Annotated in this window: 97 protein-coding genes; 28 read left to right on the forward strand and 69 right to left on the reverse strand. The window is 29.9% G+C overall.

Annotation, left to right across the window (positions count from 1 at the left end):
- The first annotated feature begins 124 nt into the window (after positions 1-124).
- The 8 genes from HALO113_RS13790 to HALO113_RS13825 all read left to right on the forward strand — a co-directional run bounded on the left by HALO113_RS13790 (position 125) and on the right by HALO113_RS13825 (position 5524).
- Complete coding sequence (locus HALO113_RS13790; RefSeq protein WP_159779675.1) at positions 125-490, forward strand: dihydroorotase; 366 nt, start codon at positions 125-127, stop codon at positions 488-490.
- 39 nt (positions 491-529) lie between these two features.
- Positions 530-880: an arsenate reductase family protein gene (locus HALO113_RS13795; protein WP_159779676.1), complete on the forward strand. Its 351-nt coding sequence runs from the start codon at positions 530-532 to the stop codon at positions 878-880.
- Positions 880-1773: a DMT family transporter gene (locus HALO113_RS13800; RefSeq protein ID WP_159779677.1), complete on the forward strand. Its 894-nt coding sequence runs from the start codon at positions 880-882 to the stop codon at positions 1771-1773. The genes HALO113_RS13795 and HALO113_RS13800 overlap by 1 nt, the downstream gene beginning before the upstream one ends.
- A 91-nt stretch (positions 1774-1864) precedes the next feature.
- Positions 1865-2725, forward strand: coding sequence for a YicC/YloC family endoribonuclease (locus HALO113_RS13805; RefSeq protein ID WP_159779678.1), 861 nt, complete (start codon positions 1865-1867; stop codon positions 2723-2725).
- Positions 2726-2807: 82 nt separating this feature from the next.
- Entirely contained in the window at positions 2808-3386 is a 579-nt protein-coding gene (gene gmk / locus HALO113_RS13810; RefSeq protein ID WP_159779679.1) for a guanylate kinase, read from the forward strand.
- 26 nt (positions 3387-3412) lie between these two features.
- On the forward strand, positions 3413-3709 hold the full coding sequence (locus HALO113_RS13815) for a hypothetical protein (protein WP_159779680.1): 297 nt from the start codon (positions 3413-3415) through the stop codon (positions 3707-3709).
- Positions 3710-3757: 48 nt separating this feature from the next.
- Complete coding sequence (gene nadD / locus HALO113_RS13820) at positions 3758-4339, forward strand: nicotinate (nicotinamide) nucleotide adenylyltransferase (RefSeq protein ID WP_159779681.1); 582 nt, start codon at positions 3758-3760, stop codon at positions 4337-4339.
- Positions 4340-4378: 39 nt separating this feature from the next.
- Entirely contained in the window at positions 4379-5524 is a 1146-nt protein-coding gene (locus HALO113_RS13825; protein WP_159779682.1) for a hypothetical protein, read from the forward strand.
- Between the two features lie 117 nt (positions 5525-5641).
- On the opposite strand, the gene HALO113_RS13830 is transcribed toward HALO113_RS13825, so the two are convergent.
- The 25 genes from HALO113_RS13830 to HALO113_RS13950 form a co-directional block, all read right to left on the reverse strand.
- Positions 5642-6238 (reverse strand): hypothetical protein, encoded by a 597-nt coding sequence (locus HALO113_RS13830; RefSeq protein WP_159779683.1) that lies wholly within the window; start codon positions 6236-6238, stop codon positions 5642-5644.
- A 93-nt stretch (positions 6239-6331) separates the two neighbouring features.
- On the reverse strand, positions 6332-7780 hold the full coding sequence (locus HALO113_RS13835; protein ID WP_159779684.1) for a nicotinate phosphoribosyltransferase: 1449 nt from the start codon (positions 7778-7780) through the stop codon (positions 6332-6334).
- Positions 7781-7787: 7 nt separating this feature from the next.
- Complete coding sequence (locus HALO113_RS13840) at positions 7788-8858, reverse strand: adenylosuccinate synthetase (RefSeq protein WP_159779685.1); 1071 nt, start codon at positions 8856-8858, stop codon at positions 7788-7790.
- Complete coding sequence (locus HALO113_RS13845; protein WP_159779686.1) at positions 8859-9722, reverse strand: hypothetical protein; 864 nt, start codon at positions 9720-9722, stop codon at positions 8859-8861.
- A gap of 2 nt (positions 9723-9724) precedes the next feature.
- Positions 9725-10060, reverse strand: coding sequence for a hypothetical protein (locus HALO113_RS13850; RefSeq protein WP_159779687.1), 336 nt, complete (start codon positions 10058-10060; stop codon positions 9725-9727).
- 108 nt (positions 10061-10168) lie between these two features.
- Positions 10169-10900, reverse strand: a complete 732-nt coding sequence (locus HALO113_RS13855; RefSeq protein WP_159779688.1) for a metallophosphoesterase — start codon at positions 10898-10900, stop codon at positions 10169-10171.
- A 1-nt stretch (position 10901) separates the two neighbouring features.
- On the reverse strand, positions 10902-11504 hold the full coding sequence (locus tag HALO113_RS13860) for a macro domain-containing protein (protein WP_159779689.1): 603 nt from the start codon (positions 11502-11504) through the stop codon (positions 10902-10904).
- 2 nt (positions 11505-11506) lie between these two features.
- Positions 11507-12049, reverse strand: coding sequence for an RNA 2'-phosphotransferase (locus tag HALO113_RS13865; protein WP_159779690.1), 543 nt, complete (start codon positions 12047-12049; stop codon positions 11507-11509).
- A 21-nt stretch (positions 12050-12070) separates the two neighbouring features.
- Positions 12071-12709 (reverse strand): DUF4291 domain-containing protein, encoded by a 639-nt coding sequence (locus HALO113_RS13870; RefSeq protein WP_159779691.1) that lies wholly within the window; start codon positions 12707-12709, stop codon positions 12071-12073.
- A complete protein-coding gene (locus HALO113_RS13875; RefSeq protein WP_159779692.1) occupies positions 12706-13221 on the reverse strand; it encodes an O-acetyl-ADP-ribose deacetylase in 516 nt (171 codons plus the stop codon). Before HALO113_RS13875 ends, HALO113_RS13870 begins: the two co-directional genes overlap by 4 nt.
- A gap of 13 nt (positions 13222-13234) precedes the next feature.
- Positions 13235-14494, reverse strand: coding sequence for a hypothetical protein (locus HALO113_RS13880; RefSeq protein WP_159779693.1), 1260 nt, complete (start codon positions 14492-14494; stop codon positions 13235-13237).
- 10 nt (positions 14495-14504) lie between these two features.
- Positions 14505-14975 carry a macro domain-containing protein gene (locus tag HALO113_RS13885; RefSeq protein ID WP_159779694.1) on the reverse strand — a complete coding sequence of 157 codons (471 nt, stop codon included), beginning with the start codon at positions 14973-14975 and terminating at the stop codon, positions 14505-14507.
- Between the two features lie 10 nt (positions 14976-14985).
- Complete coding sequence (locus HALO113_RS13890) at positions 14986-15855, reverse strand: MBL fold metallo-hydrolase (protein WP_159779695.1); 870 nt, start codon at positions 15853-15855, stop codon at positions 14986-14988.
- Positions 15856-16035: 180 nt separating this feature from the next.
- Positions 16036-16725, reverse strand: a complete 690-nt coding sequence (locus HALO113_RS13895) for a Sir2 family NAD-dependent protein deacetylase (RefSeq protein ID WP_159779696.1) — start codon at positions 16723-16725, stop codon at positions 16036-16038.
- 104 nt (positions 16726-16829) lie between these two features.
- Entirely contained in the window at positions 16830-17246 is a 417-nt protein-coding gene (locus tag HALO113_RS13900) for an ADP-ribosylation/crystallin J1 (RefSeq protein WP_159779697.1), read from the reverse strand.
- Entirely contained in the window at positions 17243-17689 is a 447-nt protein-coding gene (locus HALO113_RS13905) for an NADAR family protein (RefSeq protein ID WP_159779698.1), read from the reverse strand. Before HALO113_RS13905 ends, HALO113_RS13900 begins: the two co-directional genes overlap by 4 nt.
- Before the next feature lie 4 nt (positions 17690-17693).
- Positions 17694-18251 carry a 2OG-Fe(II) oxygenase gene (locus HALO113_RS13910; RefSeq protein WP_159779699.1) on the reverse strand — a complete coding sequence of 186 codons (558 nt, stop codon included), beginning with the start codon at positions 18249-18251 and terminating at the stop codon, positions 17694-17696.
- Positions 18232-18786 (reverse strand): NADAR family protein, encoded by a 555-nt coding sequence (locus tag HALO113_RS13915; protein ID WP_159779700.1) that lies wholly within the window; start codon positions 18784-18786, stop codon positions 18232-18234. The genes HALO113_RS13910 and HALO113_RS13915 overlap by 20 nt, the downstream gene beginning before the upstream one ends.
- 50 nt (positions 18787-18836) lie before the next feature.
- Positions 18837-19817, reverse strand: coding sequence for an ADP-ribosylglycohydrolase family protein (locus HALO113_RS13920; protein WP_159779701.1), 981 nt, complete (start codon positions 19815-19817; stop codon positions 18837-18839).
- Entirely contained in the window at positions 19817-20647 is an 831-nt protein-coding gene (locus tag HALO113_RS13925; RefSeq protein WP_159779702.1) for a TIGR02452 family protein, read from the reverse strand. The genes HALO113_RS13920 and HALO113_RS13925 overlap by 1 nt, the downstream gene beginning before the upstream one ends.
- Positions 20648-20660: 13 nt before the next feature.
- A complete protein-coding gene (locus tag HALO113_RS13930; RefSeq protein WP_159779703.1) occupies positions 20661-21512 on the reverse strand; it encodes an ADP-ribosylglycohydrolase family protein in 852 nt (283 codons plus the stop codon).
- A gap of 82 nt (positions 21513-21594) precedes the next feature.
- The gene (gene prs, locus HALO113_RS13935; protein WP_159779704.1) at positions 21595-22425 is read right to left on the reverse strand and encodes a ribose-phosphate diphosphokinase; all 831 of its coding nucleotides are present in this window, start codon (positions 22423-22425) and stop codon (positions 21595-21597) included.
- Positions 22426-22496: 71 nt separating this feature from the next.
- Positions 22497-23192, reverse strand: a complete 696-nt coding sequence (locus HALO113_RS13940; RefSeq protein ID WP_159779705.1) for an NUDIX domain-containing protein — start codon at positions 23190-23192, stop codon at positions 22497-22499.
- A gap of 255 nt (positions 23193-23447) precedes the next feature.
- Positions 23448-24437 carry a transglutaminase domain-containing protein gene (locus tag HALO113_RS13945; RefSeq protein ID WP_159779706.1) on the reverse strand — a complete coding sequence of 330 codons (990 nt, stop codon included), beginning with the start codon at positions 24435-24437 and terminating at the stop codon, positions 23448-23450.
- Between the two features lie 16 nt (positions 24438-24453).
- A complete protein-coding gene (locus tag HALO113_RS13950) occupies positions 24454-25158 on the reverse strand; it encodes a carboxypeptidase-like regulatory domain-containing protein (RefSeq protein ID WP_159779707.1) in 705 nt (234 codons plus the stop codon).
- Positions 25159-25336: 178 nt separating this feature from the next.
- Between HALO113_RS13950 and HALO113_RS13955 the strand changes: the two genes are divergently transcribed.
- Together HALO113_RS13955 and HALO113_RS13960 are read left to right on the forward strand one after the other, a co-directional pair.
- On the forward strand, positions 25337-25765 hold the full coding sequence (locus HALO113_RS13955) for an Rrf2 family transcriptional regulator (RefSeq protein WP_159779708.1): 429 nt from the start codon (positions 25337-25339) through the stop codon (positions 25763-25765).
- A 168-nt stretch (positions 25766-25933) separates the two neighbouring features.
- Positions 25934-26530, forward strand: a complete 597-nt coding sequence (locus tag HALO113_RS13960) for a hypothetical protein (protein WP_159779709.1) — start codon at positions 25934-25936, stop codon at positions 26528-26530.
- 110 nt (positions 26531-26640) lie between these two features.
- Here HALO113_RS13960 and HALO113_RS13965 read toward each other — a convergent pair whose 3' ends face one another.
- Positions 26641-27540, reverse strand: coding sequence for a LysR family transcriptional regulator (locus tag HALO113_RS13965; RefSeq protein ID WP_159779710.1), 900 nt, complete (start codon positions 27538-27540; stop codon positions 26641-26643).
- Between the two features lie 87 nt (positions 27541-27627).
- Here HALO113_RS13965 and HALO113_RS13970 point away from each other — a divergent pair, with 87 nt between their 5' ends.
- Together HALO113_RS13970 and HALO113_RS13975 are read left to right on the forward strand one after the other, a co-directional pair.
- Entirely contained in the window at positions 27628-28413 is a 786-nt protein-coding gene (locus HALO113_RS13970; RefSeq protein ID WP_201297656.1) for a type 1 glutamine amidotransferase domain-containing protein, read from the forward strand.
- A gap of 7 nt (positions 28414-28420) precedes the next feature.
- A complete protein-coding gene (locus tag HALO113_RS13975) occupies positions 28421-29599 on the forward strand; it encodes an iron-containing alcohol dehydrogenase (protein ID WP_159779711.1) in 1179 nt (392 codons plus the stop codon).
- A gap of 8 nt (positions 29600-29607) precedes the next feature.
- Here the strand turns inward: HALO113_RS13975 and HALO113_RS13980 are convergent, their stop codons facing one another.
- Positions 29608-31155 carry a putative Ig domain-containing protein gene (locus tag HALO113_RS13980; RefSeq protein ID WP_159779712.1) on the reverse strand — a complete coding sequence of 516 codons (1548 nt, stop codon included), beginning with the start codon at positions 31153-31155 and terminating at the stop codon, positions 29608-29610.
- A 259-nt stretch (positions 31156-31414) separates the two neighbouring features.
- Between HALO113_RS13980 and HALO113_RS13985 the strand changes: the two genes are divergently transcribed.
- Together HALO113_RS13985 and HALO113_RS13990 are read left to right on the forward strand one after the other, a co-directional pair.
- The gene (locus HALO113_RS13985; RefSeq protein ID WP_159779713.1) at positions 31415-32407 is read left to right on the forward strand and encodes an NAD(P)H-dependent glycerol-3-phosphate dehydrogenase; all 993 of its coding nucleotides are present in this window, start codon (positions 31415-31417) and stop codon (positions 32405-32407) included.
- Positions 32408-32579: 172 nt separating this feature from the next.
- Positions 32580-33557 (forward strand): TerC/Alx family metal homeostasis membrane protein, encoded by a 978-nt coding sequence (locus tag HALO113_RS13990; protein WP_159779714.1) that lies wholly within the window; start codon positions 32580-32582, stop codon positions 33555-33557.
- 218 nt (positions 33558-33775) lie between these two features.
- On the opposite strand, the gene HALO113_RS13995 is transcribed toward HALO113_RS13990, so the two are convergent.
- The 5 genes from HALO113_RS13995 to HALO113_RS14015 form a co-directional block, all read right to left on the reverse strand.
- Positions 33776-36583: a GH92 family glycosyl hydrolase gene (locus HALO113_RS13995; protein ID WP_159779715.1), complete on the reverse strand. Its 2808-nt coding sequence runs from the start codon at positions 36581-36583 to the stop codon at positions 33776-33778.
- Between the two features lie 115 nt (positions 36584-36698).
- Positions 36699-37106, reverse strand: a complete 408-nt coding sequence (locus HALO113_RS14000) for a hypothetical protein (protein WP_140999435.1) — start codon at positions 37104-37106, stop codon at positions 36699-36701.
- A 102-nt stretch (positions 37107-37208) separates the two neighbouring features.
- Positions 37209-38228 carry a phenylalanine--tRNA ligase subunit alpha gene (gene pheS / locus HALO113_RS14005; RefSeq protein WP_159779716.1) on the reverse strand — a complete coding sequence of 340 codons (1020 nt, stop codon included), beginning with the start codon at positions 38226-38228 and terminating at the stop codon, positions 37209-37211.
- A gap of 91 nt (positions 38229-38319) precedes the next feature.
- Complete coding sequence (locus HALO113_RS14010; protein ID WP_159779717.1) at positions 38320-39285, reverse strand: bile acid:sodium symporter family protein; 966 nt, start codon at positions 39283-39285, stop codon at positions 38320-38322.
- Between the two features lie 11 nt (positions 39286-39296).
- Entirely contained in the window at positions 39297-39653 is a 357-nt protein-coding gene (locus HALO113_RS14015) for a hypothetical protein (RefSeq protein ID WP_140999431.1), read from the reverse strand.
- Positions 39654-39789: 136 nt separating this feature from the next.
- On the opposite strand from HALO113_RS14015, the gene HALO113_RS14020 reads away from it, so the two are divergent.
- Positions 39790-40362, forward strand: coding sequence for a CvpA family protein (locus tag HALO113_RS14020; protein WP_159779718.1), 573 nt, complete (start codon positions 39790-39792; stop codon positions 40360-40362).
- A gap of 28 nt (positions 40363-40390) precedes the next feature.
- On the opposite strand, the gene HALO113_RS14025 is transcribed toward HALO113_RS14020, so the two are convergent.
- From HALO113_RS14025 to HALO113_RS14070, 10 genes are all read right to left on the reverse strand, one after another.
- Positions 40391-41761, reverse strand: coding sequence for a hypothetical protein (locus tag HALO113_RS14025; protein ID WP_159779719.1), 1371 nt, complete (start codon positions 41759-41761; stop codon positions 40391-40393).
- 39 nt (positions 41762-41800) lie between these two features.
- Positions 41801-42565, reverse strand: coding sequence for a tetratricopeptide repeat protein (locus HALO113_RS14030; protein ID WP_159779720.1), 765 nt, complete (start codon positions 42563-42565; stop codon positions 41801-41803).
- A 5-nt stretch (positions 42566-42570) separates the two neighbouring features.
- On the reverse strand, positions 42571-44331 hold the full coding sequence (locus tag HALO113_RS14035) for a BatD family protein (protein ID WP_159779721.1): 1761 nt from the start codon (positions 44329-44331) through the stop codon (positions 42571-42573).
- Position 44332: 1 nt separating this feature from the next.
- Positions 44333-45145 (reverse strand): tol-pal system YbgF family protein, encoded by an 813-nt coding sequence (locus HALO113_RS14040; RefSeq protein ID WP_159779768.1) that lies wholly within the window; start codon positions 45143-45145, stop codon positions 44333-44335.
- Between the two features lies 1 nt (position 45146).
- Entirely contained in the window at positions 45147-46184 is a 1038-nt protein-coding gene (locus tag HALO113_RS14045) for a VWA domain-containing protein (RefSeq protein WP_159779722.1), read from the reverse strand.
- 11 nt (positions 46185-46195) lie between these two features.
- Positions 46196-47200, reverse strand: coding sequence for a VWA domain-containing protein (locus HALO113_RS14050; RefSeq protein WP_159779723.1), 1005 nt, complete (start codon positions 47198-47200; stop codon positions 46196-46198).
- Complete coding sequence (locus HALO113_RS14055) at positions 47197-48819, reverse strand: BatD family protein (RefSeq protein WP_159779724.1); 1623 nt, start codon at positions 48817-48819, stop codon at positions 47197-47199. Before HALO113_RS14055 ends, HALO113_RS14050 begins: the two co-directional genes overlap by 4 nt.
- A 1-nt stretch (position 48820) precedes the next feature.
- A complete protein-coding gene (locus tag HALO113_RS14060; protein ID WP_159779725.1) occupies positions 48821-49687 on the reverse strand; it encodes a DUF58 domain-containing protein in 867 nt (288 codons plus the stop codon).
- An 83-nt stretch (positions 49688-49770) separates the two neighbouring features.
- On the reverse strand, positions 49771-50775 hold the full coding sequence (locus HALO113_RS14065; protein ID WP_159779726.1) for a MoxR family ATPase: 1005 nt from the start codon (positions 50773-50775) through the stop codon (positions 49771-49773).
- 279 nt (positions 50776-51054) lie between these two features.
- Positions 51055-52158 (reverse strand): DUF3103 family protein, encoded by a 1104-nt coding sequence (locus HALO113_RS14070; protein WP_159779727.1) that lies wholly within the window; start codon positions 52156-52158, stop codon positions 51055-51057.
- 203 nt (positions 52159-52361) lie between these two features.
- Here HALO113_RS14070 and HALO113_RS14075 point away from each other — a divergent pair, with 203 nt between their 5' ends.
- Positions 52362-53501: an ATP-binding protein gene (locus HALO113_RS14075; RefSeq protein WP_159779728.1), complete on the forward strand. Its 1140-nt coding sequence runs from the start codon at positions 52362-52364 to the stop codon at positions 53499-53501.
- Here the strand turns inward: HALO113_RS14075 and HALO113_RS14080 are convergent, their stop codons facing one another.
- The 7 genes from HALO113_RS14080 to HALO113_RS14110 are packed head-to-tail and all read right to left on the reverse strand — an operon-like array spanning position 53502 to position 57285.
- A complete protein-coding gene (locus HALO113_RS14080) occupies positions 53502-54179 on the reverse strand; it encodes a response regulator (RefSeq protein WP_159779729.1) in 678 nt (225 codons plus the stop codon).
- 11 nt (positions 54180-54190) lie between these two features.
- Positions 54191-56209, reverse strand: coding sequence for a sensor histidine kinase (locus HALO113_RS14085; protein ID WP_159779730.1), 2019 nt, complete (start codon positions 56207-56209; stop codon positions 54191-54193).
- Positions 56210-56262: 53 nt separating this feature from the next.
- The gene (locus HALO113_RS14090; RefSeq protein ID WP_159779731.1) at positions 56263-56445 is read right to left on the reverse strand and encodes a hypothetical protein; all 183 of its coding nucleotides are present in this window, start codon (positions 56443-56445) and stop codon (positions 56263-56265) included.
- A 26-nt stretch (positions 56446-56471) separates the two neighbouring features.
- Positions 56472-56645 (reverse strand): hypothetical protein, encoded by a 174-nt coding sequence (locus tag HALO113_RS14095; protein ID WP_159779732.1) that lies wholly within the window; start codon positions 56643-56645, stop codon positions 56472-56474.
- Between the two features lie 44 nt (positions 56646-56689).
- On the reverse strand, positions 56690-56863 hold the full coding sequence (locus HALO113_RS14100) for a hypothetical protein (RefSeq protein WP_159779733.1): 174 nt from the start codon (positions 56861-56863) through the stop codon (positions 56690-56692).
- Positions 56864-56909: 46 nt separating this feature from the next.
- Positions 56910-57077 carry a hypothetical protein gene (locus HALO113_RS14105; protein ID WP_159779734.1) on the reverse strand — a complete coding sequence of 56 codons (168 nt, stop codon included), beginning with the start codon at positions 57075-57077 and terminating at the stop codon, positions 56910-56912.
- Positions 57078-57123: 46 nt separating this feature from the next.
- Positions 57124-57285: a hypothetical protein gene (locus HALO113_RS14110; protein ID WP_159779735.1), complete on the reverse strand. Its 162-nt coding sequence runs from the start codon at positions 57283-57285 to the stop codon at positions 57124-57126.
- Positions 57286-57488: 203 nt separating this feature from the next.
- Between HALO113_RS14110 and HALO113_RS14115 the strand changes: the two genes are divergently transcribed.
- From HALO113_RS14115 to HALO113_RS14165, 11 genes are all read left to right on the forward strand, one after another.
- Positions 57489-58214, forward strand: coding sequence for a metallophosphoesterase family protein (locus HALO113_RS14115; RefSeq protein WP_159779736.1), 726 nt, complete (start codon positions 57489-57491; stop codon positions 58212-58214).
- 35 nt (positions 58215-58249) lie between these two features.
- Positions 58250-58744 carry a DUF6646 family protein gene (locus tag HALO113_RS14120; protein ID WP_159779737.1) on the forward strand — a complete coding sequence of 165 codons (495 nt, stop codon included), beginning with the start codon at positions 58250-58252 and terminating at the stop codon, positions 58742-58744.
- A gap of 2 nt (positions 58745-58746) precedes the next feature.
- Positions 58747-59319: an alkylphosphonate utilization protein gene (locus HALO113_RS14125; RefSeq protein ID WP_159779738.1), complete on the forward strand. Its 573-nt coding sequence runs from the start codon at positions 58747-58749 to the stop codon at positions 59317-59319.
- Positions 59320-59559: 240 nt separating this feature from the next.
- The gene (locus HALO113_RS14130; RefSeq protein WP_159779739.1) at positions 59560-60534 is read left to right on the forward strand and encodes a C1 family peptidase; all 975 of its coding nucleotides are present in this window, start codon (positions 59560-59562) and stop codon (positions 60532-60534) included.
- A 12-nt stretch (positions 60535-60546) separates the two neighbouring features.
- Positions 60547-60828 carry a protease inhibitor I42 family protein gene (locus HALO113_RS14135; RefSeq protein WP_159779740.1) on the forward strand — a complete coding sequence of 94 codons (282 nt, stop codon included), beginning with the start codon at positions 60547-60549 and terminating at the stop codon, positions 60826-60828.
- Between the two features lie 56 nt (positions 60829-60884).
- Positions 60885-62912 (forward strand): hypothetical protein, encoded by a 2028-nt coding sequence (locus HALO113_RS14140; RefSeq protein ID WP_159779741.1) that lies wholly within the window; start codon positions 60885-60887, stop codon positions 62910-62912.
- Between the two features lie 49 nt (positions 62913-62961).
- Entirely contained in the window at positions 62962-63396 is a 435-nt protein-coding gene (locus HALO113_RS14145) for a hypothetical protein (RefSeq protein WP_159779742.1), read from the forward strand.
- Between the two features lie 19 nt (positions 63397-63415).
- Complete coding sequence (locus HALO113_RS14150) at positions 63416-65569, forward strand: hypothetical protein (protein WP_159779743.1); 2154 nt, start codon at positions 63416-63418, stop codon at positions 65567-65569.
- Positions 65570-65574: 5 nt separating this feature from the next.
- On the forward strand, positions 65575-66237 hold the full coding sequence (locus tag HALO113_RS14155) for a hypothetical protein (RefSeq protein ID WP_159779744.1): 663 nt from the start codon (positions 65575-65577) through the stop codon (positions 66235-66237).
- 11 nt (positions 66238-66248) lie between these two features.
- The gene (locus HALO113_RS14160) at positions 66249-67067 is read left to right on the forward strand and encodes an N-acetylmuramidase family protein (RefSeq protein ID WP_159779745.1); all 819 of its coding nucleotides are present in this window, start codon (positions 66249-66251) and stop codon (positions 67065-67067) included.
- Positions 67068-67076: 9 nt separating this feature from the next.
- Positions 67077-67451, forward strand: a complete 375-nt coding sequence (locus tag HALO113_RS14165; protein ID WP_159779746.1) for a hypothetical protein — start codon at positions 67077-67079, stop codon at positions 67449-67451.
- Between the two features lie 477 nt (positions 67452-67928).
- Here the strand turns inward: HALO113_RS14165 and HALO113_RS14170 are convergent, their stop codons facing one another.
- The 20 genes from HALO113_RS14170 to HALO113_RS14265 form a co-directional block, all read right to left on the reverse strand.
- A complete protein-coding gene (locus HALO113_RS14170; protein WP_159779747.1) occupies positions 67929-68345 on the reverse strand; it encodes a hypothetical protein in 417 nt (138 codons plus the stop codon).
- A 5-nt stretch (positions 68346-68350) separates the two neighbouring features.
- Positions 68351-71005: a hypothetical protein gene (locus HALO113_RS14175; RefSeq protein ID WP_159779748.1), complete on the reverse strand. Its 2655-nt coding sequence runs from the start codon at positions 71003-71005 to the stop codon at positions 68351-68353.
- Positions 70989-71360, reverse strand: a complete 372-nt coding sequence (locus HALO113_RS14180) for a nucleotidyltransferase domain-containing protein (RefSeq protein WP_159779749.1) — start codon at positions 71358-71360, stop codon at positions 70989-70991. Before HALO113_RS14180 ends, HALO113_RS14175 begins: the two co-directional genes overlap by 17 nt.
- On the reverse strand, positions 71357-75409 hold the full coding sequence (locus HALO113_RS14185; RefSeq protein WP_201297658.1) for a hypothetical protein: 4053 nt from the start codon (positions 75407-75409) through the stop codon (positions 71357-71359). Before HALO113_RS14185 ends, HALO113_RS14180 begins: the two co-directional genes overlap by 4 nt.
- Before the next feature lie 618 nt (positions 75410-76027).
- Positions 76028-76363 carry a hypothetical protein gene (locus tag HALO113_RS14190; RefSeq protein ID WP_159779750.1) on the reverse strand — a complete coding sequence of 112 codons (336 nt, stop codon included), beginning with the start codon at positions 76361-76363 and terminating at the stop codon, positions 76028-76030.
- Positions 76364-76365: 2 nt separating this feature from the next.
- On the reverse strand, positions 76366-76635 hold the full coding sequence (locus HALO113_RS14195) for a hypothetical protein (RefSeq protein ID WP_159779751.1): 270 nt from the start codon (positions 76633-76635) through the stop codon (positions 76366-76368).
- 468 nt (positions 76636-77103) lie between these two features.
- Positions 77104-77409 carry a hypothetical protein gene (locus HALO113_RS14200; protein WP_159779752.1) on the reverse strand — a complete coding sequence of 102 codons (306 nt, stop codon included), beginning with the start codon at positions 77407-77409 and terminating at the stop codon, positions 77104-77106.
- Complete coding sequence (locus tag HALO113_RS14205) at positions 77409-78050, reverse strand: zincin-like metallopeptidase toxin domain-containing protein (RefSeq protein WP_159779753.1); 642 nt, start codon at positions 78048-78050, stop codon at positions 77409-77411. The genes HALO113_RS14200 and HALO113_RS14205 overlap by 1 nt, the downstream gene beginning before the upstream one ends.
- Before the next feature lie 80 nt (positions 78051-78130).
- A complete protein-coding gene (locus HALO113_RS14210) occupies positions 78131-78499 on the reverse strand; it encodes a hypothetical protein (RefSeq protein ID WP_159779754.1) in 369 nt (122 codons plus the stop codon).
- A gap of 12 nt (positions 78500-78511) precedes the next feature.
- Positions 78512-79195 (reverse strand): hypothetical protein, encoded by a 684-nt coding sequence (locus HALO113_RS14215; protein ID WP_159779755.1) that lies wholly within the window; start codon positions 79193-79195, stop codon positions 78512-78514.
- A 68-nt stretch (positions 79196-79263) separates the two neighbouring features.
- Entirely contained in the window at positions 79264-79578 is a 315-nt protein-coding gene (locus HALO113_RS14220) for a hypothetical protein (protein ID WP_159779756.1), read from the reverse strand.
- Between the two features lie 5 nt (positions 79579-79583).
- Positions 79584-80228, reverse strand: coding sequence for a zincin-like metallopeptidase toxin domain-containing protein (locus HALO113_RS14225; protein WP_159779757.1), 645 nt, complete (start codon positions 80226-80228; stop codon positions 79584-79586).
- A 63-nt stretch (positions 80229-80291) separates the two neighbouring features.
- On the reverse strand, positions 80292-80591 hold the full coding sequence (locus tag HALO113_RS14230) for a hypothetical protein (RefSeq protein WP_159779758.1): 300 nt from the start codon (positions 80589-80591) through the stop codon (positions 80292-80294).
- Positions 80573-81307, reverse strand: coding sequence for a hypothetical protein (locus HALO113_RS14235; protein ID WP_159779759.1), 735 nt, complete (start codon positions 81305-81307; stop codon positions 80573-80575). The genes HALO113_RS14230 and HALO113_RS14235 overlap by 19 nt, the downstream gene beginning before the upstream one ends.
- An 81-nt stretch (positions 81308-81388) precedes the next feature.
- Complete coding sequence (locus HALO113_RS14240) at positions 81389-81730, reverse strand: hypothetical protein (protein WP_159779760.1); 342 nt, start codon at positions 81728-81730, stop codon at positions 81389-81391.
- A gap of 23 nt (positions 81731-81753) precedes the next feature.
- Positions 81754-82518, reverse strand: a complete 765-nt coding sequence (locus tag HALO113_RS14245; RefSeq protein WP_159779761.1) for a hypothetical protein — start codon at positions 82516-82518, stop codon at positions 81754-81756.
- A gap of 64 nt (positions 82519-82582) precedes the next feature.
- Entirely contained in the window at positions 82583-83110 is a 528-nt protein-coding gene (locus HALO113_RS14250) for an SUKH-3 domain-containing protein (protein ID WP_159779762.1), read from the reverse strand.
- Between the two features lie 3 nt (positions 83111-83113).
- Entirely contained in the window at positions 83114-83698 is a 585-nt protein-coding gene (locus tag HALO113_RS14255; protein WP_159779763.1) for a YwqJ-related putative deaminase, read from the reverse strand.
- A 293-nt stretch (positions 83699-83991) separates the two neighbouring features.
- Positions 83992-84216: a hypothetical protein gene (locus tag HALO113_RS14260; protein ID WP_159779764.1), complete on the reverse strand. Its 225-nt coding sequence runs from the start codon at positions 84214-84216 to the stop codon at positions 83992-83994.
- 8 nt (positions 84217-84224) lie between these two features.
- Positions 84225-84752 (reverse strand): hypothetical protein, encoded by a 528-nt coding sequence (locus HALO113_RS14265; RefSeq protein ID WP_236554730.1) that lies wholly within the window; start codon positions 84750-84752, stop codon positions 84225-84227.
- Between the two features lie 4 nt (positions 84753-84756).
- Here HALO113_RS14265 and HALO113_RS14270 point away from each other — a divergent pair, with 4 nt between their 5' ends.
- Positions 84757-85071, forward strand: coding sequence for a hypothetical protein (locus tag HALO113_RS14270; protein WP_236554732.1), 315 nt, complete (start codon positions 84757-84759; stop codon positions 85069-85071).
- The last annotated feature ends 201 nt before the right edge of the window (positions 85072-85272 follow it).

Raw genomic sequence — 85272 nt, forward strand, 5'->3', positions numbered from 1 at the left:
ACAAACCATAGTCTTATAGGTTTAATTTTAATGATTTAACTATTTTTTAACTAAACATAATTTCGCAATTGGAATTCTACCAAAGAATTTAGTTGTAATTTTGATTCCATAAAAATCATAACATATGAAAGCCTTTTATAAATTTCTGATTCTCTTTTTAGCTTTTTCCTTTATAAATACTTACAGCCAAGAGAAAACAACACAGCAAGATATTAAAAAAGTTTATGTACTAAAGTCTGTTCAAAATAATGCCTATCAACATATTTATTTTCCCAAAACTAATTTTATTAAAAAGAGAGGTGGTTTTGAAAATTATGAAACTTTAATAGATAAAAAAGTAATTGTTACAAAAAGAGTTAAACAAAAAAAAGATAGCTGGATTGTACTTCTAAAGTTAGAAGATGGCACTAATTTTTTTGGAGTTTATCCTACTATTGAGGCTGATTTGGAAAAAGCTATTGAAAAAGGCGAACTAGAAATTGCGCTTTAATTATATTCCTTTAATCTATACTTTTGCAAAAAAGAATTCATGCGAAAAATATACTTTCTAAAAACTTGCGATACTTGTAAACGCATTATTAAATCATTGCCTAATACTGCTGATTTTATTTTTCAAGATATAAAAGAAGAGCCTATTAGTGTAAAACAATTAGAAGAGATGTACACTTTGACCAATAGTTATGAAGTTTTATTCAGCAAAAGAGCAAAACTTTATAAAGAAATGGGATTGAAAGATGAAGAATTACAAGAAGAGGATTTTAAACGTTACATTTTAGAGCATTACACCTTTTTAAATCGTCCTGTCATTATTATAGAAGACAAAATATTTGTGGGTAATAGTCCTAAAACGTTACAAGCTGCTATAGACACTTTAAGCTAATGAGCAAGCGATCTTTAGCACTTTTAGGCGCCACTTTTGTAGCTTTAATTTATGGAGCCAATTTCACCATTGCAAAAGATGTGATGCCAACTTATGTGCAACCCTATGCTTTTATTTTAATTCGAGTAATTGGTGCTTCTATTCTATTTTGGTTACTGACATTTTTGGGTCCAAAAGAAAAAATTGCACTCCAAGACTTTCCACGAATTATTGCCGCATCTTTGTTTGGTGTTGTCATCAATCAATTGTCTTTTTTTAAAGGACTCAGTTATACTTCACCAATTAGTGCTTCCGTTATTATGGTTACAGCACCTATAGTCGTTTTAATATTATCGGCTATTTTGCTTCGCGAAAAAATAGAATTCAAAAAAGTACTTGGCATTTTAATTGGTTTAACAGGAACATCCATTTTAATTTTATACGGAAAAGACATTAGTAATAGTACAAATGCTAGCTTAGGTAATTTTTTAGTGTTTGTAAATGCTTCCTCCTATGCCGTATATCTAATCATTGTTAAAAAATTAATTTCTAAATACCATGCCTTTACTTTTATAAAGTGGATTTATACGTTTGGTTTGGTTTTTACATTTCCTTTTGCTTTTGAGGAATTTAAAGCCATTGAATGGGAAAACATACCAACAACTATTTACTACAACATAGGTTTTGTTGTTTTATTTACCACTTTTTTTGCCTATTTAATCAATTTAATGGCGATGAAAGAACTGAAACCTACTACCCTTTCCGTTTTTATTTATTTACAACCTTTGTTTGCCACCATCATTGCAATAAGTTTGCAAAAAGATGAATTGAATACTGTAAAATTAATTTCAGCTTTATTAATTTTTATCGGAGTCTATTTGGTTACCCAAAAAAAAGCAATTTCTAAAGTATAATTAATAAAAGTCCTGCTTTCAAAATATCTAGTGACTTTTTACGCTTCACTTCTCACTATTTCTTATCTTTGACTTCTTTTTAAAATACGATATGATACTATCCATGACTGGTTTTGGTAAAGCCACTAAGCAATTGCCTAATAAAAAAATAAATGTTGAAATAAAATCGCTGAACAGTAAAGGACTGGATTTAAATATGCGCATGCCTTCTGCATATAGAGAAATGGAATTAAATTTACGTAATGACATTTCACAAAAATTAGAACGTGGAAAAGTTGACTTTTCATTATATATTGAAGTTACTGGTGAGGAAACCACGGCTAAAATAAATGCTCCTGTTATAAAATCGTATATCAATCAAATGAAAGCCATTTTACCGGAAGCTGATGCTACAGAATTAATGAAAATGGCGGTTCGTATGCCAGATGCTCTTAAAACTGAACGTGATGAAATAGATGAAAGCGAATGGAAGGAAATTCTACAAGTGATTAATGAAGCCTTAGAAAATATACTCACTTTTAGAAAAGACGAAGGAAAATCACTGGAGAAAGAATTCCAATTACGTATTAGTAATATTCGCTCGTATATGGAACAAGCTTTATTATTAGATCCAGAAAGGGTTAAAAATATTAAAGATCGTTTACAAAATGCAATCGAAGAATTAAATACAACCGTTGACGAAAATCGATTTGAACAAGAATTAATTTATTATCTTGAAAAATTAGATATTACGGAAGAAAAAGTACGTTTGACAAATCATCTAGACTATTTCTTAGAGACTTTGAACGGAAAAGAAGCTAATGGTAGAAAACTTGGCTTTATTACCCAAGAAATGGGACGAGAAATTAATACAATGGGTTCCAAGTCAAATCATGCAGAAATGCAGAAATTAGTCGTGATGATGAAAGATGAATTGGAAAAAATCAAAGAACAAGTATTGAATGTTTTATAATTCAAACTTATCATCCTGAACTTGTTTCAGGAACTAAAAAAAGACACTGAAACAAGTTCAGTGTGACAAAATCATTAAAAGAATGACAAAAGGAAAATTATTTGTGTTTTCAGCTCCATCTGGATCAGGAAAAACCACAATTGTAAGACACTTATTAGAACAACCCGATTTGAATTTAGAATTTTCTATCTCTTGTGCTACGAGAGATCCTAGAGGAGAAGAAGTAAATGGAAAAGATTATTATTTTATTTCTTGGGAAACATTCAAACAACACATCAAGAATGAAGACTTTATTGAATGGGAAGAAGTGTATACCAATAATTTTTATGGCACATTAAAAAAAGAAGTGGAACGCATTTGGGCTTTGGGTAAACATGTAATTTTTGATATTGATGTGGTGGGTGGCTTGCGTATTAAACACAAATTTCCTGACGAAACCTTAGCTGTTTTTGTAAAACCTCCAAGTGTAGATGAATTAAAACGCAGATTAAAATTACGTTCTACTGAAAGTGAAGATAAAATTAATATGCGAATTGCTAAAGCTTCGGTGGAATTAGCCACTGCTCCACAATTTGATAAAATTATTAAAAATTACGATTTAGATACTGCGAAAGAAGAAGCGTATCAATTAGTGAAGGAGTTTATTAATAAAAGCAACTAGTAAAGAGTGATTTGCGATATATTCAAATGGAAAAACTAGAACTCTATACTTATATATTAGAATTTAGAGGAGGTACTTATTCCACACAAGTTTATGCAGAAAACTTATCCATTTCAATCGAAAAATGGTTAGAAAAACTAATTGAAGAAAAAAATGAAATAAAATATTTGGGAAATACTACTATAATTAATTTAAAATCTCAGATAAAGAATAAACAAGAATCTCCAACAAGTTTAAAAGGATTAAAAAACATTTGGTATTTTAGATTAAATTTTAAGCAAGGAGTATTTTCAGTAAATATTATTAAAACTTCTACCGTTTAAAAAATTATAAATTCTAATTACGAAGATTGCTTCGTACCTCGCAATGACATGAAAATCGGTTTATATTTCGGAACATTTAATCCTATTCATATTGGTCATTTAATCATTGCCAACCACATGGCGGAACATTCTGATTTGAATCAAGTTTGGATGGTGGTTACCCCTCATAATCCTCATAAAAAGAAAAGTACGTTGTTAGATGATTATCATCGTTTGCACATGGTTCATTTGGCTTCGGAAGAATATCCTAAAATCCAACCTTCTGACATTGAGTTCAAACTACCGCAACCTAATTATACGGTTCATACGTTAGCTCATTTACAAGAAAAATATCCGAAATATGAATTTTCATTAATCATGGGTGAAGACAACTTAAACTCGTTACACAAGTGGAAAAACTACGAGGTAATTTTACAAAATCACGACATTTATGTGTATCCTAGATTAAATGCGGGTGAGATGGATGAACAGTTTGCCAATCACCCTAAAATTCATAGAATTGGCGCACCAGTGATTGAATTGTCTTCGACTTTTATTCGAAATAGCATTAAAAACAACAAAAATGTAGTGCCGATGTTACCACATAAAGTTTGGGAATATGTGGAGCATAATTTGTTTTATAAGAAGTAAGAACTTTTCTTAATTTTATAGAAATTTTAAAAAATTTACATGAAAAATTATGTTAGTAAGTTAATTGACCGAAACCTTCAAAAGAAAAGAGAGTCAGGAATAACATCTTATGTTCTTTACTCTGTATTAATTTTAGTTTTTTATAAATTAACACAGCTATATAGTGTAATTCCTTTTAAAAAAGACTTTTGGGATGTTTTCATAATCTTCACTACTACTTTAAACATTTGTTTAGGATTATTCTTTATAATTTCAATTTATTTTGAAACAACAAAACATACATCTTCTATTAGAATAAAATTAAATAATAATAAGAGAAATTTATTAGACGAATTATTAATAATTTTAGTTATCTTTTTACCTTTTGGGTTTTCTTCTTTGTTAGCATATCATGACTATTTTTATTTAAACACATCCAACTGGTACTCTATTATAATATCAATTCTTGAATTTATATTTTTCATAATAACATTTTCACTCTTGAAATATGAAAGAAAAAATAGAAATAAAATAGAGATTACAGAAGGATCCACATTAACAAATGATGACAGAAATTGGTTTTCAGTTACAGTTTATCTACTTGGTGCTTTTATAATAATTTATTCAATTATAAATTTACATTGTGTAAATTCTAATATTCCCAAACTAAATATTTTGATTTTTAGCATTTTATTTTATTCTGTCTTTTTTATAGTATTAAAGATATTTCAACTAAAAGAAAGTGATAATTTCATCAATGCACTTGAAAAGTTTGAATATGAAATAAATATGAAAAATCTTTCAGATAATGATATAAGAATAGAATTACAAAAAAATTATTTTGGATTTCTTATAAGCGATTGGATTAAGTACAATTACGATTTAATAAACTCTTTTGAAAATGAAACAGATAAAGAATTTGCTTATTTGATTGATGAATCAGTTGCTGACTTACAAAAAAGAGCTCATGAATTTTCACAAAAAAATAAATCAAGTATTTCATTTATAGAGCAAAATAAGAATTCAAATATATTAAAATTAGAGAAAGATATTATCAATAAGAAAAATAGGTTTTATTATAGCAAATTAAAAGAAATTGAAGGTTTTTATGATAATTCTGAAATTGAAGGTGATCAGAAAATTGAATTAACTCATCTTAGAGAAACATTAATTGAAAAAATTAAACAGATTAATAAATCCCACTAAGTTTTAAACCTAGCGGGATTTTCCTTTCATCAAAATGACAATATGAAGTAAAATATCTGATAAAACTACCTCACTCGCATGCAAATATCTTCTAGAGCATAACCAAACACTATTTTATTAATCTGAAGAAAACTTCAAATTCAGTTTAGTTTCAAGAATTTTTTGTTCTTCTTTAGTTAATCGCATCAATGCAATGGCTTGTCCATAACCAAATCCATCATCAGACAAACATTCTACAATTCGTACATCTTTATTTGTTAATTCTTTCAAACAAGTGCTAAAGACACTTTCATTAAGCCAATCATTATTATATTCAGGTTCAAATAAAACTAATGAGTCATTTGAAATAAAAGAGACTTTAATTGGTCCTGTTTCAGATTCCCATTTTTCTTTTATTTCTTTCGGTTGGAATTGATTGTTTGATAGTTTACTAAATGCATTAATTACGTTTATATAAACGTTGTTATCTTTTGCTACATCTGCTTCTAAGTCTAAAAAAAGCAATCTAGTATTATCATACTCAGCTAATTCAATCACACCTAGTTCCATTCCAGGGTCATAAGGTTTCTTAAAAATTTCTGAATATTTCTCTTTTCTAATGGAATATAAAGAATCATATACTTGCAAATTTGTTAACTCTTCATACTTCTCAAAAAATCCAGCACTTCTTAGAACATTTATATTTTCAACAACCTTTTCTTTAGTTATTTTCATTAGTTTTTTTTCATTTGAATTACAAGACATCAATAAAATTAGTGCCAAAACTTGAAACATAGGTTTTAAACTCATAAGATTTTGAAATAAAGACTACCTCACTCGCTTACGAATATCTTCCAAAGCATGATCCACCAATAATTTTCCATCTCGGAACACTTCTTGCATTTCTCCTTGTTGCTCTTCTTCCCAAGAAACCTCATCTTTTAGGTTGTATTTCCCATCTAAAAGTTCGATTTTCATTAAGCCTTTTGCCGATTTTTTAGTACCATCATCTGTAATAGGATCTTTAAAAATGGCTCTTCCTTCTCCATTTACTTCACCATAAGTTGCTTTCATGGCAAAACCAAACGTATCTCTAGTATTGTATTGATACGTAAACGAACCTATTCCCAAAACCACATTCGTAGAAGCAAATCCTTTTTTCTTTAATTCTTCACATATTCTAGTCGCTCTGTCCATCGTAATACTATCGCCATAAATTGCTCCAATTTGCGGAACCAATTCTTTATATCCTTTCGCATTAATAGTTCCCCCAAAAGTATCCCAAAGCAGCTCTACAACACCTTTTCTTTCTTGTTCGGTTTTTCCATTCGGGTTACCGCATAAAATATAAATTGGATCGCCACTATCTGGTCGAATTACCACTTTACCTTCTCTCGCAATAATTTCTTCTTTCAATCTCGGTAAATAATCGGTTAGTACTTTCCATAAATCCCAAGTATCAGAAACGATAGACACAATACCTTTTGGATACACCTCACAAATTAATCGTTTGAACGTATCGTATTCTCCTTCAGTTGTTCCCATACACATTACCGAATGCTCTGTAGCTGCAACTGAACCACCAATTAACATGGCATCGGAATTGGCATTGTAATAGGTTTCCAGAAAATCAATGGCAGGGATGGTATCTGTTCCTGTAAAACTCAATAAATGTCCGGCAGCTGAAAGCACTGCAGCTTCAATACCAGCCATGCCACGCATAGAAAAATCGTGTGCTTGCCAATCGACAAATTCTGGAATGGAAGCTGTATCTTGCGCATATTGGTCTAAAATTTTACGATATTGTTTTGCAATAGTAGCCGAATTACAGGGCAACCAAACCACTGCTGAAAGTAACGTTTCAAAATAATTGGTCAACCAAAAGAATTCCGATTGGGTATTGTACATGGTAAACATAGGTGTACGAATGGGCACACTCACTCCTTCAGGTAAGGCTTTGAATACCATTGGAATATATCCTAAATCATGTAAATCTTCAATATGTTGAATTCCAACTTGGTTTTCACCCAAATAATTATTGATACGACGTGCATATTTTTGGACTACTTCTTCTTTAGGTTTTGCAAAAAAATGATTTTGAAAATCTTCTAAAATGTATTTTTTTATAAAATATTGTAATCCAAAGAATACCACTTCATTAACGCCTTCAATTCTTGATTTTCTAGGTGTCCAATTGGAATATACTAAACTTGTTCCATTTGGGTATTGTCTTCTGTGATCAACTTTGTAACCGTCGGTTAACAGTAATGGGTTCATATAACTTTTATTTTATTTGTTTAAAAAATTTTGATTCTGGTCCATAAGAACCATAAATGGCCTCAAATGTAGTGCTTAATTTATCAATATTAAGTTTGTGATTGTATTGATCCAAACAAGTAATTACTAAACTCTTTTGGGTTGGTTTTGAATATATTTGATCTATTTGTAAAGCGTGAAGTAACAATTCTTCATCTACTTTTCCCAATCGCAGTTCTTTTTGATACTCGTTAAACACACACGTTTCTTCCTCATTATTTATTAGTTCAAGCGTTTCTTCATTTGGCATCCATCCACTTCCATGTCTTGTAAGATAACATCTTGTCACATAGAATATTTCTATATCTTGAATATCTAATTGTTTACAAATCTCCATTGCGTTCTTGGAAGTTGTGTTTGCATAGGTTACATTAGGAAATACACCATGATTCATATCTAATAAAACGCCCTGACTTCCTTCAAAAATAAAGGTTTTATAGTTTTCTAAGAAATCATAATTAGAAATTTTCCAATCTATTTTTGCGATACAATCTAAGAAATAGGCAACTTCATTTTGCAATTCATTATCATTGGAAACACCATAATAAGTTGCTATGTTTTTTAATTTTTGGATAAGGAAATTTTGTGGCCCAATTAAGTCTATAGCAAATAACTTGTACGCGCCTTCATTGCGTTTCATCGTTGCACCAATTCCTTTACCACAAGAACCATGTGTTAGATTCTTTGCGTTATTTCGGTTTTGCCAAACATCAAAAGGTGTAGTTATTTTGGCTAACGGATGAATGTACAAGTTGGTGTTTCCTCTTTTTTCTTTTAATTCCAAAAATTCATTGTACAAAAGAGACGGATGAATCGTGCAATGTTCGCTAAAATACGATGGCAAACCGCGCAATGCACCACTAGCAAAACTAGAATGAATATGCTTTTTCCCATTAAGCATTACCGTGTGTGCTGCTTGTTGTCCACCAGAAAAACGAACCACTATAGCTTCAGGATTTTGGCTACAAAGGAAATCGGTTGTAATGCCTTTTCCTTCATCTCCAAATCCTAAACCTATCACAATTTTGGCTTTTTTCATTTATAACATATCAATGTGATCGAATCCTGTTGTTCCAGAAACACCTGAATCTCCAGTAAATCGAGCTTTGTGTCTTTCACACACAATATTTTTAATTACATCTGGAATCGTTTTATAATCTTCAACGGAAATGCAATTGTCTCCTAATACTTCTTTCCATCCAATTTCTGCTGTTTGAGCTCTTCCAGAATGCAAAACACTAATGTGATACACTTCATATCTCTTTTTAGCTTCTGCTAATAATTCTAAATCGCTATACGTTTGTTCTCCATTACCCATGATTTCTTTAATAGCTGAAGCAGGTAATGTTTTTAAATTGGGTTCGTCTCCAATCGTAAATAACAAGCCTTTTTGACCTCTTTTTTCAAAAGCATCTGTTCGTGTATGAAAAGCTGCAAAATACCAAGCCAACAGATAACTCTCTCCAGCATTGCCTCCACCACCAGATTCGATATAAGTTCTGGTTAACCACATGTCTAATTCTTCATCACCCGATTCGAATTGGCCAACCTGTAAAGGATAACTATCGCATTCATGGTCTCCAATACCTAGGAAAAGAAGTGCAGGATCAGGAACACCACCATCGATAATACCACCCATTAATTTGGGTAATCCTTCTTTTACTAATTCATGTGGAATATGCCCCATACTTCCGGTAACGTCTAATCCTAAAATGATAGGGTATGAATTAGGGTTTGCTTCAGAATCTCTTGCTTCTCTAAAGGTTACTCCATTAGGATTCATTGCTTCATGAGCTCTTCTTAACTGGTTTTGTTTAAAGATTTCGTTAGCAGCTTTTGAAGCATATCCTTCTGCTGCAGCTTTACTAAAACGTGCGCTAAAATTATATTTTGTTCCTCCCATAATTAGAATGTTTTGCCAAATAAATATTCATATCTTGTTTTTGCTATTTCGAATTGAATTTTTAGATTTCTAATGGTTAAGGACAATTCGATATCCTTTTGTACAAAAGTATCTGGATTGAAATCGGCAAAAGTTAAACTGTTTTTGTCTAATGGACTGATATCGATACTGCTTTCTTGTTCTCTTTCCAAACGTTTTATTTTCAATTCGATATCTTCAATACGTCTTCTGTAGATTAATTCTGAATCTTCAGCAATCGCATTTGCTCTGTCTTCTCTTATTTGATCGTTGTTTCTTCGTAAAGCATCAACAAATCTTGGTTTTAAATTATCGCTCATATTTTTAGTTTTTATAGTTTTTGTTCTTACTTTTCTAAAAGTATCCTTTTTTTCAAAGGTACAGTCATATTACCTGCTTTATATCGTTATAAATAATGATTTTCTTTTCTAATTTCTTCCTTTTTCATTTGGATATAATGATTGTACTGAATCACTTTGCCAAAATTCTTTCGTTTCTATATCTAAACACGATATTTTACCTGTAAAAGCTGCACCTGTATCGATATTCCAAACATTTGCTTTATTCATAGGTGTTGTAATTCCGTAATTTAATGTATGAGTATGACCAATATAAATTTCATGAAACAACAGCAATCTTTTAGGAAATAATTCACTATTCATTTTAAGGTTTTTATCCATAGATACAGCTGTTTCCCACAAAGTTCTATCCCAAGAATAATTAGATGAGTAGGTTTCATGACTTGGTCCATGCATAGAAGAAAAACCAGCATGAATAAACAATCTGTTTTGCGCATCCACATGATAATCTTTCATCTTTTCAAAAAAATTCAAATGGTCTCTTTTTTTGTTTTTTTCCAAAGCATGATAGGCTTCAAATGTTAAAAATCCACCATGAAACAACCACTTTCTTTCGGCAACATCAGTAGCTAAATAGTCCATGCACCAAGCATCATGATTACCTCTAATAAAAATGCAATCTTGCTCTTCAGAAGTTTCAATTAAAAACTGAATTACCTCTGCTGACTCACTCCAACCGTCTACATAATCTCCAAGGAAAATTAATTTATCATTAATAGTAATTTCAGCTCTTTCAAACAATTGTTGTAAAGCTCTTAAACCACCGTGTATGTCTCCAAAAACTAGGGTTCTTTTTTTCATTTTAATAATCCCAAATTAATCCCTTTTCATTTAATCTGTATTGAAACTTTTGCGTGTCTCCAAATGTCTGATAGTCTTTGTAATTCCTATTGATTATTTCATCGTAAGCTAAAAACATTTGATTGGATGCGATGTGAAATGGCATTCTTCCGCAACCTGTACACAAGCCAGGAATAGCAACTGTTTTAATAGCTTCATTGTTTTTACAAGCTATTAGAATGGCTTTCATGGCTAAATAAGCATTTACAGAAGTGGCAATATTAAAACTCATAGGCACTCGCATTGTAGGTGCAGAAATTAAAAATGGAATAGTGTCATTTCCTGTCTCAAGTGTAATGGATTTACCAATTAGTAATTCTTTTTCATCTAATTGAGCAATTTGAGCTTGTAGATTCTCTTGTAAATGCCAACCTAATTTCTCAGAAATATGTAAATCCAATCCACCATCCATAAAACCAAAAGAATTGGCCGGACTAACAATTGCATCGCAAGAAACTTCTAAAATATCTTGCCCAATGATTTCTACATTTGGACAATCTTTAAAATCTTCTTTCCAAGCGTTGCCTAATGCTTCCTCTCTGTAAACTAATTTAACTTGTAACATGTTTAAAATTCTATATATTCTGCTGGTACATGATCGGTTAACCAAACTCCGTTTTCTGATACGTAAAATTTGAATCCTTCTCGATGCATTTTAGGTGCATTGATACTCAAAACAATGGGTTTTCCTCTTCTACTACCAACTTTTATAGCTGTTTCTCTATCTTGACTCAAATGTACGTGTTGTCGGCTCATTTTTAGCAAGCCTTCTTTTCGAATGGCTTGTATGAATTTATCCACTGTTCCGTGGTATAGAAAATGAATGGGTACGATTTCTTTTAATTCTAATTCGACCGAAATGGAATGCCCTTGACTCGCTCTTATTTTGGTTTTATCTTCATTGAAAGCGAATCTTTTTTTATCATTGTTTTCTACTACGTAATCCAATAGCGCATGATCTAATTTCTTGTGGAATTTATTACATTGAATAATAAGTTCCTCTACATTTGCCCATCCGTTTTCATCTAGGGTTAAGGCTATTTTTTCTGGTGCATGCCTTAGTACTAAACTAAGGAATTTACTAGTGCTTTTTGTTATATTTTCGTTCATTTCTACTTCATTTTTAGTTTTTCATTTAGAAATTTTTAATTTTCTATTCAATTCTCCATCTGAGAAATAGAATGGTCTTTCTTCAGGAATTACCAACTGATCCAATTCTTTATTTTTTACAAACTCATATTGTTCTGCAACAAATAGGGATATATCTTCTATTAAAAGGATATCCTCTTTTGAAAAAGTACGAATGTGTTCGTTTCGCAATCCAATTTGAATGGCTCTTCTGTCCAATTTATCTCCATAAGGATCATGATCGGGATCCCCTTGTAAGCGAACATTTGAATTTTTAACTGCTTCTTTCCAAGATTCCTGCGACATTCCTTCCACTTGATTAAAAGAAGAATAAACTGCCTCTTTTAAATACCTTTCAAACGCTTCTAATTTTAAATATATGGCTAAAACAACCTCTTGCCCTTCTTTGGTTCCCCAACCATTGCGATACATCATCCAAAGGAAATTAGGTTTAATCCAAGTCATTCGATCCAAGCTAAAAGCACCTCCAAAAAATTGGTTTTTAGCTGCAAAATGCCCTATTTCATTTCGATAAGATTGGTAAACGATTATTTTTTCAAGGTCGTATTGCGCCATGATATGATAGCCTTCTTTTGGCCACTCAATAATTTGTTCTTTATATTTTTTTAATTTAATTTTCATTTTTTCATTTTTAATAGTTGCTTATACAACATATAATTTTCTTCATCAAAGCATACAAACGTAATTTCTTCTATGTGCTTAGTTGAAAATTTTTGAACCGTATCTATGGCTATTTGAGCTGCTTCTGTTTTTGGAAAACGGTAGATTCCAGTACTAATACTAGGAAAAGCGATTGATTTTAATTGATGTTTTTCAGCTAATTGTAAGCAATTGTAATAACAACTAGCTAATAACTGCTTTTTTTCTTCTTTATCGCCATTCCAAACTGGTCCAACAGTATGTATGACATATTTTGAAGGCAAATTTCCAGCAGTAGTAATAACCGCTTCACCTACTTTACAACCGCCTTGCTTGTTTCTTATAGCCATACATGCTTCTAAAATGGCTTTTCCTCCTGCTTTATGAATGGCGCCATCTACACCGCTTCCACCTAATAAAGAAGTATTAGCAGCATTGACGATGGCGTCAACTTTTATTTTTGTTATGTCGCTTTGTGTAAGTGTTAGTTTCATAGTAACAGTTTTTTTAAACTTGACACTGTTGCAATTTGTTAGTTACTTCCTCAATTTTTAATAAATTATTTTTCAATTTTTTAAATGTATCATAGTTTTGAGGTTCAACTTTAGCAAGGATTGCCTTTTGTTCATAGATATAATCCATTTTGTTTTGGGAATTCTCTTTAATCTTTATTTCTAATTCTAAATATTTCTTTATTTCTTCTTCTGAAAAATTAAATGTTAAAAGCATTTTTCTACCATGTAGAGAACCCAAATTTTTTTTATCATACATTTCGTTTAAACCTTTAAAAAATTCATCATTTAAAGCATCAAAGGGATCTATTTCACCTCGTACTTTTCCTTTCTCTTTATAATAATCATCATAAAAAGTTTGAATTTCATTTTCTATTTTTTGAATTTCATCTAAAAACATAAGATTCTCTATTTGACAATAATTTAACTTTCTCCATAACAAATCAGCAATATAGCCTTCACCTAATTCTCCTCCTCTTGAAAAACTAATATTTCCATAAGCTTGAACAGATTCTTTAAATTTTTGATTATTATTTGAATAAAAAAACAAATTCCTATAATACATATTAATACCAAAATGGTCACTAGACTCATAAATTTGTGCAAAAGGGGTTTTTGCCTTTATACTATTTAATTGCTCCTCAGTAAATTCTTTTTCAATCAGATAATCTATAGCTTCATCTATTGTGTTTATGTTTTTAACTTTTTGCATCATTATTTCCTGAGAATGTAATATTTCATTCTTGTCTAATTCAACCCCCTCATTATCAAGCGAACAATCAAAAAAATCTAATGGTATTATTTCTCGATTTGTACTTGATAAAAATATATCAATCCTCATTTGATGAAACTCTTCTTCAAAATATAGATAATCTTCAACCAAGTCATTTTTGTTTTTTTTAAAATTAGTACCAATGAAAACATCTACGATTCTTATTTTATCTGTAATAATAGCATTAAAAAACTCTAAATTTTCTAAAGTAACCGTATATTTCCAATTGTCTTCATTATTACTATTTTGAACTGAAAGTTTAAAAAAATCCTCTTCTGTTATATCAACTTCTAAAACGAATCCTAAAAAATTTTTTATTTCATCCTTTGTGTACAATTTCTCTGCTATTTCTTTAGCCTCTTTAATAGATGCATACAAAGTAAGAGGTAAATCCAATAGGGTTGGAAAAAGTTTGAACTCTTTCTTTGCTATTTCGCATAATTCTATTTCTCCAACTGGATTATATAAAGTAATAGTTTTCATTTAAAGTCATTTAAAAATCATAAACAGTTACCTCAACATCTTTTTCAGAAAGTGTTTCCAAAATAATTGGTTCAATACATTCCCATTTTCCACCAGCTAATCCACAGCCAATTCTTGGCATATGAACAGATGCCTGTTTCTCTCTTGCAAAATCTGAGACTTTGGTAAGTACTTCTTTTACTGATTCATAACGAATAGGCGCTTCACCCTTTTCATTTCTATTAATTTTATGTTGCGCAATCATATTGGCCACCCATATATCTTCTTCAACAGCAACAAATTGAACCTCTCCTAATTCAAAATTTTCTTTGGATTTGAACCATTCTCTATATTGCTTTTCTGGAGTTTTCCATTTTTTTGAAAGCGCCATCACAAAGCCTTTTCCCCAACCTCCAATATCATTACATATATGAACGATTATTCTTTTATCATTCCCAATTGGAGTTGTTGCATCTCCTCTTACATATTGAATTTCTTTCATTTCCTTAAATTTAATTTATTGGTTTCCCATCCAAAATAGCTTTGCTTATTTTACCAATAGGCATTCGATACACGGGTATCTTTATTTTATAGAACGCAATTAATTCTTTTATCTTGTTATCAATTTCTTCTTGATAATATCGAGAAGAAAAATGTCCTAAAATCAACTGTTCTATATTACAATTCGCAACCATTTCAAAAACTTCTTCTAAAGAGCTATGCCTGTTTTTATCATTTTTAGTTTGCGTTTCCTCTTTAGTTAAAAAAGTAGCTTCATGAATTAATACTTTCGTACCGTCAAAACGAGCATAATCCGCAACAGGAGTATCACCAGAATAGGATAATAAATTGTTTTTTTGTTCTTCCATCAAAAAAGGTTCTCCTTTTTCTTCCTTTATCTTTTTAATCGCTTCAGAAGACATTCCAAGAAATTCAGTTTTTAATTTCTTTTTCGTTTCCCATACTTTATAACTCAAACTCTTAATGATTCCTTCAGTAGTATAAACATGTTCATTTTCGAGAGATTCGACTGAAATTTTTTCTTTTACAGGAATAATTTGCCTTTTATCTATTGGTCCCCAAAATGTTCCTTGGATATGTGGATCAAATTTCTTTGTAAATGCTTCTAAAAAAGGAAACGATTGTGATCCTTTAGGATAATATATAGTAGGCCCAATATGAGAAAAGAGTTGGTTATATTGCAATAATCCCGTTAAATGATCTCGATCTGCATGAGAAATAAAAACTTTTTTTATTTTTCCACATTTCCCCATTAATCCTGATACCAGTCCATCACCTGCATCAAAAAGGATTCCAAGTTCTTCGATAAAATACCATGTAGCAAATAAAGCGGTTGAATATCCGTGTATAGTTAGTTTCATAAATACATTTTGCTCTACTGAAGCTGTTTTTTATAAATATTGAACTCCGCTGGAGTTGTATTACTTCTTATTACATTCTTAACTTTTCAATTAACTGAATCGTTTCGGCTTGTTTTTCTTTTATATAACCCTCCCAAGAATTTGACACTCGATTGCGGAAGCAAAGGACACCCCAAAACATTATTTTGCTTCTTTTACCAAAACATCAAATACTTTTTGCATTCCAGTTGTTGCTTTCTCTTTTACATAAATAGCTCTTCCCCCATAGTTTCCTCCATCATGATATGGATTGATAATGATGAGTTGGGCATCGTTTTTTATAAAGTTTAAAAGATTAGCTGCTGGATAGACTTGTAAAGAGGTACCTATAACCATAAAAATATCTGCTTGTGCTACTAATTCGACAGCAATAGGATACAATGGCACATCTTCTCCAAACCAAACAATATCTGGCCTTAACTGAGAACCATCTGTTGCTTTGTCTCCTATTTTGATGTCATCAAAGCAATCATAACTTAATTTTCTGTTCAAAGAAGAACACATTTTATTTAATTCCCCATGAATGTGTAATACATTTTGAGAACCGGCTCTTTCATGCAAGTCATCGATATTTTGAGTAATGATTTGCACTTCAAAATGTTCTTCTAATTGTTTAACTAAATGATGCGCTTGATTAGGTACCACTTGTTTTAATTGTTGTCTTCTTTGATTGTAAAAATCCAATACTAATTCGCGATTTTTTCTCCATCCTTCTGGAGAAGCTACATCTTCCACTCTGTGATTATTCCATAACCCATCGGCATCTCTAAAGGTTTGAATACCGCTTTCTGCACTAATTCCTGCTCCTGTTAATATTGCTATTTTTTTCATTTTTTAATTTTTTTTTACATTCTCTTTTTGCCTAGAAAATTCTTGATACATTTTTTACTCCATTTCATTGCATAAAAAACACTCGAACTGACGCACCAGACTAGTTAAAGAGCATCTATTACTTTTAATTTTTTATTCAAGGTTTCATTTTGAGAAGGTTTATACTTTTCTCCATAAAACACTTGTACAATCTTTATTTCTCCAACGATTTTTTCATTGAATGTTTCTAATTCTTCAGCAAGAATCCAAAATTCGTTATGGTTTTTATCACCTACATTATGAATTTCAAATTGTTGTAAATACTCACTAACCACTTCAAAAGCCGTAACGATACCACAATAGCTTGAAAATTCATCGGGTGTATTCCATTCTCTTGCGATTTGCGCTGCATATTCCTGATTCATTACTGGATAAAAAATAGGTTGCCATTCCAAACGAGGTGGAAAAGCCGAGAAATTATTTTCTGCAATTAATTCCATTTCTCTTAAACCTACTGGTCTGTATAAAGTTGTTGTTTTCATTTTAATTCCTCTCTAACCTTCATTAAAATTTTTCCTAATTTATTTTTGCCTTTTCCATTTCCACCGTCTCCCCAGTACGCATCATTTTCAGTATGTTCAACAATAATTGCATTATTAGTTCCTACTAATAAACTTCTTAACTCCTCATGTTGCATAAACTTGGCTTTGATAACCTCATACATGACATTATCTTTCTTTTTATCCCAATTCATTTTTATTTTTTCCTTTCTACTTCTCCCTAGTTCTGCGGCTTTCATTGGCGTGAGTGCGTTGGCAATCTTATCTTGATAACTCTTATTTTCAAATTTTTGAGCTTGAAAATAATGTTCTGCAGTTTGCCATACCTGACCATTTAGTCTTACAGGATAATTAGCAAAATTTGAAAATTCACCATAGTATCCTAATTCACTATAAAACTTTATTTCTTCTTTTGCATTATTCATGATACTATTCTTTCTTCATTTTATACATTACATCGCTACGTAAGGCATATTTAAAACCACTTTCTATTATTCTTCCTTCATGTCTGTATGGATGATAAAAAACCAACAAATTACCTGTTTTGGGTTGGATAGTAAACAAATCTTCAAATTCGGTTGCTCCACCTTCAAATTCTTCGTTGAGATAGATTAGAAAAGTGAAAAAACTTTCTTCTTTTTCATTTCTTTTAAAACTTCCATCTCTATGCATTTTGAATCGTTGTCCAGGACTGTATTTATAAAAACGGAACATTTCATTAAGCCCTATAAGATCATAATTACCAATTTCATTTGATAGAAATGGCAGTGCTCTTTGATACAGTTTATTTGCTAGCACCTCATCATTATATAAAATTCTATCGTTATTTCTAACTCCTTTTAAAATAGATTGTCTATTTCCACCCATTTGTACTTTAGCTTCTTCATAACCTATTTGCTCACTTTTTTGAATGAGTTCCTCACATTCTTCTTTGGACAAAAAGTCTTCTATTACAAATATGTCTTTGTTATAAACTATTTTTTTCATTTCCTATCATTCTTAATTCATCTCTTACTTCCATTAGAGCAAACCCTAGTAAATTTAATCCTTTCCACTGTTTTGGATTATGACTATCTTTATGGTCGCTTGCCATACCAATGCCCCAAATAGCATCCACTGGACTGGCTTCTACAATGATTCTTTCATTGGTATTTAAAAGAAATTGCTTTAAATCATCATGCTGACTGAACTTATGGAAGTTTCCTTCTTTGACTATTTGAAATCTATTGGCTACCCAAATACTATCGTCATAGTTACGAACTTCTCTTCCCCATTTTTTTGCTTCAGTTGGTGATTTACTATTTAAAATCTTTTGAGCCATTTCTTTGTCTCCAAACAATTCTGCTTTCTTAAACATCATCCAATGTTCGGCCGTTTTGTATTCAATTTCGTTCACCATGAAACTACTTTCCCACCATTGACTAAAACATGTTTTTGTAATTGTTCCATCATTTGATGGTTGATGTCCCCAAAAGAATAGAAACTTATTATCTGTATTTATATTTTCAATTGTGTATTTCATATGTAGATAGTTATTTGATTTTAAAATTGTCATATGTTATCACCTAATCTTCATTTGTGTTTATTTGCAATAAACTTGTTGTTAGTGGTGATTTCATATTTCTTACTCATTTGATCACATAATGCTGTGATATCTTCTTTTCTTGCTAAAACGGTTATCCATTCTTGTGGAATGCTTTCGTATCCATATAACAATCCAGCTAAACCACCTGCAATAGCAGCTGTAGTATCGGTATCACCTCCTAGATTAACGGCTTTTAAAACTGTTTCAGAATAACTACTAGAGGTAAGCACACACCACAAACTGGCTTCGAGGCTGTGTAAAACATAACCGCTTGAATGAATCTTATTTTCTTCTAACTCATTAATATTTCCTTTTAAAATCCTATCAAATAATTGAATCTCTTTCTGATTAAAATCTTTATTTGAAATAAAATCATTCACAATTGCTTTAGTTTGTATATAGGTTTCAAATTTATTACGTCCTTTTAGTACTTCTAATGCGTAAACAATATATATAAAACAAGCCAAAACCGAACGAAAATGAGCATGTGTAATAGAAGAAACTTCTTTTACTTTCTGATAAATTATATTAATATTTTCTTCCTCTTTTAAATAAAATGCTAAAGGTAAAATGCGCATTAAAGAACCATTCCCATTGTCTTCCTCAAAAAAATTCCCTGAAAACATAGCTGATTCCCCATTTTCAATTCTAGACAATGAATATCTCGTCGTACCTCCAATATCAAATACCTCATTATGAGCTCCCCAGTAACCTTCTTTTTTCCATCTAACAAAAAGGCGTCCTATTTCTTCAATATCAAAGCCATAACACAAACTCTCCGCTAAACAAAAAGTCAAAGAACTATCATCACTCCAACTCCCTTTTGGTTGATTCCAAGCCATATAACCTAACATAGTTGTAACTGGATTTTCTCTAAGTTTTTCTCTTGATTTAAATTCCACAGGAACTCCTAGTGCATCACCAACCGCTACTCCAAATAAAGCACTATGTATTTTTGTTGTTTTCATTACATTTCAAATGTTTTTAACAAATCCTCATTCTTAGTATAAATTGCAAAAATGATTTTTTTAAATGCACCCTTGTATTTGCCTCGTAAATGCTCTTTAAATAGTGATGCAATCATTTGAGAATCATTCCTAAACACGCCACATCCCCAAGCACCTAAAACCAAAACTTCATTCCCTTTACTTAAGGATAACGCCAACATTTTATCTATTCTTCGCCTCATTACAGCTTCAATTTCCTTTTCTAGTTCAGGTTCTTGTCTTTTAATTACACCTGCATTTACTGCTGCCGATGTAATAAAATTACAATCCACTGGCTGATTTAATAATTCACCTCTATCCTTTCTAAAAACAGGCGTTTGTGGACTGTAAATCATTGCATCTGTATATATACATGATTTCATATTTCTGTGTGTATCGTAAAAAACTCTTGCTTGTAATTGACTACTATACAATGCAGACGTTCTTGCCAAGCTTTCTTCTTGCGCTTCAGCTCCAGACATAAAACCACCACCCGGATTCTTTGCTGAAGCAAAATTCAAGCACATTACCTTATTTGAATCTTCTGTTTCAACTATTTTTAAAATTGCACTTAAAGTCGTACTCTTTACTACTTCAAAAACGGTTTCAAACTTTGAGTCAATGACTTGTTTTTCTATAAGTTCTTCTAACTTTTCGGAAGAATAATAAACCGTGTTTTTTATACAATTATCTAAATTTTTACTTATATTAACTATGTTTCCTTCTCTATTTTTATATGCTCTTTTTTCTAAAATTGCTAAAGTATCTTTAGCCATACCTTTATTCGTCATAACATTCTTTCTTTCAAACATTAATTATTATTTTCTATTCTGTATTCAACAGGAATTTCTGCTCCAGTTTCTCATCCAGTTCCATTAAATAGGTTTTCCCAAACTTGCCATTTTCTAATTCGTCAAATAAAAAAGTAGGCAACCTCTTTTTACAATCTTTTTTCTGACTTAAAATCGCCATACACAAAGCAGCCACTGTATCGGTATCTCCACCAAAATCGATTCCATATTGTAAACATTCTTCCATTGAAGTAGCTTCTGACACAATTTTTATTACCGCTTTAGTAGTAGGGTAACCGTGCATATCTATTGGCGAAACGACCTCATAAACTTCATCTTCTTTTAAAGTTTCATTCAAGAAAGAGATTAAATCCGTTTTTTTATCGTAATTGTATCGATAAAAATGTACGGCTAATGCAATTCTTTTAGCGCATTGAATTCCTTCTTCAGTATTGTGAGATGTTTTTGCTTGAATTTCACAAAAAGAAAGTAATTTTTCTATATTCCTAATATAACCAATTGGATAAGCTCTCATCGCAGAGCCATTACCTGTACTTTGAAAAGATAGATTACTAATAAACTCTTTACCATTTTTACTCCTATCGAGTGCATTGTAAACTCTGTCTGAATACCCTCTTCTCTTATCTCTGTGAAAAACCGTTACAAACTTATCAGCTACTTTTTCAGTAGTCCAGCTATCCTCTTCTAGTAACAATTCTGTAATAGCAATTGCCATTTGAGTATCATCTGTATATTTTTTATAGATTTCTGTATACATTCCGTGTTTGTGATATTGAGTCAAATTGTTATACTTTTCAATATAATTCATTTCTTGAAACTCAAAACCTGCTCCGTAAGCATCTCCTATTGCTGCTTCTAAAATCATTTTTCCTTTTTTATGTGTTCGCGATACATTTTTTACTCCATTTCATTCTATAAAAAACACTCGAACTGACGTGAACTACTATTTATTTTACTTCTAATTGAATCACTTCCACTTTTTCGTTTTCGATATCTTTAAAAGAATTAGTTGTAAAAATGCGTTCAAAAACTTGAAGGCTCTCAAAACCTTTATTGAATATCCCATGACTCACTGCTAAGTATAGGCGACCGGCATTTTTATTTTTCAGTTCTTGAGCTAAACCAATAAAAGTGCCTCCACCATCGCAAATGTCATCTACAATTAAGCAATCTTTACCTTCTAAATCATCTGAATAGACCTTGAAGCCAGATAATTTTCCTGTTTTTACATCTCTGCTTTTACTACATTCTACTACCTCAACACCTCCAAGATATTCAGATACTTTATAGATTTTCTTTAAAGCACCACCATCTGGAGAAATCAATAAAACTTCGTTTCCAATTCTTTTAATAACTTCTTCAATGAAATAGTAATTTGGAATTACTTTACAGTGTTTTAATAAAGCAGACGTTACTTCAGAATGCGGATCAAAAACTTGAATGCTATTTAATTGTAAAGCATTGATAATATCTGCATATACTTTTACAGATAAAGGTTCGCCAGGAATCATCACACGATCTTGTCTAGCCGCGGGAAAATAGGGAATAAAGGCATTGATGGTTTTCACTTCCATTCTTCTTAATGCATCTATTGCCAAACAAAATAAGCCAAGGTCATTAAAAGAATTTAGCCTATGAGTGATGTAAACAGGCTGTGTAGTGTCAAAATCACCTGTAATTTTTATATGTGGTTCTCCTCCTGAAAAAACAAAACTTTGAAATGAAATTGTATTTTGAGTTCCAAGTGGCTTAAAATGAGGGTCTAAATTAAGAATCATAATATTTGTGTTTATTTTACACAAATGTATGATTTAATTTTTTTCTGACAAAATTTTATTTTGTGTTTTTTTTACACTAATTTAATTTCAAAGTGAATTCCTTCTTTTTCAAGGCGTTTATATTCAGAAATATTAAAAGTATATAACTTGGCCGGACGACCTGTTTTCTTATTGGCAAATTCTTCTGTTTCTGTTATAAAACCAAAACTTGTCATTTTTTTTCTAAAATTGCGACGGTCAATTTCTTTACCAATAATAGTGGAATATAAGTTTTCCAATTGAGAGAAAAGAAATTTTTGAGGTAATAAGTCAAAACCAATGGGTTGATAAGTTAATTTGTTTTTAAGTCTTTTTAACCCCATGTGCACAATTTCATTATGATCAAAAGCTAAATTAGGTATTTTATCCACTTCAACCCAAGAGACATGGTCAGCATCAGTGTCAGCAATTAAAGTAAGTTTAGATGGATCAACCAAAGCAAAATAAGCTACAGAAATAACCCTATTTCTAGGATCTCTAGTTATATCATCGCCAAAAGTGTATAATTGTTCTAAATAATTTACTCCTACGTTTGTTTCTTCTTTAAGTTCTCTTTTAACTGCTTCTATAAGTGTTTCATCTTCTTGTACCAAACCACCTGGTAAAGCCCAATAGGTATTTTGACTACCAAATTTTTGTTGGATTAACAATACATATAATTTGGATTTTTGGTAACCAAAAACAACAGCATCTACTGCTATTCTTATATTTTGATGATTTACTGACATAAAAACGTGTATATAATACGCAAATATAAGTTATTTTAACTGTATTGGTACTATTTCTATAGCAAATCTCATCTTTTCTAAATCTTATATAAGAATTGTAAATAACTTATACTTATCATAAAGTTACTATAACCTTACTATAACATTACCATAACCTTACTTTAAATATATTATAAATAAGCTATAAATATATTGTATTGATTAAATTACTGCCTGTTTAGGTAGTATTTAATTCAGCTAAAAAACTAGATTCTTTTATTTACTAACAGAAATCTTATAGGTAATTAAGTACGATTCATTTAATTTAAAATGCAGGTCGTAATTGCCTTTCAAAGAGAATCTTGTTTTAATTTCCAAAAGATCATTGTTTAATCGCGTTACAGAAATTTCATTGGTTTTTCTGAAAGAACCTGAAACTAACTCAACGGAAAGTGGATTAAACTCCTTTATTTTACTACCTTGTATAAAAAAAACCACTTCTTGGTCTTTTTTACATTCAACTTCTAATGATTTGGGTTGGACAGGAATAACTCCATAGGTATGGGTACTATTGTAGACGACAGGTCCATTTAAAAAATCTTCAATTGCAATGGGAGTATTGGTTAAAAGCCATTTTGCATCTAATGGATAATGATCTTTAGCAAACACATTAGGTTCAGCCAGAAAATAAGTAGTGTTAAAATTAGCCAGAAAATGACTGGTTTCATAATCAAAAAAACCAGCTGACCAAGTAGCATCACACAGATACCATTTATCATTTAGATAGACTGCATTCCAAGAATGATTTGGAATACTTAACTTTTTAATATTTTTAGTAATGGTTCTTCCGTAACCGTTTATAATTTCGCATTTTAAACCTGCAAATTGCGCCATCTCTTGAATAAGATAGGCATAACCCGTACAGACGGTCTTCTTTTCATTTTTTAATTTTTCAAAACTTTCCTTATTAAAGGATTTATCCCATTTTGCTAATTTCAGACTGTCTTTATACCATTTCTTTCTTTTATTACTATTTTTCTCTGATGCGTAATAGTCGTTTTCGATATTATTACACACCCAAGTATAGATTGCTCTAAATTTTTCAACTTCTGTAGTTAAGCTATTGGTTAGATTATAAGATAAAATAGGTAAACTCTCGAGACTTGCCCCCTGATAATGAGCTGCAATATCATCTGCTTTTGTAAAATCGATACCCTTAAAATCAGACAACTGCGCAAGAATCATGCAGGGTAGAAAAAAAAGCATCCTAAATAGGCCATTTTTACTCATTTCTAAACCAGTTACGAATTCTTTGAAAAAAAGATGGCTTGGAATAGTATTCTTTGGCAACAGCAACATCTCCCATTAATACAATATCATCTTCGATTAATTTAATAGTGAGATATTCTTCAGAAACTATGACTTCTTTAGTTTTATATCCAATAAAACTGACTATAAGTACATCTCCTTTTTTAAGTGGCGTTGGAAAACTAAATTCACCATCAAAGTTTGTTTGTGTACCAATATTAGTTCCTTTTACAACAACATTTATTCCAAGTAAAGGCCCAAAATTATCAGACACAACTCCTTTAACTAGTATTCCTTCGGTTAGTTGATTGTCTCTTTGCTGGATAGGTATTTGTACAATTTCTGCTTTTTCTTTAGTTTGTGCACTTGCACTATCTACAGCTAACAAAGACAATAAAGAAAAAGTAGCTACTCCCGCTTTGAAAGAACTTTTTTTATGCTGTATTTCTTGAACATTTGAGTGTAAATAGGCTTTCAGTTGGTCTTCCACAAACAAACCGCAGGTCTTTTGCGTAGTGTTTTTGAAATAGTTTGCAATAGCTTCATCAGACCAACTTCTAAAATCGATTACTTCTTTCTGACAAACAGTACAAAAACCTCCTTTTTCTGTTTGCAAAAAGTTATCGAACTTTTCACTACAAGGCGTATTTATAGAAAGAGTTGTTTTTTTATAAATCATTTTTTGAAAGATTTAAAAATAGAAATATAGTTTATATAAATTGTAAAATATGCTTTTTATTTTTAAAAATAATTAACTAAAATTTAAATATGAAATATTTTATTAAAAATGAAATGACATATTTGGAAATATAAAAAAGATATCTATATTTGCAAACAAAATATAAAGTATATATAGTTTGAGTTACTCTTTGTCATTTTCAAAAGCTGTTCTAGTAGTTATTTTCATTTCTGATAAGATAAGGCAAAATCAGTATGAATTTCTTTCTACAAAATTAATTTCGGAAATTTTAAATATTCCAAAACCAACATTAGTGAAGATACTACAAAATCTGTCAGTTGTGGGTATTATTGAAACTAAAGAAGGAAAACAAGGTGGTATTAGACTAATGAAAGATCCATCAAACATAACGATATTGGCAATTTTAGAAGCAATGGAAAGTGGTAAACCTCTGTTTAATACTACTTTTAACATAATGGCTGAAGGGAAAAGACCTGACAATGCGCAAAAATCAATTTCGTTGTTATTAGAAAATGCAGAAAGACAAATGAAAATGATATTACATCAAAAAACTATACAGGAAGTTTTACTCGATATGGATAAGTAGTTTTTTTTTAATAAAACTATATATAATACATATTTAGTATATTGTATTTATATTTCAAATAGTATCTATTTTTAAACATTAAGAAATCTAAAGATTATCATCTAAAAATAATTCTTAACATAAACTAAATATAATAAATATATTGTATAACTATTTAAATTTACCAAAATGAAAAAATTAAAAATTAAATTTGTAGCAATCTTAATGACTCTAAGTTTTTATCAACTAAATTTTGCACAAGAAACAAAGACAAATGAAAAAACAAAACTCAGTTTTGAAGTAGACCCAGCAACTTTTTTGTTTAATGGATATAGTTTCCATATTAGATTACAACCTAAAGGATGCGAACATCTGTTGATTGGATTAGGTACATATTCTATGGATTTACCAGACTTAATAGTCAATTTTAATAAAAAAAATAAAGATGAAGGATGGGATGTCAAAATTAATCAAGGATATAGCTTATTTGCTGAACAACATTTAACAGAGGTAAATAACAAATGGTTCATTGGAACTCAAATAGGGATTCAAGAATTCAAAATAGAAAAAAACAATACTTTAGGAAGTACTAAATTTACAAATATACTTACAATGGGTTATTTTGGTTATACCATAAGGCCTCTTAAAAACAATTTTTATATAAAACCTTGGTTAGGAATAGGTTATACATCTAAATTATCTGGAAATAATAATATAGCTATGACAGAATTTGACATAGCTCCAATAACTATGTTTGCAACATTTCACATAGGATATACTTTTTAATACATAAATAAATATAGCATTGTAAGATAATTTCAATAATTATTTTTTAGTAAAACTGACTCCTGTTTTGAATTATTATTAAAATCACGAGTCAGTTGTACAAAACTAGGTCAAATATGTAAAATAGCTTTAACTCCAATAAAAACCTCTTCTAAAATTACATTGAGTGCATCATTTTTTCTAGACAGTAGATAAACAGATGTACTTGGCATTTTAGGGCTATCCCAAAGCAATTGAACATCTCCTTTTTTTATAAAATCTTTTGCGTTGATATTCCAAACAATTGCTAAACCTAAATTTCTAGACAATGCAGTAAGTAATTCGTTTTCAGAGGGAATGATATAATTTGAGATCAAAGTAGGTCTTTTTTTATCAAAAACGTGTAGCCAAAATAATTTCACATGAGGAATACGCGCATCGTAGTTGTACCATTTTTGTTGATTTAACCATTGCTCGATAGCATTAAAATTTTTATTTTCAATTTCCTTTTTACAAAATGTGATATCTAAATTAGGACTTGCTACAATAACCTGCTTAATAACACCTAACTGTTTTTGAATGGTATCGAAAGTATCATATTTTTTGGTTACAATGGCAAAATCTATTTTTTTACTATCTACCAAATTAAATAGTTCGTCATTTTCTGCAAAAGTAAAATCGATAAAATCAAAATGAGAAAGTAATTGATTACCAATACTTAAAAACAAGTGCTTGGATATACCAACAGAAACCAATTGATTGGAATTGAAAGCTTTTTCACGAAATCCATTTTCTACATTTTCCAATCGATCCAAAGCTTCAATGATTAAATTATTAAGTAATTTGGCATATTCTGTAGGTTCTACTCCTTTCGATTTTCGGTTGAATAATTTATAGCCCACATGTGCTTCTAACATAGCTATTTGCTGACTTACTGCAGGTTGGCTGATAAATAATTCTTTGGCTGCATTGGAGAAATTTCCATTTTTATACACCGACTTAAAAGTACGATACCATTCTAAGTTGACCATGATATAAAATTATTTATCACAAACATAATTTAAATTATTTTTACTGATACCATTTAAGTCGTAATTTTGATAAAAAATTTAAAAAACATGAAACATATACTTGCTACCTTATTGGTAATTTTATGTTTGGGTTGTAAAGAAAAAGAAACAACAGCTCAAGAAGATACAACAGTACAAACAACAAAAAAAGAGACTATGAAAAAAGTATTATTTGTATTGACTAGTCATGATGAATTAGGCAATACGGGAGAAAAAACAGGATTTTGGATTGAAGAATTTGTAGCGCCTTATTATGAATTAGCAGATCAAGGAGTTGAAATTACTCTAGCTTCGCCTAAAGGAGGACAACCACCAATCGACCCAAGAAGTTCAGACCCATCCAATGCAACAGAAGACACCAAACGTTTTGACAAAGACGCAGCCTTACAAGAAAAATTAGCCCACACCAACAAATTAGCAGAAGTAAATCAAGCCGATTATGATGCTGTGTTTTATCCTGGAGGTCATGGTCCGCTTTGGGATTTAGCTTCTAGTGAAGATTCTCAGAAACTCATTACTTCATTTTACACAAACAATAAACCGATTGCGTTTGTTTGTCATGCGCCTGGGGTATTAAAAGAAGTAAAAGTGAATGGTGAATATTTGGTAAAAGGTAAAAGAGTAACCGGATTTACCAATGCAGAAGAAGAAGCTGTAGGTTTAACCGATGTAGTACCTTTCCTTTTAGAAGATGCATTACAAGCAGATGGTGCACTTTACAGCAAAGGAGACAATTGGGCACCATATGCCGTAGAAGACGGATTATTAATTACTGGACAAAACCCAGCATCTTCAAAACTAGTGGCTCAAAAATTATTACATCAATTAAATTAAGCAGAACATGCAAAATTTTGAATTATACAATCCCGTAAATTATGTATTTGGCAAAGGTCAAATTGAAAAATTAAAAAACTTAGTGCCCGAAAATACCAAAATATTAATTGCCTATGGCGGCGGAAGTATTTTTAAAAATGGGGTATATGATCAAGTAAAAACAGCTTTATCTAAGCAATTTGAAGCTGACCAAATTGTAGAATTTGGAGGTATTGAACCCAATCCGAGGTATGAAACCTTAATGAAAGCGGTTACCGTTATTAGAGAAGAAAAAATTGGGTTTATTCTTGCTGTAGGAGGTGGAAGTGTAATTGATGGTGTGAAATTTATTTCTGCAGCCGTACATTATGAAGGTGATGCAGCAGATATTTTGAGAAAGCGTATTTTGTTTAAAGATGTTTCCCAAGTAATTCCTTTTGGAACGGTATTAACATTACCCGCTACCGGATCAGAAATGAATTCAGGAGCTGTAGTAACTATCGAAGCTTCTCAAGAAAAACTAACTTTAGGCGGAAGTGCCTTATTTCCAGTATTTTCTATTGTTGATCCTACTGTAATTACTTCATTACCCAAGAGACAGTTACAAAATGGCGTTGTCGATGCTTTTACCCATGTTATGGAACAATATTTAACCTATCCTCACGATGCCATGCTTCAAGATCGCATAGCAGAAGGTATTTTACAAACCTTAATTGAAATTGGTCCTGATGTTGTAGAAAATCCATCCGATTATAAATTAGCTTCCAATTTTGTTTGGAGCGCTACAATGGCATTGAACGGCTTGATTCAAAAAGGCGTGCCATCCGACTGGGCAACTCACATGATTGGACATGAATTGACTGCTTTGTATGAAATTGATCATGCCCGTACCTTAGCTATTATTGGTCCCAATTTATATCGTGTAATGTTTGACACTAAAAAAGATAAATTAGCCCAATACGGTAAACGCGTATGGAATCTTACAGGAAATTCAACCGAAGCCATTGCAGAAGAAGCGATTGAGAAAACCATAGCTTTTTTCCATACTATGGGAATGAAAACTAAGATTTCAGAAAACACCGATAATTATGAAAATACAGCCGATTTTATCGTGAATCGTTTTGAAGAAAGAGGTTGGAAAGCAATGGGTGAAAAACAAAATATTACTCCTGAAAAAGTAAGAGAAATTGTAGAAATGAGCTATTAAGCTCATTTTTACATTTTAATTAATTGAATAGTTTCTATTCTAGAATTAAAATCAAGTCCTACAAAATAAATTCCCTTTTTAAAATCATTTAAATCGATTACTAATTTTAAATCTGTAGGTTTCAAACTCAATACTTTTTGTCCTAAAGAATTGTAAAAAATTATTAAACTAGGAAAAGTATTTTTAAATTCTAGAGTCACTTGAGTGTCAAATGGATTAGGAAACATTTTAAACTGATTTTTTTGAAAAGAATTTAAAGATAAATTAGCTATTTCAATACTAACAATTGTTGATGAAATTCCAAACTGATTTGAAATGGAAACGGTATAATCAGTCATTGGAGAGATTACGGTTGGTGTACCAGATATTTCTCCAGTATCAATATTAAAGTTTAAACCATTTGGTAAATTGGGTGAAATAGAAAAATTAAAATCATAGGAGGTCGTTTTTCTAATTTTATGATTAGCATAATCTATTATAAACATTTCTCCATTTTGATTAAATGTTATTGCCGAAGGTTCATTGAATGTAGATAAAAGTAGCTCATTATCATTATTTCCAACAATACCATTACCACAGAAAGTTGTTACATTACCAAATGCATCTATTTTTTTTATTTTATGGTTACCAAAATCGGAAACAAAAATGTTACCTAAATTATCTAATGCCGTTATTGTTGGATTTTTAAATTTAGCCACTAAAGCAGCACCATTAATATCTCCTAAACCAGAACCAGCAATGGTCGTAACTTGACCGTTAGTTTCAATTTTTTTTATTTTATGATTTCCATAATCAGTTACAATAATATTACCCAAAGCATCTAAACAAACTCCTGTAGGCCATTTGAATTTTGCTAAAACTCCTACACCATCAGCGTCTCCTATTGCTCCTCCAGCAATAGTACTAACTATTCCTGCGGGTGTAATTTTTCTTATTCTGTTATTATAATAATCTGCAACATAGATATTATCAGCATTATCAATAGCGATTTGATCGGGATAATAAAATTTTGCAGTATTTCCTACTCCATCTTGAAAACCTCCAACACCTGTGCCTGCAAATGTGCTAATTAAGCCATTACTATCAATCTTTCTTATTTTATGATTACTTTGATCACAAATAAAAAAATTACCATTTGAATCTTCCACTACACTTGTTGGAAAATTAAATGTAGCCACATTTAATGGCCCATCCAACGACCCTAATGTTCCTGTTCCCGCAAAGGTTGAAACATCTCCGTTAGAATTAATTTTTTTTATTTTATGATTTCCTCTATCCACAACTAGCAAATTATTATTGCTATCGAAAATACATGTCGTTGGAAAATTAAATTGCGCTATATTACTATTCCCATTTAAATCGCCTTGGATGCCCGATCCTGCATATGTAGTGATGCCAGGTCCATTAGGAATATTGCCTCCAGAATTAGTTGGTAAAAGAGGACTTATCGATTGGTACAAATTAAAATTATTGGGTGAATTATAAGAAATGTTAGGCGGTTGGGCATAACTTATATTTGCAACATAAAATAAAAAAAGTAACTCCTTGATCTTCATATTATAATTTGAAACAAATGTAAAATAAAAAACAGGAATTGTAGTTACAAATCCTGTTTTTCTAACCAACCAAAAACTAAATAATTTAACCCAAATTATTTAAAAATATACCTATAAAACGCAATAGAATAGATTTAAATTGCACAGAAAAAATTAAAAAAATGTTAAAGTTATATCGTTTACAGCTATAGCTAGTTTTTTAAGAACTTTCAATATTAAAAGTAATTCTTTACCTTTGATTTTCCTAAACTATAAATAAATGGAAAAACCAAAGTTTGCTGTCATTGGAGGAGGAAGTTGGGCAACGGCTATAGCAAAAATGCTATGTGCAAATCAAGAACAGATTGCTTGGTATATGAGAAGTACTTATGCTCTAGAATGTATAAAACATCAAAAGCATAATCCTAATTACTTAAGTTCTGTAGAATTTGATAATAAAAAACTTTTTTTAACCAATGATATTAATGAAGCTGTTTCCTATGCTGATTATATCATTTTTGCTATTCCATCTGCTTTTTTAAGTGCAGAATTAGAGAAACTAACGGTATCACTTAAAAATAAGATTATCTTTTCAGCCATAAAAGGGATTGTTCCAGAATCAAGTTTGATTGTAGGAGAACATTTTAATACAAAGTACAACATTCCTTTTGATAATATTGGTGTAATTACAGGACCATGTCATGCTGAAGAAGTAGCTATGGAACGTTTATCTTATCTAACTATTGCTTGTAATGATCGTTCTAAAGCAAAATATGTTGCTAAAAACTTAAGTTCCTATTATATAAAAGCAAAAACAACAGATGATATTATTGGGACTGAATATGCTGCAGTATTAAAAAATATTTATTCAATTGCTGCTGGAATAGCTCATGGATTAGGATATGGAGATAATTTCCAAGCTGTATTGATGAGTAATGCTATTCGAGAGATGAAAAAATTTATTCGAAAAGTTCATAAAATGAAACGAAATATAAATAATTCTGCTTATTTAGGAGATTTATTGGTAACGGGTTATTCTGTGTTTTCTAGAAATAGGATGTTTGGGAATATGATTGGCAAAGGATATACAGTAAAATCTGCTCAAATGGAAATGAGTATGGTAGCAGAAGGGTATTATGCAGCTAAAAGTGCTTATCTTTTAAACAAAGAATACAAAGCTGACACACCTATTATAGATGCTGTTTATCGCGTATTGTATGAAGGAAAAGAAGCTAAATCTGAATTCAAAAAATTAACAGAAAAATTAAATTAAATTTTAACGTTTCATTAGATTATACAAAACTACAGCCTATGTGTTTAAAAATCAAACATATAGGCTTTTTTTTAATTATTAAAAAATATCACAACATATTGTTAATCAATACATTACAAACGTTTGTCTTGGTTAAAAAAAACAAATTTACATTCGCAAACAAATTTAAAATATGGATTCACTATTAAACCACCCAGCCATAATAATCATCTTTACTCTAGTGATTATTGGAATGTTGCTTTTAGATTTAGGTATCTTAAACAAAAAAAGTCATGCCATAACTAGTCGTGAAGCGACCTTTTGGTCCATCTTATGGATTTCCTTGTCCATGGGTTTTAGTGGAATTATCTATTATTATTTAGGTTTTGAAAAATTTTCTCAATACCAAGGTGCCTATTGGATTGAAAAAGCTTTATCTGTGGATAATTTATTTGTATTCATTTTAGTGTTTGGCTATTTTAATGTAGGCAAAGAATTGCAGCATAAGGTTTTGTTTTGGGGTGTAATTGGAGCTTTAGTCTTTAGAGCCATTTTTATTTTTTCTGGAGTTTGGATATTAAACTACACTTATCTTCCTGAGATGGAAGTATTGGATCATCATGTAAGAATAAACTATTTATTAACCTTGTTTGGGATTATTTTAATAGTTGCAGGAATTAAATCTTGGTTTAGTCATAGTGAAGATGATGGGGATAAAGATTTTTCAAAAAGTCCAGGAGCCAAGTTGATTCACAAGTTTTTTAAAGTTACTGATAAATTTGATGGAGATAAATTTTTTACTATTCAAAATGGTATTAAAATGGCTACTCCTCTTTTGGTAGTTGTTGCCATTATTGAATTTACCGATTTACTATTTGCTGTTGATAGTATTCCAGCTATTTTTGCCATAGCACCTGATGATCCATTTATTTTATATACATCCAATATTTTTGCAATTCTAGGATTGCGTTCGCTATATTTTCTTCTTGCTAACTTTATGTATATGTTCAGTCGTTTGCATTATGGATTGGCCATAATCTTAGCTTTTATAGGTATAAAAATGATTATAGCTCCATTTATTCATATTTCATCTTTAATTTCATTAGGAATTGTAGGTGGTGTTTTAGTAATTTCGGTATTATGGTCTATTTTATTTCCAATTAAAGATTGATGTTTAGCAATAAATAGCCTCAGTATAAAAAAAGAAATCTTCACAATACATTTTTCAAGTGCAAAGAATAACCTCGCAAAGTGCGATTTTTAGGTTAGAAAAATGTGTTCAATTGATAATATGTATTGAGTACTATTTTTTAAAATATTTATGCGACTTCTAGAGTCAACCTAAAATAACTAATTACTTTATGTTATAATAGAGACTTGAAATACTATCTAATTCACTGTAATTTCATCAATAAAAATAAAAGCATCACCATCATAAGGATGTCCTTGATGCCATTCGGGTAGTTTTCCAAAGTTTTTAGCCACGACTTTCAAATATTTAGCTTTGGCTTGCACCGAAGCCGTAAAATCTTTTAACACCACTTCATATTCTTTTGGATCTACACTATTCTGTATTGTTGCCACTTTTATAAAATTTTTACCATCATTTGAAGTGTAAAATTCCACTTCGGTTGGCATCAAAATCCATGCTCGAGTGTCTTGTAGAAAATGTGTACTTATTTTTTTGATTTTTGTTTCCTTTTGTAAGTCAATAACCGCTTCAAAATCCTGGGATTGATACCCTTGCCAATCTCCTTTTCTCCAATTTTCGGAACCCAAAATACCATCTAACAACCCTTCTGGTCCTCCTGCATGATACTGCGGATTGTATTTTGATTTTATATCGATAGTATAGTTGTTTGGTTTTTTGAAGAAAGTTGCTGAAATGGTGTCGCTTTCATTTCTTCCTTCTAAATCTTGCTTAGTAAAAGCATAGATTTTAGTAGAATTTGATATTTCAAAAGGTTTTGTATATAGAGAAAACTCATTTTGCCCATCTATTTTATAGAAAATCATACACTCTCTATATTTTCCATTATCCAAATTATTACTATCCATTGAAATCAATAATTTGTCTTTAAAAGATTTACTTTCTGCTTGAATTACTGGAACTGGTAATATTGTTCTAGAATAATAATAATCCGATGTATCAATTGGTCTCTCAATAAAGAATCCTAGTTTTGAATTATCCTTATTTATGATGTCTATTGTTTTATCGTTTTCAAAATGAATTTTAATCTTATCAAAATTTGGCTTAACTGTTTGCCACTTTGCAACTCCTGGAGTAACTGCATAAATACCTATTGAACTCAACACATACCAAGCGCTCATTTGGCCGCAATCTTCATTTCCTATTAAACCATCTGGACTATTTTTATAAAAATTGTCTAAAATGTATTTTACTTTTTCATTCGTTTTTTCGGGTTTTCCAATATAATTGTACAAATATGCCATGTGATGACTCGGTTCGTTTCCATGCGCATATTGCCCAATTAAACCCGTAACATCTACTTGTTCGCGACCCGTGGTTTTGCTCTCGCTGTTGAACATTGCATCTAGTTTGGCTTCAAATTTTTCAGGTCCGCCATAAGCATGAATCATTCCTTGAATATCTTGTGGTACAAAAAAAGTATATTGCCATGCATTACCTTCAGTAAAATTATTGTTTACCTCACGCGGATCGAAAGGTTTATCCCAACCGCCATTTTTCTTTGGTCGGATAAAACCTTTTTCCCAATCGAACAAATTTTTCCAATTTTGTGAACGTTTCATGAAATACTGATAGTCTTCTTGTTTTCCTAAAAGTAGTGCCATTTGTGCAATACACCAATCGTCATAGGCATATTCAACGGTTTTAGAAACACTTTCATGGTCATCATCTATCGAAATAAATCCATTTTTCTTATACGCTTCTAAACCTAACACATCACGCATTGCTGAAGCTTTACTTGCTTCAAAGGCTTTTTCATAATCAAAACCTTCGATGCCTTTTACCATGGCATCGGCAATTACCGAAACCGAATGATAACCAATCATACAATCGGTTTCATTGGAAGCTAATTCCCAAACGGGCAATCTACCGCCTTGTTCATACTGCTTAAGAAAGGTATTAATATAATCTGAAGTACGTTTTTTATCAATCAACGTATATAATGGATGCGCGCCTCTAAAGGTATCCCAAAGAGAGAAAACCGTGTAATACTCAAAACCTTCTGCTTGATGAATTTGGTTATCCCGACCGCGATATTTCCCATCCATATCTTGTGCAATATTCGGTTGCATCATAGTGTGATATAAAGCTGTGTAGAAAATAGCTAACTTGTTTTTATCATCTGAATTCACTTCAATTTTTGACAATTCATTGTTCCAAAGTTGTACAGCGTCTTGATGCACTTTTTCAAAATCCCAATGTTTGATTTCCGTACTGTTTAATTTAGCTCCTTCATATCCTGTTGGTGAAAGTGCTACCTTTACCAATATTTTTCCTCCTTTTTTGACTGGTTTTGAAAAACTAATTTTTAATTCATCATCACCCCTATATAACTCTTTAGGTTTGTTTTTCCCTCGAGCATTGTTTATTTTCATTGGCACATTAAATTCGATTCTCGCATAAACATATTGATCTCTAGCCCAAGCTTCACTTCTGCGTAAGACTTCAATGGTAGTTGGATTAACAATTCTAACTTCACCTTCTAATAATTTATCACGATGATTTAAATCCAGAATAATATTGGCTTGACCTTCTTGATTAAAGGTATATTCATGAAAACCTACGCGTGTTGAAGCCGTTAAACGAACATCAATGTTGTGTTTGTCTAATTTCACACTATAAAAACCCGCAGAGGCTTTTTCATTCGTATGCGAAAAAGAAGAAGCATACACTTTATTATCAAAGGAAGGTTCGCCCATAGTTGGCATTAATAGGATATCACCATAATCGGAAACCCCTGTTCCGTTCAAATGCGTGTGTGAAAATCCGTAAATGATACTATCCGAATAATGATATCCAGAACAACCATCCCAACTACCATCGATTCGAGTATCAGGAGACAATTGTACCATACCATAAGGTGTTGTGGCTCCAGGAAAAGTGTGTCCGTGACCTCCCGTTCCGATAAATGGATTAACATGTTTGGCATAATCTTGTGACCATGCAAGATTGACAAAGAAAAACAGTGATAAAAGAAAATTCCTCATTTTAAAGCTAAAATTAGACTATAAAATTGAGAAATTTTTATGAGTAATGCAATACTTTAGTAGGAGTAAATTATTTGTTTTTAGGTTCTCGACTCCACTCGAACCACTATAAAAACTAAACGCCCATTACACCGCGTTTCCCTATTACAGGTAAATCGGTTTGAGCTCTTTCATTAATACTGTTTACTTTAAACATGAATTTTTTATCAAACATTTGGTTTCCAATAAAATACGACAACATAAATTCGTTGTTCAATTGCAACACATTGTTTTCTAAAAATTCGATTTTTACGGCTGATTTTGGTTCTACTTTAGCAAATGCATGGCGCAATTGCATAGTATTTCTGTTTTCTCCATTAATAAGTCCGTAAGCACGAGAAACAATCATGGCCATTTCTAGCGTTTCATTAGTAGCATTTAATAAATAAGCATACCAACAATTTTCTTGAAAATCATCGCTCCATTCTTGAATAGCAACAATGTGGACATTTTCTACTTTTGGAATTACTATATCTTTTTTCATGTCATTACGAGGAACGAAGTAATCTTTCGTTCATACCAATTAATTTTATCTAAAACAATTTATGTGATTCCACCTTACATTGGAATGATACACAATTGTTACTTATATACTTGATTTGAATTGCTCTAAGAAACGTACGTCATTTTCATAAAACATACGAATATCGCCAATTTGATACAACAACATGGCAATACGTTCGATTCCCATACCGAATGCGAAACCGGTATATTCATCTGGATTGATATTACAGTTTTTCAACACATTTGGGTCTACCATTCCACAACCCATAATTTCTAACCAACCCGTTCCTTTGGTAATACGATAATCAATTTCATTATTCAATCCCCAATAAATATCTACCTCAGCACTTGGCTCGGTAAATGGAAAATAAGAAGGGCGTAAACGAATTTTAGATTTCCCAAACATTTCCTTAGTGAAATACAACAACGTTTGTTTTAAATCGGCAAAAGAAACATCCTTGTCGATATATAACCCTTCAACTTGATGGAAAATACAGTGCGAACGTGATGAAATATCTTCGTTACGGAAAACCCTTCCTGGAGAAATCGTTCTGATAGGTGGTTGATTGTTTTCCATATAACGTACTTGCACAGAAGATGTGTGTGTACGCAATAAAATATCAGGATTTGTTTGAATGAAAAAGGTATCCTGCATGTCTCTTGCTGGATGATATTCTGGTAAATTTAAGGCTGTAAAGTTATGCCAATCGTCTTCGATTTCTGGACCTTCAGAAACATTAAACCCAACATTAGAAAAGATATCAATAATTTGATTTTTTACAATAGAAATTGGATGACGAGAACCAATGTTGATTGCTTCACCAGGACGTGTAACATCTCCGTAAATACCCTTCACCTCTTCTTTACTTTCTAAAAGATTTTGAATACTCGCTACTTTTTCTTCAGCTGTATTTTTCAACTGATTAATTACTTGTCCAAATTCTTTTTTCATTTCATTCGGAACGTTCTTAAAATCAGCAAATAAATCTTTTAATATACCTTTATTTCCTAAGTATTTAATACGGAATTCTTCTAATTTCTCTTTGTTGTCAGCATGAAAAGCCTTTGCTTCTTCAATATGACCTTTAATCTTGTCTATCATTGCAAACTTAAAATGGTTCGCAAATTTACAAATTATATTTTTTTGTTCGAGTGTAATTCCAAAGTTTATCGGTGAAAGGAAAAAATCTCTTTTAACAAGACCCTTTTTCGTTACCTAATTTAGAAGCGATAAAGCTAATTATAAAAATTTGCATCGCATGGAACAACATGAGAGGTAATAAAATAATACCTGTTGCTACATTAGAAGGAAAAAGAATTTTAGAAAAGACGGTTCCGTGTACCAATGATTTTTTGGTGCCGCAAAATTGAGCGGTAATTTGATCTTCTGTAGTAAATTGAAGTTTTTTGGAAACAAAGCCTATTATTTGGTAAACAATAAAAAAAAGCAACACATCATATACGAAAACAGATAACAAATCTAATACACTGACAGTTGAAAATACCTTTTCTTCAAAAGATTCTGAAAAACTTTTATAAATGATGAGTAAAATAATCGATTTATCAAACAAGGTCAATTGTTTGTTGTATTGTGCTGCATATTTCCCTAAAAAACGTTGTAATAAGATTCCAAGGAATACAGGTAGCAAGATTTCAGTGCCTAATTTTATATAAATACTTCCCAAATCGAAAGCGACCTCATTTTGTTGTAAAAAAAGACCCATCCAAAGTGGTGTAATCAAAATACCAATTAAACCTGAAATACTGGCATTAAAAATCGCTGCTGGAATGTTTCCGTTTGCTATAGAAACCATAACAACCGAAGAGGAAACAGTTGAAGGTAAGGCCGCTAAAAAAAGAAAAGCTAACCAGAGTGTTTCTTGTTCTTGAGAAACCAAAAAGGGTTTTGTTGCCAAGACTATTATTGGGAAAAGTAAAAAAGTGGATAGTTGCACTAAAAGATGTAATTTCCAATTTTTGAGTCCGCTTTTAATTTTGTCTGGATGCAATTTTAATCCGTAAAAAAAGAATATTAAGGCTACTCCAATACTTCCTATTAAAGATAAAGGAATCGGACTATTTTTGGATCCAAATTGTGGAAAAAAATAAGCCAATAGGACCGTTCCTAAAATGGCCAAAAGAAACTTATCAACTTTCATACTCCAACCAACTAATCAATGAGTTCTTTTTCTAAAAAATAGTTTACAATCGCATCTTTCATTAACACGGTTTGTTCTCCAGCTTTTAAAGAAGGTAACTCTTCTTTTACTTTATAATGTGGCCAACCCTCATTATCAAAATATTCAAATTCGTAATATCCATAAGGTTCTAATAAACGACAAATGGCAATATGCATCAAATTGACCTTTTCGTCTTTTTTAAATTCTTGTTTGAATTTTCCTAATTCTTGTATCCCTATTAAATAGATGATGGATTCTAAATCGAGTTCATCTCCATCGGCAAATTTATCTGATATTATTTTAACGACGTTTTCCCAACGTGCTTTTAATTGTTCGTCTCTTGACATGATTCTAAGTTATAAGTTATAAGTTATAAGTTGTAAGTAACTTGAACTGCTAACATAATTTTTTACAAAGATATAGCTGAAATTTGGTTTTAAATAATTTCTTGTATCTTTATTCTTTTATCTATTTTCTTGAAATATGAATTTTATTGACATTGTATTTGCCGTTTTGTTATGTTATGCTTTGTACAAAGGAATTAAAAATGGGCTATTTGTAGAATTAGCTTCCTTGATTGCTTTAGTCGCTGGAATTTTTGTGGCAATCAAATTTTCCTATGTGCTAAAAAACATTTTAGAAACCAAGGTGAGTTGGGAACCCAAATATATCGAAATAACCGCTTTTGCTTTAACCTTCCTACTCGTTGTGGTAGTTATTCATCTTTCTGCTAAATTATTGACTAAAATTGCTGATTTTGCTTATTTGGGTTGGATGAACAAATTAGCTGGTGGCTTCTTTAGTTGTTTAAAAACAATATTAGCATTGAGTATTTTAATTTTATTATTCGAAAAAGTAAACAGCAACAATATATTGGTTAAACCAGAAACCTTAGATGAATCTATATTTTATTCTCCTACCAAAGAAATTGCTGCTTTTATATATCCAAAAGTGGAAGAATGGTACACTGATTTAAGCGAAAAGAAAAAAGGAAAAAGAGAAAAGGCTGAAAATAATGATGAAGAAAAAGAAACGACTGAAGTAGAACAACAGTAATATTATTTATTTACATAATTAGAATTCGTTAATCTCCTCCACAACCGCCACAACCGCCACCACAAGAACTTCCACAACTTGAACCACAACTACTACAACTAGTACCACAACCAAAGGAAGAATTATTAGTGGAAGAATAGGTTTGAACAACAGGCATAAAAGTTGCAGACAATATGGCTGTTCCTAATAGAAAATAATTCCATTCCCATGTATCATGATGTGTTTTATTATTAGGGATTTTTTCCACTTTATAATATTTCGGTATAAGTTTTTGAGTAACAATTTTAGGTAATTTCATAAGAAAGGCAACTGCTACTATCAAAAAAATTACATTCACAATTAATATGAATATTATTTCTTTGTCTCTAGATAAACCTATTAAAAGTCTTGTTAATCCGAAAGCACTAATTAGACTAAGAACTACTAAATTTAAAATATATAAATTAAAGAAAGTTTTAGATTGCTCAAAGACATAATTAATAGAATCTATCGCTTTAGCATTTTTAGAAAAAATTGGTTTTTGGAGTAGTATTGATAACAAATATTTATATTCCATAACATTAGTTTCAGAAAAACAATCTATTATTGATTGATAAATAGGATTATCGTCATCAATATCTTTAGAAATTAATTTTATATTTTTTGATTCTACTGCAAGATTTCCGTTGATAATTAAGTGATTTACATATCCGTGAATTACTGATTTAAGTTGGCTGGTTTTCATATTTATCAATTCACTTGCAGAAAAATTATCTAAAAAATTTTTTGGAGCACAATGAATTAACTTAAATAGCTTTTCATGATTATAGAAACTCAAAGCAAATAAAGCACTTATAATCATTAAAATATAGCCAATAATAAAATGTGGATTTCCAATAGAAAGATAGATTTCATATAAAGAAAATCTAAAAACAAATACTAAGATGAGTATCATTGGAACACATAAAAATAGATAAAAAATAGTATTATGATTCGTTTTTTCAATTCCAAAGGACTCTACAAAAGAATTATATTCCCAAAATAGTTTAGGCTGTTTACCAAAAACACTTTCATAAATCGCTGTCGTGTGTTTTTTTGCGGTTAGAAATTTATCTTTTTCTTCTTTGTTGTGTGTGGAAGGAATATGCTGAATTTTCTTTCCTAAAAGTGTGCAAAAATCGTTGTATGATTGTGTAAAAATTAGGTGTTGGTGCCAAACAACATCTACAATTTCAGAAGGGGAAACCATTTGATTAGAAGTTGCCGCTAAATACATAAACTTCTTGTATTCTTCAATGGCTTTTTTAGTAAAATATTCCGTCCATTCGTTTTCATAAGCCAAACGAGTAGAAAACCCATATTCGGAAACAGGAAAATCAAAATCAAATTTTTCGATAGCTTCCCAAAGTTCTTTATTCATGAAAAATAAATTTCTATTTACTCAAAAATAGAAAAAAAACTAATCTTTCAATTCTCTAATGGCCTCTTTTTTAATCCAGCCTTCCGATTTATCGGTAAGTTCAATTCGTTTCCAATTGTCTAAGGTTTCTTTTACGAATACTTTAGTACCTTCATGTAACATAAAAGCATTTTCAGCACTTGTTTTAGGCTCGGTTTTAACATTAACCAATTCTTCAAAAACAATGGCAGGACGAATGGTTTTATTTTGTCTATTAAGTAAATAAGCAAATAATATACTACACAACATAAACCCTAAGAGAAAAAACATCCCTAAGAAAAAAATTCTCTTTATTAAGGTAGTTCCAGAAAAATAATAGCCAATAAAAAAAAGTAGAAAGGCAACCGATAAACTTACAGCTAACCAAGCCCAAACGGTAACACTCCATACAGAGATTGATTCATATAAAAAATTAGAAAATCCTACTCTTGGTGTTACTTTTATATCATCAATAGCCATTTTTTGAGCAAAAGTAAGATTGGTTTTTATGGTTTCGTCCTTTGGACTCAACAATAAAGCTTTTTCAAAATTATAAATTGAAGGAGCAATTTTTCCAAGTTTATAATAGCAGTTTCCTAGATTAAAATACACTTCTGCAGATTCTACTTTGTTTTGATAGAGGATAGCCTCATATTTGTCTATAGCTTCAGTATATTTTTCTTTTCTGTATAAATCATTTGCAGCATCAAACAGTGCAGAGTTTGTATTTTGCGCAAATATTAAATTGGTAATAATTAAAAAAACGATATAAATTATTTTTTTCATCTTTATTACAATTGTTTTTCAAGTTCAGAAATTAAGGTAACGGCTTTTTCAAAATCTTGTTGCATAGCTACTTCAGTAGCAGGAGCATATCTTGCAAACTCGCAATCGTTCATTAATTGAATGAATTGTGTTATTGTTTGATTTTGAGCTTGTTTATTTTCTAATATTTCTTGAATATTTTCCTTACTCATTTCAGAAGTTTCAATGTGTAATTTCGCTTTTAAGAAATTATGTAAAGCTCTTTCCATTGCCATATAGAATGGAATTTTATTACCCATTTGTTTTTTAGCTTCCGAAAGATATTTTTTAGCTAATTTATTATTTCTTCTGATTTTGTTTCCAAATTCGTCTGCATCAATCGCTTCTTTTTTCTTTCTTGCTAAAATAATTATAGGAATACATAAAAATGGTGCTAAAAGTAATCCATAGAACAATTTAGTACCAAAGAATGTTTCTTGATATTTAGGAACAAAATCTGATTTAAGTTTTATGAATTGGAAAGAATTATTTTTAACTACTTGCTGTTTATTGTTCACATCATTTGCCACTTCTTGTTTAGAAGGAGTAAAATTAGGATTGTCCAAGACGTTAATAGTAATTTCCTTAGATGTTATTGTCTTATAGGATTTTGAATTTAAATCGAAATAAGTAAACTCAATTGGTTTTAAGGTGTATTTGCCTTTAAATTGAGGTATAATTGTATATTTATCTGCTATTTTACCAGTCATTCCTGATAAAGGAGTAGTTACTTCTTCTTTATGTTCAGGATCAAACACTTCAAAAGCGCTTGGAAATTCAGTTTTGGGTAAAGTGAATAGTTTTAAATTTCCGGTTCCAGACACACTAATTTCCAAGTCTAGTGATTCCCCTGTTTTAAGTTCGTTTTTAGAAGGAATTACCTTGAAATCAAATTTTCCTACAGCTCCACTAAAATTAAGTGGTTTTCCAGCTTCAGGAAGCGGTTTTACTTGGATGGTTTTTGCACCGGCAGAAATTGTTTTAGAGACAGATTTATATTCTGGTTCTAAGAAAAAATTTCTTCTACCTGTGGGTACATCGATATCTAAATTAATGGCTAATGGTTCTAAAGGTTTAGCCCCTGTTTCTTGTGGATAAAGTATTACTTTCCTCCATACTACTAAAGCATAATCTTGTCCTTCATATCTTCCTTGTACAGCTTGTAGTTTATCTATATTAATTTGTTGGCTCCAAAAACCATTGTATTTTGGATTTTCGACTTCTTGTACATTTCTAACCTGAAATCTTGGATTAAAATACAATTTATACACTACTGTAACAGGTTCATTTAGATAGGGATTGCTATTAGAAACCTCAGCAACTAAATGCACTCCTTCTCCTACTTTATAGTCTGGATCATTTGGATCTTTTGGTAATTCTACGGCATCTGTAACAGTAATTTTTACAGGTTGGGTTTTATAAGTTTGACCTTCAAATTCAATTACACCTTGCTTAATAGTTAAGACCCCTTTTTGATTTGGTTGTAAGACATAAGTATAGCTTCTACTAAACGATTTTACTCCATTTATCCAGGAAAAATTAGTGGATTGAAAAGGTCCGCCAATAATTCTAAAACCATCAAAATTAGGCGCTTGAAAGTTGTCACCATCTTCATTAATTGCAAAAGTAACCTGTACCTTTTCATTTAATCCAATAGTTGACTTACTCAGTTTGGTTTCAAATTTAATTTCTTGAGCCAAAAGAGTAATATTAATAAAAAGTAATAGTATAATAAAAACTCTTTTCATTTTACCAATCTTTTTCATTTGTTGTTGGACTAGCTTTTACTTTTTTAGCGTTTAGTTTGTCTTGTATTTTCTTTTCTGCATTATTTACAGCATCTAATAAATTCTCTATTTGCTGTTTATTTACACCCGCTGGCTTAGGATTTCCTTTGTCATCTTCTTTTTTATCGCCGTCTTGTTTATCTTTTTTATCATTTCCTTCTTTCTTTTTATCATCTTCATTTCCTTTATCGGAATCTTTTTTGTCTTTGTCCTGACCGTTATCTTGCTTATCTTTTTTGTCTTTTCCGTCTCCTTTATCTTCTTTTTTATCCTGATTTTTTTGATCTTGATTCTTATCTTTATCCTTGTCTTTATCTTTATCTTTATTTTTATCGTCTTTAGGAGGATTTTCTTTTTGTTTTTTCTTTGCTAAAGCATAATTGTATCTTGTTTCATCATCGTTAGGATTATTACGCAATGCATTTTTATAGGCTTCTGCTGCTGCTGCATAATTTTTTTCAAGCATTAATGTATTTCCTAGGTTATGAAATGCCTTGTGTTTTTCTTCCTTAGACTTCGCATTCTCAATAGCATTTAAAAATTTATACTTTGCTTCGCTAGGTTGGCTTTGCCTGTAAATGCTATTTCCAAGGTTATAATTTGCTATACCTTTTTTTTCTTCATTTGTAAATTGAGAAATTCTAAAATCACTTTCTGCTTCAATGTAATTTTTAGCACCAAATAACTCCGTACCTTTATATAAATTCTTGTCTTTGTTTTGACTAAAAAGCAAAGAAGAAATACATAATGCTATCCCAATAATTATTCTTTGCATACTATCTTTCATTAAATAAGTTTAACTTTTGTAACCATGCTGTTTTTCTTTCTAAGAAAAAAATATCAAGTAATAATAGAAAAAAAGCCACTCCAATAAACCATTGATATTGTGTTTGATATTCGGCAATTTCTTGTGATTCAAATTCCGATTTTTCAATAGTATCTAATACTTGTTTTATTTGCTCTAATACTTGTTTTGTATTACTTCCTTCGATATAAACTGATTTTGTATTTTGAGCAATATTTTGTAGTGTTTCAGGATTTAATTTGGTAACTACTACTTCTCCTTGATTGTCTTTTTTATATTCTGCAATTACACCATTATCTCCTTTTATTGGAATTGGGCCGCCATTGATTGTTCCTACTCCTATCGTTGCAATTTTAATTCCTTTTTCTTTTGCAATTTCACTTGCTTCTTCTGCTCCGTCTCCGTGGTCTTCTCCATCTGAAACTAAAACAATTAGCTTATTTGTATCTACAGCATCAAAATAGGTTGTCGCTAAATTAATAGCATCATTTAATGCAGTACCTTGAGAAGAAACCATATTCGTATTCATGTTTTGCAAATACATTTTAGCAATACTGTAATCTGTAGTCATAGGAAGAACAGGATAAGCACTTCCAGCGTAACCTACAATTCCAATTCTATCATTTCCTAAACTATTAATTATTTGGTTTATCAATTGTTTTGATTTTTCCAAACGACTTGGCGCTACATCTTCTGCTAACATACTCTTTGAAATATCGAGAGCAAAAACAATATCAATACCTTGTCTTTTAACAGTTTCAATTTTTGTACCTATTTTTGGGTTAACCAAAGCTAAAATTAATCCTGTTAATGCTAGCATAACGGTTATAAATTTTAATGTAGGTTTAAAAGAAGATTTTTCAGGGCTTAGTTTCTTGATCAACTCTAAATCTCCAAATTCCTTTTGTTTTTTCTTCTTCCAATATAACTGAAATAAAAATATGAGTACCAATATGGGTAATATTAGTAACAAATACAATAATATTGGTTCTTCTAATTTATGATACATTTTTTTATTTTTTAGACAAATCCTTTAAAAATAGTATTTCTCAAAGTAATTTCAATTAATACCAAAACAAAAGCTAACCAAACCAAAGGCTTAAATTTTTCATCATAATTGAAGTACTTCTTCTCTTCAATTTCTGTGGTTTCTAACTTATTGATTTCTTGGTAAATCTCTTCTAATTTCTTATTATTAGTAGCTCTAAAGTATTTTCCATCGGTAGTTTTAGCAATTTCTCTCATCAAATCTTCATCAATTTCTACTTTCATATTTCGAAATAAAAATTGCCCGTTTGAAGCTTTTGCATAGGGAAAAGGAGCCATTCCGTTAGTTCCTATTCCAATCGTATACACTTTAATACCATATTGTTCAGCAATATTAGCTGCCATTCTTGGGTCTATAGTTCCAGCATTATTAACACCATCTGTTAAAAGAATAATGATTCTACTTTTTGCTTTACTGTCTTTCAACCGATTAATTGCGGTAGCTAAACCCACTCCTATTCCTGTTCCATCCGCAATAATTGAATCATCATATTCTACTGTCTTGAGAGATTGTAAAACAACTGTTTTATCTGATGTTACAGGTGTTCTTGTATAACTTTCACCAGCATAAACCACCAGTCCAATTCTATCATTAACTCGATCATCTATAAATTTTGCAGCCACTCTTTTTAAAGCATCTAATCTGTTAGGCTTTAAATCCTTTGCTAACATACTTCCTGAAACGTCAATTGCCATGACAATATCAATTCCTTTTGTCGTTCTCGATTTTTGTGTTACATCTACACTTCTTGGCCTAGCTAAAGCTACTATAATACTACTTAAAGCTAACAATCTTAATACAAATAAAATGGGTTTTATTTTAGAAAGAGTTGTTTTACTATTTGAAAATGGAGCCAGAGAACTCATTTTAAGAGTTGCTGTGCGTATTCTTCTTGTATATAAATACCATGCAATTGCAATAGGTATGAATAAAAACAACCAAAAGAATTCGGGATGTAAAAAAGTTACATTTTTCATTTTTCAGCTGTTTTTCTTAATTCGACAGATGTAATTACTCTTTCCATGATTTGTTTCGCATATTCATCATCATTTCTATAGATTAAAAACAATTCTTGTACACCTCCTAGTTGAGAAAATACGTATAACTCATAATTCATTAATTGAGTTTCTTTACTCAAAGGGTTCATTACTGAAAAACCACCATAGGCTTTTTTACCTGTTAATCCTTTTGGGTCTTCATAGTCTTCTTCTTTAACGGTAATATTTTGTGCGCCTTGCTGTTCCATAGCTTTTAAATCATATTCTACCACTTGATTTAAATCTACTTGAGTAGTATCTTTATAGGTAGTGGTATTCAAAATAATTGAAAAATTATCTAATAAACTACCATACATGAACTTTGCATTTGACTTAACATGACTAGGCAAATTATTTTGAATGCGTTCATCTGACATACGTTTCAATACTCTAGGAGTTGAAATAATTATAGCAGGATCACCATATTCTGAAGATATCCACTCTTCATTTAACAATGATTTTGCTGTATGACCTAACCAATTGTTTCGAATGTAATCAGTTCCTTTCGTAACACCTATAAAAACAGCACCTATTAATAATAAAAAAGAAACCAAAGTAAGTGGAATACCTATTCTCTTCATTTTTTGAGAGCGATTTCTTTTGCGCTTTAATTCCTCTGTAAAGAGATTTTCCTTCTCTTCGTCTGTCCTTGGAATGGCTTTATCAATTGAAATTAAGAAAGAATCAATCATTTTTTTATCATTCTCAATCTCAAAATCTAAGGGTTTAGATTTAGCAAATTTTACTAAATCGGCATTAGCCATTACTTTTTTAAATTTATCAAGAATGTCTTGACTGATTTTTATTTTTTTATTCTTAATGGTAGTTCGCAACGTATCAAAAAGCTCATTTGAAGTGCTTTCCATTGCAGGAATTTCAACTGCTTCTTCTAAATAATATCTTGTAATATCTGTTAGTTCAGAATAATAAGCTTTGGTTTCTCCTTTTTGCCAAAGTTCTCTACCTTCTAAATTTTGTAGTTGAGTTAAAGCTTTTTCTATAGGAGAAGCAAAAAGAATTTCGTCTTCTTCATTCTTTTTGATTTGCTTCTTTTTGATGAAATAATACAAAAGTATCCCAATGCCAATAATAGCAATAATCCCTAATAAAACATATAACCAAAAATAGTCGGTAGGTTTGTCAACGGATACAACTGATTTAATGTCATACATTTGTTGTTTGAGAGTATCAACAACAACTGGATTGACTTTAATCGCAAAAGAATCTGTTCTAACTGTTTTATTATTAATAATTACTTGTAAAGGAGGAATTACATAACGTCCAGAATCAAATTGGGTTAGCCCATATTTTTTAATTAATTCTAATTTGTCGTTATTTTTTATTGAGTCTATAGGATAAGATTCTAAAACTTCAAGTTGCCCAAAAAATTGACCATCTGGGAAAACAACTTTATCTTTTTTAGATACATTCGCTTTAATAGTTAAATTAAATTGAGAACCAATTTTAATTTGAGTTGAATCTACTGTGGATTGAATTGTTTGAGAAAAAACAATTGAAGTAAATAAAAGACAAATAACTATTCTTGTAATTTTTAACATCTTAATTTCTAGCTTTAAAATAACCTAATAATTTGGTTACATAACTTTCATCAACTCTGGCACTTACTGTTCCTGCACCGCATTTTGAAAACATATCTGTAAAATATTTTACATTATCTTTATAGTATGTCTCATAATTTTGACGTACTTGTTTAGAACTTGTATCCACTAAAAATGTTTGTCCAGTTTCGGCATCTAACATGTTTACCATTCCTAAATTGGGTATAGATTGTTCTCTTTTATCATAAATTCTAATTCCTGTTAAATCATGTTTTTTAGAAGCTATTTTCAATGTATGTTCGTAATCTTTAACCATAAAATCAGAGATTAAAAAAACAATTGCCTTTTTTTTCATTACACTTGACAAAAATTTAAGTGCTTGAGCTAAATCTGTTTTTTTACTTCTAGGTTTAAACTCAATCAGTTCTCTGATTATTCTTAATACGTGAGATTTCCCTTTTTTGGGAGGGATAAATAATTCTATTTCATCGGAAAAAAGAATTAAACCTACTTTATCATTGTTTTGAGTAGAAGAGAAAGCTAGAGTAGCAGCAATTTCGGTTATAATTTCGCTTTTAAATTGGTTTACAGATCCAAAAGATTCAGAACCACTACAATCGACCATTAACATCATGGTTAATTCACGTTCTTCTTCAAAGACCTTAACATAAGGTTCATTATATCTAGCGGTAACATTCCAATCAATAGCCCTTACATCGTCTCCGTATTGATATTGACGCACTTCAGAAAAAGTCATTCCTCTACCTTTAAAGGATGTGTGATATTCTCCAGAAAAGATATGATCGCTCAATCTTCTGGTTTTAATTTCTATTTTTCTTACTTTTTTGAGTATTTCTTTTGTTTCCATTTTTTTCAGTTGTCGGTTGTCGTTTGTTAGTTGTCAGTTATACCTATAAACAGATTACAGACAACAGATAACTTTTCAACTAATTAAGGCACTTCTACTTCATTAACAATTTTATTAATGATATCTACAGAAGTTATATTTTCAGCTTCAGCTTCATATGTAATTCCAATTCTATGACGTAACACATCATGAACTACTGCTCTTACATCTTCAGGAATTACATATCCTCTTCGTTTAATAAAAGCATAACATTTTGCTGCAGTGGCTAAATTAATACTTCCACGAGGAGAAGAACCAAAGCTAATTAATGGTTTTAAGTTTTCCAATTTGTATTTTTCTGGAAAACGAGTAGCAAAAATGATATCTAAAATATATTTTTCAATTTTTTCATCCATATATACTTCTCTTACCGCTTGCTGAGCTCTCAAAATTTGTTCTAATGAAACCACTTGGTTTACCTTTTCAAAAGTCCCAGATAGATTTTGACGAATAACCATTCTTTCATCTTCCATCTTAGGATAATCGATAACTGTTTTTAGCATAAAACGGTCAACTTGCGCTTCAGGTAAAGGATACGTTCCTTCTTGTTCCACTGGATTTTGAGTGGCCATTACTAAGAATGGCTTATCTAATTTGAAAGTAGTATCACCAATAGTGACTTGCTTTTCTTGCATCGCTTCTAAAAGTGCTGATTGTACTTTCGCTGGAGCACGGTTAATCTCATCAGCAAGTACAAAATTGGCAAAAATAGGCCCTTTTTTTATGGTAAAATCATTTTCTTTGATATTGTAAATCATAGTACCAACTACGTCTGCAGGTAATAAATCAGGTGTAAATTGTATTCTACTAAAAGAACCGTGAACGGCTTGAGAAAGTGTATTAATTGCTAATGTTTTAGCAAGACCAGGAACGCCTTCAAGCAGAATATGACCTTGCCCTAAGAGTCCAATTAACAATCTTTCAATCATGTGTTTTTGCCCCACGATTACTTTATTCATTTCCATAGTAAGTAAATCGACAAAAGCACTTTCTCTTTCAATTTTTTCATTAATTGCTCTAATATCTAGAGTGGCAGTATTTTCTTCCATTTTGAGTTTATTTTGGTTCAAATTTTCAAAAAAAATTTAACAATTCAAAATTGAAAATTAATTTAGGACATCGATGTTAATATACCGTTAAAAAAATTACGCTTAAGTAATATTTAAGCGTATTTTATGATTTTGTTCTTATAGTTTTAAGAAAATAGTTAAAAAAAACAACATTTTATCTAATAATGTATTTGTAATCAGAGATTTCCGCTTAAATAAAAATCCATTAAAAAAGCACATTAAAAAATGTGCTTTTAAAAATAAAATCAAATTAAATGTTTATAATGTTTCAAAAGAATAGGTTATGGATGCATTATTACTCGCACCGTTTTTAAATTGAGTTATATTTTGTTTTCTAATAATATAATATTGATCTATTTCATCGTCAGAATCTGTTGACCAGCTTCCTTTTATTTCGTCTAAAACAGCTGTGACTGTATTAACTACAAATGGCGTCCAAACCGCGTCGCCTGTTCCTAAAGTAACACCTGTTCCTATAGCTTGTACTACAATATTAATAACTCCAGCATAATCAAAGCCAGAATCTTCTTCCATAATAATCATTGTAGCAGCATTTCTAGTATGTTCATTCCAAAAAACAAAAGGTTGTTCTGGTGTATAAACAACATTTTTCTTTTTGATATAAGGCATTTGTAAAACTCTTAAAGGCGGAACATTAGGTTCATTAAAATTTTGATCAAAATTAAATACGATGGCATAAATTTCTGGGTTTCCTTTAAACCAAGGTTCTTGAACATCTGCTAATTTTATAGCGTCGATTTTATTAAAATCTACTGCAGTAGCTTTATTATTTATTGCGGATGTTGCCATTTGATAATCAAAGCCTTTTTTCTTTAATTCTTGGTTAAATGAATTCATATTTTTTTGAAATTCATATTTTCCATGTTGATCTATAAAAAGAATTGGTTTATTGCTAGGTTCTGTAGCATCAACAGTTATTTCTTTTCCATTTATATCTACTCCTTGTAGTGTTTTTGCATTATCATCTATAGGCGCGTATAAAATTTGTAAATCAATTAAAGAAGTACTATTTATTTTTTCTTGATTAAAAACAAAACATTCTAGAATACCTTCTTTTTTTAATTCAGAGGAAATAAATTCTTCGCTATTTTTAATATTTAAATCTGAAAAAATATCTGATAATAGTATTTCATTATGATCCTTAAATTTACTATTGCTTAATAAATTTCCTCCATTGTTACTTTTTATTGCATTAGCAACATATCTAGCTAGTTGAATTTTGTCTTGAGACAAAGAATTAGAACTTTTATTATCATTTTGTACCTCTGTATCATTAGTACAAGAGAATAAAATACTCATCATTACTACGAGAGAAGATAGTCTTTTGAATTTTTTTTTCATACTTTTTAACTTTTTAAAATTATTATTTGGTTGATTTTTAAAAAAGTAAAGCTACAACACAGAAGTTTTTTAACAATATAGAATTCTTGCCTTTATTGTTAAAGTTTGTTTTGATAAGTAAAGTTATAAGTTTAATAATTTAATTAAAATATTTTGAAAGCACTCGAATAAAAATGTAAATTAGTAGCCAATAATATCTAAAAATGCTTAATAAAAGGTTGCTTATTAAAAATTTATTGGCTCATAATGATGAAAGTAGTTTTTATGATAAAAAAAGACAATTAAACTTGCACACAAAAGAAGGTAAAGCTAAGTTTTTAAAACATATTTGTGCTTTATCAAATTCTAATCCAGCAAATAATTCTTACATAATTGTAGGTGTAGAAGATGAAAACAATGAAATAGTGGGAGATGATTTTTTTGATGACAGTAAAATTCAAAACTTAGTTAACGCTTATATAGATAACCCTCCTAAAATTCAATATGAAAATATTCCTTTTCCTAATTTACCTAAAGAAAAAGTTATAGGTCTAGTGACTATTAAACCTAAAAATAAGGTTTCCACTTTTAAAAAAAACATACATACTATTTTAGCAAATACAGCATTTATTAGAAGAGGGAGTAATTCTATTCCTACAGAAGAAAAAATTCCATTTTCAAAAATTAATACAGAAACCGTTATTAGTATTGAAAATAATTCTAGGAATAGTATTGAGCATACATTAGAAGGTGTTTTGGATTTTATTAATAATAGACATAAAGATCTGTATTGTAAATATAAAGTTTTCAAAGAATTGTTTGTAGTATGTTGGGCAGGAATAAAGAAAACGAATAGAAAAACCGTCTTTTATTCAAGGGTTGATATTGAGCTTATTAATGAACAAGTAAAGCTGTTTTATTCGGCACAAGATGATGTTACTATTTCTCATGATGAAAATTCTTTTATCATTACCGAACATATTGCATTAGGCATCAATGATAATACCAGTTATTATCCGTTAGAAAAACTCACTATTACTTTTTTTGATAATGGCTATTACAAAATGAATACACAAATGCTTTTTGAACCTCCTCAATACAACAGAAAAATGCTACATCACATTTATAATTCTACTGTGAGTTTATTAAAAAAATTAGAAAAGAAGCTACCTTTATCTGAAATAGAAAATAAAGATGTTATAAAAATACCTGCTACTCTTATGATTTGTTATTTAAATAATTTTGAAGATTGTAAATTAAAATTAATCGAATCTAAAGATATTTTTAAAAACTTTCATAACCCAAAAGTCTATATCGAATTTAAAGAAGCAATGCGCATTTTAAGAAAAATGAAATACAATTAGTTATACAAATCCTTGTCTTTTTGCTTCTCTCACTATATCTTCATCTGTTCCTCCTTTGACACAAAAATAATCTTTAATTTGAGCTTTTCTTTTATCTATAGAACTTTGAGCTAAATTAATATAATTAGGTAAGTTTTTTGACAAAACACCTTGTGCTAATAATGAAATGATAGTTCTATTGTTTTCATCGAGAAAAACATTGTTTTTAACTTCTAGCATTTCTTGTATGCTCTCTTTTACCGTTTTACTAACATATTTTTCTTTATTACTAATTATCTCGAAAGCTCTTAAGAATTCTTCAGCTGTAAAATCACTCTTAACTAATAGCCCATCAGGATCAATATTAGTTTGAATATCATATAATATAAAAGCTTCCGCATGAGAAGTAAGAATCACTATTTTAGCGAAAGGATATTTCTTCTTGGCTAATAAAGCAAGATCTTGTCCAGAATTAATATTTTTTTCTTCATAAGGAGGAAGACTTAAATCTAAAAAGACCATATCAAATTCATATATATCTTCAGATTTCATCATTCTTTTGTAAGCTGATTCACAATCAAAAGCAGAAGTTACGTTAATTTCATAACCTAAATCATTATAAGACAATATACTTTTATATCCTTCAATCATTGAAGGGTGATCATCAATCATGAAAATATTTACTTTTTTAGATCCCATTTTTATATATTTTAATTGATTGGTAGTTTAATAATTATAGTTGTTCCTTTTCCTAATTCTGAATTGATATTAAATTCTCCGTTGACTGCTTCCGTTCTTTGCATCATATTTTTCATTCCTATTCCTTTTCTTGCTTTAGTAGCGTTAAAGCCATCTCCATCATCAGTTATTTGTAAAGTTACAATTTTTTCTTGTTTATCAATGTTAACATAAATATTTTCTGCATTGGCATACTTATTACAATTATTTAGTGCTTCTTGTAATATTCGATATAAATTCATTTTGATTTCTATATCAATATTCTCCCAATTGATATCCTTATCAATATCATAAATACAATTTGCAGAGTATAATTCATTTTGCTCTGTCAACAATTCGGTTAAAATAGTTTTAAAATTTCCTTTTTCAGAAAATGTATCATTACTAAGTTCGTGAGCTATAACACGTACTTCCTTTTCAATATTTTGAATTTCGTTTATATGTCCGATACACTTTTTTATGGTTTCTTCATCATTTCTTTTTGTTAGAATAAACAAATTAAGTCTTGTACTTGCTAGTTTATTCATAATTCCATCATGTAATTCTCTAGCTATTCTATTTTTTTCGACATTTTTTACTTCATCAATTTTAGTTTGTTGATCAAGCATTAGTTGATATATTTCTTCGTTTGCTTTTTGTTGTTGTTGTGTAAATAATAACTCTTTTTGTTTTGCTCTTTGAAATAAAATTATAAATAATAGTGCCCCAATGAAAGCAACTAGAATTGATACAGTAAGAATCGTTTTCTTTTGACTTGAAATTTCAAGGTTTTCATGAATTATTTCATCCGTTTCATATTCAATTCTTGCAAGCTTATTTCTTGTTGCTCTTTCAACATCATAAAGACTATCACTCAATTTGATATATTCCTTAGCATAACTCAATCCGTTTGACGGATTAATTTTAGTAAATAAATCTAGGGTCTTTAAAATTTCGTTATTATATTTTGATTCTTTTGCAAGATAATAGGCTTCATTGTTGAGTTTTAATGCCTTTGAATCATTTGAAATTGAAAGATAATATTCAGTTAAATGAATTTTACTTTTTATAATTCCTGCAATATTATTGATACTATCTCTTAAATATAATGCTCTATTTAATTCTTCAAATCCTTTATTATTATTGAGTTTAAACTTAGAGTATGCATAATTATCTAAAAGTGAGGAATATAATACAGGTTGTTTTTTTAGTAAATTTTCAATTTTCAAACCTTGAGAAAAATTTTCAATTGCCTTCTCATGTTGTCCATTGTTTTGGTAAACCAAGCCAATGTTGTTAAAAGTTTGGGCTCTAAAATCTTCATATAGGTAATTATCCTTTAGTTTTTCAATTTGTGATAAAGCCTTTTCATGATAATATAGTGCTTTTTCATAGTTACCGAGCCCAGCGAGTGAAATGCCTAAATTTCCATAACATTGATAAATAAGTAATTTATCTGATATCTTTTCTGAAATATCTAAAGCTTTAATAGTGGCTGTTTCACTTCCTAAAAAATCTTTTTCAAATCTTAGAACATAAGCTTTGTGCAGAATTGTATTAGCTAAATTTTCCTTGTCATCTATTTTATTGTATATTTTTTCTGCATTATTATAATACCAATAAGCACTATCATTTCTAGCATTTTCAAAAAAATAATCTCCTAAGTAATACATTGCTTTACCAATGGTTGCCGAATCATTACTTGCTTTTCCTAACATAAGAACTTCGTTTGTAACTTTCTTGTATTTTTCCAACTCATATAATGGAAAATACCTGTTGGCTACTTTGAAATAATTTCGTCTAGTAATAGAATCATTTTTTTGATTTTTTATAATCTCATAGGCTAAATCACCAAACCTAATTCTCATTTCTTTTGAAATAGTTTCTTTTTGGGCTAAAGAGAGGTAATTATTAATTTTTTGATTTTGTATATCAAAATCTATTTTCTCTTGATCTTTTTTAGAACAATTTAGTAAAAATAATGCTATTAAAAAGTAAAATATATATTTCAAAAAGACAGTATTAAATTATGTTGATTAACAAATTTAATAATTTCTTTTTAGACTTAGTCGTTCTTAATAATAAGTATTGGACTATAAGAATTACTTTTTCCTAAAAGAATTATTTTATCTTGTCGAATCTCTTGTTGAATCTCTAAATTTTCAGAATCTAAAGTTATTCTTAAATAAGAAATTACAAAAAACGAAATAGCTAAAAGTACACTTAAAGAACATACAACTTTTTTCATAAAGAATTATATTTAATTAATTATTATTAATCTTTTTTAGGAATTATAACGGGATCTGTTTCAACAGTCTCTTCTAAATCGTCTGAGTCAACAGAAATGTTGTTTTGATCAATTTCTGAATCATATGCATCAGTTGTGCAAGAAACAATTGATATAGAAAATGTGAAAATAATTACTAAGGTTAAAATTGCTTTTTTCATAATATTATATTTATTTTATTAATTTGAGGCTAAATTTGATTTTATTAATCTTTTTTGGGAATTATAACAGGATCCGTTTCAACAGTCGATTCTAAATCGTCCAAGTTAACAGAAATATTGTTTTGATCAATTTCTGAATCATATGCATCAGTTGTACAAGAAACGGTTGATATAGAAACTGTGAAAATAATTACTAAGGTTAAAATTGCTTTTTTCATAATATTATATTTTATTTTGTTAATTTGAGGCTAAATTTGATTTTTGTTAATCTTTCTTGGGAATAATAACAGGGTCTGTTTCAACTTCTAAATCATCGGATTGAATTGACGTATTACTTTGATCAATTTCAGTATCGTATGCATCGGTTGTACAAGAAACAGTTGACATAGAAACTGTTAAAATAATGGCTAAGGTTAAAATCTTTTTTTTCATAAGGTTATATTTATTTTTATTAATTTGAGGCTAAATTTGATTTTTATTAATCTTTTTTAGGAATTATAACAGGATCTGTTTCTATATTGTCATTAGATTGAACTGTAGTTGAATTATTATCCATCTCACTATCATAAGCATCAGTTGTACAGGAAACAACTAAGAAAGAAGATAATACTATCATTGCATAAAAAGTAATTTTTTTCATCTCACTAAGTATTAAATTTGTTTATAATTTTATTTTTGTTACTTTGACAAAAGTTAAGAGTGTTGAAAAAAATAATTTGTAACACCTTATTTTTGTTTTTTCAAAAATAAGGTGTTACAAAATTTTAATTTTACAAGTTTTCTGCCGATTTTGTTAAAGTTTCAGCATCATATCTGATTGTTTTATAATAATTTAATACAATAATGAACACATACGTTATAGGTGATATACATGGAGGATTGAAAGCTCTAGAACAAGTTATGAATAAAGTAAAATTTCAAGAAAATGATACCATTATATTTTTAGGAGATTATGTAGATGGATGGAGCGATTCTAAAGAAGTCATAGAATATTTAATAACGTTAAACCAAAAAAGAAATTGTATCTTCTTAAGAGGTAACCATGATGATTTATTACTTAATTACTTAAAAACTAAGGAATATAATAACGAATGGTTACAACACGGCGGGCAAACAACAAAAAATGCTTATTCTAATCTAAATCAAACCCTTATCAACCAACACATTGCTTTTTTAGAAGCTTTGTTACCTTATCATATTGATGAAGAAAATAGATTGTTTATACATGCTGGTTTCACTAATTTAAAAGGAGTTACCTTCGAATATTTTAAACCGCTTTTTTATTGGGACAGAACACTTTGGGAATGTGCCTTAGGACTCAACCCAGAATTAAATATTTCTGATCCTTATTACCCTAAAAGATTTAAACTATATAAAGAGATCTATATAGGTCACACACCTGTGACACTAATTGGTAAATCAACGCCTTACAATGTTGCTAATATTTGGAACATAGATACAGGTGCTGCTTTTAAAGGTGCAATAACGATTTTAAATATTCATACCAAACAATTTTGGCAAAGCCAACCTGTTAATGAGCTTTATCCAGAAGAAAAAGGAAGAAATTAACTAATATTTTTATCTTTGTGGCAAAATAAATCAAAATGAAAAAAATAGTATTATTATTAGCTTTATTCTTATTTGGAATAACTAATGCACAAGTTTTCTCTGGAAAAGGAGATAAAAAATTTCAAGTTGGAGCAAATATACAAGATCATGGAACTGGAATTATAGCTACTTATGATATGGGACTTGGAAAAAACATGTCATTTGGTTTTACCTCAACCTACTTATTAGGTGTGGAAGAAGTCTTAGGTGAAAAACCAAATTTTGACGATCGATTTGATATAAGAGCAAGATTTAATGCTAACATTGCAGATATTTTTGATGTAGAAGAAAAATTAGACATCTATCCTGGGCTTAATATTGGAGTTAAAAATTTTGGTGCTCATTTAGGATTAAGGTATTTCTTTACTGAAGGATTTGGTCTTTACAGCGAAATTCAATTCCCTATTGCTACCTATGATAATGATCCTGTAGGTTTTGAAAAATATAATAACCAATTTAATTTTTCAATTGGCACCAGTTTTAATTTATAATTATGAGTGTAATAGAAAAAAAATTAAAAGACAGAAGTGATTCTAAGTGTGAACTTTGTGGAAATGAACATGATTTATTAGTTTACAATATCCCACCTTATACAGAAGAAAACCTAAATCATTCTATTTTAGCTTGTAAGATTTGTGTTGATCAAATAGAAAAAAATACAGATCTTGATTCAAATCATTGGAGATGTCTAAATGATGCCATGTGGAATGAAAACCTGCCTGTTCAAATTGTTTCATGGAGAATGCATGCCAGATTAAAAAATATAGACATGCTCGAAATGATGTATTTAGATGAAGAATCTTTGGAATGGGCAAAAGCGACTGGTGAAGCGGATGATGATGAAGGAAAAATAATCCACAAAGATTCGAATGGTAATATTCTTCAAGACGGAGATTCTGTTGTTTTAATCAAAGATTTAGATGTAAAAGGTGCTAATTTTACTGCAAAAAGAGGTGCTGCAGTTCATAATATTAAATTAGTTTGGGATAATGCCGAACAAATTGAAGGACGTGTAGAAAATCAACACATTGTCATATTAACCCAATACGTTAAAAAAACTAAATAAAATAGAAATAAATTATTTTATTAAAAAAAGGGATTCGTAGTAACGAATCCCTTTTTTTTATACAACTATTCCCCTTGTTATAAAAGGATAATTACCTTAACAACTACTAAAAAAGCAATATCAAAAAAGGGGCTTTGACCCAATTAAAATCAGGCAACCTGCTCTTTCACAACATTTTAAATAATTTCAATTTTACAAAATCAAAATCAAGTAAAATAAACAATATTAAAACAAGAGATTATGACAACTAATGAAGAGTATGGATTAGGTTGGATGCCTGATCTTCCAGATTTTAGAGATTATTCATCTGAATCTGAAGAAGTAAAAAGTATTTTTTCAAATGCTACTATGAAATTTAATCCAGTAAGTGGAGACAGTAAAGGTGCGACTAAAAGCAACAGTAAAAGTAAAAAAACAAGTGCTTTAACCGCAAGCGCTCCTGTAAAATTAGCCAGTAGTGTAGATTTAAGAGCCTGGTGCTCACCTATTGAGAATCAGGGTCAATTAGGGTCGTGTACAGCAAATGCAGGAGTTGGGCTGTTAGAATATTACCAAAGAAGAGCGTATGGAGTCCATTTAGAGGCTTCTAGATTGTTCCTATACAAAGTCACACGTAATTTATTAAAATGGACTGGTGATACTGGGGCTTATTTAAGAACTACTATGAAAGCAATGGCTGGTTTTGGAATTTGTCCAGAGGAATATTGGCCATATAGCGATTATAAAACTGGTGCCAATGGTTCACTTAATGATCCTTTTGAAAGAGAACCGACAGGTTTTAATTATCAATTCGCCTCGAATTATAAAGCTACAACTTATTACCGACTTGACCCAGTGGGTAGTAGTCCATCCACAATTTTAACAAATGTAAAGAATTATGCAGCAGCAGGTTTTCCGTCCATGTTTGGATTTACAGTATACAATTCTATTTCCCAAGCAGGAAGTAATGGCGGTAAAATACCTTATCCAAAATATGGTGATAAAGTTGTAGGTGGTCATGCTGTTGTAGTAGTAGGTTATGACGATAATATTGTGATACAAAATGGTTACAATGGTCCAAAAACAACAGGAGCCCTTTTGATTAGAAACTCTTGGGGCACGTCATGGGGAAGTTCAGGATATGGCTACTTACCTTATGAATATGTATTAAAAGGATTAGCAGTAGACTTCTGGTCCATGGTAAGTTCTAGTTTCTTCAATACCAATAACTTTTAAACAATAATTCCTATGATACACTTAAATGTGGGTGAAACGCACCAAGTTGCATTAGAAGAAAATCCATCAACAGGATATCAATGGGAATATGAGCCAACGAATTTAACACACGTGTCCATTAACAAAATACATCTTCCAATTGAACGAAATGTAATTGGACAAACTCATGAAATTCTTTTTGAAATAACTGCTTTACAACATGGCCATGAAGTAATCACTTTTAAGTATTGTAGAGCATGGGAAAAAGATATTGAACCCATTAATTCCAAAAAAATTACTATCAAAATTAAATAAGGGAGAAGTCCGAAAAGCCCAAAAAGAGTAGGAAAAAGTCTTAAAATAAACAAATTATGGCAAATGTAACACCTCTTGGCTACCCTCATGCGGGAGCAGGAACAGTAGAAATTTTATTAGAAAACGAAGATGGAGTAGATTACACACTACTCTTTTCGCCAGATCCACATAATAATGAACTAAGAGCCGCTAATAAAGCAATGCAATTTTATTATTATCCAAAAGCACCTCGTTTAGCTAAGGAACCTGTTAAAGATGGAAAATATAAATTTTCAATGCAAATATTCAAATCTGAGGGAGATTCATCAACGGTGATTGGTGCTGAAGGTTTAGAAGAAGAAGCAGGAGGATTTACAACATTAACCTCAACCATTGATGTTCCAGAACAAGTATTGAAAAAAGCGATTGATAAGCTTAAAGAAAAATTACATACAGAATACAGAAATCAAAGACAATCCAAATTATTTGGTTTATTCTCTTTCACAAAAGGAGTTGATAGAGATTTTAATGAAACCAATGTCAGACCAATTCAATTAACTGAGAACAAAATATCCATGCACATCATTGGAAAAGATGATGAAAACTTACCTTTTGATGGACAAAATCCTTGGTCTTTCAATGTACAAGGTGATGGAAACGGAACAACATTTGGACTTGGTGAAAATGCTTTTTCAGTATTGATGGGAAGAAATAGTGCTTCTCTTGTAAAATCTTCTTTAGAAAACGGAAATAATAATTTAGTTGTTCAGAATGCTATTAAATATAAAGGATTCTTACCAACAACCATTATAAAAACCACTATTGATGTTAAAAGAGTTCACTCTTATTTTTCTGCAAAAGCAAATTTAAATGTAGGCGTTTGGGCTAGTTTGAAATGGGAACACGAATATGAAAAAATTAAAACAGAAGGCGGTATCATTAGTGAAATCTTTACCGATGAGCAGTTTTCAAATGAAGAAAGAAAAAGATACGAACAAGAATTACTAACGAAACAAAGAGAGTTTGCTTTTCAAATCTTACAAAAAGAAATATTTGACAAACCTGAGAAACAATTTACACCAGCAGAAACACCAAGTAATTCATTAGGTTTATTTAGTATTTTCACAGGAGGAATAAGTGTAGGTGTAAGTCTAAAATCGGGTAAACAAATTAGAGAACTGAAATTTGAGGACGAAATTAGATTTACAGCAGTAAATGTAATGGAAAGTACAATAAGTGGCAATCTAACACCTCTTACAACTAAATCTGGTGATGCAGCAAAAGAAGACTTAAAAAAATACATTACTGAAGTTCGACTTGATGAAGATTTCCAAAAAGTTCAAGTAATAGCTGCCTTAAACGGTGGTTTAATTAAACTAGATAAAGATGGAGACATTGCCAACGATAGTCCGGTTAGTGCTGTTTCTTTAGAAGTAGGCTATCCTGATTCGAAAGGCAATATTGTTTGGAAAAGTTCAGGAAGAATGATTGCTCCAGAAGGAAATCCTTATGTAAAAACCACTTCAAAATCAGGTAAAGAAATAGATGCTATTTTCCCAGCCACTTGGATGGATAAAACCAAAGAAAAAAATGCCTTTGTATTTGATTTTGTAAAAAATAGTACTCCAGGAAAAATCAAAATACGTCAAAATGTGATGTATGAAAAAGACAAAAGAATTAAACTAAAAGATACGGTCAACGAATATGAATTTGATGGTACCAAAGTTTTTGTACCTCTTCCTATTCAAAACATGATCAATTATACCTTATCAACCGAAGAGTTATTTGAATGTGATACTCTTGAAGTAACTCTAAAAGTAGATAAAATGGCTACTAAAAAATTCAAGTTTACTGCTGATAATTTTGAAGATATGATTCCGTACCGTGCTTGGTATGAAGCTGATTATAATATTAAACCTACAAAGTATAAAATAAAATATACTTGCAAAGGAAAAATTGGATCAAAATCTAAAAAAGTATCGGTTTCTACACCTTTCATTGAATTAGACTATCAAGAAGGAGATGTATTATTTGAAATTCCAGCTGGAACTGATGCTCAAAATAAAGATATTGAGAAAATCAGAGCAACCTTTATGGAAGAATAAAAAAACTTACAAAAGGGGAAAGTTTTTCCCCTTTTTTAATATAAAAACCATGGAAACCAATTCTCCTTTCAAAAAAATTCAAGTAATTATTTCTTTAAAAGAAATGAATAACGATATCCGTTCCGTAAATATAATAGCTGTAGAAGTTGGTTTTCCCAATTCATCTGGAGCCTATATTTGGAAAAGTTCAAGTCGATTATGGAATACCAAAAACCAAACTTTTCTTAAAACAAAGAATAGAAATGGAAATGAAATAGATGCACTTGTACCTAGTACATGGAATGATATGACCGACTCTACTAATGCTTTTGTTTTTGATTTCGTAAAAAATGAAAAACCAAGTATCCTAAAAATTAGAACACAAATACTCACCACTATAAACACAAATGAAGTAAAAGAATATGAGGTTTTGGAAACCGCTAAAACATTTTCAACTTCCTTTCTAAACGTTACAATAGCTGAAAAAGTTATTGGTATAGATTAACAATGCTAAAATTAAAATTATGCCAACCGAAAAAACATTAAAATTACAAGGAACAAAACTAGTTCCTGTAAATCGATTCAACTTACAAGCTTCAAAACCAAGCACTTCATTCAAGAATACTAAAGCTACAAATTTTACAGTTATTGAACATCCTGTTATTTCTTCTATACATATTAAACCTGTATTTATTAATGTTTTCGCTCAAAAGGAATATTATCCGCTTATTGAAGACCATCAAAAAATCAATGAAACCTCAACTTTTAAAGATTATACAAATCCCAAAATAATACTATCTTTCCCAGAAGTAGAAGTCTTACCTAATAACAATACGCTTTTCTATTATGAAAATATTTTAGACAGCGCTGGACAAAATAAAGGACTTGCCGGAAAAATAACACTGAAATATACAGAAAAAAACAAAGTCGTTTCTGCCACTCAACAAAACATTACACTTAGTTTAAAAGAAGTCATTCTAAACTTAAAAGTAACTGGGCAAACTGTTAAAATAAATGGTGTTGTAGACACTGCTAAAAAAGAAATTACTTTCCACCTTAAAAATGAAGCAGTTAAAATTGCGTTCCAAAATTTAACTACTAACATCAATGATTTCAAATGCAATTTAGATTTGTTTTTCGATTTCAAAGGCTATTCTAAATTTAAGAAAAACTTCATTTTTGCAAAAGATTTTTTGGTAAACAGATCACTACTAAACATTAACCTGCAAGACAAAAACAAAATTCAAACTAGTAAAACAATTATTGAGAAACCTCTTATTGTAAATACTATAAGAACTCAAAAAGCAGATATTAGGAGAGATATAAGAACCATTCAAACTGAAAAAAAATTGGATATAAAAGGTGTAAAAACACTTCCTGAATTTGTAAAAAGCACCTTCTTATTAAAAATAAGTAAAACCATAAATTATCCATTGGCAAACAATCCAGCTAACAGTCTTTATAAAACCGTGGATGGTGGTTTTATAAACAATCCGTTCAATTTAAACGAAGATTTTTCTCAGTACCAACAAATTTTTGTACCCGGAGTAAATTTTGATAAATTATCCATTTATAAATCTACTACAACTGCTAATGAGTTTTTACTAATCCCAAAAAGATATCATATTAGTAGAGATACAGATACCATGAAACCCTGTATAGAAACCATTTTTCATGCCTTTGAAGATGGAACTGGCTTAACAGAGGATATTTCAAAAATTAATTTCCAATTTGCCATTGGACCTAATGTCTCTGAATATGAATTGGCTAAACTAAAAATCGATTTAAAAAACAATAATTTTTTAGATGGTACTAATCCTGATTTTATCAATGATGTACGTTTCATTTACCCAACAGACATTAATGCAGATTATGAAATCAGTGGCAATCATTTGCTACAAAATGCAGCCATAAGTGTAGATGGCAAACATTTTTTAATGTCACTGACCATAGAAGATTTAAACGAAGCTAGTATATTAATCAATGCCATCAATAATTCTATTTCTCAATATGCAAACATCAATTTTAAACATAAAGAAATCAAAGACACTGCTGTTATAGACATCAATTTAGAAAAGACTATTGGTGAAATTGTAGCCTCTACGTATGAAGAAAATACTAAAAAAATTGTAGTTACCAATATTTCTATCTCACAATGTAAATTAAAATCGGCTTTAACAATAGATAGCAATAACAACATGCACTACAATAGTATGCTTTTCTCTAACTATCCTTTACTGAATAGTAATACATCTTCAGAAATCAATTTGGTGGATTTGAATACTAATTTTACAACCAATACCTTAAAAGATATCTATTTTGACTTTGAAAGTATTGAAAAAATAAGTGACGAATTTAATCAAATTGTTTCTTCATCCACAGCCTATAACCGGTATTTACAGGTTCAAATTCAAAATCAAGATAAAAAAACAAACAAACTTCAAATTAAATTAACCGTTAACGATACGGGAAGTCTGTTTATTATTGAAAAGCTAAAGAGTGATTTTAACAAACCCGTTCTTTTCAATTTTATCATTAAAAATACAGCAATTGTAAATACTAGTATTGCTTGTGATGTGAACTATTATGATTTAGATGAAAATATAATAGGCAATGAAACTTTTGATTTTGACTTTTTAACTTCTTCTATCCTTAGTATTCCAAAAAACAATCCTTAAACATCATGCAAAAAAGTATAGAAACAAGATGGTTGCTCAAGTCAAATGCTTTTGAAACTATTGCTTATTGGTTTAACCAAAATAATGCTGCTTTTAAAAATAAGGACACTTTCTCTAGACAAGATTATTATTTAAAATTAATTAAAAGCACGCATTTAGGTGTTAAAATTAGAGAACCAAAACTGATTGATGGCGAACAGAAATCGAAACTAGAAGTAAAACTACTTATTGAAGATAAAGGACCACAAAAATTCAACAATAATAATCAAGGCATTGTCAATATCTGGGAAAAATACAGTTTTGAAACTATTGGAAATGACCCTGAAACCGAAAAAATAATTGCTCTTTTTACTTTTAATGGTTTTGACCAAAATGCCTGGATTAAAATTGACAAAGAAAGATTACTTCTTAAACTAGACACAACTAAAAATAAAATTGTCTCAGGAGAAACTTTAATTGATGAAGGCAGTGGCATTGAATTAACACGCTTTAAAATTGAAAATAAAATCTATTATTCTTTGGGAATCGAAACCTTTTCTTCTGCTAAAAAAGAACAAGAAAATTTCAATCAAACAACCGATTTTATCTTTAATTCCATTAAAATATCTGGGCTGGATAGCTTGCAATCGCTTTCGTATCCAGAAATTATTAGCAATCATTTTTTATAATATTTATTCTCATGAGAACCATACAATACAATAATAAAGCACCTGAAGTAGCCGTCTTATGCGATTTACTTGCCCAATTAGGTTATGATCTAATTGTTTCCGATTCTTTTACCTTAGCAGTAGATGTTGTCGTACGCGATTTTCAATACAAAAACAATTTAGTGGTAGATGGGATTGTAGGAGTTAAAACTTGGTCAAAACTTTATGAATTAAGTTCTTTTGGCACACATAATAATAAATTACTTTCAGAAAAAGACTTACTAGACTTTGCTACAGTATATAATTTAGATTTAGCTTGTGTAAAAGCCGTAAACGAAGTAGAAAGCAGTGGCAAAGGTTTTTTAGTTAGTGGCAAACCAAAAATTCTTTTTGAAGGGCATATTTTTTGGAAAGAACTCATAAAAAGAGGAATTGACCCTTCTTTATATCTAAATACAAGTACAGCAGATGTTTTATACCCTATTTGGACTAAAAAATATTATTTAGGTGGCGATGCCGAATATTCTCGTTTGGAAAAAGCGGTTCAAATGAATGCCAACCCTATTTTTAAAGAAGCTGCTTATTGTGCTGCATCTTGGGGTTGTTTTCAAATTATGGGCTTTAATGCTGTGCCAATGGGTTATTCTTCTGTTGCTAATTTTGTAGAAAAGATGTATCTTAGTGAAAAAGAACACCTTTTTGCTTTTGGTTTATTTTTAAAAGCCAATCATTTGATTCCTTATTTACAAAATAAAGATTGGGTTGGTTTTGCTTCACGTTATAATGGATTGGGTTATAAAGCCAACAAATATGATGAAAAATTGGCCAATGCGTATCAAAAATATTCTTAAAAAAATGATATGAGTTATCAAATAGAACAAATGATTACTACTTTATCGAATAAAGTATTGCGATTACAAAACGTAAAAAGCGACAACGATTATTCTGGTGGCGGCTGGTATGAAGATATTTCTTATGCCATGTTCTTATATGGCGATTTTACCTTTAAATATGTTGTTGAAACGTTTAGGAGTATTAGTGGTGGTGGTTTATCTATGCCTTATCAAAACAGAGAAGAACATTTTGGGAATTGGAAAATTACGTATGAAAATTTTACCACCTATATCACTTTTACCTTTGAAGATTATTCGCAACAAAAATATGAAACCCAAAATTTAGGCACTGGTTTACAAAAAATGGGCGAGCATACTTGGAATCGTTACCTTATCACATAAAAAAGAAAAATTAAAAACCCAGATAGCACATTCTATGATAAAATACACACTCGCGTTTTAATTTTTTAAAAAAAGCTGTGACATTTTTTTTTTGTGACAAAATTTTTTGCCACAATTACTTTTGTCACAGTTTTTTGATAGTTCAGCTCTGATTTCTTTTGAATAAATTTAATACTTTTTTAAAACACAAAGTAAAGGCGAATTTGCAATACTAGCCTACAATAGAAATGATATTAAATCTAACACATTAAATATGAAAATAATCATCAAAATAATATAAACAACATAAAAAAATATGGAATAATTATTATATAAAGAGTCCTATTATTGTAAACCAATAACAGGACTAGAAATGAGTTGTAAACCTATAGTAGGATTAAGTATAAAAAGGTAAACTTATTTTAAGCAAGGCATTCTTATATTAATTTTTCTTATATATATCTATTAAAAATATCAAGTGTTAGTCGGAAGTTTATCTTAATCATTTTCTTCTGTTATGCTTAAATATACCGGCTTGTTTTCTTGCAGACATTCTTCACAAATTTTGTAAGTTCTATAAAAAGAATCTATCCTATTATCCTGTATATTTTTGCCAAAAGGTGTTCCATTTAATCCTATTTTATGTCCTAAAAATTCAATTTCTGTTCTTTCATTAGGCTCAAAAACTCTTGTAGATAATAATTCTTTGATTTTATTTTCAACATGTTGTTTTAGCTCTAAAACTTCCTCAATTGTTAATGCTTCATCTTTAAATTTTTCTTTTCCAATTCGAGTCAAAATTTTTCTTGGAACAGCATCATTGTCTTCTCCAAAAGTCTGATACCTGTTTTTGTGTATTCTTAAAAATTCATCGAAAGATTTATTAAATCTAATTGTATTAGTTATGTGTATCATATTTTTTATTGTAAAAAATTAATTTGAACTTTATCTCTAGTAACAATATTATGATTAATATTGGTTCTTACTTTGGTAAAACCAAACTTTTTAGCTTGTTTTCCAGCAAAGGTTTCAAAAGCAGCTTGCTCATATGACATTCCTTTATCAAATGCTTTCCAAAACTGATTTAAGTTTATAGATTGCCCACCGTAATCAGTATAAGCATTCGATTTTTCCCATATACTAACAGTTCCATCTACTTTTCCATATTTTTTTGCTCTTAAGAAATACTTTAATCCATCTTCATAAATAATCTGTCCTATTCCTGAAAGTTTATTAGTGATCTCTTTTGGAATATTAAAATCCCCATAAAGCAAGTGTTCACCATTTTTAATAGGCAAATCATTTAATTTGTATTTGTCATCTAATAATTTCATATAGCATTTTATGTCAATTTCTTTTCCTTTTTGAATAAGCTTATAGTATAATTCATTTCGATTAGGGGATCGGGAAAGTTGCCCAATATTGTTACCCAATTCATCTATTAAAGTAAATAACATTTTTACTCCAGATTTTGGTGCTTGACCCAATAACTCAGCATCTTTCAAAGATATTACTTTTCTTCTATTTATAATGTTCTCACAAACTTCAAAAAACTTGTCTTTATGATTTAAATTTTTAATAATATCCTTACTAGCTTTTGCGAAATCTAATGAATTAGCTCTTATAATAGCTTCATCCTTATATATTAAAGCTATTTGTTCTTCTACTTTTTGTTTCGTTTTTACTTCTCCAGTGACAATTATAACTCCTTTTTTTAAAAGCTCACCAACTTTCAAATCATTTAAAACACCTTTTGTTGCTAAAATTAATTCTGTCTCATTAGCAAAGAATTTTACCGTGTTTTTAGTAAAGCTCGCAATTTCAATTTCTAGAATCACCTTTAAAACACATGCTCTTAAAAAATTAAGTGCATTAAAATTTTTTGCTGTTTTTGCTAGAAGTAATAGTTTAGCACCTCCTTTTAATATTCCATTTATTGCTGCTGGACCAGCTGAGACTATTCCACCAACAAGATAGATTTTTTCCCAGCTTGCTAGAAACTCTGCTCCACCTTCTAATTGTAAAATTTCTTCCTTAAAGGTTTGAACAGCAACATCTGTAGTCGCAAGACCAACATCTGCAATTGCTAAAGCTAAAACACCTGGGTTCCCAGTTGTTGCAATGGCAATAACACCTAAAACAATTGCTAAAACATCAAAACCTATTCTAATGTTTTTTTCAATTTCTTGAATTTCAACTTCGTCAGAAAGTGCTTTTATGTAAATGGCAGGAACTAATTTTGGAGCACTGTCTTTTGAATCTACATCGAGAAGATAAACCATTTCTAAAGGATGATACATTGCTCCATAATCTAATGGCAATTCATCTTTAAAAGGTGTATAATCGGCACCAAATAAAGGTATAAGTCGTAATTGTTGAATAAAAAACTCATCCTCTTTTTCATTATTTCCAATACTAGTTACATTAGCATCATATTTATATTCTTCTCCATAAAAAAAAGTTTTATCAGTAATAGTTAATTCTTTAAAACCATTAGAAGCACATAAAGCATATAGTAGGTTACTAAAAATTATGCGATTACTCATTTGTTGTTCTTCAAAAAAAGAACTACCATCTAAATTTTTATAAATTCTTTTTACAAATGCTGGATTAGCTTTAAATTTATCAAATAATATGTTAGATTTACCATACGCTTTCATAACGTTTATAAGAGCAGAACTTCCATCTCTCCAACCACTAAACAAACCATCATCATCATAATCTGTTAAAACATTGATATGCTCCCAAAGTATTTCTTCATTAAGTAAGGATAAAATATTTTTTAAAGCAAAATCGGGCATGTTCTCATAAAGAAATTTCAATTCACTCGCTTCTTTTGAGTTTTTTAATTTGTCTGCAAAAACCTTTGTTATTTTATCTTCTAAAAAAGTTTCTCTTCCAATTTGAGATACAATAGCAACAAAATCGTTTAGTTTTTCTGTTTCAATAATGATTGCTTTATACATGTCATTTAAAACATAATCATTGTCAATTTCTGGAGTAATACTAAAATCTCTTTTATCAATTGCATCTGTGTAAATAAAACTGATTTGAAAATTCAAAGATTCGTTTTTTTCATCAATTTTAAAACGAAATCCAGGATTGATAAAATCTACTTTACAAGCTCTAGTATTTAAACGTATCTTTAATGCTGCGGTTTCTCTTTTTCCTTGAGCATTCTCATATTGATAAGGAATAGTTTGTTCATGCTCAGTAATCAAACGAGGTCCCAATCCATCTCCACTTAAAATTAATGTGGTTGTTGGTAAGTTTTTAGTATATTCCTTATAGTGAAAGAAAAAATCATCTGAATTTGAATTTACTTTTAAATCTTCTATTAGTTTTTTACTATTTAAAGCGCTTCTATAAAATTCATCTTTATACTCACCACATTTTTCTATTTGATTTCCAAATTTATTATCAAATGTAATCACTTCAAAACTTCTGCTTGAATTTGAATTGATTAAAGGAAGTGTTCTTTGAAGCGACCCTGCTTGTTGTTTTAAATCTAAAAACTGCAATCCTTGCAAAAGCTTTTGGCTTTCTATATCATATTCATCAAATGTGTTTGCCATAAGTTTTAATTTTAGTTATTTCTAATTTGTTTGTTGGAAATAATTCAAGAAGAGGCACATTGCGTTTTTCAAAGTGATTTATTTTTTCTTGTGTTGTAACTAATAAATCTATATGGTAATTTAAATCTCTTGTCCATATATGCGTATTCGTTATAGGAAAATCACATATTATAACAACATCCCAGTCTTTTCCATTTAATTTTTCCCAATTTTCAATAGGTGTTCTTGCTCTACTTCCATAAAGTACAATTTTTCTTACTGGAGTAATGTCTTCTATTTTTCTTCTTAATTCATTAAGAATATATGGCAACACTAACTCGTGCTGCCATATACTTTCCATCTTTACTTGACTCATATTAGGAATCTTGAAATTGGGAAAAGGTTTGTTTCGCTAGGAAGACTTAAAGGAACTCTAGCTTTATCCTGAATTCTAGCGTCTATATAATCATACTTTCCTATTTTTACCAAAGCATCATCTTCAACAATTAATCTTATAGTATCAAACATAGGATCATCACCTGGTTTTGTAAACACAAAATCTTTAATTTTACTTGTATCAATTGTGAATGTAATTCCATCTGTTGCGCCTGTGTTTGAGATGGCTATTTTCGCTGTAACACCGTTAATTAACGATAACTGTTTTGCTAATTCATTAAAAATTACAGCACTTCTGGTACTACTCAACCAATTGGCATCTCTATTTATGGTTATGGTTTGTCCCATACATTCATAAATTTTTGGGAAATTATTATCCGCATCGTGATCTCCTATGGTTTGAAACATACGATTGTCCATCCCTTCAAAAGTAAACTCAATAAATTTAGTCTCTTCTTGATTTAATTGAGAATTACTAATAACAAAATTCGAATTACATGGTATAGCATCTGGGTCTTCGAACGTGTCACTATTTACATCATCACAATTGCAAGGAAGTGCCTTTTCAACTTTTAAACCAATACTATCTGCTTGTAATATAGTTAATGATGTAGGAACTCGTGTAATCCAAGCCTTACCTTCTTTTTGCCCTAAAGGTTCTCTTAATTCATCTACAATAGACATGAATAATTCATCTTCAATAACGGGTACTTCACCACCATTCCAAATTTGCCCTGTTTGCATATAATAACGAACTGCTTCTTCAAAACCTGGACGAACTGTAACCACAACTCTTGCCATACCCGCTTGCATGAAGTTTCTAAACAATGGATCATTAGAATCATCATATTGATACAACGTTGCCCATTCCGAGCGATTACCCCAATAATATGGATATAAATTATATGACATAATATCCCATTCGAAAGCTTGTTCCATAAACTTTACGAACGCTGCATAATCGTCTAATTCTTTTCCAAGATTTACTTCTGTATTACCAAAATTTCCTACAGCAGTAGCATTACCTACAATTTTAAATAAATTACTTTTCCCGTAGGTGTTTTTGGCTAATGGGTTTTGATCAATTAAATAGGAAATACAGTTTTTACGTAAAATCTTGTTTTCAAATTCACGATAGAAACCTGGGTTTGTTCCTTTTATTTGAATACCCGTTGCTTTTTCTTCTGCCAATTTTTCGTTATAAACAGTTAATGCATCTTCATAAGCATCTATAATAGCTTTAAATGTTTCTTGTTGCCATTTTTTTCTTGCTTCACTTGTTAATTCGCATTTTATTTCCACATTTACACTTCCAGAATGATGTCCCATAACGGAATATGAAATAGGAATAACACCATTAAAACTCGACACTGGATAATAAACTCCTTTACTCTGTAATTTTTTACTTCCTGCAATAACCGCCAAACCATAACCTGGTTCAGATGGATAATACCAATCCGCAGTTACGCCAATAGCATTATAACCTTCTGGTAATTTCACTTCTTCATTTCCAGCTGCAACTTCTTCCCATTCTGCTCCCATAGTTTCTGGAGTGGTAAATGAGAATGATTTTCCAATACTTAAGTAGGTTGCCGGAGCAAGTGTTACCTCAACATTGTATTTTGCTGCCCAATGTTTAAGTGTTACTTCTGTAACTTTTGAATAATCAGCCAAATTGTTATTTAATGCTTTTCTTGGATCTTCAGGTTCAATAAGTAAAGACATTTGTTGTTTATTCTCCTGCATTCCTAAAGAGTGTAATTTAGCTGGTTGAGGAACCATAAATTCAAACATCAAACGCTTGCCATAGTTTACAATTTGATTTTTAAATAATTTATCCACCCATCTGAATACTCCTACTACATGTTTATCTCCTTTTGTGTTATCAAAACCATGTTTGTTATTTTCTTCAAATTCTTCAACAATCTTATTAATTCGTTCCTCTTTAACTTTACTAACAATTCTGTCTAAAGCAGATTCTGTAATTTCCTTTGCTTGTGTTACAGCTTGTCTAGTACTTTCTTCTTTTGAATTATGAGTGGCATAATTTACTCCTGTTGAAAAACCAATTTCACTTCCAAAAGCTTTAAAACTCCCATTAAAATTTGCAAATGCACTAAAATCTTTACTTTCTTGTAATACTTTAGCCACTTCGCTTTGCATATCAAATCTTGAAGTACTGCTTGTGTCTGTTAAATGTTCTCTTTCTGTTTCTGAAGAGGTAGTAACGGTATTCTCACTTCTTCGTAACCTTCTCGTGGCTTTTTCCTTATATTCACGAGCCATAATGTTCTCGATATGGGCAACGTCACCTTCAACATAGCATTGTGTACTCTGCTCTACTTTTTTATAGTCTGCAATTCCCAATTGTTTCACTCCAAATCCACTTGGAATAAAAGGAGATTCATTTCCACTACCTAATTGGGTGTCATCTCCATTATCTCCTTCGTCTAATGATGTTATTAATGTTCCTGATGAACACAAACTCAATTTAAATTCAGGAATTGAAAACTTTTTAACCACTCCATTCGTAAAAGTAATTTCCCCGCTAAATGATTGCAATAAACTTTCTTCAGCTAATAATGGAAGTCCTATTGCCATATTTTTAAAGAAAATAGTATTTCCTATTCTAGATAAGGCATACGTATTTTGTCCATGATTCGCATAATTATTTCCATCAGATCTTACTAAAGAATAATTAAAACTTGCTACATTCCAAGTATCGTCTGGCACTGCAATAGACAAATCTGAATTATATCTAGCAATCGACCCCATTAAGGTTTTACTAACTGGTTTTGAACAAATTTGAAATCCAAAAAGTGTCGTTGGAACAGGTATAACAAGAGGTATTAATATTCCTCCCACACTTACAAGAGTATTCTCAGATGAAGAAGTATTAGATGAAATAATTTCATTATTGGTTGCTATATTAGATGATATATAACCTGTTAATTCATTGAAATCATTATAATCGTCAGATAATGTTAATACACTAGGTTGAATAAGTCGTTCTTTTACATTAGTATCTACAACTTCAGAATATTTGCCTGTTATTTCCAATAAAGCTTCAAAACTTTCAGGGGTTAATCTAGCTTCTAATTCTTTTAAATCTAATGGATCTCTAAAATTGAACTCAAATTCTGGAATTATAGGAGTAGGAACAGTTGGTGGTTGATTACATGGATCTTTAGGATCATAAACTACATTAGGATCTTTTATAGCACACCAATCCTTTTTTGCACTTTCTAAATCATTTTTATACTGTTCTAAAATAGGTTTTACAATATCTTCATGATTTTTTTCGGCTAACGACAATGCACTATTATATTCTTTCTGAAAATTCTTGCTTATCGCTTTTAATTCGTTTTCTAATTTTTGATATCTTCCATTTTCATACTCAGTCTGTGCAATTACTTGCTGTTTTATCATCTCCTCTTGTGGATATGTTTTTTTAATCACTTCTTCTGAAGCCATCATTTTAGCTACACCACTTTCAGAAGCAATGGCATTGTCTTCAACAAATAAGGCTTTTGGTAAGACAACTTTTGCATTTACTAATGTTTTTGTTAGTACTTCATCACCATTAAATTTTACGACTAAATGATTGGCTTGTAACAATTGAAGTAATCTCTCTTTAGCATAAAAATCGCTTTGAGTTACCGTTTGATAAAAAAGATTATCCCAAAGATTAGATAAAACATTTAAATCCGTTATTGCATTTACACCCGCCATTTTTTGAGTTAAATCGTTAGTATCAAAAGACAAACGGTTTTTAGCAATCCATATTGATAACTCGGTTAGCTTTGCATTTACAGCTTTTATTTCTTGTATTGTTAATGGAGTAAAAGTTTTAGCAATTTGCTTTAATTCATTCCATTTAAAAGTTTTATCTTTTACTATATCAAATACTCCTGAAGGAATATTTTTTTCTCTAAAGATAAATCTATCATTTTGTTTTTCTTCATCAGCCAATTGTGGTGATCTCATCGAAACAAATCTAAAAAGTGTGTTTTTGTTTTCTGTGCTCATGTTTATTAATTAAATTTTTAAAAAAGTGTATTTATCTGGCTGCGCAACCTTCTAAATAAAGAATATATTCTTAATAATTGAAGCTTATAATCAATTATAATGCAAATATAAAAGAAAATATTCTATTATACAAATAAAACAAAGAAAAAAATCTAATTATTTTATATTTATTTGAATATTATCTTATTATAAAGGAAAATAAACTATTTGTTTTTATATAACAGAGAAAATATTCGATGTTTTTAATAAAATTGTAATCCTAATGAGTCCGTATTTAAGAGAAAGTTAGAACTTATATAGACCAAAAAGTACTTAGTTATTATGTTTTAAAAAACGGTTTAATAAAGTAAGGCTTTGATTTTCAAAACGATAAAAGAGAGAGTTCTTATTCAATGCAATAGAAAAGAGGTATCAATCTGTAATGATTTAACCCTCGTTTATCTTTTAATAGAACAAAAGACAAACAAAATGAAGATTTTATACTTACTAAGAGCAAGATGTATAGTGGTACTTTTGCGTAAACCTCCTTTTATGGCAACGGTTAATTCTCCAGTCAAAGATAATTGTCAATGTTCGTTTTTTTGAATAAAAAAATCCGCCCTAAGGCGGATTTCTACTTTATAATTCTGATATTTTAATTAAGTAGTCTTTTTTATTATATTTTTCTAACATAAAAATTAGTTTTTTGGTATAAACTTTAAAATAGTCATATAATTCTTGATTGGTATAAAATTGAGAAAAATATCCATCAAATAAAGCATTAAAATTATAATCAGGATTTTCCAATATCCATTCAAAAACCACTTTTTGATCTTCAATATAATCAATTTTTAAATTAGATAAATCAATATCTTCTATGGCATCTTTATAAAAATCTTTTATTTTTTTAATACCTTTAACATCTTTATTAAATATTGCATTATGAATTGCTGTCTCTAACTTTTTTTCTTCCATAATTAAAATGCTTGTTTAAAAATTAAATTTTCTACTATATTATTTCCTGTTGAAAAATAACCTCTTTCCGATAGTTCTTTTAACATGTTTTTTTTAACATTTTCAAAAATAGGCCTGTAATGACCACTATGATTAGTGATTTGTTTAATAATTCCATTTTCAATTATAATATCTCCTGCAGCTGCTATCTTACTCCCAGATAAGAAACTAGAATGGTGAAATTTACCAATTTCATTACTCTTAGAAATATATATTTCCCCAGTTTCCGACATTACATATATTGATTTGTTTGAAACAATATTTTCGCCTTCAAGTCCAATTTCAATACTCCCATTAGTGTCAAATAGTTTACCGTTTTTATCTATGATTCTATCATGTTGAACAAAAATTTCAAACTTTTTTCTTTCAAATTCATCAAGATATTTTACTTTTTTCTCAAATTCAAATAATCTTCCACCTTCAAGATAAATTTTTTCTAATCCTCTAGTTTCTTTATAAATAATTTTTGAAGAACTAATTACATCAAAATATTGATATAGATGTTCAATTACCTCATCAATTTGTTTAGCTTCATCTGCATTTTTTGCGGTTTTCTTTACATCATCAGTATGTTCTAGAACTTCTTTGGCACTTTTGCGTAAACCTCCTTTTATGGCCGCTGTTAAACTATACTAACAAAGATAATAATTGTAAGTGCTATTTATTGAGTATAAAAAAACCACCCGAAGGTGGCTTTGAAATTAATTTTCTTTTCTATAATAATTTCCCTCTTGATCTTTTTCAATTTCTGAAGTAGTGTATTTGCCTTGAATGTATAGTGGTTCACCTGTCTCATCTGAAATCACTAAAAAATCTACACTATCAAATAAAGACTTAATTATAGCTACCCAACAAGGATGGTTTTTGCCAGTATTTTTCCCCCTAATTAATTCTTCATTCTTTTCAAAAACTATTTTTTCAATATCGGATTCTTTATATAAATCTTTAAAAATTCCTTTAAGTGTTTTTTTGGTTATTTCTAAAATTTGTTTTTCTGTATGTTTCATTATATTTTAATTTTTAATGGGTCTAATCCATATTCTCTAACTCTTATCTTGTTAATGTAATTTAAAGCGTCTTGTAATTCTGGTTTTGTCCATTTGCTTTTGTTAGCGAAAATTTCTTTCCAGACATAAGTTTCTTTTTCTAATCTTGATAATGATAAATAAGCTTCTCCTAATTCTTCATAGTGTTTCAAATGAGCTAGCTCATGAAATTGAACTATTTCTGTTGCGTTTTTACTTAAATAAAATTGTTTAGTGTGTGCGTTAAATCCTCCAGGAAATCCTTTTGCTCTCATTGCATAAAATAATTCATCTATATTTTTAAACTCATCAATAGGCTTGAATAATTTTGTAATACTTTTTATGTCTCCTTCAACAATTAAATGAATTCCTTTTTGTTTTAAAAAACTTCTTAATTGTCTAATCTGAGAAGCTGTTAATATTTTACCTCCTAAATTACCAATTTTTCTAGAAACCATAAAATCAATCTCTGCAACATCCTCCAAATGCTCAATTACCTCATCAATTTGTTTAGCTTCATCTGCATTTTTTGCGGTTTTCTTTACATCATCAGCATGTTCTAGAACTTCTTTGGCACTTTTGCGTAAACCTCCTTTTATGGCTGCCGTTAACTCAGCTTTCAAAGATAATAATTGTAAGTGCTATTTTATTGGGCATAAAAAAAGCTACTCGAAAGTAGCTTTGAAGTTTTATATCTAAATATTTATTCAAGTATTGTAAAATACTTTCCTTCATTATTTTTTTGTATTTTCATTCCAGATTGTTTATGTTTTATAAAAAATGGTTCACCATTTAAATCCGAAATTTCTAAAAAGATATGATTATTTTCAATCTTTGATTCTTCTTCAAAATCAAATCCAACAATCCAATAAGGTTTTATGTTCTTTACTGCTTGTTCGTATTTTATTTCTTTAGGCAAAAAACCTGCTTCATCAATTTTTTTTAAATTTTCTAACTGTTCGTCAATACTTTTAAAAATTGGTTCAATTTCTAAATTAGAATTATAGCCCCATCCGATATCTTTCATAGTTTTAATAGCGATATCAACTATTTCTTGTTTTTTGTATATCATTTTTTATTAATTTTATCTATAAATAAATTTTAATCCTTCCATTTCATAATTTAAATCAAATTTAATCTTAGAACCTTTTTTATTTGCTTCAACAACTAAATCTTGAACATAAATATAAGAATCAAACAATTCTTTTTGAGTCCATTTATTTTTTGATTTCCATATTTCTTCCCAAACAATTATTTCTTCTTGTACAAAATGAACTTTAGGTTTTTTATCAAACCAATATTTTAGATGAACCATCTCATGGAAAACAGTTAATTCAGAAGCATTTTTTGAACGTAAAAATAATTCTGGTGGAGGTCCTTGTCTAAAGCTACCTAAAACATTTCTTTTGTTCCAATCTGTTAACTTATTTTTTAAAGAATGGTCAATATCAACTAGTTTAACTCTAACTTTATACTTTTGCCAAAGAAAATCTTTTAATAAGTCTAACTCTTTTTTTGTTAATAATCTACCTCCTGATAAATCAAATAATTCATCTATTTTTCTAAATAATTCATTAGTTTCTCCTGCAACATCTTCCAAATGCTCAATAACATCTGCTTTTTCAGCTTGAGTTAGTCTTCTTTTTACATTATTTTCTTCAATAACCAGATTATCTAACTCTTTCTTTACATCATCAGTATGTTCTAGAACTTCTTTGGCACTTTTGCGTAAACCTCCTTTTATAGCAACGGTTAATTCTCCAGTCAAAGATAATAATTACAATTACTATTTAGTAAGCACAAAAAAACCACCCGAAGGTGGTTTGAGAAAAAATACTACAATCTAATATAACTCCCATCTGGAAGTCTATATCCGTGAGGAGTGGTATAATAAAGAATTTCAAAAGTTTTTGCATCTACATAACAACTACAATAAAAACCCTCTATTAATGATATTAGCTCACCTTTATCGTTGTACTTTACGTTAGTGTCCAAGGTTTTGAATCTCACTACATATGTTTCACGCATTGATCCATCTAAATCTTCTTCAACTTCTTTATCCCAACATTTAATTCCTATATCTAGATCATATTCTAAATCAATAGATTTCATATTCTTTTTAACTTTTTCTAGTATTTGATCTTTTGTCATAATTTTTATAATTTTATTTTGTTAACATCTACTCCTGCTCCTTTTAAATCTTTTAATACAGGTAAAATATTTTTTTCGTAAGCATGTAATAATTCTTTTTTATTGAACTTATTCCCATTTTCTAAAATTTTGTTATATACATACATTTCACGCTTGTAGGTTCTAATAAGGTCTAACTCTAAATTGCCACTTATTACTTTCATGCCTTTTATATAGTTATCTTTTCCTAGTTTTATAAATTCTTCAAGATGTGAAAATTCGTGAAAAATTTCATATTCAGTGAAACCTTTTTTAAGAAATATTTCTTGAGTAAATGGGTTAAACCCTGCTTGTTTACCAGCAAGTAAGTTGTCAGTTTCATCAATAATTCTTAATGCTGCTTTGCCATTACTGATTTTATCAATTTTATTAATCCATAATTTTATTTCTTGCCTTGATAATTTTTGACCTCCTAAAAACCCTTTTCCGCCTGGTGGAGACATTGGAATACCTGATTTTGCCATTCCATCCAAATGCTCAATTACCTCATCTATTTGTTTAGCTTCATCTGCATTTTTTGCGGTTTTCTTTACATCATCAGCATGTTCTAGAACTTCTTTGGCACTTTTGCGTAAACCTCCTTTTATGGCAAGGGTTAATTCTCCTCCCAAAGATAAGATTTGAAGAGCTAATTATAAAGTATAAAAAAACCACCTTCGGGTGGTTTTGTAAGCTTATAAAACTTCTACATTATCGTTTTCTTTTATCTCATCTATTGATTTTAAATCTGTTAAAAAATGTATCATTTTCATCTCAGCAATATTTGATGACACTTCTATATCAATAATATTAGCTTCTTTTGAATAATTACTTCCTTCAATTCTAATTTTCTTATTTTTAAATTCGTCTAAAAAAAATGATTTATCTTTATCAATAGCTTTTAGTTTAGTGTTTTCATCTCTAAAATTTACTCCTACTATTACATTATCATTTAATTTGTCTAATTGTATTATTTTTAATTTTTTGTAATCCATAATAATTGTGTTATTTGTTCGAAATTATAGTTTTCATATTTACTTCCTTTTAATATATCTTTATGACTTTTAAATCTTTCTAAAGCGTCATCTAATAAATCTAAACGGTCAACCTTATTTAAATCTTTTCCATGTTTACTTGCTCTAATACTTGCTTGCATTTCTTCTAATAAATTATTTTGACTTCCTGATAAATTTGAATCAAAAAAAGTTTTGTTATTTAAGGCAGCTAAACGGTGTCCTTCCAATTCATGAGCAATAGCTGCCCTCCAACTTAACCTTGAATTAGCTGTATTAAACTTACCTGGCATAACATCTGTATTTATAACTAATCTATCTAACCCAAACATTAAAGAATAACCTGTTTCATGATCAGAAATTCCATCCTTAAAATCAATATTTTTTTCATCAATATTATATTTTTTTGCATATTCTAAAATTTCATTTTTTTGTTTTAGAGTTAAATTTGCTTCACCCCTAAGTCCTTTAGAATAAACTATTTTTCTGTATTGATTTATTGCTTTTTTAAAACCAGCAACCTCATCCAAATGCTTAAAAAAATCATCAATCTCATCATTGGTTAGTTTTCTTTTTAAGTTATTTTCTTCTATAACGAGATTGTCTAACTTTTTCTTTAACTCATCAGTATGTTCTAGAACTTCTTTGGCACTTTTGCGTAAACCTCCTTTGATGGCTGCCGTTAACTCACCTCCCAAAGATAATAATTGTAATTGCTATTTATTGAGCATAAAAAAAGCTACTCGAAAGTAGCTTTATTCGTTTTATTTGTTAAAATTTTATTTGTAATCAAACCTATCTTCTTCAGGATACCAATAACGTGTTAAAGTTGGATTTAATGTACCATTTTCATAAGCTATTAGTTGATTTTCGATAGTACCTAAAGTACCAAAATTAACCACTCTTCCTGTTTCTTTCTCTACTAAAAATGGAACTTTATTTGCTAACTCTTTATCTGAATTTCCATTTAGAAGATATTCTTTAGAATCAAAGTAATAAATATTCCCATAAGATTTTTTAATTGTTTCCTCAGCATAAAACATCATTTCAATATTACTATCCTTTTCTAATCTCTTTAAATATTGCTCACCAATTTGTAGCATTTCTTGTTCTGTCAGCATAATGTTTTTGTTTTAATTTATTTTTATCTTACTTTTAAATATTCAAACCATCCCTCTCCTTTTTTATACCTGCCATTAATGAAATCTTGCACTTTTCTTGTCTGTTCAAAAATAACATTCTCTCCCGTTTGACCATCTAATAAATGTATTTTTCCTTGCTTTTTAATGCCCACAAAGTAATGACCATAAGACGAAAATTTATTTGTGTTTTTATATGTAATTTTTTTGAAAACCCCACGTATTATTATAATTTCTCCTTCTTGAATCAATAGTTCCATTCTAGAAATTGTTGAAGGAATAAAACTACCACCGCCAAACTTTTTTGCAACTAAATCAGTTCCAAGCATAGGTGAAGGAATTGCGCTTTCAATTTTACCTGTTTTAAAGAATTTAACAATAACTTCACTTGTAAGTGCGCAATTTTCATCTCCTATTTGTATTATTTCATTACCTATTGCTTTATGATTAAAATATGGCATAGCTTCTTTTATATAATCAAATGGATTGTCTATTTTAATTTTTTCTAATCTAGCTAATCCTTCAATAAATGCTTTTACTCTTATAGGATCTTTTGTTACTACTATTGAAGAAACTGGTGCATTTCCACCTAAATTCTCCAAATGCTCAATAACATCTATTTTTTCAGTTGAGGTTAGTCTTCTTTTTACATTATTTTCTTCAATAACCAGATTATCTAACTCTTTCTTTACATCATCAGTATGTTCTAGAACTTCTTTGGCACTTTTGCGTAAACCTCCTTTTATGGCAACGGTTAATTCTCCAGTCAAAGATAATAATTACTACTTTTTGGTTTTAAACATTAAAAAAGCTGCCCGAAGACAGCTTTAAATTTTAAAAAGTTCTATACTTAAATTCGTAAGTATCAAAGTCTACTGTTTTATCTTTGGAGATATACCATAAACCCGAAGTTGGATCTGTTGCATCTAACTGTATTGAAGACCATTGATCAATACGAATAATACTTTCTAAACCTTGATAAATATTTTTACCTAAGCAATAACAATCCTGGCCTAAAAAATACACAGCACCATTAGCATCTACAGCAATATCAAAATTTTCAGGGGAATATAGTCCAATAACATAAAGTTTTCTTCCTAAATCTGTTGCCCAATCTTCTGCAACTGAATCTGAATCCATTCCATCTGAATCTAATGGATTTAATGACGTTCTATTTACAACGTTTGAATCTTTCTTATCGAGAAGTTCTAAAATTTTTAACCCACCATACTCTCTGATGAATTCTCTAATAAATTCTGGATAATTATATCTCTCCATAAATTCATCATAGGTCGTTATCTTTCTGTTTGGATACCATCCCATAGTTTTTAGGTGATTTTCCATTTCTTTTGTAAAACTCATTTTTTATATTTTTAATTCTGTTAAGTCTTCAATTATATTAAAGTATTCCAACATTGGATTACAACTTTTACAAGCTTCTTTAAATATACCATGACGATTTATGTCTTTATTAACATCTAAAGCTTTTGAAATTGCGTTCTTATTAAGTAAATTTTTTGCTTTATCAAGATTAAGTTTTCCAAATTGGTTTTCCAAACTATATAAAAGTTGATTCAAGGCATCTACTTCAGCACACTTTCCATGATGAATAACTTCAGAAACTATACCCTTTTCCATTTCTAACCATTTGTTTTTTATCCACTTATCAAGTATTGGATGCAAATCCGGAAATTTACCTTTATTAAATCCTTTAAAACTTCTTCCATAAAAAACTTCACCTTTAAATTGAATTGCACAAACAGCCCCTTTTTTATCCTTCATTCTAGGTATGGATTCTAAAAACTCATCTGCTAACTCTTTTAATCTTTGATTTGTGGCTTTAGGCAATTCTCCTTTTCTGATACTTTTTACAGCTTCTTCCAAATCATCCAAATACTTCCTTGCCACATCATCACTCATCCCTTTTAGCTTATCAGCTATAGCTTCCACTTCTTTCTTTGTACCTCTAAAGATTTCTTTACCTTCTTTTATTAGTACATAAACATCATCACTTACTTTTACAGGAATGCCTGTAAATAAAGCTGGACTTTTAGGAACTTCTCTAATTTCAACACCAAATTTTTGAAAGGTATCTCTAACCGCTTTTGGGAAAGTAGCTAAAAAGTCTTTGGCTCTAGCAAAAATACTCTTAAGGAACGTTAAGAAATCATCTAATAAAAGTAAAAAACGCCTTAATTTCTTAAAGCGTTTTTATAGTTCAATTATTATTTAACATTTTATTTTTAAACAATATAATAGATTACATTTAAAAAATTTAAATCATCTTTTATTTCCTGAAGAATCTCATCTGAAATTTCAATTTCAATTTTATCATATTCTTCATATAAATTAAAAAATTTAGAAACATCTTCAAGAGAATTGATTTCGGTCCCATCTCTATACAAAAACTTAAGCACTTTTAGTATGTTGATACTATTTTCTTTACGATTAATCGCTATTTTTTTCATAATATTTTTTATTTTTTTTCCCAATACATATTCACATTTTTACCCTCAGTGATAGTAATATTTGTTGGTTTAAATTTGTTCTCAAAAATTTTAGTAATTGATTTTCCAGCTGGAGTACTTAAAGCTGCTTCTACCTTATTATCTAATACATTTTTATAGACTTTCATAAAAGCGTCATAGTTATCTTTCATTGATTTAGCAGGAAAACTACATTCTATTTTTTCAAAATTATATTTTTTAATTAACTCATACATCGCTTTTGAAATGTCCTGACCTTTATAATCGAATGAAACATCAAAAACATTAAATAATATGCCTTCTTTATCAATCGAGGAAGTCCCTTGTAATATTTTCTTACCATTGGAATCAATAATATAGTGATTAATTTCCTTCATACCTGTTTTAAAATTTTTAAAAGAATGTTGAAATCTTAATCCCAATTTTCTGAATTTATAATCTTTAGCATTAATAAAATCATCTAGTTTTTTAGTTTCTATTAATTCATCCAAATACTTTTCAGCCACATCATCACTCATCCCTTTGAGTTTTTTAGCTATCGCTTCCACCTCTTCTTTTGTTCCTCTAAAAATCTCTTTGCCGTTTTTTATTAAAACATACTCTCCTTTTTCTATGAGTGTTTTTATGGCACCTTCTACTGAAGCTAGTACTGGACTTTTAGGAACTTCTTTAATCTCAATACCTTGTTTTTCAAAGGTTTCTTTAACAACTTTTGAGAAAGTTGATAAAAAGTCTTGGGCTCTAGCAAAAATACTCTTAAGGAACGTTAAGAAATCATCTAATAACGGTTTTATGTTTTTAGATTTTTTGTTTAAATTAAATAGAGATTGTCATTAATGCAATGGCAACCTCTTTTTAATATTTATCGAACGTTATTTCTTTGAGGAACTAACTTTCTATTAATAAACCAAATTTTTTATCTTCCATAAAATTCTTAAATTTTGATAAGTAAATATAAATTTCCTCATTTGAAAATTTGATTTTTTCTTTATTTGGAATATTATTTATTATATCATCAAATTTAAACCCTTCACTAAT

This window comes from Flavobacterium sp. 9AF (assembly GCF_902506265.1).
GTDB lineage: Bacteria > Bacteroidota > Bacteroidia > Flavobacteriales > Flavobacteriaceae > Flavobacterium.

Excerpts from the sequence above, each read along its gene's own strand:
- HALO113_RS13790 (WP_159779675.1), top strand. The coding sequence starts at position 125 with ATGAAAGCCTTTTATAAATTTCTGATTCTCTTTTTAGCTTTTTCCTTT.
- HALO113_RS13795 (WP_159779676.1), top strand. The coding sequence starts at position 530 with ATGCGAAAAATATACTTTCTAAAAACTTGCGATACTTGTAAACGCATT.
- HALO113_RS13800 (WP_159779677.1), top strand. The coding sequence starts at position 880 with ATGAGCAAGCGATCTTTAGCACTTTTAGGCGCCACTTTTGTAGCTTTA.
- HALO113_RS13805 (WP_159779678.1), top strand. The coding sequence starts at position 1,865 with ATGATACTATCCATGACTGGTTTTGGTAAAGCCACTAAGCAATTGCCT.
- gmk (WP_159779679.1), top strand. The coding sequence starts at position 2,808 with ATGACAAAAGGAAAATTATTTGTGTTTTCAGCTCCATCTGGATCAGGA.
- HALO113_RS13815 (WP_159779680.1), top strand. The coding sequence starts at position 3,413 with ATGGAAAAACTAGAACTCTATACTTATATATTAGAATTTAGAGGAGGT.
- nadD (WP_159779681.1), top strand. The coding sequence starts at position 3,758 with ATGAAAATCGGTTTATATTTCGGAACATTTAATCCTATTCATATTGGT.
- HALO113_RS13825 (WP_159779682.1), top strand. The coding sequence starts at position 4,379 with ATGAAAAATTATGTTAGTAAGTTAATTGACCGAAACCTTCAAAAGAAA.
- HALO113_RS13830 (WP_159779683.1), bottom strand. The coding sequence starts at position 6,238 with ATGAAAATAACTAAAGAAAAGGTTGTTGAAAATATAAATGTTCTAAGA.
- HALO113_RS13835 (WP_159779684.1), bottom strand. The coding sequence starts at position 7,780 with ATGAACCCATTACTGTTAACCGACGGTTACAAAGTTGATCACAGAAGA.
- HALO113_RS13840 (WP_159779685.1), bottom strand. The coding sequence starts at position 8,858 with ATGAAAAAAGCCAAAATTGTGATAGGTTTAGGATTTGGAGATGAAGGA.
- HALO113_RS13845 (WP_159779686.1), bottom strand. The coding sequence starts at position 9,722 with ATGGGAGGAACAAAATATAATTTTAGCGCACGTTTTAGTAAAGCTGCA.
- HALO113_RS13850 (WP_159779687.1), bottom strand. The coding sequence starts at position 10,060 with ATGAGCGATAATTTAAAACCAAGATTTGTTGATGCTTTACGAAGAAAC.
- HALO113_RS13855 (WP_159779688.1), bottom strand. The coding sequence starts at position 10,900 with ATGAAAAAAAGAACCCTAGTTTTTGGAGACATACACGGTGGTTTAAGA.
- HALO113_RS13860 (WP_159779689.1), bottom strand. The coding sequence starts at position 11,504 with ATGTTACAAGTTAAATTAGTTTACAGAGAGGAAGCATTAGGCAACGCT.
- HALO113_RS13865 (WP_159779690.1), bottom strand. The coding sequence starts at position 12,049 with ATGAACGAAAATATAACAAAAAGCACTAGTAAATTCCTTAGTTTAGTA.
- HALO113_RS13870 (WP_159779691.1), bottom strand. The coding sequence starts at position 12,709 with ATGAAAATTAAATTAAAAAAATATAAAGAACAAATTATTGAGTGGCCA.
- HALO113_RS13875 (WP_159779692.1), bottom strand. The coding sequence starts at position 13,221 with ATGAAACTAACACTTACACAAAGCGACATAACAAAAATAAAAGTTGAC.
- HALO113_RS13880 (WP_159779693.1), bottom strand. The coding sequence starts at position 14,494 with ATGAAAACTATTACTTTATATAATCCAGTTGGAGAAATAGAATTATGC.
- HALO113_RS13885 (WP_159779694.1), bottom strand. The coding sequence starts at position 14,975 with ATGAAAGAAATTCAATATGTAAGAGGAGATGCAACAACTCCAATTGGG.
- HALO113_RS13890 (WP_159779695.1), bottom strand. The coding sequence starts at position 15,855 with ATGAAACTAACTATACACGGATATTCAACCGCTTTATTTGCTACATGG.
- HALO113_RS13895 (WP_159779696.1), bottom strand. The coding sequence starts at position 16,725 with ATGAAAAAAATAGCAATATTAACAGGAGCAGGAATTAGTGCAGAAAGC.
- HALO113_RS13900 (WP_159779697.1), bottom strand. The coding sequence starts at position 17,246 with ATGAAAACAACAACTTTATACAGACCAGTAGGTTTAAGAGAAATGGAA.
- HALO113_RS13905 (WP_159779698.1), bottom strand. The coding sequence starts at position 17,689 with ATGAATAATGCAAAAGAAGAAATAAAGTTTTATAGTGAATTAGGATAC.
- HALO113_RS13910 (WP_159779699.1), bottom strand. The coding sequence starts at position 18,251 with ATGAAAAAAATAGTTTATAACAAAGACATATTTGTAATAGAAGACTTT.
- HALO113_RS13915 (WP_159779700.1), bottom strand. The coding sequence starts at position 18,786 with ATGAAATACACAATTGAAAATATAAATACAGATAATAAGTTTCTATTC.
- HALO113_RS13920 (WP_159779701.1), bottom strand. The coding sequence starts at position 19,817 with ATGAAAACAACAAAAATACATAGTGCTTTATTTGGAGTAGCGGTTGGT.
- HALO113_RS13925 (WP_159779702.1), bottom strand. The coding sequence starts at position 20,647 with ATGTTTGAAAGAAAGAATGTTATGACGAATAAAGGTATGGCTAAAGAT.
- HALO113_RS13930 (WP_159779703.1), bottom strand. The coding sequence starts at position 21,512 with ATGATTTTAGAAGCAGCAATAGGAGATGCTTACGGAGCAGGTTTTGAG.
- prs (WP_159779704.1), bottom strand. The coding sequence starts at position 22,425 with ATGATTCTTAATTTAGACCCTCATTTTAAGCCACTTGGAACTCAAAAT.
- HALO113_RS13940 (WP_159779705.1), bottom strand. The coding sequence starts at position 23,192 with ATGTCAGTAAATCATCAAAATATAAGAATAGCAGTAGATGCTGTTGTT.
- HALO113_RS13945 (WP_159779706.1), bottom strand. The coding sequence starts at position 24,437 with ATGCTTTTTTTTCTACCCTGCATGATTCTTGCGCAGTTGTCTGATTTT.
- HALO113_RS13950 (WP_159779707.1), bottom strand. The coding sequence starts at position 25,158 with ATGATTTATAAAAAAACAACTCTTTCTATAAATACGCCTTGTAGTGAA.
- HALO113_RS13960 (WP_159779709.1), top strand. The coding sequence starts at position 25,934 with ATGAAAAAATTAAAAATTAAATTTGTAGCAATCTTAATGACTCTAAGT.
- HALO113_RS13965 (WP_159779710.1), bottom strand. The coding sequence starts at position 27,540 with ATGGTCAACTTAGAATGGTATCGTACTTTTAAGTCGGTGTATAAAAAT.
- HALO113_RS13970 (WP_201297656.1), top strand. The coding sequence starts at position 27,628 with ATGAAACATATACTTGCTACCTTATTGGTAATTTTATGTTTGGGTTGT.
- HALO113_RS13975 (WP_159779711.1), top strand. The coding sequence starts at position 28,421 with ATGCAAAATTTTGAATTATACAATCCCGTAAATTATGTATTTGGCAAA.
- HALO113_RS13980 (WP_159779712.1), bottom strand. The coding sequence starts at position 31,155 with ATGAAGATCAAGGAGTTACTTTTTTTATTTTATGTTGCAAATATAAGT.
- HALO113_RS13985 (WP_159779713.1), top strand. The coding sequence starts at position 31,415 with ATGGAAAAACCAAAGTTTGCTGTCATTGGAGGAGGAAGTTGGGCAACG.
- HALO113_RS13990 (WP_159779714.1), top strand. The coding sequence starts at position 32,580 with ATGGATTCACTATTAAACCACCCAGCCATAATAATCATCTTTACTCTA.
- HALO113_RS13995 (WP_159779715.1), bottom strand. The coding sequence starts at position 36,583 with ATGAGGAATTTTCTTTTATCACTGTTTTTCTTTGTCAATCTTGCATGG.
- HALO113_RS14000 (WP_140999435.1), bottom strand. The coding sequence starts at position 37,106 with ATGAAAAAAGATATAGTAATTCCAAAAGTAGAAAATGTCCACATTGTT.
- pheS (WP_159779716.1), bottom strand. The coding sequence starts at position 38,228 with ATGATAGACAAGATTAAAGGTCATATTGAAGAAGCAAAGGCTTTTCAT.
- HALO113_RS14010 (WP_159779717.1), bottom strand. The coding sequence starts at position 39,285 with ATGAAAGTTGATAAGTTTCTTTTGGCCATTTTAGGAACGGTCCTATTG.
- HALO113_RS14015 (WP_140999431.1), bottom strand. The coding sequence starts at position 39,653 with ATGTCAAGAGACGAACAATTAAAAGCACGTTGGGAAAACGTCGTTAAA.
- HALO113_RS14020 (WP_159779718.1), top strand. The coding sequence starts at position 39,790 with ATGAATTTTATTGACATTGTATTTGCCGTTTTGTTATGTTATGCTTTG.
- HALO113_RS14025 (WP_159779719.1), bottom strand. The coding sequence starts at position 41,761 with ATGAATAAAGAACTTTGGGAAGCTATCGAAAAATTTGATTTTGATTTT.
- HALO113_RS14030 (WP_159779720.1), bottom strand. The coding sequence starts at position 42,565 with ATGAAAAAAATAATTTATATCGTTTTTTTAATTATTACCAATTTAATA.
- HALO113_RS14035 (WP_159779721.1), bottom strand. The coding sequence starts at position 44,331 with ATGAAAAGAGTTTTTATTATACTATTACTTTTTATTAATATTACTCTT.
- HALO113_RS14040 (WP_159779768.1), bottom strand. The coding sequence starts at position 45,145 with ATGCAAAGAATAATTATTGGGATAGCATTATGTATTTCTTCTTTGCTT.
- HALO113_RS14045 (WP_159779722.1), bottom strand. The coding sequence starts at position 46,184 with ATGTATCATAAATTAGAAGAACCAATATTATTGTATTTGTTACTAATA.
- HALO113_RS14050 (WP_159779723.1), bottom strand. The coding sequence starts at position 47,200 with ATGAAAAATGTAACTTTTTTACATCCCGAATTCTTTTGGTTGTTTTTA.
- HALO113_RS14055 (WP_159779724.1), bottom strand. The coding sequence starts at position 48,819 with ATGTTAAAAATTACAAGAATAGTTATTTGTCTTTTATTTACTTCAATT.
- HALO113_RS14060 (WP_159779725.1), bottom strand. The coding sequence starts at position 49,687 with ATGGAAACAAAAGAAATACTCAAAAAAGTAAGAAAAATAGAAATTAAA.
- HALO113_RS14065 (WP_159779726.1), bottom strand. The coding sequence starts at position 50,775 with ATGGAAGAAAATACTGCCACTCTAGATATTAGAGCAATTAATGAAAAA.
- HALO113_RS14070 (WP_159779727.1), bottom strand. The coding sequence starts at position 52,158 with ATGAAAAAAAAATTCAAAAGACTATCTTCTCTCGTAGTAATGATGAGT.
- HALO113_RS14075 (WP_159779728.1), top strand. The coding sequence starts at position 52,362 with ATGCTTAATAAAAGGTTGCTTATTAAAAATTTATTGGCTCATAATGAT.
- HALO113_RS14080 (WP_159779729.1), bottom strand. The coding sequence starts at position 54,179 with ATGGGATCTAAAAAAGTAAATATTTTCATGATTGATGATCACCCTTCA.
- HALO113_RS14090 (WP_159779731.1), bottom strand. The coding sequence starts at position 56,445 with ATGAAAAAAGTTGTATGTTCTTTAAGTGTACTTTTAGCTATTTCGTTT.
- HALO113_RS14095 (WP_159779732.1), bottom strand. The coding sequence starts at position 56,645 with ATGAAAAAAGCAATTTTAACCTTAGTAATTATTTTCACATTTTCTATA.
- HALO113_RS14100 (WP_159779733.1), bottom strand. The coding sequence starts at position 56,863 with ATGAAAAAAGCAATTTTAACCTTAGTAATTATTTTCACAGTTTCTATA.
- HALO113_RS14105 (WP_159779734.1), bottom strand. The coding sequence starts at position 57,077 with ATGAAAAAAAAGATTTTAACCTTAGCCATTATTTTAACAGTTTCTATG.
- HALO113_RS14110 (WP_159779735.1), bottom strand. The coding sequence starts at position 57,285 with ATGAAAAAAATTACTTTTTATGCAATGATAGTATTATCTTCTTTCTTA.
- HALO113_RS14115 (WP_159779736.1), top strand. The coding sequence starts at position 57,489 with ATGAACACATACGTTATAGGTGATATACATGGAGGATTGAAAGCTCTA.
- HALO113_RS14120 (WP_159779737.1), top strand. The coding sequence starts at position 58,250 with ATGAAAAAAATAGTATTATTATTAGCTTTATTCTTATTTGGAATAACT.
- HALO113_RS14125 (WP_159779738.1), top strand. The coding sequence starts at position 58,747 with ATGAGTGTAATAGAAAAAAAATTAAAAGACAGAAGTGATTCTAAGTGT.
- HALO113_RS14130 (WP_159779739.1), top strand. The coding sequence starts at position 59,560 with ATGACAACTAATGAAGAGTATGGATTAGGTTGGATGCCTGATCTTCCA.
- HALO113_RS14135 (WP_159779740.1), top strand. The coding sequence starts at position 60,547 with ATGATACACTTAAATGTGGGTGAAACGCACCAAGTTGCATTAGAAGAA.
- HALO113_RS14140 (WP_159779741.1), top strand. The coding sequence starts at position 60,885 with ATGGCAAATGTAACACCTCTTGGCTACCCTCATGCGGGAGCAGGAACA.
- HALO113_RS14145 (WP_159779742.1), top strand. The coding sequence starts at position 62,962 with ATGGAAACCAATTCTCCTTTCAAAAAAATTCAAGTAATTATTTCTTTA.
- HALO113_RS14150 (WP_159779743.1), top strand. The coding sequence starts at position 63,416 with ATGCCAACCGAAAAAACATTAAAATTACAAGGAACAAAACTAGTTCCT.
- HALO113_RS14155 (WP_159779744.1), top strand. The coding sequence starts at position 65,575 with ATGCAAAAAAGTATAGAAACAAGATGGTTGCTCAAGTCAAATGCTTTT.
- HALO113_RS14160 (WP_159779745.1), top strand. The coding sequence starts at position 66,249 with ATGAGAACCATACAATACAATAATAAAGCACCTGAAGTAGCCGTCTTA.
- HALO113_RS14165 (WP_159779746.1), top strand. The coding sequence starts at position 67,077 with ATGAGTTATCAAATAGAACAAATGATTACTACTTTATCGAATAAAGTA.
- HALO113_RS14170 (WP_159779747.1), bottom strand. The coding sequence starts at position 68,345 with ATGATACACATAACTAATACAATTAGATTTAATAAATCTTTCGATGAA.
- HALO113_RS14175 (WP_159779748.1), bottom strand. The coding sequence starts at position 71,005 with ATGGCAAACACATTTGATGAATATGATATAGAAAGCCAAAAGCTTTTG.
- HALO113_RS14180 (WP_159779749.1), bottom strand. The coding sequence starts at position 71,360 with ATGAGTCAAGTAAAGATGGAAAGTATATGGCAGCACGAGTTAGTGTTG.
- HALO113_RS14185 (WP_201297658.1), bottom strand. The coding sequence starts at position 75,409 with ATGAGCACAGAAAACAAAAACACACTTTTTAGATTTGTTTCGATGAGA.
- HALO113_RS14190 (WP_159779750.1), bottom strand. The coding sequence starts at position 76,363 with ATGGAAGAAAAAAAGTTAGAGACAGCAATTCATAATGCAATATTTAAT.
- HALO113_RS14195 (WP_159779751.1), bottom strand. The coding sequence starts at position 76,635 with ATGTCGGAAACTGGGGAAATATATATTTCTAAGAGTAATGAAATTGGT.
- HALO113_RS14200 (WP_159779752.1), bottom strand. The coding sequence starts at position 77,409 with ATGAAACATACAGAAAAACAAATTTTAGAAATAACCAAAAAAACACTT.
- HALO113_RS14210 (WP_159779754.1), bottom strand. The coding sequence starts at position 78,499 with ATGATATACAAAAAACAAGAAATAGTTGATATCGCTATTAAAACTATG.
- HALO113_RS14220 (WP_159779756.1), bottom strand. The coding sequence starts at position 79,578 with ATGACAAAAGATCAAATACTAGAAAAAGTTAAAAAGAATATGAAATCT.
- HALO113_RS14230 (WP_159779758.1), bottom strand. The coding sequence starts at position 80,591 with ATGGATTACAAAAAATTAAAAATAATACAATTAGACAAATTAAATGAT.
- HALO113_RS14240 (WP_159779760.1), bottom strand. The coding sequence starts at position 81,730 with ATGCTGACAGAACAAGAAATGCTACAAATTGGTGAGCAATATTTAAAG.
- HALO113_RS14250 (WP_159779762.1), bottom strand. The coding sequence starts at position 83,110 with ATGAGTTTTACAAAAGAAATGGAAAATCACCTAAAAACTATGGGATGG.
- HALO113_RS14260 (WP_159779764.1), bottom strand. The coding sequence starts at position 84,216 with ATGAAAAAAATAGCGATTAATCGTAAAGAAAATAGTATCAACATACTA.
- HALO113_RS14265 (WP_236554730.1), bottom strand. The coding sequence starts at position 84,752 with ATGAGTGATGATGTGGCTGAAAAGTATTTGGATGAATTAATAGAAACT.